This window comes from Shewanella scandinavica (assembly GCF_031932065.1).
Classification (GTDB): domain Bacteria; phylum Pseudomonadota; class Gammaproteobacteria; order Enterobacterales; family Shewanellaceae; genus Shewanella; species Shewanella baltica.
Genome location: NZ_JAUOES010000005.1, coordinates 173,014 through 256,512 on the forward strand (window position 1 = coordinate 173,014; position 83,499 = coordinate 256,512).

The 83,499-nt window shown below is 46.0% G+C and carries 82 protein-coding genes, 2 tRNA genes and 1 pseudogene (1 of these 85 only partly in view); 42 read left to right on the plus strand and 43 right to left on the minus strand.

What is annotated here, in order from left to right:
- Positions 1-969 carry the 5' portion of an AraC family transcriptional regulator gene (locus Q4Q50_RS05835; protein WP_311898795.1) on the minus strand. 6 nt of this gene lie to the left of the window's left edge, so the window shows 969 of its 975 coding nt (coding positions 1-969); its start codon is at positions 967-969; the stop codon falls past the left edge of the window.
- A 536-nt stretch (positions 970-1,505) separates the two neighbouring features.
- Between Q4Q50_RS05835 and Q4Q50_RS05840 the strand changes: the two genes are divergently transcribed.
- Genes Q4Q50_RS05840 through Q4Q50_RS05850 form a run of 3 tightly spaced genes read left to right on the plus strand, consistent with a single transcriptional unit; the run spans position 1,506 to position 6,375 of the window.
- Positions 1,506-2,798 (plus strand): MFS transporter, encoded by a 1,293-nt coding sequence (locus Q4Q50_RS05840; protein WP_311898797.1) that lies wholly within the window; start codon positions 1,506-1,508, stop codon positions 2,796-2,798.
- Positions 2,795-3,637, plus strand: coding sequence for an ROK family protein (locus Q4Q50_RS05845; RefSeq protein WP_311898799.1), 843 nt, complete (start codon positions 2,795-2,797; stop codon positions 3,635-3,637). The genes Q4Q50_RS05840 and Q4Q50_RS05845 overlap by 4 nt, the downstream gene beginning before the upstream one ends.
- The gene (locus Q4Q50_RS05850) at positions 3,634-6,375 is read left to right on the plus strand and encodes a family 20 glycosylhydrolase (RefSeq protein WP_311898801.1); all 2,742 of its coding nucleotides are present in this window, start codon (positions 3,634-3,636) and stop codon (positions 6,373-6,375) included. Before Q4Q50_RS05845 ends, Q4Q50_RS05850 begins: the two co-directional genes overlap by 4 nt.
- A 187-nt stretch (positions 6,376-6,562) precedes the next feature.
- Here the strand turns inward: Q4Q50_RS05850 and Q4Q50_RS05855 are convergent, their stop codons facing one another.
- The 4 genes from Q4Q50_RS05855 to Q4Q50_RS05870 form a co-directional block, all read right to left on the minus strand.
- Positions 6,563-6,991 carry a PaaI family thioesterase gene (locus tag Q4Q50_RS05855; RefSeq protein WP_261272185.1) on the minus strand — a complete coding sequence of 143 codons (429 nt, stop codon included), beginning with the start codon at positions 6,989-6,991 and terminating at the stop codon, positions 6,563-6,565.
- Between the two features lie 62 nt (positions 6,992-7,053).
- Positions 7,054-8,763, minus strand: coding sequence for an FAD-dependent oxidoreductase (locus Q4Q50_RS05860; RefSeq protein WP_006085189.1), 1,710 nt, complete (start codon positions 8,761-8,763; stop codon positions 7,054-7,056).
- Between the two features lie 36 nt (positions 8,764-8,799).
- Positions 8,800-9,231: a transcriptional repressor gene (locus Q4Q50_RS05865; RefSeq protein ID WP_306682630.1), complete on the minus strand. Its 432-nt coding sequence runs from the start codon at positions 9,229-9,231 to the stop codon at positions 8,800-8,802.
- Positions 9,232-9,276: 45 nt separating this feature from the next.
- Positions 9,277-9,558, minus strand: a complete 282-nt coding sequence (locus Q4Q50_RS05870; RefSeq protein ID WP_006085187.1) for a DUF134 domain-containing protein — start codon at positions 9,556-9,558, stop codon at positions 9,277-9,279.
- Between the two features lie 255 nt (positions 9,559-9,813).
- Here Q4Q50_RS05870 and Q4Q50_RS05875 point away from each other — a divergent pair, with 255 nt between their 5' ends.
- Positions 9,814-10,056 carry a hypothetical protein gene (locus Q4Q50_RS05875; RefSeq protein WP_261272188.1) on the plus strand — a complete coding sequence of 81 codons (243 nt, stop codon included), beginning with the start codon at positions 9,814-9,816 and terminating at the stop codon, positions 10,054-10,056.
- A gap of 110 nt (positions 10,057-10,166) precedes the next feature.
- Here Q4Q50_RS05875 and Q4Q50_RS05880 read toward each other — a convergent pair whose 3' ends face one another.
- The 3 genes from Q4Q50_RS05880 to Q4Q50_RS05890 form a co-directional block, all read right to left on the minus strand.
- The gene (locus Q4Q50_RS05880) at positions 10,167-10,676 is read right to left on the minus strand and encodes a YgjV family protein (protein ID WP_220592436.1); all 510 of its coding nucleotides are present in this window, start codon (positions 10,674-10,676) and stop codon (positions 10,167-10,169) included.
- Positions 10,677-10,815: 139 nt separating this feature from the next.
- Complete coding sequence (locus Q4Q50_RS05885; RefSeq protein WP_259563934.1) at positions 10,816-11,427, minus strand: Crp/Fnr family transcriptional regulator; 612 nt, start codon at positions 11,425-11,427, stop codon at positions 10,816-10,818.
- 41 nt (positions 11,428-11,468) lie between these two features.
- The gene (locus Q4Q50_RS05890) at positions 11,469-12,077 is read right to left on the minus strand and encodes a fumarylacetoacetate hydrolase family protein (RefSeq protein WP_311898803.1); all 609 of its coding nucleotides are present in this window, start codon (positions 12,075-12,077) and stop codon (positions 11,469-11,471) included.
- Between the two features lie 208 nt (positions 12,078-12,285).
- Between Q4Q50_RS05890 and Q4Q50_RS05895 the strand changes: the two genes are divergently transcribed.
- The gene (locus tag Q4Q50_RS05895) at positions 12,286-14,313 is read left to right on the plus strand and encodes a methyl-accepting chemotaxis protein (protein ID WP_311898804.1); all 2,028 of its coding nucleotides are present in this window, start codon (positions 12,286-12,288) and stop codon (positions 14,311-14,313) included.
- Between the two features lie 158 nt (positions 14,314-14,471).
- Here the strand turns inward: Q4Q50_RS05895 and Q4Q50_RS05900 are convergent, their stop codons facing one another.
- Both Q4Q50_RS05900 and Q4Q50_RS05905 read right to left on the minus strand, forming a co-directional pair.
- Positions 14,472-15,485, minus strand: a complete 1,014-nt coding sequence (locus Q4Q50_RS05900; RefSeq protein ID WP_311889296.1) for a succinylglutamate desuccinylase/aspartoacylase family protein — start codon at positions 15,483-15,485, stop codon at positions 14,472-14,474.
- Positions 15,486-15,612: 127 nt separating this feature from the next.
- A complete protein-coding gene (locus tag Q4Q50_RS05905; protein ID WP_311898805.1) occupies positions 15,613-16,251 on the minus strand; it encodes a MarR family winged helix-turn-helix transcriptional regulator in 639 nt (212 codons plus the stop codon).
- A 230-nt stretch (positions 16,252-16,481) separates the two neighbouring features.
- Between Q4Q50_RS05905 and Q4Q50_RS05910 the strand changes: the two genes are divergently transcribed.
- Complete coding sequence (locus Q4Q50_RS05910) at positions 16,482-17,687, plus strand: MFS transporter (protein WP_311898806.1); 1,206 nt, start codon at positions 16,482-16,484, stop codon at positions 17,685-17,687.
- A 107-nt stretch (positions 17,688-17,794) separates the two neighbouring features.
- Here the strand turns inward: Q4Q50_RS05910 and Q4Q50_RS05915 are convergent, their stop codons facing one another.
- Positions 17,795-18,358 (minus strand): PhnA domain-containing protein, encoded by a 564-nt coding sequence (locus tag Q4Q50_RS05915; protein ID WP_012088686.1) that lies wholly within the window; start codon positions 18,356-18,358, stop codon positions 17,795-17,797.
- A gap of 134 nt (positions 18,359-18,492) precedes the next feature.
- Positions 18,493-20,712, minus strand: coding sequence for a TonB-dependent receptor domain-containing protein (locus Q4Q50_RS05920; protein ID WP_311898807.1), 2,220 nt, complete (start codon positions 20,710-20,712; stop codon positions 18,493-18,495).
- Positions 20,713-21,027: 315 nt separating this feature from the next.
- Between Q4Q50_RS05920 and Q4Q50_RS05925 the strand changes: the two genes are divergently transcribed.
- Entirely contained in the window at positions 21,028-21,741 is a 714-nt protein-coding gene (locus Q4Q50_RS05925; protein WP_311898808.1) for a DUF2461 domain-containing protein, read from the plus strand.
- 132 nt (positions 21,742-21,873) lie between these two features.
- Here the strand turns inward: Q4Q50_RS05925 and Q4Q50_RS05930 are convergent, their stop codons facing one another.
- The gene (locus Q4Q50_RS05930) at positions 21,874-22,464 is read right to left on the minus strand and encodes a TetR/AcrR family transcriptional regulator (protein WP_311898809.1); all 591 of its coding nucleotides are present in this window, start codon (positions 22,462-22,464) and stop codon (positions 21,874-21,876) included.
- Positions 22,465-22,676: 212 nt separating this feature from the next.
- On the opposite strand from Q4Q50_RS05930, the gene Q4Q50_RS05935 reads away from it, so the two are divergent.
- From Q4Q50_RS05935 to Q4Q50_RS05955, 5 genes are all read left to right on the plus strand, one after another.
- Positions 22,677-23,318, plus strand: coding sequence for a glutathione S-transferase family protein (locus tag Q4Q50_RS05935; protein ID WP_311898810.1), 642 nt, complete (start codon positions 22,677-22,679; stop codon positions 23,316-23,318).
- A 62-nt stretch (positions 23,319-23,380) separates the two neighbouring features.
- Complete coding sequence (locus Q4Q50_RS05940; protein ID WP_011790070.1) at positions 23,381-24,049, plus strand: glutathione S-transferase family protein; 669 nt, start codon at positions 23,381-23,383, stop codon at positions 24,047-24,049.
- Positions 24,050-24,285: 236 nt separating this feature from the next.
- A complete protein-coding gene (locus Q4Q50_RS05945; protein WP_311898811.1) occupies positions 24,286-25,677 on the plus strand; it encodes an RsmB/NOP family class I SAM-dependent RNA methyltransferase in 1,392 nt (463 codons plus the stop codon).
- 288 nt (positions 25,678-25,965) lie between these two features.
- A complete protein-coding gene (locus tag Q4Q50_RS05950; protein WP_006080915.1) occupies positions 25,966-26,127 on the plus strand; it encodes a hypothetical protein in 162 nt (53 codons plus the stop codon).
- A gap of 235 nt (positions 26,128-26,362) precedes the next feature.
- Complete coding sequence (locus Q4Q50_RS05955; RefSeq protein WP_311898812.1) at positions 26,363-29,485, plus strand: NAD(P)-binding protein; 3,123 nt, start codon at positions 26,363-26,365, stop codon at positions 29,483-29,485.
- A gap of 241 nt (positions 29,486-29,726) precedes the next feature.
- On the opposite strand, the gene der is transcribed toward Q4Q50_RS05955, so the two are convergent.
- From der to rlmN, 8 genes are all read right to left on the minus strand, one after another.
- Positions 29,727-31,193 carry a ribosome biogenesis GTPase Der gene (der, locus tag Q4Q50_RS05960; protein ID WP_106649962.1) on the minus strand — a complete coding sequence of 489 codons (1,467 nt, stop codon included), beginning with the start codon at positions 31,191-31,193 and terminating at the stop codon, positions 29,727-29,729.
- Between the two features lie 79 nt (positions 31,194-31,272).
- On the minus strand, positions 31,273-32,460 hold the full coding sequence (bamB, locus tag Q4Q50_RS05965; RefSeq protein WP_006082479.1) for an outer membrane protein assembly factor BamB: 1,188 nt from the start codon (positions 32,458-32,460) through the stop codon (positions 31,273-31,275).
- A gap of 11 nt (positions 32,461-32,471) precedes the next feature.
- Entirely contained in the window at positions 32,472-33,092 is a 621-nt protein-coding gene (locus Q4Q50_RS05970; protein WP_259510797.1) for a tetratricopeptide repeat protein, read from the minus strand.
- A gap of 24 nt (positions 33,093-33,116) precedes the next feature.
- Positions 33,117-34,397: a histidine--tRNA ligase gene (gene hisS, locus Q4Q50_RS05975; protein ID WP_311898813.1), complete on the minus strand. Its 1,281-nt coding sequence runs from the start codon at positions 34,395-34,397 to the stop codon at positions 33,117-33,119.
- Between the two features lie 145 nt (positions 34,398-34,542).
- On the minus strand, positions 34,543-35,658 hold the full coding sequence (gene ispG / locus Q4Q50_RS05980) for a flavodoxin-dependent (E)-4-hydroxy-3-methylbut-2-enyl-diphosphate synthase (RefSeq protein WP_006082482.1): 1,116 nt from the start codon (positions 35,656-35,658) through the stop codon (positions 34,543-34,545).
- A 48-nt stretch (positions 35,659-35,706) separates the two neighbouring features.
- On the minus strand, positions 35,707-36,804 hold the full coding sequence (locus Q4Q50_RS05985) for a RodZ domain-containing protein (RefSeq protein WP_311898814.1): 1,098 nt from the start codon (positions 36,802-36,804) through the stop codon (positions 35,707-35,709).
- On the minus strand, positions 36,801-37,589 hold the full coding sequence (gene pilW, locus Q4Q50_RS05990; RefSeq protein WP_311898815.1) for a type IV pilus biogenesis/stability protein PilW: 789 nt from the start codon (positions 37,587-37,589) through the stop codon (positions 36,801-36,803). Before pilW ends, Q4Q50_RS05985 begins: the two co-directional genes overlap by 4 nt.
- A gap of 32 nt (positions 37,590-37,621) precedes the next feature.
- Positions 37,622-38,743: a dual-specificity RNA methyltransferase RlmN gene (gene rlmN, locus Q4Q50_RS05995; RefSeq protein WP_300479900.1), complete on the minus strand. Its 1,122-nt coding sequence runs from the start codon at positions 38,741-38,743 to the stop codon at positions 37,622-37,624.
- Between the two features lie 150 nt (positions 38,744-38,893).
- Between rlmN and Q4Q50_RS06000 the strand changes: the two genes are divergently transcribed.
- Positions 38,894-39,985: a CNNM domain-containing protein gene (locus Q4Q50_RS06000; protein WP_311898816.1), complete on the plus strand. Its 1,092-nt coding sequence runs from the start codon at positions 38,894-38,896 to the stop codon at positions 39,983-39,985.
- Positions 39,986-40,129: 144 nt separating this feature from the next.
- A complete protein-coding gene (locus Q4Q50_RS06005; RefSeq protein ID WP_311898817.1) occupies positions 40,130-41,875 on the plus strand; it encodes a bifunctional metallophosphatase/5'-nucleotidase in 1,746 nt (581 codons plus the stop codon).
- A gap of 85 nt (positions 41,876-41,960) precedes the next feature.
- On the opposite strand, the gene Q4Q50_RS06010 is transcribed toward Q4Q50_RS06005, so the two are convergent.
- Positions 41,961-42,854: a LysR family transcriptional regulator gene (locus Q4Q50_RS06010; protein WP_311898818.1), complete on the minus strand. Its 894-nt coding sequence runs from the start codon at positions 42,852-42,854 to the stop codon at positions 41,961-41,963.
- A gap of 230 nt (positions 42,855-43,084) precedes the next feature.
- On the opposite strand from Q4Q50_RS06010, the gene Q4Q50_RS06015 reads away from it, so the two are divergent.
- Positions 43,085-43,528: a DoxX family protein gene (locus tag Q4Q50_RS06015; protein WP_259213105.1), complete on the plus strand. Its 444-nt coding sequence runs from the start codon at positions 43,085-43,087 to the stop codon at positions 43,526-43,528.
- A 12-nt stretch (positions 43,529-43,540) separates the two neighbouring features.
- The gene (locus tag Q4Q50_RS06020; RefSeq protein WP_311889315.1) at positions 43,541-44,251 is read left to right on the plus strand and encodes a pirin family protein; all 711 of its coding nucleotides are present in this window, start codon (positions 43,541-43,543) and stop codon (positions 44,249-44,251) included.
- A gap of 257 nt (positions 44,252-44,508) precedes the next feature.
- On the opposite strand, the gene Q4Q50_RS06025 is transcribed toward Q4Q50_RS06020, so the two are convergent.
- The 5 genes from Q4Q50_RS06025 to Q4Q50_RS06045 all read right to left on the minus strand — a co-directional run bounded on the left by Q4Q50_RS06025 (position 44,509) and on the right by Q4Q50_RS06045 (position 47,164).
- A complete protein-coding gene (locus Q4Q50_RS06025) occupies positions 44,509-45,033 on the minus strand; it encodes a GNAT family N-acetyltransferase (RefSeq protein ID WP_311889316.1) in 525 nt (174 codons plus the stop codon).
- A gap of 167 nt (positions 45,034-45,200) precedes the next feature.
- Positions 45,201-45,722 (minus strand): GNAT family N-acetyltransferase, encoded by a 522-nt coding sequence (locus Q4Q50_RS06030; protein ID WP_311889317.1) that lies wholly within the window; start codon positions 45,720-45,722, stop codon positions 45,201-45,203.
- A 172-nt stretch (positions 45,723-45,894) separates the two neighbouring features.
- Positions 45,895-46,197 carry an NrfJ gene (locus Q4Q50_RS06035; RefSeq protein ID WP_311898819.1) on the minus strand — a complete coding sequence of 101 codons (303 nt, stop codon included), beginning with the start codon at positions 46,195-46,197 and terminating at the stop codon, positions 45,895-45,897.
- Positions 46,198-46,323: 126 nt separating this feature from the next.
- Positions 46,324-46,533 (minus strand): DUF3820 family protein, encoded by a 210-nt coding sequence (locus Q4Q50_RS06040; RefSeq protein ID WP_006082494.1) that lies wholly within the window; start codon positions 46,531-46,533, stop codon positions 46,324-46,326.
- Positions 46,534-46,693: 160 nt separating this feature from the next.
- A complete protein-coding gene (locus tag Q4Q50_RS06045) occupies positions 46,694-47,164 on the minus strand; it encodes a GNAT family N-acetyltransferase (RefSeq protein ID WP_006082495.1) in 471 nt (156 codons plus the stop codon).
- Between the two features lie 526 nt (positions 47,165-47,690).
- Between Q4Q50_RS06045 and Q4Q50_RS06050 the strand changes: the two genes are divergently transcribed.
- The 6 genes from Q4Q50_RS06050 (at position 47,691) to Q4Q50_RS06075 (ending at position 53,894) form a co-directional block, all read left to right on the plus strand.
- Positions 47,691-48,533 carry an AAA family ATPase gene (locus Q4Q50_RS06050; protein WP_311898820.1) on the plus strand — a complete coding sequence of 281 codons (843 nt, stop codon included), beginning with the start codon at positions 47,691-47,693 and terminating at the stop codon, positions 48,531-48,533.
- Positions 48,493-48,960, plus strand: coding sequence for a CopG family transcriptional regulator (locus Q4Q50_RS06055; protein WP_311898821.1), 468 nt, complete (start codon positions 48,493-48,495; stop codon positions 48,958-48,960). The genes Q4Q50_RS06050 and Q4Q50_RS06055 overlap by 41 nt, the downstream gene beginning before the upstream one ends.
- Before the next feature lie 250 nt (positions 48,961-49,210).
- Positions 49,211-50,614 (plus strand): ABC transporter substrate-binding protein, encoded by a 1,404-nt coding sequence (locus Q4Q50_RS06060; RefSeq protein ID WP_311898822.1) that lies wholly within the window; start codon positions 49,211-49,213, stop codon positions 50,612-50,614.
- Entirely contained in the window at positions 50,601-52,340 is a 1,740-nt protein-coding gene (locus tag Q4Q50_RS06065; protein ID WP_311898823.1) for a diguanylate cyclase domain-containing protein, read from the plus strand. The genes Q4Q50_RS06060 and Q4Q50_RS06065 overlap by 14 nt, the downstream gene beginning before the upstream one ends.
- Before the next feature lie 111 nt (positions 52,341-52,451).
- A complete protein-coding gene (locus tag Q4Q50_RS06070; protein ID WP_311898824.1) occupies positions 52,452-53,276 on the plus strand; it encodes a M90 family metallopeptidase in 825 nt (274 codons plus the stop codon).
- A 24-nt stretch (positions 53,277-53,300) separates the two neighbouring features.
- Complete coding sequence (locus Q4Q50_RS06075; RefSeq protein WP_311898825.1) at positions 53,301-53,894, plus strand: nuclear transport factor 2 family protein; 594 nt, start codon at positions 53,301-53,303, stop codon at positions 53,892-53,894.
- A gap of 144 nt (positions 53,895-54,038) precedes the next feature.
- Here Q4Q50_RS06075 and Q4Q50_RS06080 read toward each other — a convergent pair whose 3' ends face one another.
- The 3 genes from Q4Q50_RS06080 to Q4Q50_RS06090 all read right to left on the minus strand — a co-directional run bounded on the left by Q4Q50_RS06080 (position 54,039) and on the right by Q4Q50_RS06090 (position 56,999).
- Positions 54,039-55,514, minus strand: coding sequence for an HDOD domain-containing protein (locus tag Q4Q50_RS06080; RefSeq protein WP_311898826.1), 1,476 nt, complete (start codon positions 55,512-55,514; stop codon positions 54,039-54,041).
- Between the two features lie 191 nt (positions 55,515-55,705).
- Positions 55,706-56,719 (minus strand): low-specificity L-threonine aldolase, encoded by a 1,014-nt coding sequence (gene ltaE / locus Q4Q50_RS06085; RefSeq protein ID WP_311898827.1) that lies wholly within the window; start codon positions 56,717-56,719, stop codon positions 55,706-55,708.
- Positions 56,720-56,780: 61 nt separating this feature from the next.
- Positions 56,781-56,999: a hypothetical protein gene (locus Q4Q50_RS06090; protein ID WP_126492442.1), complete on the minus strand. Its 219-nt coding sequence runs from the start codon at positions 56,997-56,999 to the stop codon at positions 56,781-56,783.
- 64 nt (positions 57,000-57,063) lie between these two features.
- Here Q4Q50_RS06090 and Q4Q50_RS06095 point away from each other — a divergent pair, with 64 nt between their 5' ends.
- The 3 genes from Q4Q50_RS06095 to tpx all read left to right on the plus strand — a co-directional run bounded on the left by Q4Q50_RS06095 (position 57,064) and on the right by tpx (position 59,231).
- On the plus strand, positions 57,064-57,654 hold the full coding sequence (locus tag Q4Q50_RS06095; RefSeq protein ID WP_311898828.1) for an OmpA family protein: 591 nt from the start codon (positions 57,064-57,066) through the stop codon (positions 57,652-57,654).
- Positions 57,655-57,686: 32 nt separating this feature from the next.
- Positions 57,687-58,514, plus strand: a complete 828-nt coding sequence (locus Q4Q50_RS06100) for a mechanosensitive ion channel family protein (RefSeq protein WP_311898829.1) — start codon at positions 57,687-57,689, stop codon at positions 58,512-58,514.
- Between the two features lie 123 nt (positions 58,515-58,637).
- Entirely contained in the window at positions 58,638-59,231 is a 594-nt protein-coding gene (gene tpx, locus Q4Q50_RS06105; RefSeq protein WP_311898830.1) for a thiol peroxidase, read from the plus strand.
- Positions 59,232-59,305: 74 nt separating this feature from the next.
- On the opposite strand, the gene Q4Q50_RS06110 is transcribed toward tpx, so the two are convergent.
- Positions 59,306-59,947, minus strand: a complete 642-nt coding sequence (locus tag Q4Q50_RS06110; RefSeq protein ID WP_006082508.1) for a trimeric intracellular cation channel family protein — start codon at positions 59,945-59,947, stop codon at positions 59,306-59,308.
- Positions 59,948-60,308: 361 nt separating this feature from the next.
- A complete protein-coding gene (locus Q4Q50_RS06115) occupies positions 60,309-60,869 on the minus strand; it encodes a DUF4136 domain-containing protein (RefSeq protein ID WP_006082509.1) in 561 nt (186 codons plus the stop codon).
- Between the two features lie 178 nt (positions 60,870-61,047).
- On the opposite strand from Q4Q50_RS06115, the gene Q4Q50_RS06120 reads away from it, so the two are divergent.
- The 4 genes from Q4Q50_RS06120 (at position 61,048) to ruvX (ending at position 62,958) form a co-directional block, all read left to right on the plus strand.
- On the plus strand, positions 61,048-61,365 hold the full coding sequence (locus Q4Q50_RS06120) for a hypothetical protein (RefSeq protein ID WP_311898831.1): 318 nt from the start codon (positions 61,048-61,050) through the stop codon (positions 61,363-61,365).
- Between the two features lie 178 nt (positions 61,366-61,543).
- Positions 61,544-61,873: a stress response translation initiation inhibitor YciH gene (gene yciH / locus Q4Q50_RS06125; protein ID WP_219253466.1), complete on the plus strand. Its 330-nt coding sequence runs from the start codon at positions 61,544-61,546 to the stop codon at positions 61,871-61,873.
- Between the two features lie 66 nt (positions 61,874-61,939).
- Positions 61,940-62,503 (plus strand): YqgE/AlgH family protein, encoded by a 564-nt coding sequence (locus Q4Q50_RS06130; RefSeq protein ID WP_006082512.1) that lies wholly within the window; start codon positions 61,940-61,942, stop codon positions 62,501-62,503.
- 29 nt (positions 62,504-62,532) lie between these two features.
- On the plus strand, positions 62,533-62,958 hold the full coding sequence (gene ruvX / locus Q4Q50_RS06135; RefSeq protein ID WP_006082513.1) for a Holliday junction resolvase RuvX: 426 nt from the start codon (positions 62,533-62,535) through the stop codon (positions 62,956-62,958).
- 85 nt (positions 62,959-63,043) lie between these two features.
- On the opposite strand, the gene hemH is transcribed toward ruvX, so the two are convergent.
- From hemH to Q4Q50_RS06155, 4 genes are all read right to left on the minus strand, one after another.
- Complete coding sequence (hemH, locus tag Q4Q50_RS06140; protein WP_006085703.1) at positions 63,044-64,057, minus strand: ferrochelatase; 1,014 nt, start codon at positions 64,055-64,057, stop codon at positions 63,044-63,046.
- A gap of 32 nt (positions 64,058-64,089) precedes the next feature.
- Complete coding sequence (locus Q4Q50_RS06145; RefSeq protein WP_311898832.1) at positions 64,090-64,629, minus strand: glutathione peroxidase; 540 nt, start codon at positions 64,627-64,629, stop codon at positions 64,090-64,092.
- Between the two features lie 187 nt (positions 64,630-64,816).
- The gene (locus Q4Q50_RS06150) at positions 64,817-65,929 is read right to left on the minus strand and encodes a PilT/PilU family type 4a pilus ATPase (protein WP_311898833.1); all 1,113 of its coding nucleotides are present in this window, start codon (positions 65,927-65,929) and stop codon (positions 64,817-64,819) included.
- A 9-nt stretch (positions 65,930-65,938) separates the two neighbouring features.
- On the minus strand, positions 65,939-66,976 hold the full coding sequence (locus tag Q4Q50_RS06155) for a type IV pilus twitching motility protein PilT (RefSeq protein WP_006082517.1): 1,038 nt from the start codon (positions 66,974-66,976) through the stop codon (positions 65,939-65,941).
- A 35-nt stretch (positions 66,977-67,011) separates the two neighbouring features.
- Between Q4Q50_RS06155 and Q4Q50_RS06160 the strand changes: the two genes are divergently transcribed.
- From Q4Q50_RS06160 to Q4Q50_RS06195, 8 genes are all read left to right on the plus strand, one after another.
- Entirely contained in the window at positions 67,012-67,710 is a 699-nt protein-coding gene (locus Q4Q50_RS06160; protein WP_311898834.1) for a YggS family pyridoxal phosphate-dependent enzyme, read from the plus strand.
- A 215-nt stretch (positions 67,711-67,925) separates the two neighbouring features.
- The gene (gene proC / locus Q4Q50_RS06165; protein WP_311898835.1) at positions 67,926-68,744 is read left to right on the plus strand and encodes a pyrroline-5-carboxylate reductase; all 819 of its coding nucleotides are present in this window, start codon (positions 67,926-67,928) and stop codon (positions 68,742-68,744) included.
- Between the two features lie 48 nt (positions 68,745-68,792).
- Positions 68,793-69,341: a YggT family protein gene (locus Q4Q50_RS06170; protein WP_106649929.1), complete on the plus strand. Its 549-nt coding sequence runs from the start codon at positions 68,793-68,795 to the stop codon at positions 69,339-69,341.
- A complete protein-coding gene (gene yggU / locus Q4Q50_RS06175; protein ID WP_012587167.1) occupies positions 69,341-69,640 on the plus strand; it encodes a DUF167 family protein YggU in 300 nt (99 codons plus the stop codon). The genes Q4Q50_RS06170 and yggU overlap by 1 nt, the downstream gene beginning before the upstream one ends.
- Before the next feature lie 131 nt (positions 69,641-69,771).
- Entirely contained in the window at positions 69,772-70,206 is a 435-nt protein-coding gene (locus Q4Q50_RS06180; protein ID WP_006082522.1) for a DUF4426 domain-containing protein, read from the plus strand.
- Positions 70,207-70,345: 139 nt separating this feature from the next.
- Positions 70,346-70,963: an RdgB/HAM1 family non-canonical purine NTP pyrophosphatase gene (rdgB, locus tag Q4Q50_RS06185; RefSeq protein ID WP_311898836.1), complete on the plus strand. Its 618-nt coding sequence runs from the start codon at positions 70,346-70,348 to the stop codon at positions 70,961-70,963.
- Positions 70,963-72,129 (plus strand): radical SAM family heme chaperone HemW, encoded by a 1,167-nt coding sequence (gene hemW, locus Q4Q50_RS06190; RefSeq protein ID WP_311898837.1) that lies wholly within the window; start codon positions 70,963-70,965, stop codon positions 72,127-72,129. The genes rdgB and hemW overlap by 1 nt, the downstream gene beginning before the upstream one ends.
- Before the next feature lie 152 nt (positions 72,130-72,281).
- Positions 72,282-74,132 carry a DUF885 domain-containing protein gene (locus Q4Q50_RS06195; protein WP_311898838.1) on the plus strand — a complete coding sequence of 617 codons (1,851 nt, stop codon included), beginning with the start codon at positions 72,282-72,284 and terminating at the stop codon, positions 74,130-74,132.
- A 671-nt stretch (positions 74,133-74,803) separates the two neighbouring features.
- On the opposite strand, the gene Q4Q50_RS06200 is transcribed toward Q4Q50_RS06195, so the two are convergent.
- The 5 genes from Q4Q50_RS06200 to trmB form a co-directional block, all read right to left on the minus strand.
- The gene (locus Q4Q50_RS06200; protein ID WP_006082526.1) at positions 74,804-75,745 is read right to left on the minus strand and encodes a LysR family transcriptional regulator; all 942 of its coding nucleotides are present in this window, start codon (positions 75,743-75,745) and stop codon (positions 74,804-74,806) included.
- A gap of 449 nt (positions 75,746-76,194) precedes the next feature.
- Positions 76,195-77,016, minus strand: a complete 822-nt coding sequence (locus Q4Q50_RS06205) for a YggN family protein (protein WP_259540874.1) — start codon at positions 77,014-77,016, stop codon at positions 76,195-76,197.
- A gap of 182 nt (positions 77,017-77,198) precedes the next feature.
- The gene (gene glsB / locus Q4Q50_RS06210; RefSeq protein ID WP_311898839.1) at positions 77,199-78,113 is read right to left on the minus strand and encodes a glutaminase B; all 915 of its coding nucleotides are present in this window, start codon (positions 78,111-78,113) and stop codon (positions 77,199-77,201) included.
- Positions 78,113-78,439: a YggL family protein gene (locus tag Q4Q50_RS06215; protein WP_006082529.1), complete on the minus strand. Its 327-nt coding sequence runs from the start codon at positions 78,437-78,439 to the stop codon at positions 78,113-78,115. The genes glsB and Q4Q50_RS06215 overlap by 1 nt, the downstream gene beginning before the upstream one ends.
- 53 nt (positions 78,440-78,492) lie before the next feature.
- Positions 78,493-79,209, minus strand: a complete 717-nt coding sequence (trmB, locus tag Q4Q50_RS06220; RefSeq protein WP_311898840.1) for a tRNA (guanosine(46)-N7)-methyltransferase TrmB — start codon at positions 79,207-79,209, stop codon at positions 78,493-78,495.
- Positions 79,210-79,408: 199 nt separating this feature from the next.
- On the opposite strand from trmB, the gene mutY reads away from it, so the two are divergent.
- Both mutY and Q4Q50_RS06230 read left to right on the plus strand, forming a co-directional pair.
- Positions 79,409-80,515, plus strand: coding sequence for an A/G-specific adenine glycosylase (gene mutY, locus Q4Q50_RS06225; protein WP_311898841.1), 1,107 nt, complete (start codon positions 79,409-79,411; stop codon positions 80,513-80,515).
- Between the two features lie 2 nt (positions 80,516-80,517).
- Positions 80,518-80,796 (plus strand): oxidative damage protection protein, encoded by a 279-nt coding sequence (locus tag Q4Q50_RS06230; protein WP_006082532.1) that lies wholly within the window; start codon positions 80,518-80,520, stop codon positions 80,794-80,796.
- An 86-nt stretch (positions 80,797-80,882) separates the two neighbouring features.
- Here the strand turns inward: Q4Q50_RS06230 and Q4Q50_RS06235 are convergent, their stop codons facing one another.
- Positions 80,883-81,458 carry a YceI family protein gene (locus Q4Q50_RS06235; protein ID WP_006082533.1) on the minus strand — a complete coding sequence of 192 codons (576 nt, stop codon included), beginning with the start codon at positions 81,456-81,458 and terminating at the stop codon, positions 80,883-80,885.
- Between the two features lie 4 nt (positions 81,459-81,462).
- Positions 81,463-82,014, minus strand: a complete 552-nt coding sequence (locus Q4Q50_RS06240; RefSeq protein WP_259503825.1) for a cytochrome b — start codon at positions 82,012-82,014, stop codon at positions 81,463-81,465.
- Between the two features lie 389 nt (positions 82,015-82,403).
- On the opposite strand from Q4Q50_RS06240, the gene Q4Q50_RS06245 reads away from it, so the two are divergent.
- The 3 genes and pseudogenes from Q4Q50_RS06245 to Q4Q50_RS06255 form a co-directional block, all read left to right on the plus strand.
- Positions 82,404-82,479, plus strand: a tRNA-Phe gene (locus Q4Q50_RS06245).
- 20 nt (positions 82,480-82,499) lie between these two features.
- Positions 82,500-82,575, plus strand: a tRNA-Thr gene (locus tag Q4Q50_RS06250).
- 86 nt (positions 82,576-82,661) lie between these two features.
- Positions 82,662-83,499 (plus strand): annotated as a pseudogene (locus tag Q4Q50_RS06255) (transposase family protein); the annotation flags it as partial.

Here is an 83,499-nt window from a genome sequence, read left to right on the forward strand (position 1 = left end):
CGCCCTTTGTTTACTGCTAAAGCGCTGACGAAAACGACTCGGCGTGACGCCTTTAAATTGAATAAAGCGTCGATTGAAATTAGATAAATTATTGAAACCACACTGATCGCTGATGGTTGAAATCGGGCTCTGGTTCGAGAGTAATAACTTGCACGCCTTAGCGATCCTGAGTTGATTGATAAACTCAGTTAAGGTTTTCTCGGTACGTTTTTTAAAGAAGCGATGAAAGTGATTGGTGCTCATGTGCGCTAACTTTGCCAAATCCTGTGCCGACAAGGCCTGAGTGTAATTGTCATAAATATGTTCGATCACTTTATCGAGCTTTTTCACGGTAAAGTCGAGCTTACTGCCGTGGGTGAACAAGGTACTGGACAAGAGTTCTTGCTGACTATCCTGTTGTAATAACGCTAATAATTCCAATAACAAAATATAGCGTTTAAAGGGATTAGCCGTCTCCATCGCGATAAACACGTTATGGGCCTTGCGCGCCGTTTCCTCACTAAATAACACGCCCCGTTTGGCATGGGTCAACAGTGAATGCAAGGATGCTAACTCGCGCTGCTCATTCACAATTTGGTGTAGCCAGGCTGCGGGAATTTGTGCCACATACACGACTTCCTTCACTCGATTTTTCGAAGCGGATCCCTTCAAACTGGGCTCTTTCAAACCGACCGCAGTTGAAGCGCCGCCTTTCAAACAATCGTTCTTTGAAGCCTCGTCAGGTGAAATATCAAGGTTAGCCTCGGATTGCCAGCCGTGGGGCATGTCTGGGCCGATGATCACTAAATCATAATCGCCATAGCGGGCAATATGGTCGCCCACATAACGCATGCCATAACTGTTGAGGGTTAAGCAGATTTCGTACTCGGGGTGATAATGCCAGTTGAGATCCATGTGGTCCCATTCATAACGAAAGTAACGCCAAGAGCTGTTTTCATCGGGGATCACTTTTTCACACAGAGGTTTCATCCATTAAACTCCAGTTACTCATTCCTTTACCTTAGCTTCAATCAACTCTTACAGATCAACGCCATTCACTCAAGCTAGCCGTTATTCCATCCTGTTAAATTATTCAATTACTTAGGCCTTATTTTTAAATGCCAGCCATGACCTATCAGCTCGGCGAAATCGCTGTGCCTCGCGCACTATTGTCTATAGCAAGTCAGCCTTGCAGTGATACTCAACTCCGCCACTCCAATACTATTCTATCCAATGTTAATTAAAGGTAACTATTTTACAAGTAAACACTTTATCAGCAGATACTAAAACACGGTTTTACCTATGCCTATCCGCAGCAGCTGCAACTCATATCTATAGCCAGTATCTATCGCCAGTATCTATAAGTATCTACAGCCCGTATTAACTGCACCTGATGTAAATCAGCTAAATCTGCGCGAACACGATTTGCATATGTGAGAAAAGTATCGACAGAGGCACTATTCGTATCACCGCCATAGCGAGCGTCAGTCCACAATGAATTTCACTTAATTCAATTGGCTAAGCACATGAAACACAAACTCATCATTCTGTTTGTCCTCTGCACTTTCTTTGTGATTTCCTTGATGACTAACAGTATGGGGCCGATTTTCCCTGCGTTAATTGACAGTTATGCTATCGGCCTGACGTTGGCGGGGTTATTTCCCTTTGCGTTTTTTATCGCCTACGGAGTGACATCGATTCCTGCGGGGATTTTAGTAGACAAGTACGGTGAAAAGCGGGTGATCATCTTAGCCTTTAGCCTCGCGTTTATCGGCGCCGTCACTTTTGTGTGTTTCCCTACCTTTAGCATCGCCATGTTTAGCCTGTTTTGTATTGGCACTGGCATGAGCTTATTGCAGGTGGCAGTCAATCCCTTATTGCGACAAGCTGCGGGGCCAGAGCATTTTGCCTTTTTCTCTGTTCTAGCCCAACTCGCCTTTGGCGGCGCCGCGACCTTAGCGCCGCTGGTATATCAGCATTTTGTCGCCTTAGATCAAGCAAGTGCAGCATCCGCCAACTATGTGCAACAGCTATTGCCAGAGAACATGAGTTGGCTCGCCATGTACTGGTTATTTGCCGTGGTCGCGCTCGCCATGGTGCTCTTTGCCAGCCTAGTGAAGATGCCCAAAGTGGATAAACTGGCAAATGAGTCGGCGGGTGCTCTAGAGACCCATTTACGCCTTTTCAAAGATAAAACTGTTTTGAAATTCTTCTTCGCTATCGCCGCCTACGTTGCGCTTGAGCAAGGACTTGCTAACAGTATCTCAGTATTTTTGTCGCAATATCATGGTCTTGATACCTTAAGTGTCGGCGCCAATGTGGTTAGCGATTTTTGGTTTTACATGACGCTCGGCTGCCTACTCGGTTTACTGCTACTTAAACTTATCGACAGTCAGATCTTGCTGCTCAGTTTTTCCCTTAGTTCACTGGTTTGTTTTCTGGTGGCGATTTGGGGACCGAGCCAACTAACATTAATTTGTTTCCCATTGGTTGGCTTTTTCATTTCTATCATGTGGTCGGTGATCTTCTCGCTGGCGCTTAATTCGCGCACTCAAGATCATGGATCATTCGCCGGCATTCTCTGTACCGGCATTATCGGCGGCGCGTTTATCTCGCCGATCATTGGTGTTATCAGTGAGCTGTCCGGCGAATTACGGTTCGGGATGTTAGTGCTGCTAATCCCTATGGCTTACATAGGTTATGTCGCCCTAACGGCTCGTCCCTTGATTAAAAACACCACCCTATTCTCAACAAAAGCGGCCTCAAAGAATGACGAGCCGATGGCAACAAACAACACGAGAGGCAACAAGCTATTATGAGCGTCCTATGTTTAGATCTTGGGGGAACTAAACTGATGTTGGCACAGGTGGAAGGTAAAACCTTACTCGACACTTGGCGGTATCCCGTTCCCGCCGATGGCAATTTCGAACAGTTATTCGATTTCCTCGTGACCTGTATCCACAGCCACCTCACGCCTGAAACCTATGGTATTTCCATCGGGATACCCGGCATGGTGGATATGCAGAGCGGCACTTTACTCGAAGTGATCAATATCCCTGCGCTGACGGCAACGCAGTTAGCCCAGCAACTGCAAAATACCTTTGAAATGGATGTTGTTGTGAATAACGACGCTAACCTCTTTGCCCTTGGCGAAGCTGTGCTCAACAGCAATCAAGACATGCTCGGGATTACCTTAGGCACTGGCGTGGGCGCTGGGGTGATTTTTAATGGTCAGCTGTATTCGGGTAAACATTGCGCCGCAGGTGAAATCGGCAGTTTGAGTTATCGTGATGGCATTATTGAGCACTACTGCTCGGGGCAATACTTCACCACTCATCACCAGATGAGTGGTGAGCATTTGTACCAAAAAGCCTGTGAAGGTGACAGCCAAGCGCTGCAAGCCTTCGCCCATTTTGGCGAACACTTGGCGCACATGATCGCCCAAACCTTACTGGTATACGATCCCAAAGATATCATCCTTGGCGGCTCAGTCAGCCAAAGCTTTCCCTTTTTTATTGAAGCGCTTAAACAGAAATTGCAAAGCTTAGTCTATGGCCCGCAACTGACAGACTTGACGATTTCAGCCAGCCAACATCACAATGCAGCCCTCATAGGTGCCGCGCAGTGGTTTTTACAACAAAAGGACTCAGCTAAGTGAAAGGACAAATAACACAGAAAGGGAAAATACAGTGGCAGAGGATTAAGACGGCCTTAGTCAGCGGCGTCATGGCAGTGCTTCCCGTGGCGTCGGTGCTTTCAATACTTGTAATGCCATCAGTACAGGCCGCCAATGCTGTGCAGGAGGCAAATCATGTCGCACTTAATCAATTAGCCGATAAACTCCAATTAAATTATCAGTTAACCGCCAGTTATCTTGAAACCTGTCCCGCTAAAGAAATCCAGTGCTATCGCTCCGTCATTGAGCTGACCTTGCCCGCTCAGTTATCCAACGACAAGTTATCTAATGAAGAGTTAAATCATGGCGATTGGCAAATTTATTTCAGCCAATTATCGCCCGTTTATTTCGTCGATGCGGGTGACTTTAGCATTGAGCATATCAATGGCGATTTACATAAAATCACTCCTAAAGCCAGCTTTAAGGGATTCGTCGCCAATCAAGTTTATCGCATTGAGTTTTATAGCAAAGGCAGCCAAATCACCCGTTCCGAGTTTATGCCAAACTTCTTTGTCGCTATGGGCGATAAGGCGCAGGTCATAAAGAGCACTCAAACAAGGCGCGATCCAGAAACGGGTTTAGCCGAGCAAGACTACCTCGCGCCTTTTAATGCCGAGAAACAATTCTTACTGGCAAAAAACGATGCAACCCCCTTTGCCGATGGCCAGTATTTAGCAGAGCAATATCAAGCCTTAGCCGCAGACAAAGCACCTGACATTAGCGGCAAACTCATCCCCACGCCACTTCACAGTAAAAGGCTAGACTCGGCGCCCTTATCTCTTGCCAAAGGTTATCGACTCAAGGCTGATGCGGCAGACTTTAAAGGACGGCAGTCGGCATTTGATTACCTCGCCAGTTTAGGGTTTGCGGCCAAGGACAAAGGCACGCCGCTGTTATTGCAACTCGATACTCAAGCTCCTAAAGTCGCCAGCACTGAAGCCCATGATAGTGAAATGAAAACAAGCGAAGCCTATCGGTTAACCATAACGGCTGAGCAAATCAGTATTCGAGCGGGCAGTGAAGCAGGACTCTTCTATGGCCTACAAAGCCTAGCTGGGCTGATCAGTTTAAGTGACGATCAACTCGTCGCCATCGAGATCCAAGACCAACCTCGCTACGCCTTTCGCGGCCTGCATATTGATTTAGCCCGTAACTTTCACTCGCTCGATTTTATTAAACGCATTATCCCACAGCTCGCCGCCTATAAAATCAATAAGCTGCATTTGCACTTAGCCGACGATGAAGGCTGGCGTTTAGCCATCCCCGGCTTACCTGAACTGACCGATGTGGGCGCAAAACGCTGTTTCGATTTAACCGAACAAACCTGTTTATTGCCACAACTGGGCAGCGGCATAGCGGACGTAAACCCCGTCGATGGCTACTTAACCGTGGCGCAATACCAAGAAATATTACAACTGGCTGATGCTCACCACATCGAAGTGATCCCTTCACTGGACATGCCGGGGCATTCACGCGCCGCAATAAAATCCATGGAGGCGCGTTATCACCATTACCTCGCCAAGGGAGACAAAGCTAAGGCGGAGGAGTTTTTACTGACTGAATTTACAGATAAAACCCAATATTCGTCGATTCAGTATTACCACGACAACACACTCAATGTGTGTCTGCCGAGCACCTATCACTTTATCGATACTGTGATTGATGAAGTTAAAAAGATGCACCAAGCCGTAGGCATTCCTTTAGTGCATTACCACATAGGCGCCGATGAAACCGCGGGCGCTTGGGTAGAATCCCCCGCGTGTATCGCAATGAAAAAACAAAAAGCCGATGAGTTAGCCGGACTGCATTCGCTCAATGGTTACTTTATCGAGCGCGTCGCTAATATGCTGGCAGATAAAGGGATTATTGCCGCAGGTTGGAATGATGGCATGGGTGAAGTTCGCCCCGAAAACATGCCCGCCCAAGTGCAATCTAATGCTTGGTCGCTGATTTCGGATAACGGTCATCAAATCGCCCATAAGCAAGCCAATTTAGGCTGGAAGGTGGTGATTTCAACGCCAGAAGTCACCTATTTTGATTTCCCCTATGCTAGCCATCCAGATGAGCGCGGCAATCATTGGGCCTCGAGGGCAATAGACAGTTTTAAGGTGTTTAGCTTTATGCCAGACAACCTGCCCGCCCACGCCGAGCGCTGGCGTAACACTTTTAATCAGCCCTTTACCTCAGATGATACTCAAAGCCAATTGCATGCTGGCCGCGGTTTTTATGGCTTGCAGGGGCATCTTTGGAGCGAAATGGTGCAATCGGATGAGCAAGCAGAATACATGCTATTCCCGCGCATGGTCGCCCTCGCAGAGCGGGCATGGCATAAGGCGCCATGGGAATTAGCCTATGATTATCAAGGTAAAATCTATAGTCAGCAAACTCAACATTTTGCCCGCCAACTCAATGACCAAGCCGAGCAAGTGCTCAAACAGGATTGGCAAACCTTTGCCGCGGTTTACGCCAATAAAGTGCAACCTAAGTTAGCAAAAGCGGGAGTTTTCTATCGCATAGCACCGCCTGGAATACGTGTTGAACATCAGCAGTTAGTGCTCAATAGCTTATATCCCAATGCCGAGTTGGAATACCAACTCGACTCAGGACCTTGGCTAAGCTACCGCCATGCTTTCAAGCTTAATGATGTCAAACACATCCGCGCCAGAGTCAAAGATGGCGCGCGTTACTCTCGCCCATCGACTTGGCAAAGCTCCCTCTAATCGTTCATCGCACAATGTCGGCCATCACATATGATGGCCGACGTGTTAACGCCCAACTGATGCCGCTGATATTTGTTTTTTTGAAACGCTCACGTTATCAATCTGAGATTACGACTTTATGCTTGAAGCTCTCTAAAAAGTTAATTAATTATTTAAAATCAAATTGCTACACGGCTACCTAACAGGGTTAATTTATTACACCTCTCTTAGGTTGAATAAATTTTGCCTTAGCAGTCACACACGCGATATCAGCCACATAAAGTGAGGCTTCCAATTGGTACATTCCCATACGCTGGCTCACGATTCGGCCGACAATTTTAATGGCATCTCCCACCTTTATTGGCGCAACAAAACGCACAGTCATTTCAGCAGTTAATGCTTTTATGCCCTGCATAAACAAACAATGGGTCATAGCGGCATCCACTAAAGAACTGGCAACGCCTCCATGTAGTAGGTTGTTATAGCCCTGAAGCTGGCGATTGACCTTATGATAACCCACAACCTGATCCTTACCGTCAGCAAAAAACTTACACTGCAACGACAAAGGGTTTTGAGTCGCGTCGCCACAGACAAGGCATTGGCTGTGGCTTTGTTTACAGTTTTGATAATTGTTCACGCTGCACCTATTTATTGATGGATGTAAATGGTTTTAAAATCCATCTTTAATGCTGTTCTTCACTAAAAACGTGCATTAACCATTTGATAAGTTTTATAGCCACCACTGAGGTTGCGTACCTTAAAACCATGTTGCACTAACATCCGATAAGCGACATGCCCGCGCAGACCCACTTGGCAAAATACGAGCAGTTCTTTGTCTTTAGGAAGTTCATTGAGCCTGTCTCTCAGTACTGGCAACGGAATATTAATCGCACCAACAATGGCACCCACTGCCGTTAGCTCGCTCGGGTTGCGCACATCGATAATGACTTGTTCAGCCGTCAGATGATCTAGTTCCTGAGAATGGCAAATGGATTCATCACCTAATAAGACGTTTGCAGCCACCATGCCGGCTTGATTCACTACATCACGCGCCGAGCCAAAGGGTGGTGCATAAGTGAGTTCAAGATCGGCTAAATCATAAACTGTCATTCCTGCCCGTTGTGCTACTGCTAACACATCAATGCGTTTGTCGACGCCATCAATCCCAGCGGCTTGAGCCCCTAAAATACGGCCGTTATCAGGGCAAAACAACAGCTTTAGGGTAATGGGATGTGCTCTAGGGTAATAGCTGGCATGGCTAGCGGTGTGCACATAAATCTTTTCAAACGGAATAACTTGCCTTAGCAAACTCTTCTCGTTTAACCCCGTTGAGGCGATTGCCATATCAAACAATTTACAGATTGCAGTACCTTGGGTGGCGCGATACAGCTTATTGCCGCCAAGCATATTATCTGCGGCTAATCGACCTTGACGATTGGCGGGACCTGCGAGTGGAATAAGTATTGGATTACCTGTAACAAAATCATCAGTTTCAATCGCATCGCCTACGGCATAGATGTCCGGGTCAGAAGTGCGCATACTGGCGTCAACGTAAATTCCACCGAGCTTGCCTAAGGTTAAACCGCATTCAGATGCTAAGCGGGTTTCAGGCTTAACACCTATGGCAAGGATCACTAAATCTGTAGCTAAGCTGCTGTTATCACTCAAATCTAAATGTAGATGGTAATGAGGAAACACTGGCGTATCGTAGTCATCGGTAATGTCGGATTCAGCCGGTTGAATAGGACGCTCATGAACTGCGGTCAATCCTGTTTTTAAACGTAAATCCACGCCATTATCGACTAATTTTTGATGCAGTATATTGGCCATTTCAACATCGACCGGCCCCATCACTTGGTCGGCAAGCTCTAGTAAACTCACCTCTAATCCTCGATGTCGTAGTGCTTCTGCCATCTCTAAACCAATAAAGCCACCACCGACGACAGTGGCATGCTTAGGTTTATGCAGCAAAAGGTTAGCTAACACCTTATCCATATCGGGAATATTTCGCAGGCTATGCACAAAATGACTATTAATGCCGCTAATTGGAGGTTTGATTGGCGAGGCACCTGGACTTAGCAACAACTTATCATATGACTCTTGATAGACTTCATCTGTGAGCAGATTACGTATGCTTAACTGCTTGGTTTGTCGATTAATTGCAATCACATCATTAAACACGCGCACTTCAATATTAAAACGTGATTTAAAGCTTTCAGGCGTTTGCAGCAACAAGGCCTCTCTAGACTCTATCTCACCGCCAATATGATAAGGCAAGCCACAGTTCGCAAATGAAATAAACTCGCCTCGCTCTAACATGATAATTTCAGCAGTTTCTGATACACGTCTTGCTCTTGCTGCTGCAGATGCGCCACCAGCAACACCGCCTACAATCACTATTTTAGTCATGTTCTTCTCCAATAAAATTAACGAATAATATTTCGTCTATCTACCCGATTTGCTCTCAAGCTTTCGCTTACAATCAAAACAGTGACCATAAATATTAAGGCTGTGATGATCGATACTCATACCGTGACGTTCAGCTGCTAACCATAAACGTAAGTCAATCAAAGGATCGGCAAACTCAACTAACTTGCCGCAAGTTAAGCAGATTAAATGCTCATGACGCGGTTTCCCATTGAGCTCATACATCGCATTTTCAGACTCAAAAAGCCGCCTTACCACTAAGCCGGCTTGTTCGAAATGCGCCATGATTCGGTACACAGTATTGAGGCCCATGGTCTCGCCCTGCGCATTTAACCCCTGATAGATATTTTCGATGGTTAAATGTTGCTTATCGACTTGAGTTAAAAACTTAAGCAACTTGCATCTTTGAGTGGTGACTTTAAGGCCCGAGTCTTTCAATACTGCTTGCATTACACTTACCTAGACACGTCGATACGCGTTACCAGTGTTCAATACTCAGTTGATATTGTTTGTCATCAGCGCTTTACCGTTGATTAAGCTATCAACCACCTTATACCTTGCCCCTTTAACTAAATTCGCCAAGGTTTGACGTGATACACCCATTGATTTAGCCGCTTCCTGTTGCTGCATGCCGAGTAAATCAACTAAGCGCATAGCCTCGATTTCGTCCTCGGCCAGCGGCACCTGCTCTAACTGTGTCATAGGAATGCCATTAGGCTTAAAACAGATATTGGCTCTTTGGCCACAAATAGTTCTGGGGATTTTTGGTCTGACCATGTTACACCTCGTTTATAGCATATGCCATTTATATTCGGTATAGTTCCCATATGCAACCTATATCAGTAGACGAGGAAAATGCTAAAAGCGGCCTAAGCCATGAAAGCACCGTTCGCTGTTTGCATTTGAGCTTTTCAATATCACCTAAACTCAGGCTATAATCGCCACAACTAAGGCAAATGCCGATTGACAGCGTCGTGAGCTGCTCATTTTTAAGCCATATCATTCACTCAATTTTTAAGGATTTCACTGCCGATGACAACAGCGTCTACTAGCCCCTTTGCCGTGTTAAATCAAACCACTGCAACCTCGTTTAATGAACAGAAAAATCTGATTAAACGGGTATTTAAAGGTAAGCCAGTGCAATGTCCCAGCTGTAAACTGACACTTAAAGTGATATTGCCTGAGCAGGCAAAAGCCGAACAAGCGGCAGGAATTTACTGTGCCAAAGGCTGTACTGATATCGAGCTGGATATGGAAGCCGTCGCGGGACTCTAGCTATCCTAGATTAATCACGCACAAAGATGCTCTTCACATCAACGCCAAAACGACTATGCAAGCGCTAAAAATTTAACCTCTCAGTTAAGGCTAGAGATGACCTTGGCTGATCACGGAAGTTGCTTAAGCCGCCCGCGAAAATAATGCCGATAATAGCCCAGCAAATTACTGCCAATAAATAATATCTCCATCAATACCGCCACGGGCGATCCCACTAAGGCATTGTGAACAAGCCAAAAACTGGTTCCGACTATCATCAGTAATCTAAGATCTTTATCCCTTTGACAGAATGCGGCGCGGGTTTGAAACAAGGTACCTATACAACTGATCACTGTCGTTATGCCATTGAAGGTCACGATACTCATTGCCACTGCTGCGCTAGAAAAACACCACATGGCCACCTTTGACGTCGTAAACATGCTGGTGAGATAACGCACTGTGGCTATGCCCATTAAGCCTGCAGCAGTCCATTGCTGCAACAGACAAAAATGAATAGAAATCAGAATACCCGATACAAAAAGGCAGGCGACAATCCGCTCCCGCGCCTTAAATTGAAACGAAATCAGATCGAAGATAATGGCTATCGCCACCAAAATTTGAGACAAAGTAAACGCAGTCAACTTATTAAGCCCCTTAGCTTTAAGCAATAATGCGCACTCAGATTGCAAGCCTTACAGACTTGAGAGCGCAACTTAAGGCTCAGCATCATGGAAATCGCGCTTTAGCGCATTAACCTAAGTTAACTGGGGGCAAAAAACGTTAAAAAGAGTCTTGAAGTCGTCGACGCATACGCGACAAACTGATTGCCGTAATACCAATATAATTAGCTAGCTGACCTTGGCTTAACCGCTCAAGCCAAAATGGTGAATGTTCGCGTAAATACAGATAACGTTGCTCAGGTGTGTGCAGCAGTAAAAAGGCTTCCTTTTGTTCTTTATACAATAATTGCTGTTTAAGTAACCCTAGTTGCACGGGCTGCAGCGAAGTATCATCCAACACGGATAACGGCATTTGGATAAGTTTACAGGCGCTTAAAGCTTCTAATTGGTAACGAGCGGGAATTTGCTTCAGCCAACTGACATACAAAAAACACAATTCACCCTCGAAATAAAACTCCTTACAGCGCTCTGTGCCCTCCTGAGTATAATGGCAAGCGCGCACGATACCATCCACAACAAAATATGCCTGTGACTGCTCATTTCCTTGGCCAAGAAGCACCTCTCCCGCCGGCACGTTCAACGCTTTAAACTGTGGTAAGTAACGTTCAACAGCAGCTTGACTCGCCCCTAACGCAAGCAAAAATTGTTGCAGAGGCTGGCAAATTGACACCTGCAATACAGCAGTCTTTTTTACGTCATCAGGTTCAATCATGCGAGCTACTCAGCGATTTATCACTAAACACTTAACCATTGTCATTCGAGTAAGGGCTCAGCACTCGCTTGCAAACCCCGGCTCAGCGTCACGTTGAATACACTTTTAGCGGGAATACTTCCCACGCCCTTGGGGGTGCCTGTCATCACAATATCGCCGTCATCTAGACTGATAAAGGCTTGCAGCTCAGATAAAATAGTCTGAGGTTTGTAGATCATTAAATCGATATGCCCCTCTTGAACCAAGTTATCGTTGATACTCAAGGTAAAATGCAGCGGCGCCTCGGCATCATCAATCGCCACAAAGGGGCTGAATAATGCCGCACCATCGAAGGCCTTTGCCCGTTCCCAAGGTAGTCCCTTGGCTTTTAACTTGCTTTGTAAATCACGTTTAGTGAGATCTAAACCAATGGCAACGCTGCTAAAACGGCCATCTTGAAACATAAAACACAGCTCGGTTTCATAGTGCAAGGCTTCGCCTTGATGCTCCGAAAGCAGCACAGTCGACATCGCCGAATTGGGCTTTAAAAACACCACCATGTCGTCGGGTATGTCATTGCCTAACTCATGGATATGGTCGACATAATTACGTCCAATGCAGACAATTTTTGTCGGTACGATACGCTTTTCATCCAACACGACAGATTTCATTTTTAATCCTTTTTACGATACGGTCGAGATTATTTTTAAATAATCAAACCAAGAAGTTAACCTTAACTAGCGCTAAACTCTCAATAGAATAATTCACTTTACTTGTGACGAACTCTGCTACACTTGAATTAATATTTCAATAAAAACAGCGATCTAATCATTAATAAACCCATTTTACAGGGACAGTCATAGAAGAGGTTTTCGCACTATGTTGACGCTTACCATAAAACAAAAAATCATATTTAGCTTTAGTGCCATCGGCGCGCTGCTCATCGCTGGCAGTAGCTTCTTCTACTATTCACTCTCACAAGTACAAACCGCCTATCAAAATATCGAAACCTTAGCCGTACCAGTGCAAAAGCAGAGTAATAGCTTACAACTGGTGCTGTTAAAAATGTCACGCCTTGCCACCCTGGCCCACAGCCAGCAAGACACAACCGCCTTAACCAAAAGCCAGCAAGCGTTTACGGCGCTGCAGAAGAAATATCAAAGTATCGAAAATGAGTTAATTGAACGAGTAGCTGATCAGCCTAAAATGCAGACTTCTCTAGATGAAGCAAAAGCAAGATACCAAGCCTATTTGCAACAAAGCCAGGCCATGTTTAGCGCGAAACTCGCCAATGAACAGGCAAAGCAGCAATACCAACAACTCTTTGAGCGCTTTAACGATGCCAAGACCAACGCCAGTAATGCGATGATCGATCTCGAAACCCTGTCCATCCCCGATAATCCCACTCTGCTCGAAGAGATTGTCGGTACAGGCACGCGTATCGACGACATGTTGTATACGCTAACCAACACTATGGGAGAGCTGATCCACACTCAAAGTTTGGAGGTGATCCAATCGCACCAGCAAGATGTCAGCATCTTACTGGGTAACCTCACCACTAACTTTACCTTTTTAAAACAACAAGCTGATGGGCTTGATACCTTAGGCTTGCTGCAAACCTTCGAACAGCAATATGCGATTATCAATACCTTACTCGCAGCCCCTGCCGAGCTTTATAAAACACAACAAGCCGTGGTTGAGGCGCAGCTACAAGCCGAGCAACATTACCTCGATGCCGATAAAGAATTTAACGCCAATAATCTCGCCTTAGACAAGTTAATCACCTTAGCCGATCGCCGATTTAGCAGCCTGCAAACCATTGCCAGCAATGCAATTGAGCAAGGGCAAACCTTAGCGATAGTGCTCGCATTGGTGTTTATCGTTATGGTGAGTTTTATTTCCTTCTTCACCTCCAAGGCCATGCTCAATCCATTAGCCTTAGTGAATGGCGCGCTGGCTAGCATCGCCCGTGGGGATTTATCTAAACGCATTCATAAACGCCATGACGATGAATTTGGCACCCTGATCGATAACATGAATACCTTGAGTGACGATCTTGCCAAGCTACTCACCAATATCAGCCAAAATGCCCATTCGCTGGACAGCTCAGCCACCCAAACCAATGAGCAAGGTCAGCGCATCGCCAATGCAGCAACCGCGCAAATCAGCCGCGTCGATGAGACTAAAGCCTTAGCTGAACAGATGTTTACCAGTTCTAATTTGGTAACAGAACAGGCCAGTGAGTCGGCGAAACAAATCAGCCAAGCCTCGAAATACGGCAATCAAGTGAAGCAAATTGCCGATGATAATCGCAATAAAATCGCCGAACTGAGCGCCCGCTTAAGTAGTTCGGTTGAGGTCATGTCTCGCTTGAGCATTCAAAGCGATAATATTGGCAGCATTTTAACCACCATTAGCAGCATTGCCGAACAAACCAATTTGCTGGCACTGAACGCTGCCATTGAAGCCGCCAGAGCGGGGGAACATGGACGGGGTTTTGCTGTTGTGGCCGATGAGGTGCGATCCCTTGCCTCACGCACTCAAGCTGCCACCGCTGAAATTCAAACCATGATCACGGCCCTGCAAAAAGAGACCTCCACGGCAGCGAGTGCAATTACCACAGGTCAAAATCAGGCAAACGAATGTGTCGGACAAAGCCAAACCCTGCAGGATGCTATCGCCCACATAGAAAGTACCTTACACACGCTCAATGACATGAGCCTAGAGATCACCCACGCCGCCCACGAGCAGTTAGACTACAGTCAACGTATTGAGTCGAGCATGAGCGAGGCGGCGCAAGCTGCGGATCAAAATGCCAATGAAGCCATGGACATGGCCAAACGCAGCAACGAAGTCACCACGCTTGCCCACTCACTCACCAGCTCAGTGGAACGCTTTAAACTCTAGTGAGTTTAGATTTTGGCAGTGATAACGAAAACTGCATTGAGGGTTACAAAAGTCAGGAGTTAGCGAGGTAAAAATAAGCACTTAAAAATGTTCACAGAAGTCGCAAAACCATCTTAGCGACTTCTGTGGCGGTATATCCAATGCCAACAAGTCTGCGGTTAAGCATATTCCATCAAAAATTCATCGAGTTGTTCGTTAGCCATTTCAATTTCGTCACCTTCAAACTGGGCGATATGGAACATACCCTCGCCTTCGTTAGTAACGGGAATATTGCTGATCCCTATGATAATGCCGTCGGTTGGTGCACGAATGGCCACACTGTCACCGCCGTGGGGACTGACGATATGGGCGATAATATAACCCTTAGTCACCCGCTGGCCGAGCTTGAGCTTCATATTCACTAAACCGTCGGATTCGCTGCGCACCCAATAACTGCGAATGGCGCTGACACTCGATCCCTTATTGCTCACCCGCCCCTTCAACATGCCTAAACTGCGCATCACATTAAGCACGCCCTTAAGGCCAGATTTTATCGACAATTCACTGAAACGTAATGCTTCGCCTGCCTCGTACAAAATACACGGAATGCCCTGTTGGTTAGCGTAACCCCGCATCGAAACACTGCGCGCTTTGGAATGCATGATCAGCGGCGCACCAAAGGCATTGGCCATGCCCAGCATAGTCTCATCGCTGGTATCACAGCGAATTTGCGGCAAGTTATCGCGGTGAATCGCGCCCGTATGTAAATCAATCACATGGGTTGCATGGACTAATAACTGAGTGGCAAAGAGGTTGGCTAACCGGCTTGCCAACGCCCCTTTACTGGAACCAGGGAAGCAGCGGTTGAGATCCCGCCTATCGGGTAAATAACGGGATTGCTGAATAAAACCAAACACATTCACAATCGGCACCACAATCAAGGTGCCCGTCAAATTCTTGGGATTGACTCTGGCTAATAGTCGCCGACAAATCTCAATACCATTGAGTTCATCCCCATGAATGGCGGCGCAAACCAGTAAAGTTGGGCCAGGTTTGGCCCCGTGAAACACTTCTACATGAATATCGAGTTGCGTATCGGTATACAACTTAGCGGCGGCCAGCTTGATCCCCAATTGAGTCCCTGCTGTGACTCGTTTACCTGCTAATTCAAATGCTTCACGTCTTTTTACCATGGCAACTCCCTTGTACTATCGAATGTTGTCCCGCGCGGCTGACTCATATTAGCTAATAGCGCTCGGCTATCGCTTATCGCCAGATGTCTAACACTAGAAACTAAAACTCACGTGAAGTTTAAACGATTTATTGCGGCTCAAATTGGTTCAGCCAAGATTTTAAAATCTGCAACAACATAGGTCTATCTTCAACGCTCACGCCCGCTAACAATGCACTCTGACATTGAATATGCTGCGGCAAGGCCTTATCAATGAGCGCCTTACCCTCAGCAGTTAACGAGACATGTACGGCGCGGCGATCTTCCTTACTGTGCGCCCGCTCAATCAGCCCCTTATTTTCGAGTCTGTCTAAACGGCTCGTCATAGCGCCAGAGCTTAGCATCATGCTCTGATAAAGCTGTGAAGGTGAGAGTGTAAACGGCTCACCCGAACGCCTTAAGGTGGCAAGCACATCGAACTCGCCCTGACCTAAGCCAAATTCGGCGTGGCATTGCAGCAGTACCACTTCGATATATTTCGTTAAACGCGCGATTCGCCCAAGCACAGCCATAGGGATCAAATCATCAGTCACCCCTTGTTGCTGCCACTGGCCGACAATGCTATCCAAACCATCTTCGCTTTCAAGGCCATCTGCTTTGGTGTTCGAAGCCGCTTGGTCTTTATCCGCAGGGCTTGCGTTTTTATCCGCTGAACTCGCGTTAGTACCCGAAGGACTCGCATTAATATCCGCAGGATTCGTGTGAGTGAGTGTCGTTTTCGCTGTCATAGCTTTATCTCAACATAAAGATTCTTTATATCATTCTTTACATCTTAGTCATTTTCTCGCAGAATTAAAATATCTTTACATCAAGATACATTTGAAAGAGATTCTTTTTGAACTGTAGTGATACAACTTCAACCTACTGTTGTTGAAAGGAAATCACCATAAGTGCGCCCAATGCCGCTACAGGTCACTCTTTCAGCAAATCAAACTTAGCTTATTTTTGGAGACAATCCATGCGGTCACCCCAGACAGAGAAAGCGAATTTATTGCTGCTCGGACTCGCGTTCATTCTTATCGGTCTAAATCTGCGCCCCATTCTCGCTTCCGTCGGGCCTTTACTGCCCAGCATACAAGAGGATATCAGCTTAAGTTTTACCTTAGCGTCTATGCTGACATTGTTGCCCGTGCTCGCCATGGGACTGGGCTGCTTTGCGGGTTTTAGTATCGCTAAACGGTTAGGTTTTAATACCGTGATGACGGGATCGTTGCTCCTCTTGATCGTCGCCACGGCAATGCGTTTTTGGGCGATGGATGCAAGCTGGCTTATCTGCTCGGCATTACTGGCGGGAATCGGTATCGCGCTTATTCAAACCATCATGCCTGCCATGATCAAACTCAATTTCGGTGAACGGGTGCCCTTAATGATGGGGCTTTACGTCACCGCCATTATGGGCGGCGCCGCTTTGGCCGCCAGCAGTGCGCCTTTTATCGGGATGAACTTAGGTTGGCGCGCGGGGTTAGGCCATTGGACTTGGTTAGGCATAGTGGCACTGGCGCTATGGCTGATGGTTAAACATAACGCCGCATTGCCGAGTCAAACTACGGAGCAAACTGTGCAGCTTAGCTTTTGGCGTTTTCGTCGCAGTTGGCTATTGGCGATATTTTTTGCTTTAGGCACAAGCTGTTATGTCTGCGTGCTTGCATGGTTAGCCCCCTACGCGGTCGAGTTAGGTTATAGCCAAACTCAATCGGGATTAGTGTTAGGTTTCTTAACCAGCATGGAAGTGATCGCGGGTTTAGTGTTTCCTTGGCTTGCCAGCAAGTCAACAGACAGACGCGCTATTGTTGCCCTACTGTGCTTACTGCAACTCATCGGTTTTATGGGGCTCGCACTCGCCCCTCAAGTGTCGCTATTTTTATGGGCGGGACTAGCGGGATTAGGCATAGGCGGGATTTTTCCACTCGGATTAATTGTGACTATGGATCATCAACAAAATCCGATGTTAGCGGGTAAATTAACCGCCTTTGTACAAGGTGTGGGTTATACCATTGCCGCCATTTCGCCTTGGATTGCTGGATTGATCCGCGATAATTTCAATAGCTTTAACAGTGCATGGTTGTTGCTCGGGGGCTTAAGTCTGATGGCGTGGATACTATCTTGGCAATTTAATCCGCAGGGTTATGCACGCCAATATCAAGTCACCCGCTGCGTATCTTAACTCTCTCATTCAAAATAAAAAAACCGCCATGTCGATTAACGAGCATGGCGGTTTTTATGGTGTGCGGCTCGATAAATCGAGCCCACACTAGGTACAACTTAAACAACTTAAGACTTTTTAACGAAGCACGTCAGGATCACAATGCGAGTACCGTTAACACGGCCTTCAATGTGCTCTGGGTTGTTAGTCAAAGCAATGTTACGCACAGCTGTGCCGCGCTTAGCCACAAAGCTAGTGCCTTTCACGTTTAAATCTTTGATGATCACGACCGTATCGCCAGCGTTAATCACGGCACCATTACTGTCTAACGTTGGGGTAGTGTCGTCACCTACGGCGGCAACTTCAGCATCGCCCCACGCTTTTACATCGTCTTCAAGGTAAAGCATATCCAGTAAATCTTGCGCCCAGCTTTCGCCATTTAAGCGCTTAAGCATACGATATGACATCACTTGAACTGCCGGTACAGGGCTCCACATGCTGTCGTTCAGACAACGCCAGTGGTTCATGTCCATGGTATCCGGTGCCGCAATTTGGCCACTGCAGGTTTCACAAATCATGATCTCATTGTCACGGCCATCGGAGGCTGGCAGATCATAAATCGAGAGTTCGATCTCGCTACCACACAGTTCACACTTGCCGCCACAGCGACTTAGCAATTCATTTTCAGTCATTTTTCTGTTCTATATGCCTAGTAAAACGCGGATTATGCCATAAACGGGCTTTTTTCGGCAGGGGGCTGAGGCAAGATAACCCTATTTTTTATAAGTTTTATAAACCGCGCCCACACTGCCTTGGTGATTAATCTTTAAAATTCATAGGCTAAACTCAAGCGAACATCCCGCCCAGCAGCTGGGATCCCATCGGAGAGAAACGGCACCACTTGCAGATTGGTGAGGTTTTTCACCATCAAACGCACGCTTAATCCCTTTAAACCAGCTTGGGGCTCATAGGCGAGGTACAGGTTCTGCAAGAAGTAATTTTCGCTCGGCGACTCGGCATTAAAGATATCGCCGTGGGGAACATTAGTTTGCGCATCATACCAAGCACCCTGCCAAGCTACTGAAATATCATCGGTAATATACATGCCTAAACGCAAACGAATATCGAGCGGTGCCATGTTGGCTAAATACTCGTCGTCATCTTGGCTGTCTCTGAGTGACCCATTGTGTTGACCTTGCAGCCATGAAACCGCCAGATCACTGAACACGTCTTGATAGCGATATTGGGCCTCAAAATCGGCACCGTAAATATGGTAACCATCAAGATTGGTGTAACCGCTTTGAATTAACTGGGTTTTATCAGACTTAGCCCCACGGCGCTGGGCGATATCATCGCGGCCTAGGTTGGCAAACAGAGTAAGCTGCGTCGTCAGCGCATCATCATTGGCAAGCAGATGCTGGTGCTGTGTCATCAAGCCTAACTTGAAGGCATGTAAGCGTTCGACATCGATGTCGCGACTCGTGCCGGTAATGCTGGCTTTCGCGTATTGCACGGCATAAATCTCATCCACCACAGGGGCTTGCAGACTATAGGCGTAATCAAAGTTTAACCGAGCGTAGTTTGTCAGTTGGTAATCTATGCCTAATCTTGGTGAGAACCCCGAGTGGTGAGTCGAGCTATAATCGTGACCCGCGTTGATGTCGTTATAATCTGGCGCAATATTTGGCCGACCTATGCTGTAGATAAAGTCATATCGTAGCGAGGGAGTGACGGTTAAGTCGTTGGTGAGATGAATCGCATCGCGAACATACACGGCATAGGTGTCTTGGCGACCTTCAGGTTGATAATAAGGTGTGTACCAGCCAAAGTTTTTCTCAGGATTCTTCTCATAACTCTTGTTAAACACGAGCGAAGTACGGTCGAGACTGCGGTACTGCAATCCTGTGGTGATCTCGTGATCGCCAATCAAACTCAAGTTGTTGATATCAATATAATCACGTTTGTAATCTAGCCAAGATTCGTGGCCGAAGTTGCCTACGGAAACCGTCATTTTCTCCCACGCAATATCGGGTCTTACCCAGTGGCGCGCATTCGCCGAATGGGAGATCACCACTTGGGTATCAATCAGCGGATTGCTCGGCGAATAACGATAATTGGCAGACCAAGTGTTGTCTTCATAGGTGTTATAGGCGGTTGTGGCATACAGCGCCTGCTCGTAGGAGCCATACTTTTTGATGTTGTAGTCTGAGATGGCAGGCATGGGGCCACGGCGATTAGCCCAAGGTTTGCGGCCCTCATCGAGATAATGGGTCACGCTCAAGGCCAGTTGGTGATCGCCCTGCTCATAATCAATCTTGCCTAGATAGTTATCTTGCTCATAGCCCGAATATTCAAACTCATCGCCATTGGCTAAAGTCACATCCCCCGCATCACGGCGTGTAAGGTGCAACAACCCCGATAAATGCGGATTCACCCGGCCATAGACAGTTCCCGTATAACCCATAGCGTCATTATTACTGGCGTAGCTGGTTTTGACTCGCGCGCCAACCGCTTGATCGTATTTAAGAAAATCATCGGCCGATTTAGTGACCACATACATGGCCCCACCAAAACCGCCATTGCCCGAGCGCACATCATGGGCGCCTTTAATCACTTCCACTCGTTTGATGAGATCAGGATCGAGGAAAAATGAGCCATAGCGATACTGCTCAAATCCCACCGGAGCATTATCCACATAAACGTTAAAATCTTCGGTCTCGCCAAAGCCCCAAATATTAATCCGCTCACCGCCGCTGCGGGTGCCGCCATCGATATGCGCCCCCGCCATATCATCAATCACTTCGGCGAAGGTCGTCGCCTGCATCTCCTCGATTTGTTCCATGGAAATAATCGCTTCACCCGGTTTAGCGACTGTGATGGCCCTACGATATTGCTGCCCATGAACCTGCAGGATTTCAATCGGCTCAACCTTAGGCTCGCCCAATACCTCAGCGGCGTACAACGGCATTGAGGGCAATATACATAATCCCATAAGCGACAGATTTCTATTCGCTTTCCACTTCTCAAACTTAGGCAAGCAACCCATTCAACGTCTTCCTATTAACAAACCAATCTAAAAATAGGGCGGCATTATAGGCACTAACGAAGAAGATAAGAATAGTTCTCACTTGGCTTTACGTGTAAATAACGGTCTGGTTGAAAACAAGATAGAAACGGTACGCTTCAAAAAATTTAAGTGAAGATCTTGCCTAAGGATGGCAGTATGACTGCCATATTTGATAGCCTTTCATCCTCTATAGAGTGTGCGACCTTGAAATAGTTGAATATACGGCAGTTCGCCCTGCTTGCATCTCTAGGCTGTTGGCACTCGTTTCACATGCATTAATAAGGTTCACCGATAATGGCCACGCTCACGACTAAAATGCCTATTGCGACTGGTGCAACGTTCAGCGCTGCAAGTTTGCAATTTTTAAATCAACTGGCGCAAAACAACTCCCGCGACTGGTTTAAAGCCCATCAGGCGGAATACGAAGAAACAGTGAGAACCCCAGCGCTACAGTTTATCGAGCAAATGCAGCCCAGTATCCTCGCCCTCTCGCCTCGGCTCACTGCCATACCGAAAAAAGTCGGTGGCAGTCTTATGCGCCCCCAGCGAGACAGCCGTTTTAGCAAAGATAAAACGCCCTATAAAACCAATGTTGGTATTCAATTTCGCCATTTTCAGGGCAAAGACGTGCATGCGCCGGGACTGTACTTACACATTGCCAAGGATGGCTGTTTTATTGCTGCGGGGATTTGGCACCCAGAATCGAAAGCCTTAAATGCCATTCGCACTTGTATCGATGATAATCCCAACGGCTATAAAAAAGCGCTACAAATCTTGCAGAGTCATAGATTTAACATGGACGGTGACAGCTTAACTCGACCACCAAAAGGGTTTGATAAAAACCACCCTATGCTGGCGGAGCTAAAACGCAAAGATTTTATCGCCATAAAAAATATCACCTTTGAAGAACTCTGCCGCCCAGATGCCGCCAGTTTCTGTGCCGAGCAATTTGCGCATTGCTCTCAGTTGATGGCCTATCTGTGTTTCGCGCTGGACTTGGATTTCTAGACAATTGATTTTTAACCAATTGATTCGTAAAAATAGACCGTTAAAAAATAGATTGCTAAAAGCAACATGGCCTAGGCGAAAAACCTAGGCCATTCAAACTACAACTTGCACCTTAAATGGCTTAATTTGCACTTAAACTTTTGTATTTAAAGTGCCCAAGTAACTCTGTAAAACTGCGAAGGCATTGTCTAACAGCTCATATTCACCCGCTTTACCTAACACCCTAATTCCTTGTAATTGCAATACTAAAAATGCAGCGACCTGATGTGGTTGTAAATGGGGGAGTAGCTCGCCTCGCGCTTGGCAGTCCTGCAACACTTGGGTGAATGAGGTCTGTAATCGGCAAAATAAACGCTGACATTCCTGCAGCACTCTCTCATCGTCGAGGCTCTTTTCTAATACGGCATTTTGCATAAAACAGCCGTATTTTTGTTCCTGCTGCAGGGCAACAAAGCGAGCTAGATAAGCTGCTATTTCAGTCAAGCCCGCTTTTTCATGCAGCAGAGTATCTGAGGCACCAAAAGAGTAGTTATCGAGGTAGAAACTGAGGCACTCACGGTAAAGCTTCTGCTTGTCACCAAAACTGTTATAAAGGCTAAATCGATTAATGCCTAAATGGCCGACGAGATCGGAAATCGAGGTTTCGGCAAAGCCCTTTTGCCAAAAAAGCTCCATCGCTAATATGAGTTTTTCCTGCCGATCAAAATTACAACTTCGTGCCATAAGCCTGCGACCTAATCTCTTGAATACGCGCTCACAATCAGCTTTACCATTCCTCTTTACCACACTCTTCTTTACTGCAGAAAGTTGAGGGGCAAATCATTCTTGACTGATCGTTTAGATATGACGTAAATTCTATCCTAACCGATCGTTCCGTTAAAGCCTTATATGCTCAAATCGAGCATAAAGCACAGATAAAAACTACAGGACTTTAGATGAAACTCTACGAATTAGCTCCGACTCCCAGCGCGCGTCGCGTCAGTATTTTTCTTGCGGAAAAAGGCATAGAAGTGCCAAGAGTGAACGTCGATATCCGCGGAGGAGAAAATTTAAGTGCCGAATTTAAAGCCAAAAGTGTAAATGGCCGCATTCCACTGCTCGAACTCGACGATGGCAGCTACCTGTGTGAATCGGTTGCTATTTGCCGCTATTTAGAAGAAATCCACCCAAGTGTTCACTCGCTGTTTGGTAATACGCCACTTGAGCGCGCCAAAGTAGAAATGTGGCAACGTATCATAGAGTTACAAGGCTTAATGGTTGGATTTCAAGCCTTTCGTAATTTAAGCGGTGTCTATAAAGACAGGGAAAATTGTGTCGAGTCTTGGGGCACAGAATCACGCCAAAGGGTCATTGACTTCCTACCAAGCTTAGACCAACAATTGAGCAAGTCGCCCTTTGTGGCAGGCGATGAATTCAGCATTGCCGATATTTCGGCTTACGTTTTTATCAGTTTTATTAAAAATTTAGACATCGAAGTGACTGATAACTTGCCGCATATCAAGGCTTGGTTCAACACTATGGCGCAGCGTCCTGCCATAGTATCGTTAACCCCTAAAAATAGCGGCGCTAATGCCTGATGATGAATATTCATGGACACTAAAGTGAGTAGCTATAAGCGTTATAACCTAAAGGAATCATCATGATAGATTTATACACAGCCGCGACCCCTAACGGTTTTAAAATTTCCATCGCACTGGAAGAAATGGGACTTGAATATCGCGTCCATAAATTAGATTTCAGCACCAGTGAGCAAAAACAGCCAGAGTTTATCGCCATCAATCCCAATGGTCGCATTCCCGCCATTATCGACCGCGATAACGAGGATTTTGTGGTATTCGAATCGGGTGCGATTCTGCTGTATCTCGCCGAAAAAACAGGTAAATTCCTGCCAGCCGATCCTAAAAAGCGCTCACAGGTGATCCAATGGTTAATGTTCCAAATGAGCGGCGTCGGACCCATGATGGGTCAAGCTAACGTATTCTTCCGATACTTCCCTGAGAAAATCCCCGCAGCCATTGACCGTTATCAAAAAGAAGGTCGACGTTTATTCGAAGTCATGAATACTCAACTCGCGACAAATCAATATCTTGCTGGTGACGAATACACGATTGCCGACATTGCCACTTGGCCTTGGGTACGTATCCACGAGTGGAGCGGCATCAATATGGAAGGTTTGACCCATTTGCAACGTTGGTTAGATGAGTTAGCGCTCAGACCTGCGTGCCAAAAAGGCATAATCACGCCGCCACCGGTGGAAATGAGCGATGAAGAACGGGCTAAGCAAATCCAAAAGATGGTGACGAAATAATCACCTTCCAAGCGGTAATTGAGCGATAGCCTGCAAATAACCCTTTGGTACTGAATACACCATGAGTCTCAGTGACTCAACCACAAAAAGCCCTGCAAGTTGATACTACTTTGGGGCTTTTTTACTGCCTGTTATCGGGCAAAACTGCTACACTCTGCGCCACTTATTTTCCCCTCTGTTACGGCTATGTCCCTTACATAAGGCGCCGTCACAGAAGCATGATTTAGGCTAAATTTATGGGTAATCCAAGCAGCTTCTCTTCCGGTATGGCATCTAACTCAGTCACATCATCGGCGTTAAATGTTCAGGCAAGCACTCCAGCGCAAAAACGCGCGCTCAGTTACGCCAGTACAATTAAGCAATTATTCGATGAAATTCAAAGCAGTAAAATGCCCGCCGACCGTATTCTAGCAAACTACTTTAGAGAACATAAAAAACACGGCTCAAAGGATCGTAAAGTCATTCGTGAATCCTTGTTTAGTCTATTTCGCTGGTGGGGTTGGTTTCAGCGATTAGGCGATCAGCAAGAATCTGCCGTTTATTTTGCTAGCCTAAGCGCCAGTGCTCTATTGGAAGCCCATTCTTGGCAAGATATTGCCAGCGCTTGGCATGAGTTATCACAATCGCCAATCGATTATCAGCAAGCTCAAGCACTTACTGTTGAAAGTCTCGACGACAAACTGGCATTGATACAGCATTTATTCCCTGCGACTGAGTTTAAGGCACAGGATTTATTACCCGACTGGTTCTGGCAAGTGTGCCCTGTTGATGCAGCGCAGCAAACGCAATTAATTGCTGCTATGTCTAGTCGCCCGCCGATTTGGGGACGCGCGCAAGGGATCACGAGTCAAGATGCAGCGACACAACTGCAAGCGCTCGGCATAGAAGCGAGTTATGGTCATTACTTTAGCGATGCCATCAATCTTGGCAGTAAGAGTATGAATCTTAATGAAATAGCCCTGTATAAAGACGGTAACATCGAGATCCAAGATTTGGCTTCACAGGTCATTGGTCAAATTTGTGCGCCTGAACCCGATGCCCATTGGTGGGATGCTTGTAGCGGTGCTGGCGGCAAAACTCTGCAACTGCGCTCTTTGATGCTAGCTAAAGCTGCTGATAACCAAACGTCATCTGCGGGCAGCATCATATCGTCCGATATTCGCTCCAATGCCCTAGAAGAACTGATGAAACGCGCCCAAAGAGCGCACTTTAACGGTATTAGCGTGGCCCGTTGGAAAAGTGATGCCCTCCCCGTGCCTGCGGATCATTTCGACGGTGTGTTAGTCGATGCCCCGTGCAGTTGTACTGGCACTTGGCGGCGTAATCCTGATATGCGTTGGTTGGATGGTGTTGAAGCCGTGGCCGATAAAGCCGCCTTACAGCTCGATATTTTAAGCCGCAGTAGCCGCGCAGTTAAGGCCGGCGGTATCCTCGTTTACGCTACGTGCTCCTTATCGCCCATCGAGAACCAAGATGTAGCGACGGCGTTTTTACAGCAACATCCAGAGTTCACGCTCACGCCAATACGCCATCCTTTTAGCGGTGAACAAACAGAAATGTTGACCGTGTGGCCCTTTGAGGCCAACAGTGATGGCATGTTCGTCGCACGTATGCTGCGCAGCAAGTAACACTAACTCATTATTTTGTATCAAAACTTGGCGCCCGCCGTTGTGAGCGCCAAGTTCAATCCTACAAAGTGATTCATGATTATAATGAGATTTACTCTTTTATTATCATCAAGATAAACCACATCCTCCCAGTTAAAATCTCTGAAGCGTCCATTTCAGTGGCAAGATATGACTCTTGGACAAAACTTTTCACCATCAGTGATGAAATATTTCGCTTTAGCTTCATCTCACCTTTGGGTAAAAAGATCGGGTGCTGCGAATGGCACAGGTATTTTTGGAATTTTGACCATGTCACACTCCTATGAATTTGACGACGATGATGCGCCATGGGGCGATAACGTCAAAGGTAAGCAAAAGAATAAACGCGTGAAACAGCGCCGCAGGGATACTAAGCGACGTTACTCGGACGATAATACAGAGGTGGATTTCTACCAAAATAAATCGAAGTAACTGAATCTAAGTACCCTAGCCCACGGGTTTGTTTAACGAATTCGTTCTGTGCTAAGCCTGCCAAATCTGAGCAAGTTGGATAATATCCAACTTGCTACTCAATCCCGCGATACCCTCTCAAATTCTTAAAAAATCAATTGTAAAATCAATGGGCTTAATGGCTTATTTGCCCTATGCTTTTTGGGTTATGACTCCCAAGCCATTGGACTTACACTGAAATTTAAGGATGAACACCATGGAAAAACAGCGCCCCGACTTTATTTATCCCCAAGGCAGTATGTTGATGCACTCCCCCTTAGTGTTAAACAAAGCCGATATGTACGGTTTTTTTCTAAAGGGGAAACAAGTAAACCTGCAACGCTCTATTGATAAGACCTTGAATCAAGTTGCCGGTAGTGCAATGTATTTTAGGGTGTTATCTCCCTACGTACTGACAACCTTCACTCAAATTGAAAAAGCCTATTCCGCTTATCCAGAAGACAGAGCCAAGGGTTGGATCCAAGAAACAGACATCATCACTTGGGTCATGGTCGGGCGCCAAGATAGTAGCGACAGCACACAAATCAGCCAAGTGTATTTTCAGCCGCTACACATTTGGGTGAACGATGCCATGGCCTTAATTAATGGCCGTGAACTCTTTGGTTATCCTAAATATTTATGTGAATACACTATGCCTGCTGTGGGTGAACCTCTGACGCGATTATCCCTTGCTACCAAAAGCTTTTTACACTTTTCGCCCGAAACCGAACTTGCCCTGCATCCATTAATTGAGGTGAATTGCGATGCCAAACCCGAGGCGCAGCTTTCCACCCTTGAAGCGATAACTCAAACCTGGCAACTCTTTAAAGAACAAACCGATTTTATTCCAGAACTCGACCAGCTTGGCGAAGAGCAGCTGTTTCATCTGTTATTTAAACCCGCTATCGATCAAGTATTTCTAAAACAGTTCCCCGACTCTTCGGGACAAAAAGCCGTTTATCAAGCCATCGTCGCCGCGCCAGCCCAAGTGAATAAAGTGCACAGTGTTGCCCTGCTCAAAAATGATTTTGTCGCGACCATTTTTGATAATGCCAGCTTCCCGTTACAGGACACGCTCGGGGTCGAGATTGGCGAGCAGCATGTCTTACTGCCTTACCATGTGAACTTTGATTTTGAAGTCCCACCCGGTGAAGTATTAGTTGATAACTCCGAAATCAAAAAACAGAAAATAGCCATTCTCGGTGGCGGTGTCGCGGCAATGACCGCAGCCTGTTATCTGACCGACAAACCCGGCTGGCAGAATCAATACGAGATTGATGTCTACCAACTCGGCTGGCGTATTGGCGGAAAAGGGGCAAGTGGTCGCAATGCTGCTATGGGACAACGCATCGAAGAACATGGCTTACATATTTGGTTTGGTTTCTATCAAAACGCGTTTGCCCTGATGCGTAAAGCGTATGAAGAATTGGATAGACCAGCACACGCGCCGCTCGCGACCTTTCTTGATGCCTTTAAACCCCATAACTTCATCGTATTACAAGAAGAGGTCGATGGCCGTTCTGTGAGTTGGCCGATCACTTTCCCGACGCTACCCGGCATTCCTGGTGATGGCACCGAAACTCTCACCTTCTGGAAAGTTGTTAAAGTCGCCTTTGCGTGGATCAAGGAATGGCTCAAGGACATGGATGACTTGCTTGATGCCGATGAAAAAGCCACGGGAACACCTAAAAACTGGCTCGATAGCAGCTGGTTTGAACGCTTAAAAGATAAGTTAGAGGATTCAGTCGAAGATGCTAAAGAATCACTCGACGCGCTCGGCGATAAGCTCGAATGCCATTTCAATCAAATGATTGGCCGCGAGTGCGATGAGCATGTCCACAGTGAAAGTGACGATGGATTGGTAGAATCCGCTGTCGATGCCCTGCATAAACGACTCGTGAAACGTTTTAGCGGCCATTTAGATAACAATGACGAACTGCGTCACTTGTATATTGCTGCCGATCTCGGACTCACGATCCTCAAGGGCATGTTTGCCGACGATGTATTTGAGAAAGGCTTCGATGCCATCAATGGTTATGATTATCGCGAATGGTTAACCAAACACGGCGCCAGCCTTAAGTACACAGTCGACAGCGCACCCGTGCGCGGTTTTTACGACTTAGTCTTCGCCTATGAGAAAGGTAACTTCGACAAACCCAATGTCGAAGCGGGCACAATTATCCGCGCAATGCTGCGTATCGCCCTCTGCTATCAAGGTGGCGTAATGTGGAAAATGCAGGCGGGAATGGGCGATGTGGTCTTTACCCCTTTCTATGAAGTGCTCAAACGCCGTGGCGTCAACTTCCACTACTTCAATCGCGTCGATAACCTCGAATGCCGTAATCAAAGTATTCAAGCGATTGAGATCACTGAGCAAGTAGCTCTGGCGCCGACAGTCACAAGCTACGATCCCTTGGTCGATGTGAAAGGTCTCGCCTGCTGGCCGAGTACGCCCAATTATGAGCAGCTTGAGCCTGAACAAGCGGCGTTGCTTAAAGCCCATAATATCAATCTGGAACACTTCTGGAGCGATTGGGACAGCGTGTATGAAGCGCACTTTGGCAAAGCCCTGCCGAAAAAGCGCTTAGTCAAAGGGGTGGATTTTGACAAAGTCATCTTCGGTCTTTCCATCGGTTCTGTACCCCATGTGGCGAGTGAAGTCATGGCACAAAGCCCCGCCCTCACACTTTGCGTTGATAAGGTGCAAACCGTTGCGACTCAAGCCTATCAACTGTGGATGAATCAAGATCTGAATGGAATAGGCTGGCCTAATTACTCTGAAGATGGCGAGGAACCCGTATTATCGGGTTTCACCGAACCCTTTGATACTTGGGCATCGATGAACCAACTGCTAGACAAAGAAGATTGGCGCGGTTTAGAACCTAAAAACGCCAGCTACTTTTGCTCTGCATTGCCTGTCGAAGCCTATCCACCAAGCTCGGATGTGGATTTCCAACAACGGAAAACCTTAGAAGCTAAAACCGGTGCTATCCACCAACTCAATACCGAAATCCATAAGCTTTGGCAAAATGTCGGTGATAGCTTCCCTTGGGAATGGCTTCACGATGAACAAGACCGTCAAGGCGTTGCACGCTTCGATAGCCAATATTGGCGCGCGAATGTAGACCCATCCGAACGTTATGTGTTGTCGGTTAAGGACAGTTCGCAGTATCGCATCACAACAGATGGCACAGGGATAGATAACTTGTATATGACGGGCGATTGGATAAAGACAGGCCTTAATGCGGGCTGCGTCGAAGCGGCGACGATGGCGGGTATGCACACCTCAAAAGCCATATCGGGTCATCCAGCCTTAATAAAAGGCGAGAAAGACTTCTAAGTTCCTGTTGAGCAGCTAAATGCTAAACAAAAGAGCACGACCGATACAGACAGTTGTCTAAAATATTCGAGATATTAAGTTAGGTATGTTGCTGGTTTAATCTGCTAGCCATATTTAATCTAATTATCGGAATCTACTCTCTAGAGGACATTGATATTGATGTAAACCCTGATTAAACAGTCTTAAAACACAAAAGGAACCCTAAGGTTCCTTTTGTTTCAAATGTGTCTGGTAAAAAACACTATTTGGTTTTTCTGTCTTTGATATGGCTTTGTGCGCGCTTGCGACGACGTTCTTGGCTCATAGTCAACTTCTCAGTCTTGTTTTCAAATGGGTTATCACCCTCTTGGAAACGCAGCTGGATTGGCGTACCCACCACTTTCAATGAACGACGGAAGTAGTTCATCATGTAGCGCTTATACGAGTCTGGCAGCTTGCTAACTTGGTTACCGTGGATCACCACGATTGGTGGATTGTAACCACCTGCGTGCGCGTATTTAAGCTTCACACGGCGACCATTCACTAATGGCGGCTGGTGATCATCCTGCGACATTTGCATGATACGTGTCAGCATAGAAGTACTGACGCGGCGTGTGGCACTGTCGTAGGCTTCTTCAATCGATTCAAATAAATGGCCAACACCAGTACCGTGCAGCGCCGAAATAAAGTGAATACGAGCAAAGTCGATAAAGCCAAGACGACGGTCAAGCTCGCTCTTCACGCGATCTTTAATACCTTGGTCGATACCATCCCACTTGTTGACGGCAATAACCAAAGCGCGACCCGCATTGAGCGCGAAACCTAACAGACCCAAATCTTGCTCGGCGATACCTTCACGGGCATCGATGATAAGTAACACCACGTTAGCATCTTCAACCGCTTTCAAGGTTTTGATCACTGAGAATTTCTCAATGACTTGATGTACTTTACTGCGGCGACGAACACCCGCGGTATCGATAATCACGTACTCGCGACCTTCACGTTCCATTGGAATATAAATACTGTCACGGGTTGTGCCGGGCTCATCAAATACCACAACGCGCTCTTCACCTAGAATACGGTTAGTCAGGGTTGACTTACCGACGTTCGGTTTACCGATGATCGCCAGCTTGATAGGCAAATCTTGCAGACGCTTTTGTTCAGCTTCGGCTTCTTCTTCGGTATATTCACGCTCTTCGGTCACTTCGCCTTCGTCTTGACGCACTATGCCCATCGCTTCGGCATAAGGAGTCAGCGCGTATTCGATCATGTTGGTCACGCCGCGTCCTTGAGACGCTGCCATTTGGTAAACTTCACCTAGACCTAAAGACCAAAACTCGGCGCAGGCAGAATCGGCATCAATACCGTCCACCTTGTTAGCGACGACGAAGGTGGTTTTTTCACGGCTACGTAAGTGCTGTGCAATCGACAGATCCGCAGAGGTTAAACCTGCGCGCGCATCAGTCATAAATAGAACAACATCGGCTTCTTCAATGGCGGCAAGGGATTGCTCGGCCATTTTCGTCTCGATCCCTTCTTCAGTGCCATCGATACCGCCGGTATCGACCACAATGAACTCATAGCCGGATAAGAATGCTCGACCATATTTACGGTCACGTGTTAGGCCAGGAAAGTCAGCAACCAGCGCATCACGCGTGCGCGTAAGGCGATTAAATAGGGTGGATTTACCGACGTTCGGCCGACCAACAAGGGCCACTACAGGGATCATGATTTTGCCTCTAAAAAACTTTTCAATAAAAAGCCCCCGGAACACACTTCCAGGGGCTCTACAAGGATAACACTTTTAACTATGGAAGTGTTACAACAGCTAACTTTCCACTGCGACCTTGAACATAGATTTTATCGTCAACCACTAATGGCTGGCTGTATAATCCAGAGCTGTCCACTTGGACACGACCCACAATCGTCCCTGTACTGCGATCGATGAAGTGTAAATAACCTTCGAAATCACCCACAACTAAATAGTCTTTATACACAGCTGGTGACGTCAGAGTGCGGTTAGCTAACTCAGAGTTGCTCCACAGTTCTAGACCGTTACGTTTATCAACTGAGTAGATACGGCTGTGGTCGTCAACGACGAACAAACTTAAGCCCGCTGATGCTAACTCGTTAAAGCTAGAATACTTACGTGTCCACACAACTCGACCCGTGCGCAGTTCCATCGACACTAAGTTGCCGTTGTAGCTCACCGCATATAAGTTGTCGCCAAGGATCAGCGGCGTCATATCCACGTCGGCCATACGCGTAAACTCGTTACCGCCAGTTGGATTGTAAATCGCCTGTTCCCATGCAGCTTGACCATTGTTTTTAATCACAACAGCCACTTTGCCATCGGCAGTACCGATGAAGAAACCACCCGCTTCATAAGCTGCAGAACCTGTACCGCGCAGGGTCAGATTCGGCAATTGCATTTCATACACCCATAACTTAGCGCCAGTATCGACGTTAAAAGCTTCGAGTGAACCTGAGCTGGTGCTGACAACCACGACGTCATCGGCAACCGTTGGTGCTGATAATAATTCTCCGCCCGCAATCACATGCCATAACACTTGGCCATCTTCGGCGTTCAGCGCAGCTAACAGCCCACTTTCACCACCTAAAAAGACTTTATTACGCGCAGCAGTCACACCGGCGGCAATACGCGCACCTTTGTTTTTTGCTAACGCGTTATCACGAAATTCTTCGCTGAAATCTTTAGTCCAAACGCGCTCACCAGTCGCTTCATCAAACGCGGTGACTTCGCCATAACGATCGGCAGCAAAGATTTTTCCATAACGGACTGCGGGAGCGAGGCGAGAATAATAATCACCCACACCATCACCGACAGAGGCGCTCCAACTTACTTCAGGGAACACTGTCGCCTGAATTGCAGTTAACTCACTGACAGGCTCGTCTTCAACATCGCTCGACGAACAGGCGGATAACATGGCCAGACTTAATCCGGCGGCTAGCAGGTTTTTGCACCAAGACTTCATCAAGGGATCCCTTATGCCTGATTTAGGCTATCAAGTTTGATTTTAAGCGCTGGGCTTGTCACCACACCACCATTGTCCATGGCAGCTTGATAAGCTGTTTTCGCTTTCTCAACTTCACCTTGACGTACTAAGAAATCACCTTTTAATTCATCGCGCTGGGCGAAGAAAGCTTTATCTGTGACTTGATCTAAGGTCGCCAGAGCAGCGTCTATTTGACCTTGCTCGGCTTGGATTCGGGCTACACGTAAAGTTGCAATCACATCTAAACCAGCACCTGGCTTAGCCGCGATAACCTTGTTCAAGGCTTCGATTGCTTTAGGGTAATCCTTGGCTTCTACCGCAGTTTTTGCCACGATCAGTTCTAGTAGCGCTTGATAGCCCTTTTGATCATGACTTTTAGAAAACTCAGCGACGCCCGCCAGCATAGCGGCTTCGTCGCTTGATTTAGTGGTCAACTCGTGGAAAGCTTTTGAGGCTTCTTCCGCTTGGGCCACTTTAACGTCAGAATAATAATTCCACGCATACAGGCCGCCTAAACCAACGACCGCCCCAATAAAAATCGAGGTTCCATAGTCTTTCCAGAACTGCTTGATAGCATCAACTTGTTGTTCTTCTGTGCTATAAATTTCCACGCGCACGTCCCCTTATATGATCTATTACTTAATGGCCAGTTCAGCCAAAAATGCGCCTAAGGCACTTCGAGCTACCCGTTGTTGTTCGTTATCATTGCGTAAATATTTCACTGTCACCATGCCTTCGGCCAGTTCATCTTCACCAATCAGTAAGGCGACAGCTGCACCGCTTTTATCGGCACGTTTCATTTGTTTTTTCACATTACCGCCACCGCAGTGACTCATCACTTTAAGGTTTGGCAGCGCACTGCGTAATTCCTGCGCAACTTTAATCGCTTCAACCAGACAGCTATCACCCATAGCAGTAACATACACATCCACTTCTGGCGGAATATCTTTGTTCAGTTCTAAGGTTTCAAGCAGCAAGACAATGCGCTCTAAGCCCATGGCGAAACCCACTGCTGGGGTATCTTTACCGCCTAACTGGGCGACTAAGCCGTCATAGCGACCACCCGCAAGTACTGTACCTTGCGAGCCTAAACTCGATGTAACCCATTCAAATACAGTGCGATTATAGTAATCTAAACCACGAACAAGGCGCGGATTAATGGTGTATTTGATACCCACAGCATCAAGTAGTTCACGCAATTGTGAAAAATGTGTCTTCGATTCTTCACCGAGGAAATCCATCAACTCAGGTGCACCAGCCAAAATAGCTTGGACATTTTGATCTTTTGAATCCAATACCCGCAGCGGATTGCTGTACATGCGACGCTTGCTGTCTTCATCGAGCGCATCTTTATGCTGCTCTAAAAACGCAATCAAGGCATCACGGTAAACCGCGCGTTCAGCAGGATCGCCTAAGGTGTTCAGCTCTAACGATACGTGATCGCTAATACCGAGTTTTTCCCACAGGCGCGCCGATAGCATCAAGACTTCAGCATCAATATCCGCTGTGCCTATGCCATACACTTCCACGCCAAATTGGTTAAATTGGCGATAGCGACCTTTTTGTGGACGCTCGTGGCGGAACATAGGACCCATATACCAAAGACGTTGTTCTTGGTTATACAGCAGACCGTTTTCGTTACCCGCACGCACTGTCGATGCCGTACCTTCTGGGCGCAGCGTTAAGCTGTCACCGTTATTATCTGCGAAGGTATACATTTCTTTTTCAACAATATCAGTCACTTCACCGATAGAGCGTTTAAAGAGATCGGTATTTTCCACTATTGGAGTGCGGATTTCGCTGTAACCGTAAGCACTGACGCTCGAACGTAGTACCGCTTCCACTTTTTGCCATAGAGGACTTTGAGTTGGCAGAATGTCATTCATTCCGCGAATCGCTTGGATCTGTTTTGCCACTGTATCGACTCGTCCGATTTAGCTAAATTAATAAAAAATGTCACGCATTATAGGCTTTTGAACGTAAAACGTAAAACGACCCCGTCGGTTTCGGGGCCTAGCTCAAAATCATTAGGCGTAATCTGTGCCCAAATGCAGATGCATATTACTCAGTTGTGTCTTTTATTTGAATACGGTTCGCCATTTGACTGGCCTTAGCGCGAATTTTCGCTTCGAGGGAATCGACAATGTTGTCGTTATCAAAACGTTCTTTTTGACGTTCGCCCTCGTCGTAATATCCGCTCTTATTATGTCCGCCGGTTAACCCGATGTGCGACACTAAGGCTTCGCCTGGACCGTTCACTACGCAGCCGATAATAGACACATCCATAGCAGTAGTCACGTCTTCGAGGCGACGCTCTAACTCATTGACTGTGCTTATCACATCAAACTCTTGACGGGAGCAAGATGGGCAGGCGATGAAGTTAATCCCGCGGCTACGGATCCGCAGCGATTTTAAAATGTCAAAACCGACTTTAATTTCTTCGACAGGATCGGCGGCAAGGGAAATACGCAGGGTATCACCGATACCTTCGGCCAATAACATGCCTAAACCCACTGCCGATTTAACTGAACCCGCGCGTGCGCCGCCCGCTTCAGTAATACCCAAATGCAAGGGTTGACGAATTTGCTTTGCCAATAAACGATAGGATTCAACCGCTAAAAACACGTCGGAGGCTTTCACGCTGACCTTGAATTGGTCGAAGTTCAACCTGTCCAGAATATCCACATGGCGCATGGCTGATTCGAGCAATGCTTGTGGCGTGGGCTCTTTGTACTTGTCCATCAGATCTTTCTCTAATGAACCGCCATTCACCCCAATACGTATAGGAATATTGTGGTCACGGGCGCATTCAACCACGCTGCGAATACGCTCTTCATTGCCAATGTTACCCGGATTAATACGCAAGCAATCGACACCATACTCAGCAACTTTTAAGGCAATGCGATAATCGAAATGGATGTCGGCCACTAAAGGCACGTTGACCGCTTGCTTAATGAGTTTAAAAGCTTCAGCCGCATCCATAGTCGGTACTGAGACACGTACTATGTCGGCACCGACTTTTTCCAAGGCACGAATTTGAGCGATAGTCGCTTCAACGTCTGTGGTCTTAGTATTGGTCATTGACTGAACGGCAATCGGCGCCCCATCACCAATCGGTACATTACCCACATAGATGCGGGTGGAAGGACGTCTTTTTATGGGAGTTTCATTATACATGCTTAATACGCTCTATTTCGGTACGTGCTGCAGATCATTACGCGGTCGTTAGGCTCTCGGCAAGGTTAAACGTGCGACACGTCCCTTGGGGAAATCCGCTAAGCTAACCATTTGACCATCTAAGCTTAAGGTCGCCACATGGGGCGCCCCTAAAATAATTTTAAACGGTGGCACACCGCTCACTTGTACAGCAGCGCCGGCGCCTTTCACACCATCGACTAAGGCTTTGCCTTTAGCATCGACAATGTTTATCCAGCAATCACCGGTTAACTGTACCTTGATAATCGATTCACCGGCAGCGGCCACCAGAGTATTGGTCGCTGTGGCTGGCGATGTTGAAACAGGCAAAGGTATTGCAGTTGCAACGGGCTGAGTTGCAGGCTGTTGCACAACCGTCTGTTGAGCTACCGTCTGTTCAGCTACCGAAGAGGCCGTTTGAGACGCTGTGGTTGCAGCATTAGCCGAGCCACCATCTTCATTACTCGTATCAACCGTTTGAGGATAATTATTGTCAGTAGGCCCAGTGCTCACATCAATAGTGCTGGCATCGGTATCTTTAATCGGACCGTCAATTGACATAGAGCCGTTAGCCGCGATGTCGGTCAATTGTTGACTCGCATCGGTTTCGGTCAATAGTACGTCACCAGGTAGCGTTTGGTTCGCGGCGGCGACCTCTTCTGCCGTGGGTTTCGATACATCAATAGTGCTTAACAAAGTCGTTTTTTGCATCCACCAGACGACTAACGAGCCGAGTAACACAATAACGATAAAAATACTCAGCCAAGTTAAACGCGTATCGCGCGCTTGATAAGTCGTTTTACGGGAAAAGCTTTGCATTGCAGGCTCAGTCACCACAGGCACTTGGCGCACTAAACACGCTTCAATCAAAGCCGCATCCGCGCTGACCATACGGGCATAGTTTTTTACATAACCACGAACATAAGTGGATGAGGCAATATTGGTAAAATTGTCAGCTTCAATGTCTTCAATAATGCGAGGACGTAGATGCAGTTTAATCGCCGCATCTTGAATGCTAAGGCCCATTTTTTCACGGGCGTCTTTTAATAAAGTTCCAAGCGTTACATCTAGCGCGACTGATTGCGGTGCTACCGACTCAACTGGCGCATTGGTTTCATGATCTTTCATTGATGCAAATTAACTCTGTATTGCTTGGCCTGAGGTGATGCTGGGAATTTGGCAAGCAATAAAATACCAAATCTCTTCACAGCGGCATCATCATTCACTGCCTGCTCTATTTTGATTCCGAGCGCTAAACTTTCTGGAGTTTGCTCAGCCACTTGGTGATATCGCGCTAATTGGTTTCGCGCCTGAATAAAATCACCTTGGTCGACTTCTAACTCTGCCAACTCCAGCAATGACACCGATCTTCTCGGGTCATACTTTAACGCCATCTGAAAATACTGTCGTGCCTTTTCTGCTTGTCCTGCTTCACGGCTACAGAGACCTAAGTTCTCGTAGCTTGAAGCCGTTCGCGTATATTTAGGCATCTCGATTGCGGCCAAAAACATTTTTTCAGCTTTGTCGTATTGCTTTTGTTGACACAAAAACACCCCGAAATTATTCATGGAATCGCCAGAGGCGTCCTTGGTACTAATGGCATTCATGTACGACTCTTCGGTACGTACTAGATCGCCCACGGTTTGGTAGTAATAAGCCAAAGCAGTATGCACATCTTCGAGCTCTGGAGCATATTCTAATGCTTTATCAAGATTGTATTTGGCTTGTTCCGAGTTACCTCGATTTAAATAGGTTAAGCCGAGCTGCAAACGCTCGCGCGCGGCGGCGACTTTGTCTAACTTTCGTTCCGAAACAGGAATATCTGTCCCAGTATAAGTACGCTCAGTGACGCACCCTGTCATCAATAATGACAGGGTTAAAATCAACGAAAACCTTGGCAATCCATGCTTCATGGGCAAGCCTATAAATCTGTGCAAACAAAGAGTTAATTCATTGTGACTGAAATCTGGTTTTCTTGCATGCGTTTTTTTGCTAAACGTTTCGTTCTATCGCGAATATCACCAGCTAACTGACCACAAGCTGCATCAATATCATCGCCACGGGTTTTACGCACGATCACAGTAAAACCGTACTCCATTAACACCTTAGAAAAACGGTCTATACGAGAGTTAGATGAACGGCCGTAAGGCGAGCCTGGATACGGGTTGAATGGGATCAGATTCACCTTACAAGGTGTATCTTTCATCAACTTAGCTAACTCATGGGCTTGATCTGTGCTGTCGTTGATATGATCTAGCATCACGTATTCAACCGTCACGCGTCCACGGTTTGCATTAGATTTGGCGATATAACGACGAATACCCGCTAAAAACTCATCCAGCGGATATTTTTTATTGATTGGGACCAGAATGTCACGCAGCTCATCATTTGGCGCATGGATACTGACTGCAAGTGCCACATCAAGCGCATCACCCAATTTATCTAACGCAGGCACTACGCCTGATGTTGATAAGGTCACGCGGCGTTTTGATAAGCTAAAACCAAAATCATCGAGCATGATGTCCATTGCTGGGATCACATTGGCTAGGTTGAGCAATGGCTCGCCCATGCCCATCATCACGACGTTAGTAATAGGACGCTCGCCCGTGTCTTTAGCAAAACCTAAAAAGTGCGATACACGCCAGATTTGGCCGACGATTTCAGAAACCGTTAAGTTACGGTTAAACCCTTGCTGCCCCGTAGAGCAGAAAGTACATTCCAGTGCACAACCCACTTGGGATGAAACGCACAAGGTCGCGCGGTCATCCTCAGGAATATAAACCGTTTCAACTTCTTGGCCTTGACCAACATTGATTGCGAATTTAATCGTCCCGTCGGTCGATTTTTGGAAGCTCGAAATTTCCGGCGCAACGATCTCGCAGCGAGCCGCCAATTTTTGACGTAACACTTTGTTGATGTTGGTCATCTCTTCGAAGTCACTGACGCCGAAATGATATAGCCATTTCATGAGCTGATCGGCACGAAAGGGTTTCTCTCCCATGTCCGCAAATAATGCGCGCATCGCCTTACGATCAAGGTCTAATAAATTGATCTTCTTTTCACTCATATAGCTAACCTCAACACCAAAACCGGATCCTGTAACAGGGCGGCGAATTATACAGACGCAAATAAATTTTAGCCAGTAACTCAATTAACCTATGCTAGAATCTCCACGGGCTAATGTTGGCCTAAAATACGGAGTTGTAATTCCACCTATATGTTAACCCTCATCATTATAGTGCTTGTCGCTGTCGGAGTTTCTTTTCTGTGCAGTGTGTTCGAAGCTGTTCTGCTATCGGTTACCCCAAGTTATATCGCATCACTCGAACAAACTGACAGTGCCGCAGCCGCGCGCTTGCGTAAACTGAAAGAAAATGTCGAAGCCCCTTTGGTGTCAATCCTTACGCTAAATACTATCGCTCATACCGTTGGCGCTGCCGTTGCGGGTGCGCAAGCAGCGAAAGTATTTGGTGACGATATGTTGGGTGTTTTCTCGGGCTTATTGACCTTTATTATTCTGTTCTTCTCAGAAATTATTCCTAAATCATTGGGTGCCAACCATTGGCGTCGCCTCGCACCGAGCGTGTCTGTTGCCGTGACGTGGATGAAGCGTGTCACTAAACCGCTGATCTGGATGTCGCAGCAAGTCACTCGCCTGATGGGCAAAGGCGATGAAGGCCAATATATCCGCCAAGAAATGAGCGCGATGGCAAAAATCGGCCATGAATCCGGTGAGCTTGACGAGCAAGAGTCGAAAATTCTGACGCAAATGCTCAAGGTACGTGATATGCCCGTTACAGCAATCATGACACCGCGCACTGTGATGTTCTCGCTGCCAGTGGATCTGACTCAAAATGAGTTTGTACGTCAATATCGCGACAAGCCTTTTACCCGTATTCCAGTATACGATCAGGATCATGACGATATTATCGGTTATATCACCCGTACCGATGTGTTGCTGGCTGAGCGTTACACACCAGAGGCATCGATTGGTGAGCTTAAACGGAGTTTATTTGTGGTGCCTGAAACCGCAAAAATTCTGCCACTTTTTGAGCGTATGATTAAACGTAACACCCAAATTGCTATGGTGGTCGACGAGTACGGCAGTAGCCAAGGTATTGTGACTCAAGAAGATATTATCGAATCTATGTTAGGCTTAGAGATTGTCGATTTAAACGATCCCGCGACCGATATGCAGCAATTAGCACGTAAACTTTGGACTAAGCGCATGAAGCAAAAAGGCATTCGCCTATCCGATGACGGTGACTTTGAAGCCGCATCCGATGATGACGAAGCCAAATCCGGCTAAAGGCTAAGCCAGTTTAGTGCTTGTTAATATAAAGGGAGCCTAGCTCCCTTTATTCTTTTAGAATGCGGATAACTCAGAACCCTCTGAGCCTCGCATTTTGAGGTCGCTTGGGTATATACTCACCCGCCGTAATAGAGGTAAGTTATGACACAGAGCTACACACTCTCACTCGCGCACATTAATGACACCCATTCGAATTTTGAGCCCTGCCGCGTCCAATTTAGCCTTAACCTCGGCCAGCATAAGCTTGATGTAACCAGCCATAGCGGTGGTTATGCCCGCATCGGCCATCACATCACTAAGGCACGTCAAGCCGCCGCACAAACCAATACGCCGTTTGTTTTCCTGCACGGTGGCGACAGCTTCCAAGGCACGCTTTATTTCAGCCATTTTAAAGGCAAGGCTAACGCCCACTTACTCAATCTGTTAGCGCCCGATGCTATGGTCATTGGCAACCACGATATCGATGAAGGTAACGCCAGACTTGCCGAGTTTGCTAAGCAGATTGATTTCCCATTGCTTGCGGGCAACATGGATTTAAGCCAAGAAGATCTCAACAAACCCGGTTGTCTGCGTGGTTTGCCTAATATCTTAGATTATGATCATGAGCAAAAACGCGCGAAATATCTGCTTAAGCCTTTCCACGATAAGACGTTAGCCATTGTCGGTATTACCTTAGATCAAATGAAAGAGATCGCTCGCCCCGATCCCGACACTCATTTTGTCGATGCTATCGCGACAACCGCACGCACGATTGAGCACCTTAAAAATCAAGGCATCAAACATATTATCGTGCTCAGCCACTTAGGCTTAGATCAAGATAAACGCCTTGCGGCCGAAGTCGAGGGTATTAGCCTTATCGTAGGCGGTCACACGCATACGCTACAGGGCGATTTTCGCGCCTTAGGTTTGAGCAACCTACCCTACGGTGAAGTCATCAATAACACACCGATAGTGCACGCGGGGAAATATGCCGAAGTCGTCGGCTTAGCCGAGATAACGTTTGATGCTGAAGGGAAAGTGCTGAATTTAAAGGGCGGCAACTATTTCATGCTGGATCAACACTTTATCTTAAGTGCTAACACAGCTGTGGATAATCAAGATTACCAAGCGGTGCGCCAACAGCTCAGTCAGCACCCGAATGTCCTTTGGGATGATGCCGATGCCGATATTGATGGCGTGATCCGAGACATCTACAAACCCGCCATCGCGGATATGGAGAACAAAGTCTTAGCACTGGTGCCAAAAAACTTAGTCCATACGCGCCTGCCCTCTAAGGCCCTGCCCCACGGCAGTGAAATTGCGCCTTGGGTGAGTCGCAGCATGTTCCAAGAAGCTAAGCTTGTCGATCCTAGGGTGAACTTTGCCCTGCATAATGCTGGCGGTGTTCGCCAGTCGGTGGCCCAAGGCCAGTTGACACTGGCGGATGTGATGGGGCAATTACTGCCCTTCGAATTGCCGCTGGTTAAGTATGAAATTCAAGGCCAGTTCCTCTATCAAGCGCTCGAATCGGCGATTAACGCGGCGACCAACAACAGCGTCCGTGGCACAGGTGCGGGTAGCTTCCCTTACACCTATGGCTTACGGTATTACTACGATGGCCGCCGTCCACTGGGCGAGCGTTTATTTAGATTGGAGATGATGCAGCAGGACAGCCAATCTCTTTGGTATCCCGTTGAGCCTGAGTCACTGTATGTCGGGGTATCGACCTCTTACACTGCTGCAGGTAAGGAAGGCTATCATCCATTACTGCAAGCCCGCTGGCAGGAGTCGATGGAGTCTCTGACATTGCCACAGGCATTTATTCGATTCTTAAATCGCTCACCGAATCTGTCTGATTTACTGTCACAGCATGTGCATTACACCAGCCACAGCCAACGTATGAGTTAAGTACCAATGCTCCTCATGGCGTCAACATTGATGCAGTGAGGAGCAAAGTGAGTGGCTGCTTACAAAGCGCTAAACAAACCTGAGCTTAAAATTGCCAATCACATTGCGGTAAACGCGCAGTAAACCAATCCTGCGCCTTGCCCTGCGCGTCTTTGCGCCACGCCATAAACACAGCTTGGGGTGGGCGCGGCATTTCCACATGACAAGCCACTAAGCTTCCCGCCGTCAACGCATCTAAGATCAAGTGTTTTGGAATGTAGCCTACGCCAAGTCCCAATTGCTGCGCTTTAATCTTGGTCTGCATATTCGGCACCCGGATCACTTGACGACTATCAAATAAGCCGCTCGAGCGCTGCGCTAAGGCAGTCGAACTGTCAGCCACCACAATGGAAGGGAATTGCAGTAATGCCTCGGTCGGAATAGGACCGGCGTGCTGCGCCAATGGGTGGGCAGGATTTAAGGCAAACACAAACTCCAACTCACCGATTTCGACCACATGATATTGACCTTTTGGCAGTTCACCCGTCACACCAATAGCAATATCGGCACGTCCCGAATAAAGCGCATCCCAGCCGCCACCTAAGGACTCTTCACTGATGTTCACCGTCACTTGCTTACCCAGCTCAGTAAATTCCCCGATCAACTGCAATAGGGGTAAATCCGGCACGACAGTATCGATTGCTAAGGTTAACGAAGACTCCCAGCCGGTCTCGAGTTGACGCACCGCTTCTTCCAGCCTAGACGTTGCCGAAAGGATTTCTCGACCTTGGCGCAGCACAAGTTGACCGACTAAGGTCAGTTCGGCGCGTTGGCCCTTACGTTCAAATAATTTTGTGCCTAAATCGCTTTCCAGTTTCTGCACTGTGTAGGTCAGCGCCGACGGCACTCGGAACAAGGACTCGGCCGCTGCGGAAAAACTGCCTTTTCTATCAATGGCATCGAGTACGATTAATCCATCGAGACTAATAGATGGCAACATAAAAACCTCATATTCAAATTATTTGAAGTCAGCATTGAAAATGTTCCAATTTTCTTTGCCAAAGGTCAAGTCTACACTGCTTAGCAATGGAGAGGCTCTGCGGAACTCACTGCCGAAATCGGATGTAGACACTGAGTAAAGTTAAGTTAGAACAGATTTAAAAACTGAGTTAAAACTGATTAAACAATACACTAAACACTTGTCAAATAATTTGAAATAAGGAATACCCCATGAAAGCACTCATCGCAAAAACACTCAAATCAGCCCCTAGTCTTGCCCCACTGGCACTGCGTATTCCTATCGGGATTATCTTAATCGCCCATGGTTCACAAAAACTGTTTGGCTGGTTCGGTGGTTACGGCTTAGAAGGCACTGGACAATGGATGGCATCCATTGGTCTGACGCCAGGTTACTTAATGGCACTGATGGCAGGTTCAAGTGAATTCTTCGGCGGCCTATTCCTGTTACTCGGCCTGCTGACTCGCCCAACCGCCCTCGTATTGTCATTCACTATGATAATAGCGATTTTCTCAGTACACATAGGCAACGGTCTGTTCCTTGCCAACAACGGTTACGAATTTGGTCTCGCCCTACTAGCAGCCACAGTGTCATTGGCGGTTTCAGGTGCCGGTAAGTTCGCTATCGATAACCTATTCGCTAGCCGCATCAAATAAAGGGGAAGCAAGATGATCACATTAAGAAAAGCACAGGACCGCGGTCAAGCAGACTTAGGCTGGCTAAAGAGTCAACATACCTTCTCTTTCTCTAGCTACTATGACCCAGAGCACATGGGGATATCATCCCTAAGAGTCATCAACGATGACAGAGTAACGCCCGGCGCAGGTTTTGATACCCATGGTCATAAAGATATGGAGATCATCAGTTACGTGATATCCGGCACTATCGCTCACAAGGATAGCTTCGGCAATATCAAGACCTTACCCGCAGGTGAGTTTCAGTTAATGTCGGCGGGTAAAGGTATTTACCACAGCGAGTTCAATGCTTCTAATACTGAGCCGCTACACTTTTTACAAATTTGGATCCGCCCAGATACCTTAGGCATAGATGCGGGTTATCAGCAAAAGGCATTCGAGCAGAGCTCACCGCTGACGGCTGTGGTGACACCAAACGGTGAAAACGGCACGCTGAAAGTGCAACAGGATGCAACCTTATATCGTTTAGTATTAAGCGAAGGCGAAAAAGTGACGATGGCCAGAAGCGCCGCTCAAGCGGATCGTCATCTGTATGTTCAATTGATTGAAGGTACGCTGGATATCAATGGCACAACACTCACGGCGGGGGACGGCGCACATCTGACCCAACTCGCCAGTATCGACTTTACGGCAATAAGCGGCCAAGTCACCGCATTAGTGTTCGACTTGTCTGCTAACGCGTAATACCAGCGAATGGCTTAACTGAACCACTCAGTACAGCTGCTTAACGATTGAGCAAACGATTAAATAAGTCATTGAGCAAACCGTTGAGTCAGTGATTACATGCCAGCTTGATAAGCACTCACCTAGCAGCACTGCCACAAGTCATCTTTGGCAGTGTTTTTTATTGGCGTTTTGATGGCCATGTTATAAGGCGATGTTATAAAAGCAGTGCTAACGGCCTCGTTGAGCGAACCAGATCTGCACTTTGATACGCTGAGTTATAGCGCGAGTGTCATGCTGAAATTAACCAAGACTTGGGCTTGGCCCTGTGCTTTATCCGCCGCATTCAAAAAGCGCTTATGTTCATTACGACGAATACTGCGAAACCCCTGTTTCTCAAAAAAAGGTCGCGCGAGATAGGATGCTTCAACCGTTAATCGTTTCAGCGCTAAAATTTTAACTTCTTCAAACAACGCAAAATACAAAGAGGTGGCCACCCCAGAACGGGCATATTCGGGATGCACGAACAGACATTCCACTTCGGCAGCGGCTTCAACTTCACTGTCGGCACCTATCTTAAGATTGATAAACCCCACCAGCATGTTATCCGCTTCAGCCACCCAAATCGTGGTGCCCTTTAAGCGTTCGAGCCAATAGTGCTCACTGCGGATCTCTCCTTCGATATAAGCCCAAGCTGAGCGCTCGGCAAACGAGTAAAACTCGCCAGAGCCTTGCATCACACTCGCCTCAAAGATCGCCGCCAACTGCGAGACATCCGATGGCGTAAATAGTCGGATCTTCATTCTCTGCCCTCCATCTTGAATTGTTAATAGCTTAAGATTAACCGTATTCTAATCTAAGTTAAATAGCGCTGATTTAACTTAAATCGAGTCACGCAACGGCGTTAAGCTAATGTTTTACTATGGAATACCTTACATTACTTTTTGGGTTAACCCCTAGTGAGCCAATGCTAAACATTCTGTTCCATATTCTTTTCCATATAAAAGCCTGGGATCACTTGCCCAAGTTTTTGCTGATAACTGCGCTGTATTTGGATAAATCCCATCCGAGTAAACAATCCTTTAGACAGATAAGATGCGTCCACACTCAAGCGCGCATAGCCTTGGGCCTTAGCCCACGCTTCTAAAACAAGATAGGCACGCTCACCCAATCCCTTAGCTTGATAATCTGGATGAATATATAAGCTGTCTACATAACCTTGGTGGGCAAAATGGGTTTCGACATTGATAAAACCGCAGCAAATTGGAGAAGCTGTCGCTGCGTCTTTGACTAATACCACCCACGCCTTCGAGCGGTTTAAGCGCAAATCCCAATGTTTAGCCGATCTTGGCGCCGCAGACCAAGCGGTAAGTTGCGCCTGTGAATAACGAGCATGGGTGATGTTATGCACGCAAAGATGAACTAACTCGCTCACCTCACGGGCATAACATGACTGGTAAGGCTGGATCTCAAACTGTTCAAACGCCGTCACTTAATTGTTCTCTGTTGAGTCATAACCGCTAGCAATAGTGCTTTTTTGCCGCGTTTCGCTTAATCGAGATAGGCTCAAATTTTGCGGTTTTAATGGTTAGAAACAAAAACGGCCTCGATAATATCGAAGCCGTTTGCTTAAAGAGGCGCACAGGTTAGCGCACTCGTTACTGTTACTTCTTATCGATTTGACCGACAAATAACAGCTTATCAAAGGTGCGGTTTAAGGTTTTACTGGTGAATTCGTTCATCCACATTTGTTCAACCACAGCCACTTTATCGCCTTTACTCACTTCAGTTTGAGGACCCGCAGCCCAAAAAGTGGTGTCAACTTCTTTAATCTGTACGTAGGTGTAACCACCACCGTTCATCGTATCAACAACAGTACCCTCGTGGGTGACACCTTGAGCCCAAGCACTTGACATGCCTAACGCTAAAGTCGCTACCGCCGCTAATTTTACCCATTTTGCCATCATGCCTGCGTTCCTTTTGTTTTGCTAATATGCTGCATTAAAGCACGCTAAAAACAATAAATCGCTAATCTCTATCACGAAATACAACACTTATCGCAAAAGCAGTATTTTTCTTAAAAGACGGGAACTTCATTTCAACAGCGGTTTTAGCATGCCTTCTAAACCATTAAGCTTGATTTCGTACATTAGGGCTAATTGCTCACCGAGTTTCCCCTGGGGGAAACCTTGCTTATGGAACCACACCAAATAAGGTTCAGGTAATTCGAGTAACTTACGTCCAGCGTACTTACCAAAGGGCATTTTTTGATTTACAGCGTCGATGAGTAGTTGCTGATCCATAGATTGTTATCTCGTGCAGGTCGTCCCGATAATCCCACGGATGCTACAACATAAGCTAATCAAAGTCGCCGTTAACTCATACAAAAAAGCACACAAAAGTGACCCTACACTCAAAGGCTAAGTTAGCATCATCGACGCACAAAATGCTCCACACAGAACCCTAAGCGACAATCTTTAATAGATTTGGCCCTAAGTTAGCGCATGGCGCATATTGAAAACCATATTCACTGCATAAACGCTCAGACTCGCCATGGGCGGTAATACTGATACAAGTTCCAGAACTTGCGTGTCCATCAACAAAGTCCATCACTCGCTCAAGCATGATCTTCGCCAGTCCATAGGATTGGTATTCAGGCAACACGATAAAATCTTCAATGGCCAAATGCCCAGGCTTATTGCCGTAAACACACGCCGTTGCTAACAGATTAGACTTAGCGACTCCCGCGCCAGCATGCTCCATCTCAGCATTGTCACTCAATCGGATAGAGACCCAAAACAGTGCCTGCACATCCGCAAGCTCAACGCCGATGGAAGGGCGGCCCACAGTGCTACGCAAATTGAGGAGTTCATGGAATAACGGTGCGGTTTCAACGAGTTCAAACTTAATAGGCATAATAGTTTTGATATCCATTTGGCATCCCTTCTCTCATGGTTGAAATTGCAAGCGATTTAGACGGCAGTCTAAGAGATGATAAAGCCAGCATTTGGCAGTTTGATGACAAGCACCTCACCAAACAAGACCACTTTCGACTGAGAAGTCGATTCTTTACACGGATTCATTAATAACATTTAGCAATATAAAATTAACATTTATACCGATAGAGAAATAAAAAGTCAGAATTCAGATTTTGTGAACAGGCATAGATTGCAACAAACAAGCCTGCAACTTGATACCACTCAAATTAAACCTTTTAAAAATAAAAACTTAAAAATATCACTCACAAATTATTCCTCAACTATTACTTGTCAAATTAACGGCACGTGACCAGATACTGACAAAAAACCATTGCTGACAATTTAATCAAAAACCGTCAAAAATCAGCCAATTGACTGAGATTAACATAAGGTTTACATTCGATTTCGAGCACAAATGCGGTGTGGCTCCAAACTCATCAACTCGCTGCCCAAGGGTCATCAAAAGAATTAAGGAATGCGTCATGATAGTGTTAATCGGCGGAGAAAAAGGCGGCAGCGGTAAAAGTTGCTTAGCCCAAAACATAGCTGTCTTTCTAACCACAGAATGCAATGCCTCAGTCATCATGGTGGACTGCGATCCCCAACGCACCACATCAGATTGGATCCAGGCAAGGAACAATAATCCCAAATTGGCCAGCATTAATTGCGTGCAGCTTTACGGCAAGATCCGTAATGACTTGCTCAGTCTTGAACAACATTATGATGTCGTCATTGTCGACTGTGGTGGTCAAGATAACTTAGCGCTACGTGCAACCATGTCTGTCGCCGCTTACATTTTAATGCCCTTAAGACCTAAGCGTCGCGATTTGAAAACCGTTAGCCACATGGACGATATCGTCGCGACCTGTAAGATGATAAACCCAAAGCTACAGGCTTCATTTGTGATTACCCAATGCCCAAGTTTACCTAATCAAGCTAACCGAATTCTAGAAGCCAAAGAAGTCTGTAAAACCTATGATATCAACGTCCTTGATGCAATAACCTACTGCCGTAATGTGTATGATGACAGCGAAGAGTCAGGACTATCAGTGATTGAAATCGACCCTAGCGGAAAGGCCGCAGAAGAAATCCGTACTATTGCCTGTGAATTGTTCCAAGTCGATTGCGCCGCGAGTTTAGAAGACAACCTACACCCTGCAAAGCCTCCTCAGAATACTGGTAAAGGTCAGATGCACAATGGTTTGATAAATAATAGTTTGATCAATAATGGCTTGCACCATCAAGCTCAACCCACTCACCTTACCACTCAACAAAGGGGGCAAAATGGGACTCAGCGACCTCAAGAAAAACGCTATGCCATCTAGCAACATACAGCCGTCGCTTTCGTTAGATGAGTTTATTGAGGCAGCCAACTTATATGCAATGGGACAAAGCCCTAATAAAACAAAAGGCAGTCATTTCGCTTTTGAAGCAGCGACGACGAACGCTAAAACCGCTGACCAAACGTTCACTAACATAACAACTGACACTGGGCTGAATCATTCCAATGTACTGATCTTGCATAAACAGAGCTTAGGGACAGAAGTCTTATCGCCAGCAAACGTTGAGGCCAGAACTCACTATCGCAAGGCAACCTTTTCACTCAGCGAAGCGGCTATTAGCCAGCTCGCGACCTTGTCGCAAGACAGCACGCTCTCCAAATCGAAACTGCTCCGATTCTTGATTGAACAACATTACGATCTGCCCATTGCCCTGAGGCAATTACGAGAACAACAGCGCCAAAACCGTTAACACTTCGCAATACTCCCACCCTTTTCCGGTAACTCAGCTAAGCTCGGGTTATCGGCTTTTTTACTCAAGAACAAAAAACTAAAATATAAACCACAATATAATCGCGGCATAAGTGCTGATCCCACCTATCCTTAAATGTACAGAATGATGAATAAGTGTTATTTATTCACAGTGAATCAGTAACGTTAAGGTGTATTTTTTGCGAAAGCCAAACCAACTTATCTGTCTTTGTTTAAGCGCTGCGTTTCTAATGCCCTGCTATGCTGAGTTTTCATTGGCACAAATCCCGCCGCTCACGAACAAAGCGCCCATCACCTTAGTCGCAGAAAAGGGATTTTGGACCGACTATTTAACGCAAGAAATGTTGCCTAAATTCACTGAAAAAACCGGTGTAAAAGTGCAAGTGATCAGCACCGAACTTGATAGTATGTTTAATTTGCAGACCCAAGATTTACTCCAAGGTTCAGGCAAATACGACTTGCTGACGATGGAAGCGGGCTGGGCAAAAGAATGGGCAGCAAATGGCTACACAGTCCCTTTAGTCGAACTCGCAAAACTCTACGATCCCGATGGTGAAAAGGCCATGGAGAAATACCTAGAACCCTATTACCCATCGCTACTGAATATTTTGTCCTACCATGGTGAAATTCATGCGATTCCCTACAACAACTATGTGATGGGCAATCATTACCGAGCGGATCTCTTCGATAATAAAACCGAAAAAACACGCTTTCAGAGCCAGTTCGGTTACCCGCTCGCACCAGCAAAAACCTTAACCGAGTTACGGGATCAAGCCCAGTTTTTCACCCGTAAAGCGGGCACTATGTTGGCGGATAAAATGTTAACCCACGACTTTTATGGCTTGGCGCTAATGTCGGGTGATAAGCCACATATTAACGATGAATTTTCCAGCATGATCTGGAGCTTAGGCGGCAATTGGATGCAGCCAATTTATAATGAACAAAAAAAGATCAGTCATTTTGAAGTGCCGACTATCAACCATGAGGCCATCAAAGCCGCCAAGCTTTATCGCGAATTAATGCCCTATGCCGTGCCTGCCAACGAGCAATTTGCCTTCAGTGAGGCTGCCAATGCAATCGCCACGGGGCAAGCGGCAATGTGGCCTTTCGCTTACAATAATTTGTGGCATAAATCCTTCAAAGTTGAGCAAAATATTCCCGGCGCACGCCTTGCTGTGAGTCAAGTACCCGGCGGTTATCCCTATAACGGCGCCTATGCTTTTGCCGTGAGTTATGACAGCAAAAATCCCCAAGCGGCCTATTGGCTCATCAAATATATGGGCACCTATGAGGCGCAACACGCTTATGCTCTCGGCGGCGGTAATCCCTGTCGAATGGATGTCGTGACCGCCCCCGAATTTAAAAGTGAATTGTTAAGGACCATAGCGGGCGCATTCGAGGCAAGCCATATCGCTAATATGTTTTGGTCAACGAAAGTGCTAGAACTTGGGCATTTTACCAGTACCGCCATGGGACAGATTTACCCTGAACTCAGCCATGCTTGCTATCGCGCTAGCCGCAGGCCCGCTGACAGCGAGGATATTTTCATTAAATTAAGTGCAGAGATAAAACACCTCCAAAATACCTATGGAGAGGTACCTGCGATTGACAAGAAAACCAATGACAAGCACTAAACCGCTGAAAAGCCTAAAACAAAAAATAACCTTAGCCTTCTATATCATAGTGGGCATGGCGCTGTTTAATGGTGTCGTCGCCATACTACTGTCACAGCAACTGAAATCGGAAATTGAGCATTTGGTGGGCGTGGATGTTGTTAAAGTCACCACTGCACTGCAACTGGCAAAAAATAGTGAAAAACTGCAAATCATCACAGCACGTTTAAATCATTATGATAATGAACAGCAAAGACTTCGCCTATTGAGTGAGCTCTCGGCGCAGTGGGAACTATTAATTAATGACTCCCGATTACTGGCCTTGATTGAAACCTCTACTGCCAGTAAGCAAGAATTGAATCACGCGTTAGATATTCAACTGTATTATTTACAACAGCTGCCATTACTTGCCGAGTTAACCGATTCCGCCCTACAAGCCAATTTACAAGCAACAAATATTCAAGCCAATTTAACCTCAATGGCATCGGGATTTACCGATGAAATGCAGACCCAATTTCACAGCATCAATGCCGATTCAGAGCGTCAGCTTAAGCTGAACAATTTTGACAAGATTGCGATGAATATCAATACCAACCAGCAATTATCTCAATTTAGTCATTTGGGGGAACACTTATTTACCCGCCTATCTCAGGTAAAAATTATCGACAAACTGGTTGAACTTAACCGCACCCAAAGAGAAGCGATGCGGCTGCTGTTAAATATGGAGGCGATTCTCGAGGGCGTTAGCGGGGATACCAGTTTATATTTCAATTTGTTATCGCAAATAAAACAGACCATGGTCGGTGAAGATAACCTGTTTGAACTGTCCCGCAAGGCCATTAAAAGCACGCATATCGCCAATGCGCATTTAGAGTACCAAGCCGATGCCGCGCAAATCGTCGCGACCTATACCCAAAATCTGGTCAACCAAGTCGAGAATGAAATCCAACAAACGGGCGGCGAACTTAAAAGCGACAGCACCGCATTTATCATATTGATTTTCTGCAGTGGTATTCTGTATTGCTTCTTCATCTGGCTCACCAGCTGGCACTTTATCACTAAGGGCATTATCAAACCTGTGATGGCGACGCGAGATGCCATGAACGCTATCGCCAATGAAAAGCTCGACACCCGTATGCCGGTCACTGACAACCTAGAACTGCAGCAAATGGTGAACTCTTTAGAAACACTAAAAAGCTATGCGGCCCAGGTTAAAGGAATGGCGGAAACCGACGGACTAACAGGCTGCTACAACCGCCGTTATTTAGACATACAACTCCAAAAAGAACTCGAGTATGCAAGGGATCACAATATGCCCCTTGGCATCATTCTGTTTGATATTGATAATTTTAAACAATTTAACGACAGGTACGGCCATGTCGCCGGTGATCAATGTCTGAAAAACATTGTTAACGCCGCTAAATCCATCTTAAAACGCCCAACTGACATGCTCGCCCGCTATGGCGGTGAGGAATTTATGATAGTGCTGCCATCGAGTCATCTCGAGGAGGTCTATCAATTTGCCGAACGATTACGGGAGAAAATCATCAGCCTAGAAATTCCCCATGAAGACTCTCCCCATGCGGGCATACTTACCATCAGCGCCGGGATTACTTGCTGGCAACTACCGCAACAGCTGGATGCAAATAGTTTAATTAATCGAGCCGATGAAGCCCTCTATCATGCCAAACTGACGGGGCGTAACCGTACCGAAGCCCTCCTCGGCCAACCCATTCGCTATTCCTAAGGCGCCAATCGCGGCGGCAGAAACGGTTCTTTTTTCAGCAAAGGATTGAGTTAAGTCCTCTTCACCCCCATTAGCTAATATTAAGTTAATCAGGATTAGGTCAGGGAAAGTATGCTCGCCATTGTTATCACGCTTATCCTCGGAGTCGGGGCAATTGCTTGGCTACTTTCAAGTCGTTGGCGCAAAACCTTGCACCGCCGCCGAGTTACGGCCAAACCCTTTCCTAAAGAATGGCGCAGCATTCTCAAAAAAAGACTGCCTTACTTCCATGCGTTACCAACAGATTTACAGCTACAGCTCAAACGGCTTATCCAAATCTTCATCGATGAAAAGGAGTTTGTTGGCTGCGATGATTTCGAGATCACCGATGAAGTCAGAGTCACTATTGCAGCACAGGCGTGCCTCCTGCTGCTCAATCGAAAAACAGACTTTTACCCTAAACTGAAACAAATTTTGGTCTATCCCGATGCCTTTATCGTTAATAATCAACATAGAGACACGAGCGGTATCGTGTGGGAACAGCGCAATGTGCTGGCGGGCGAATCTTGGGAATACGGCAAAGTGGTGCTCTCGTGGAAAAATACTTTAGACGGCGCCGCCGATCCCCACGATGGCAATAATGTCGTGATCCACGAGTTTGCCCATCAGCTCGATCAAGAAGACGGCCAAGCCAATGGCGCGCCGATACTGCAACATTTTGCCGATTACAGCACTTGGTCAGAAGTGCTAAGTAAAGCCTTCATCCAATTACAGCACAGCGCAAACTTTGGCATACCCTCAATATTTAATTACTATGGTGCGACGAATCCCGCTGAATTTTTTGCCGTTATTACTGAAGTCTTTTTTGAAAAGCCAGAGGATTTCTACCAACAACACCCAGACTTGTATCGGGAACTGAGCCGCTTTTATCAACTCGATCCGATAAACTGGCATTAACCCATAAAAGTAGAGGCACACTAAATGCTCAAAGACACTCATGCATTAACAGTTAAGAGTTCCAATATTAATCGCCACGTAAATGCCAGTCGTACCATTCATATTCATCGCGCCAGCTTGGGGTTACTGCTCAGTGCGTTAATGCTCGGCGGCCTTAATGTAAGCGCACAGGCACAGGACTCACAAGACACTCAAGTCCAAGGCGCTGCAACGACTTCGAATCCTGATCAACAAGCTGCGGCTCAGGTGTTGGATTTACTCAACCAATATTCAAGCGATGCCGATTGGGATAAGTATTTTGCCCTGTACCGAAAAGACGGCATTTTTATTGGGACGGATGCGAGTGAGCGTTGGGGAATGGCGGAGTTTGAACATTATTCCCGCCCGACAAAAGGTTGGCGCTATGATTTAACGAAGCGGCATTTAATCCAACATGGCGACGTCATATTGTTCGACGAGTTATTAAATAGCCCCGCCTATGGCGTCAGCCGAGGAACCGGTACTTTGATCAAAACCGATGGTAACTGGAAAATTGCGCAATACCACTTAAGTTTCCCAATCCCCAATGAGATAGCGAAACAGATCACTATCGAGATCAAAGCCGCAAATAAACAATAATGCCGCACTCCGCCGAATAGGGTTTCGAAAGCGTACAATTTAGAAAAAGTGCGATTTCGATAGCATCACTGATTCAAATTGTACGGTTTCAAATTGTACGCTTTCAAAAAACCAGCTTTAAGAGAAAGCAGCTAACAGCGAACGCTATCTCAAGGACACGGTAAAACACACATTCGCCAATTGGGAGAAGTGGATAAAACTTTGAAAATCCACTTCATCAAATGCCCTTTGTGAAGGACCACGATCAGCATAATAAAACCCGATCACTTTGCTGTCGATCAACAAAGGCGCCAGTAAAAAGCCCTGCCGTGACACGTGCCGAGCCTGTAATTCCTTGCACTGCTCCTGCCATTTTTTAGAGCTGGGATCGTCTACCCAAAGCGGCACCTTATGCTCCATTGCTTGATGAAATAGCCCACGTTTGTCACTCAAATCGATAATAAACTCTTGTTTTATCGCATCGGCATCAGGGCCCAATATCACCCTAGGTTGGAGCTGTTTACGGCTGGGCGATAACAACAAAACACCGCAGCGGTCAACACCCACGCCCTCAAGAATACCTTCAAGAACCGTCTGCATTATCTGATTGAAATCTGCTTTATTAATGGCAAAACCTGTCAATTCACGCAACTTAGCTAACTGAATATTCAAGTTAACTTGATAGACTGGCATATCTAACGGAATGGGAGGTAGATCGGGTTCAGCGGCGACAATACGTTTAGGATCGGGCAAATAATCGAGCAACACTTTAGCACCGTACACTTCTGCCAACTTATGGGTCGCATTCGCGCAGCGTTGCATCCGCAACAAAAACTCATTTTCTTCTAGCCCTGTAAAACTCGCCGCTTGAGTCATACGCTTTGCTAACTCCAGCTTATCGAGAACGGGTTGCGATAAAATGTCGCAGAGCTTATCGGCAAGAAAAATAGCCCGAATATCTGGCCGCTGGTCCTCTGGATAATTCAACGCTTGGATCAGCAACTCTCCCAATCCCCAATTGCGGGCAATACTCTGGGTGAGCTGCAAAAAAGAAGCACCAAGGGCTTCGCGGGTAGCACTTCTCTCTTCGGCGGGCGTTTCACATTGGCTGAGTGTTAAGTCTAATTCTTCGGTAAATTCGCCCCCAATACTCCAAAAAGCGCTCTCGCCGATGTGATACAACAAAGAGGCAATAAAGGCTTCCTCCTGCATCTCCTCGTCATGATGACTCAACATCATCCGCGCCATCATAGCCGCTTGAAATGCTTTGGCCATCAATTTAATTAACCTTTGATAGACATTGGGCGCGAGATTTTTACTCTCCAACAAGCTTGAAAGTAACTTAGCTGTGATACAGATATTTCGAACCGCATCGAAACCCAGCACTATGGCGGCGCGGCTAACGGTGGAGATTTGGCTACTCCCCTTATGATAAATAGCACTATTGGCAACTCGAAGAATACGAGAGGTTAAGGCGTTATCGTGCATCACGCTACGCCCAAGTAATGCGAGAGAGGAAACGTCATCCTTGGCGAGCTTTTCTAGCGATTTAACAGTCGAACACAGTGCGGGCATTTCTAATTCACTGATCCGATTTGTCCAATAATCGACCCCTTTATTAGTATTGTTATTAGGCTTCAACCCAAATTTACCTTAGCAATAAAACCTTGTTGTTTTGAGTATAGATAAGCACACATATTTCGCCCGTGGTCTAAGGCTTGTTTTCACCAATCAACAGTTGATTGTTCAATAATTCAACACCTAGTTGTACCCGCAAATAAAAATGCCCGAGACAAAGCTCGGGCATTTAGAGGTTTAAAAACAAGCTGCGTTTAGGCAGTGAAGTACTGCTTAACAACACGCAACACTTTATCTATATCCTGACGGCTGACATCTTTGTGAGTCACAAGCCGAATCGTTCGCCCAGGGCTTATCAGAATGCCTTCCGCTCGACAGTGTTTTGCCAATAAATCCGCATCAACTTTAGGCGCTAATTTGGCAAATAACATATTGGTTTGTACTGCGGCTAAATCGACGTCGAACTCACTCAGCTCTGCCAACTGGTGAGCCAAATACGCCGCGTTGTCATGATCTTCACTCAGTCGTTGCACTTGCTCAGTTAAAGCAAGCTTACCTGCCGCTGCAAGTATCCCAGCTTGACGCATACCGCCACCAAGCATTTTACGCCAACGAATGGCTTTCTTAATCAAACGCTCGTCACCTAAGAGTAATGAGCCGACTGGCGCACATAACCCTTTGGACAGGCAAATCGACACAGAATCAAAGTGCGCCGTGATATCACTTATCGCGATATTCTGCGCCACCGCAGCATTAGCAACTCGCGCACCGTCTAAATGAATTTTTAATCCGCGATTAAAGGCTAATGCCTGCGCATCCGCCAAATAGCTTTGCGGGATCACTTTACCGCCAATAGTATTCTCTAAACTGAGCAAACGCGTGCGGGCAAAGTGGATATCGTCAGGCTTAATGGCGGCTTCAATATCGGCCAAGGCAATGGTGCCATCGACTTGATTCAACAAAGGTTGAGGTTGAATGCTGCCTAAGACAGCGGCACCGCCACCCTCAAATTTATAGTTATGGGCCTGCTGGCCGCACAGATACTCATCACCACGCTCACAGTGGGCCATCAAAGCCAATAAATTCGCCTGCGTACCTGAACAGGTAAATAATGCGCTTTCAAAGCCAAACATCTCTGCGGCCATATCCTGCAAACTATTTACCGTGGGATCATCACCGTAAACATCGTCACCTACTTCGGCTCTGGACATGGCTAATCGCATCGCTGCTGTTGGCTGGGTAACAGTATCACTGCGTAAATCTATCATCTCGTCCTCAACTTAAGGTTTGGTTGGCGCTTAATGGGCTCAAGACTCTAGCGCCAAAGGCTTATTTTGTATAGTTTATCATCATGCTTACTAAGCATTTTACTGACTTCAAACGTGAATACATGGGCGAAGTGATGATCTGAATATTGGCTTCAACTAATAAAAACATAAACATACTCAAGATATTGCCGATATATGTCTGTAGACGAGTCGACACGTGAATGCGTTTCACTTGGCGAAATACGCCTAAGTCGATAGAATACCGCACTAAGATGGTCATGCTGCAACCATGCGATCACTTTAGTAATTTCGACTAGTACTTATCGTTCAATAGGTGATTTGTAGTGAAAAACTCCCAATCTCGATGGATTCAGCTGGTACTTTTACTATTAAGTTTAAGCCTGACATCGCAGGTATTCGCTTGGTCTGATACTGACCAAGATGGCGTGCCTGACATCAAAGATGCCTGCCCTAACACAGCGCCAGACACGCAAGTAATGGCCAATGGCTGTGTTGAAGAGGTCGAGGTGAAAGCGACTGCATCAGCAGATTGTAGTATGAGTAATCCCAATGCTGAGTTCAGCGCAGATTGTCATAATATTTCTACCGCTGTGGTGTATTTTGAATTTGCCATTGCCGAAGTTGACTTTTCGCAATGGAAAACTTTAGCCTTAGTGAAAGCATATTTAGCAGCGAATGATGTCGCACTAACCTTAGTGGGCCACACGGATATCGTTGGCACGCCTGAGTTTAATTATCAGCTGTCACTTCAGCGCGCTCAAAATGTGAAACGTATTTTGGTTGAAGATTATGGCTTTAATCCAAATCGCTTTACCGTAATGGGTAAAGGTATATCTGAACCTGCAGCGGACAACCGTTCTAGCGAAGGGCGCAGTTTAAATCGACGAGTACAATTTATCGTCAATAATAAATAGTTTTAGTTAGCGTATATTTAGGGAGTTATTCAATGGAAAACCTTGAAGGTTTATTAAAGCAAGCACCGGATCTGATTGTGACTTATGGCTTAAAAGTTTTATTTGCCATTATCATTTTCTTTGTTGGTAAATACTTTGCTGGCGTAGCGCAAAAGCTGGTTCGTAAATTACTGAACAGCCGTAAAGTTGATCCGACTGTTGTTTCATTTGTCGCAAACCTCACTTGGGCAATTGTGTTTGTTTTCGCAGTGATTGCCACCTTAGGCCAAATTGGCGTACAAACCGCATCATTGGTCGCCGTTATCGGTGCCGCTGGTTTAGCGGTGGGTTTAGCGCTACAGGGTTCTCTGTCTAACTTCGCATCGGGCGTGTTAATGGTGTTATTCCGCCCTTGCCGCGTTGGTGACTATATTGAAGCCGCTGGCATTGCCGGTACTGTTGATGAAATTACTATATTCTCAACCAAACTTCGCACACCAGACAACAAGGTTATTGTGGCGCCAAATTCATCCATCATGAATGGCACTATCACTAACTATTCGGCAATGGATACTCGCCGTATCGATTTAGTGATTGGCGTGTCTTATTCTGCCGATATCGCACTCACGAAGAAAATCTTAACTGAGATTTTAGACAACAACCAATATGTGTTAAAAGATCCATCATATACAGTTGGACTGGCTGAATTAGCGAACTCTTCAATTAATTTCGTGGTTCGCCCTTGGGTAAAAACGGCTGATTATTGGACGGCTCGTTTCCAACTGCTTGAGCAAATCAAAAATGCATTAGATGCAGCCGATATCGATATTCCATTCCCACAAATGGATATTCATGTCAAAGAGTTGCCACTCAACAAATAACCCTAAATGAATAACAAAGGTCGGCAATTGCCGGCCTTTTTTTATGGTTCCGCGTAGCATTTTAGCGTACCTTAAAGGACAGATATTAGCGAAGGCACAGATATTCATGTGCGAGGAAATCCAATGCAAAAATACGTATCATTTATAGCCGCCAGCTGCATTTATGGCTTAGTGTTGATAAGCCCCAATGTGCTTGCCAGTGAGAAAACCCAGGTTCTTATGGGTGAAAAAACCGTCACCTTGGAAGGCAAGTTACCTAAGCTGTCGCAAATGGCGCCAGGATTCAAAGTGGTTGATGATCATTTTGCGCCAGTCATGCTGAGTGACTTTAAGGGTAAAACTGTGCTGATAAGTGCCGTACCAAGCTTAGATACGGGCGTGTGTGCACTACAGACTAAACGTTTCAACAGCGAAGTGAGCCATTTTTCTGATGACGTGGTCATGTTAACTATCAGTGCCGATTTACCCTTCGCACAAAAACGTTTCTGCAAAGTAGAAAACGTAGATAAAATCAAAGTACTATCCGATTCTGTCTGGCGTGATTTTGGTGAAAAATATGGCTTGTTGATTCAAGATTACGGCTTGCTGGCGAGGGCTATTTTCATCATAGATGCCGAAGGTAAACTCCAATACCAAGAGTTAGTTCCGAATATCACCGAGCATCCTAACTATGATGCCGCACTTGAAGCGCTGAAAACTATTCAAGCCCAGCAGTAATTTACCGCTAAAAAACAGGGCAGCCTTAGCAGCCCTTTTGTTTTACGATTGTATATCTACGATTTTTTTACGATCTAATGTGTGTGCTGATCGCCATTGGCCTGATAATCAAAGGTCGGCATAGACCAATGATAGCGCAGCGCTAACATCCGCAGGCTAAAACCAACGCTCAGACAAATAACCAGATTAATCCACTCGGTTAATTGATAGGCTTTTAAGACGATATACAAGCCTGCCGTCAGTAGTGAAATCACCGCGTAGAGTTCTTTCTTAAAAATCAAAGGCACTTGATTACACAGGATATCGCGGATAACGCCACCAAAGACGCCCGTCACCAATCCCATCACCACGGCAATCGTTGGGCTAAATCCCAGCATTAAGGTCTTCTGCGCGCCCACGATAGAGAACACAGCTAAGCCTAAGGCATCGATAGCCAAAAATAACTTAGACAGATAACGCATCACAGGGGCGATAGCAACAGTGAGCAAAGAAGCGAATGCAATCGCAATAAGGTAATTCACGTGCTCAACCCAAATTAAGGGGTAATTGCCGAGCATCATGTCCCTTAGTGTGCCGCCACCAATCGCCGTTGCGCAGCCAATGATCACTACACCAAACAAATCCATCTGCTTGCGACCCGCCGCCAGAGCGCCCGTCATAGCCTCGGCAATGATACCAATCAACCAAAGTAATCCAATAATCTGCGTCTCATGCATCTTTGCTACTACCAACAAGGTAAAGAAACAGATTCTGCCTGAGAAACCCTCAGTTCTATAATGATTTTATTTTGAATTCATCATTAGAAAAATTAATTCATCATTTCATCAATAATAGATTTCCATTACCTACAACTACAAAATAGCACTGTATAAATTGTAAACAAAATAGCCAGTTATGCGTAAAACTACTTCTCACGTCTATTTAGATACCTAAAATTTTTAATAAGTATTAATAACGTAAATTCAATCAGATGATAAATAACTGCAGATCATCTAATCGAATGGGCAAAACGCATAAAAATCAGCCACAAAAAAGCGGCCCTCAGGCCGCTTAATTTTCATTCAAACTGAGTCAGAACTACTTAGTGTCAGGCTTAGGGGGATAATTTGCCATCACACTGCCCACCGCTTGATTGATGATCTGTACTCTTTCTTCTGGGGTATTTTTGTCGCGAATGGTATCGGCAACAGAACCACGCCAGATAAGCTTAGTCGTTTTATTATCAACTAAATCAATAATCAGCGTACCAACTTCATATTCTCTCACTGTAGTTTGGGTCTGCATATTGCCGCCCCAACCCCATCCTGGACCATAGTATGGGTTGTAGCCAAAATTACTATTGAAGGTATCAACATTGATTTTCTTGTCGACTTTGGTCAGGTAGTTAACCAATACATCAGCGTCTTTCGCATCGACTAATGTCATGCCTTTACTCGCTAACTGGCTATTAACCGCTTCTCTTACTCTTTGGTCCATCAAGCCATCAAGATGATATCCGGCAGAATCGGCTTTCTGAGCAACCCAAGCATAGGTTTTATATTGGGTAAAATTGGCGCTAGGATCATAGTCCCAACCAGACTTCATCGAGCTACAGGCACTTAATGCCAACACAGCTAAAGCTACAAAAATATTTTTCATCTTAATTTCCTCAGATGTTCGAACCGAACAAAGACAAGTATCAGAGATATGAATTTAGCTTACAGAGCAATCATCTGATCTACAACTCAATTGATTAAAAAGCAGCATCTCATTCAGCTTGACTTCAGCAAAACCAAAGATGATAATGATTATCAATTGAGATTAAGGGAGTAATGAAATGTACTGGTTTATTAGCGCGTTTTTGGTTGCATCAGCCATTTTCTTCCTTGCGCCAGAAAAAATCTCACTCGAGGCCAATAACGCTAAGATAAAGCGCCATTTGCCTGTCAGCTTACTGATTTTACCTCTTATTGTATTTGGCTGGTTGGTCATAGATACCGTCGCGAATGGCACTAATTATGCGACAGTCGCCGCATTCGGCTTTGTGACTACCGCCTGCTTAATTGCGTTACCTAAGCTACATAAATTTATTATGCCCAGCGCCTTACTGACCGCAGTGGCGCTGATCGTCATGGTCTTTATGCGCATGAATTAAAACGGCTGAAAACGCTCCCTTTTTCAAAAATATGCTTACTTCCCTGCAAAGAGTTAGCATTTTGTTCAGACCACTTAAGGATAATCCTCAAGTGGTCTTTTTTTACCTCCCAGAACCCCTGCAAATTTGATAAACTCAACGGGTATAAGTCATCTTTTAACACCAATGAATGAAATCTATGAAAGCAGATCCTAATGTATCCTTAGTGTACAGCACCGACAAAGGCCGTATTAATGCAGAGCCCGTCACTAAAGTGATTCCTGAATCCGACGGTATAGTCAGGATCCATAGAGACAGTAAGGGCCGCAAAGGCAAAGGCGTTTCGATAATCTCAGGCCTAGGTCTCGATGAAACCGCGTTAAAAGCAATGGCTCAGACCCTTAAAAAACAATGTGGTTGTGGTGGAACGGTTAAAGATTTCACTATTGAGGTCCAAACCGATAACCGCGAGCAATTAAAGCTATTGCTTGAGAAGCAGAACTACAAAGTTAAATTAGCTGGCGGTTAATCTCGCCCGACTTAGCAATATAGCAGCATGCTAGATCAACTTAGCCACATCGAACGGAGTAGTTTAATGGAGAGTCTGCAGAACCATTTCTTAATTGCCATGCCTTCACTGCACGATACGTTTTTTGAACGCTCAGTCATCTATATCTGTGAACATGATGCCAAAGGCGCCATGGGACTGGTGATCAATAAACCGCTCGGTATCGAAGTTAATTCGCTATTAGAACAAATGGATTTACCAGCTGAACAAGTCTCCACCGATTTAGCGTTCAATGCCAACGTCATGATGGGCGGACCCGTTTCCCAAGATCGTGGCTTCGTACTGCATACCTCTCAGCCCTATTGGGCCAACAGCACAGATCTGGGTTGTGGTTTAATGCTAACCACCTCACGCGATGTGTTAACCGCGATTGGAAGCAACAGATCGCCAGAGAAATTCCTCGTCGCCTTAGGATATGCTGGATGGAGCAAAGATCAGCTCGAACAAGAGCTTGCCGATAATTCTTGGCTAACGATTCCAGCAACCAATGCACTCTTGTTTGACATTAAACACGAAGACCGTTGGCCACAGGCCAGCCGAGCTCTTGGATTTGATGCTTGGCAGGTTTCAGCTCAAGCGGGTCACGCTTAAGCCTATTTCTTAATATAAGTCAGCACACTATGAATTCGAAAACCGTATTAGGCTTTGATTTTGGCACTAAAAGTATTGGTGTGGCTATAGGCCAAGAAATCACCGCTAGCGCCACGCCATTATTGTCAATCAAAGCCGTCGATGGGATCCCCAACTGGGATCAGATAGGCGATTTAATCAAAGAGTGGCAACCCGACCTAGTGGTTGTTGGTCTGCCCTTAAACATGGATGGCACTGAGCAAGATATGACCCACAGGGCGCGTAAATTTGCGAACCGTATCAATGCTAAGTTCAAAGTCAAAATAGCCACTCAAGATGAGCGATTAACCACTACCGATGCTAAGGCAAGATTATTCGAGTTAGGCGGATTCAAGGCGCTCACCAAAGGCCAAGTCGATGCTGTGTCTGCCGTACTGATTATTGAAAGCTACTTCGAAAATAACTTCAGCAAGTAATGCTACAATAAAAAACCATATATAAAGAAAAGGATAAGTTGCCTTATCCTTTTCAGTTTTATGTTTAACCCGATAAATTACCGGATCAAAAATGTGGCTTCACTAAGTTGGCCATCATAGTAATGTGCGCATCATCATCGTTTAGTGCAGCAATGTAACGGAACTTCTCACCACCCGCCTCGGCAAAGAGATGACCATTCTCACCAACAATTTCTTCCAGCGTTTCTAAACAATCGGCGCTAAAAGCCGGGCAAACGATAGCAATATCGCGCACGCCTTGTTGCGGCAACGCTTTCAAAGTCGCATCGGTATAAGGTTGTAGCCATTTAGCTTTACCAAAACGCGATTGGAATGTCATTACAAACTCATCTTTGCCTAACCCAAGCTTTTCGGTAACCAGTCGAGTCGTTTTCATGCAGAAGCAATAATACGGATCGCCTAAATGCAAATTACGCTCAGGCATACCATGGTAAGACAACACCAATTTTTGCGGTTTACCATGGGCTTCAAAATCAGCCGTGATCGAACTCGCTAACGCGTTAATAAAATCAGCATTATCATGATAAGTATTAATAAAATGCAACGATGGAATATAGCGCCACTTGGACAACTCAGCCGCAATAGCATCAAAAGCAGAACCCGTAGTTGGCGCCGCATATTGAGGATACAGGGGTAACACCACGATTTTATCAATGCCATTTTGATGCATAGTTTGCAAGGTACTGGCGACCGATGGACTGCCATAACGCATGGCTAAATGGACAGAAACATCATGGTTATCGGCGTTAAGTTTATCCGCTAACTTCGCCGTTTGACGCAAACTAATGTCCATTAACGGTGAGCCGGCCGCTGTCCATACCTTCTGGTATAACGCCGCCGATTTTGCAGGGCGTACCCGCAAAATGATCCCGTGTAAAATCATCATCCACACTAATTTAGGAATTTCGACTACGCGGGGATCCGCTAAGAACTCAGCTAGATAACGCCTAACAGCCGATGCTGTGGGTGCATCTGGCGTACCTAAATTTAATAACAGCACGCCCACTTTGCCGCGCTGTCCGTGTCCAACTTCTTTGGATAAGCCTGAAAATTTAGCCAAAACAGCCTCTTAATTAATAAATACTTATAAAATTAAAGTACAGATTCTATTGCTTGCTTAAGCTCTTCGCTATCTGGCTTCACTTTAGAATTGAACTGTTGCACAAGTGCGCCATCGCGGCTAACGACATACTTGTAAAAATTCCACTTAGGCGCACCGGTTTTTTCGGCTAAGTATTTAAATACGCTATTGGCGTCACTGCCACGCACAGCCGAAGTCGACAGCATAGTGAAAGTGACACCGTAATTGATGTAACACACCTTAGCCGTGTCTTTCTCATCATTTTCTTCTTGGAAAAAATCATCCGATGGGAAACCAATTACCACTAAGCCTTTGTCTTTATAGTTTTCATGCAATGCTTCGAGCGCTTTAAACTGCGGGGTGTAGCCACAGTTACTGGCAGTGTTAACAATCAACACGGGTTTTCCCTGAGTCAATTCACACAGATTAACTGTTTCTTCAGAATGTAATTTTCGTACTTCAAGGTTCAGGTATTCTGGACAAGTGGTCGCCATAGCACCAGCACTCATCAAGCTCGCTGTCATAGCGAATATCATAGGTAATTTTTTCATTGCTTTCTCCTTTACCGGTACATTACGTAAACGCACTAAGTAAAGATCATATTGAATTAAAAAATAAAAGCTATGGTTAACCACCACATAGCGATGAAGTAAAACCGATTGAGCTGAACGAAAATCTAATAACACCAATAAAAAGCAGCCCATAAAGAGCTGCTGAATCCAGAACCTAACTCTCGCGTTAGTCCATGTCTAAGGTGACACCTTCCATAAATCCTGAACCAGTGGATTCTTTATTCTGCAATTTAATCATCAAACGTAAATCGTTAGGCGAATCAGCATGATGCAGCGCATCGGCGTAACTAATCTCGCCATCAATATAAAGTTTGAGCAAGGCCTGATCGAACGTCTGCATGCCCTGCTCGTTGGATTTGGCCATGGTTTCTTTGAGTAAGTGCAGCTCGTTTTTCGCAATTAAACTTGCCACCCTTGGGGTGTTAATCAAGACTTCAATCGCGGCGCGGCGCCCTGTGCCATCGACTTTTGGGATCAATTGCTGAGCCACAATACCGCGCAAATTCAATGACAAATCGAACAACAATTGTTGATGTTTACTCTCAGGCACGAGATGCATAATCCGGTCTAATGCTTGGTTGGCATTGTTGGCATGCAAGGTTGCCATACAAAGGTGACCCGTTTCCGCAAATGACAACGCGAACTCCATCGTTTCTTGGGTACGAATTTCACCAATCAAGATCACATCGGGGGCTTGGCGAAGAGAGCTTTTTAGCGCCGCATCAAAAGACTCAGTATCTATGCCGACTTCACGTTGGGTGATAATACTTTTTCTGTGGTCGTGAACAAATTCGACGGGATCTTCGATAGTTAAAATATGACCACGGGCATGGGCATTGCGATAGCCTACCAAGGCCGCTAAGGACGTTGACTTACCCGTCCCCGTTCCGCCCACCATAATGATAAGACCCCGTTTGCTCATCACCAGATCTTTCAGAATGGGTGGCAGTTTTAAATCATCGACGTCAGGGATTTTAGTTTCGATACGGCGCATCACGCAGCCTGGCGATTCGCGCTGCCAAAAGGCGCTCACCCGAAAACGACCTAAATCCTTTGCCGCAAAAGCAAAGTTACACTCACGAGTCGAATGAAACTCTTGTTTCTGCGCTTCGGTCATTAAGGATTCAACAAAATCCAGTGATTGTGCCGGAGTAAAGGCACTTTCGGCCAAGGGACGCAACTCACCGTCAATCTTGGCACTCGGCGGAAAGCCAGCTGTGATAAACAAGTCGGAGGCTTTGCGCTCAACGATCACTTTTAAAAACGGAAGAACATCCATCATAAATCCTTAAAATGTCGCTTGTTTATTCGAACTCTTCGCCATTGCATCTTCACGGGTGATAAGACCGCGATTGACTAAGTTCTGTAAACATTGCTCTAAGGTCTGCATTCCGTGGGCCATACCGGTTTGAATCGCCGAATACATCTGCGCCACTTTGTCTTCACGAATAAGGTTACGAATAGCGGGAGTACCCATCATGATTTCATGGGCGGCGACACGGCCTCCGCCTACCTTTTTAATCAGGGTTTGCGAAATAACCGCTTGCAGCGATTCCGACAACATAGTGCGCACCATGTCTTTTTCACCGGCGGGGAATACGTCGACCACACGGTCAATGGTTTTCGCGGCTGAGGTGGTATGCAAGGTACCAAACACTAAGTGGCCCGTTTCTGCGGCGGTCATCGCCAAACGAATGGTTTCAAGGTCACGCATCTCACCGACTAAAATCACGTCCGGATCTTCACGTAGTGCGCTTCTAAGCGCCGCATTAAAGCTGTGGGTATGGCGGTGAACTTCACGCTGGTTAATCAAACATTGCTTATTTTGGTGTACGAATTCGATAGGATCTTCAATGGTTAAGATGTGATCGTGTCGATTTTCGTTAACGTAATCCACCATAGCGGCAAGTGTGGTACTCTTACCCGAACCTGTTGGCCCAGTCACTAGGACTAATCCCCGAGGGAAACTGGCGATTTTTTTAAAAATCTCCGGCGCACCTAATTGCTCAAGTGACAAGATGTCGCTAGGAATGGTACGAAATACGGCCGCAGCACCACGGGATTGATTGAATGCGTTAACACGAAAGCGTGCAAGATTAGGGACTTCGAACGAGAAATCGATTTCTAAATGTTCTTCGTAGTCCTTGCGCTGCTTATCATTCATTATGTCGTACACTAGGCTGTGTACGCCTTGGTGATCGAGCGCGGGCAGGTTAATTTTTCTCACTTCACCGTCGACACGGATCATGGGAGATATCCCTGCAGAAAGGTGTAGATCCGAGGCTTTGTGTTTTACACTAAATGCCAATAACTCAGTGATTTCCATCGTTTGGGATATCCTTGCAACTAGATAATTACATCATGACAACAATAGCAGACAGACTCGCAATCGCCCAGCGCAGGATCGCACAAGCGGCGCAAAAATGTGCACGCCAACCTAGCAGTATTCGCTTACTTGCCGTCAGCAAGACCAAACCTATTGAAGACATTATAGCAGCCTATCAAGCCGGTCAGCGTTGCTTTGGCGAAAACTATGTCCAAGAAGGCGCGGAGAAAATTACCGCACTCAAGGGGGATTTTCCGGACATTGAATGGCACTTTATCGGGCCACTCCAATCCAACAAAACTAGCATAGTCGCCCAGCATTTCGATTGGATGCACACAGTCTCGCGCGACAAAATTGCCCAACGTCTCAATGACCAACGTCAAGCTGAATTAGCGCCATTAAACATCTGCATTCAAATTAATATCAGTGCTGAAGACACAAAATCTGGCATAGATGCGGCGCAAATGCTGCCACTGGCAGAGCTTATCGCTCAGTTACCTAATCTCGCACTGAGAGGCCTAATGGCGATCCCAACGGCTACCGCAGATACTGAGTTACAGCTTAAAGAGTTTTCTATGTTAAACAATCTATTTCAAGAACTTAAATCGCATTACCCTAGTGTAGACACGCTTTCCATGGGGATGAGTAATGACCTAGATGCAGCGATTAGCTGCGGTTCAACTATGGTGCGCATTGGCAGTGCCATTTTTGGTGAGCGAAATTACGCGGCGTAAACTCACCCGAGGCATGAAGTTCGAGGTCAGTGTACGAGCTTGACCTTGTTTTTAGCGCTTTATGCCCAAATACTGTATTTAAGTTCACGACATTTAAGATCAATTAGCGAGAGTCGACTAATCTGGCTCTGACATTCAAATGACTAACCGTTATATCATCTTGATTTAAGGTGAGTCTGTTACAAATTAACGGTTAACACACTGAAGAGAATCAAATGGATCAACAGAAAATCTGCTTTATCGGTGCCGGCAACATGACGCGCAGCATCATCAGTGGCCTAGTTCATAGCGGCTATCCTGCTCAACTCATCCAAGCGACCAATCCTAGCCAAGGCAAACTCGATGCACTAAAAGCCGATTTAGGCATTTTGGTTTCTCAAGACAATTTAACCGCAGCGCAAGCTGCCGATGTCATAGTACTGTCGGTAAAACCGCAATTGATGCAGCAAGTGTGTGAAGCATTACAAACGGTCGATATGTCGCAAAAGTTAGTCATCACTATCGCTGCAGGCATTAAAGCAAAGCGTTATACCGATTATCTGGCGCAGGATATTAAACTTATTCGCGCCATGCCCAATACACCGATGCAGATTAGTGTGGGTATGACAGGCCTCTATGCGCCTCAGGCTATTTCTACCGAGCAAAAAGCCATTTGCGATCGTTTGATGTCTAGCGGCGGCGAAATTGTGTGGGTTAATGAAGAGTCAGAATTAGATCAAGTGATTGCACTATCGGGCAGTTCACCGGCTTATTTCTTTTTGCTAATGGAGTCTATGATAGATGCAGGCAAAGAAATGGGAATGGATGAAGACAAAGCCAGAACTTTAGTGCAGCAAGCCGCGCTCGGCGCTGCTATGATGGCAAAGCAAAATCCACAACTGACCTTAGGTAATCTAAGGGAGAATGTCACCTCAAAGGGCGGTACCACCGCACAGGCGCTGGCGACATTTGAAGCTGCGGATATGCGTGGTTTAGTAAAAAAAGCCATGGAAAACTGCATTAAACGTGCAGAAGAAATGGCTAAGACATTTTAATTTCCACTAACGCGTTTTTATATCGGACTTTAATAGGTAGAAATCTCGATGAATGCATTTACCTTTTTAATCACCACACTATTCGACTTATATTTGATGGTGGTGATTTTGCGGATTTGGCTGCAACTGGCAAGGGCGGATTTTTACAATCCTTTTAGCCAATTTATTGTCAAAGCGACTCACCCGCTCATCGCACCAATGCGCCGTATTCTGCCTTCCTTAGGACGGTTTGATACCGCATCATTCGTCCTCGCATTGCTGGTCGTGATGGTCAAAGTGCTACTGATAAGCCTGATTGCGGGCGGTGGCATAGACATAATGCTGTTTCTAATGTTTGCCGTTGTGTCTGTGGTCAAGAAAGCGGGGGTCTTACTGTTTTGGATGCTGTTGATACGCGCAATATTAAGTTGGTTTAACCAAGGTTATAACCCAATTGTGATGATCATGGGTCAGTTAACTGAACCCGTATTAGCCCCAATCCGCCGTATCATACCGCCAATTGGTGGCTTAGATTTATCTGTGATGTTAGTAATTATAGGTATGAATTTCCTCAATATGTTACTTGCTCAATATGTTCCTTATTGGGCTGTGATCTAATGAGTGCAGTGACTTTGCAGCAAGGTGACTTGCTGCTTAATCTCTACATTCAGCCTAAGGCCAGCCGAGATCAAATTGTAGGACTGCACGGTGATGAGCTAAAAGTCGCCATCACTGCGCCGCCTATCGACGGTAAGGCCAATGCCCATTTAAGCAAGTATTTAGCAAAGACTTTTAAAGTGCCAAAGAGCGACATTCATATAATGAAAGGTGAACTTGGTCGGCATAAGCAAATCCGCGTGATTGACCCAAAGATCATCCCAAGTGTCATTACTGAGCTGATGGGACAAACTAGCTGAGCTAATGCTGTTGAAAGGCTGAAAACCAAAAAATTTCGTTGAATGCGGTTAATTTATCGATAAACAGATAAACATAAACAATAATCACAGCGACCTATACTCAAACATTCCCTAATATGAGGTATCCCATCATGTTCCGTAATATTCTGGCTGTATTAGCCCTCACCGCTAGCCTTTGTGGTGTTGCAAACGCAGAGCAAAAAGAAACTGTCGGCAATTTTGACATTCATTACATGGCACTTGGCAGTACATTTTTAACGCCTAGCATAGCCAAATCCTATGGCATTCAACGTAGTAGCTATACAGGCATTATCAACATTGCGGTGTTAGATATCAGCGAAGCGAATAAACCCGCAGTACCCGTTGAAATTACCGGTGTCGCCAACAACTTATTAGATGCTCGAATCAACTTAACCTTCAAAGAGATCCGTGAAGGAGATGCGATTTATTATATTGCCGAAGTCCCTTACCGCGATGATCAGGAGATCAACTTCAATATCGCGATCAAGCATGGTAATCAATTAAATACCAACTTGCAGTTCAAGCAAAAATTCTACGTCGAATAAGCCAAGCTGAGATTACCGCAAGACAAAAGCCCACTTTGGGACGGTACAAGTCAGTACCGTCCGCCCTTTTCCTGTCCTTTAGCCCTCAGCTTGGGTATCATTGCCGCAGTATAAGTCGCCCCAATGATATAGGTGTTCCATGCAACAAATCGTCCTCGCCAGTGGCAACAAAGGCAAACTCGCCGAATTCGATCAAATGCTCGCCAGCTACGGTGTCACTGTACTGCCGCAGAGCCAATTTAATGTCAGCGAAGTGGCCGAAACGGGCACCACTTTTGTCGAAAATGCCATTATCAAAGCCAGGCATGCAGCCGAAATCACCGGACTTGCGGCCATTGCCGATGATTCAGGTTTAGAAGTGGATTTACTCCAAGGCGCTCCCGGCATTTATTCAGCGCGTTACGCGGGCGAGAATGCCAAAGATCAAGACAACGTATTGAAACTACTTGAAACATTAAAAGACCAGCCAGCACCTCGCAGTGCGCGATTCCAATGCGTGCTGGTGTATATGCGCCACGCCAAAGATCCAACCCCAATTATTTGCCAAGCCGCATGGGAAGGCCAAATCGACTTTAACCAACGTGGCGACAATGGCCATGGTTACGATCCGATTTTTATCCCTGAAAATTATCAATGTAGCGCGGCGGAGCTCAGCAGCAACAAGAAAAATGCCTTAAGCCATCGTGGTAAAGCCCTAGTGCAACTCATCGCTGCCATGCAAGCCCAAGGCGTATTAACTGGCGGGAATGCACAATAATGTCGTCAACAGCCATGACTACTGCGATGAAGCTCGAACTGCCGCCACTCAGTCTGTATATCCATATTCCTTGGTGCGTACAAAAGTGTCCTTACTGCGACTTTAATTCCCATGGTCAAAATGGTGAGCTGCCACAGGCAGCCTATGTTGATGCGCTATTGGAAGACTTACGCCAAGACTTACATCTGGTCCAAGGGCGGCAGATCCATACCATCTTTATCGGTGGTGGCACACCATCCTTATTCGATGCTTTGCAAATCAAACGCATACTCGATGGTGCTAATGCGCTAATCCCCTTTAGTGACAATATCGAAATCACCATGGAAGCCAACCCTGGCACCTTGGAACACGATGACTTTAGTGCCTATCGTGCAGCAGGTGTTACCCGTTTATCTATCGGTGTGCAGAGTTTTTCTAAGGATAAGCTCAACTTACTTGGACGTATTCACGATCAAAACGAGGCACAAGTCGCTGCTCAAAAAGCCAGTCAAGCGGGATACTTAAGTTTCAACCTTGATTTAATGCATGGATTACCGAACCAAAGTTTTGCTGAAGCGATGGCCGATATCGACACGGCAGCGGCGCTCAATCCACCGCATTTATCTTGGTATCAGTTAACAATTGAGCCCAACACCCTATTCCACTCAAAACCACCGCAGTTGCCCGATGACGAAGCGCTCTGGCATATCTATGAGCAAGGTCAACAAAAGCTGGCAGCATTAGGGTATGAGCAATACGAAATATCTGCCTACGCAAAACCCGGTTATCAATGTAGGCACAATCTCAACTACTGGCAGTTTGGTGATTATCTAGGCATAGGCTGTGGCGCCCACGGTAAGGTGACCTTGCCGGAAGAAAACCGCATCATACGCACGGTAAAAATTAAACATCCCAAGGGATATCTCAGTGCCAATAACTACACCTTCGAATCGATTGAAGTGGCGGAGGAAGATCGCGCGCTCGAATATTTAATGAATCGCCTGCGTCTGATGACACCTATCCCTAAGCAAGAATTTGAACTGCGTACCGGACAGCACAGAGACACATTGACCGAAGGAATGGAAAAAGCCAAACAGCGCGGTTTACTGACAGAATCCGCTGAACATTGGCAATTAACCAGTAAAGGTCATATGTTTGTTAATGATTTACTGACACAATTCTGCTAAGTCTGCCGTTAAAATAGCTCTATAAATAATGTGTTAGTGGTCAATAGTGCAGTTTAATACTATTACTGCTAACACATTTTCTAACATTAATATCCATACATTCTTGTTCCGCTTCTTTAGAATTGATGCAACTCAATCCAGGAAGCCTGATCATGCCAATAAAAACTAAAATCAGCTTAGTCGCACTGACCCTTTCAGCTCTGCTGACCATTCCCGCGTATGCAGCATCAACTTCGCCAGCCTTACACAGTGCAAGTGAACCTATGAATGCAGTGGTGCAAACCGAGTCAGACAAAGCCAATGCGTTGTTCGAAACCATCTTCATGGAAAACATCATGGCGAGCCCTATTTCGCAAACCTATATGGGGATCAAGCTAGACTATGATAAATGGGATGAACTGGGTGATGCCGCCGATGATAAAGCCCTAGCACGCACAAAAAAACAACTGGCGCAGGTCAATCTGATTGATGCGGCCAAACTCGATCCACAAACAAACCTCAGCCTCACCTTACTCAAACAAAATCTGCAAAATGACATCGAAGATGACCAATGGCGCTACCATAATTACCCTGTGAATCAGATGCATGGCGGCCACTCTATGATCGCCTCCTTCTTGATTAACCAACATCAAATTACCGATGCCAGCGATGCCAAGGCCTATATCAGCCGCTTGAATGGCGTGCCTAAACGTTTAAGTCAATTACAGACAGTTTTAGAAGTCCGCGCAGATAAAGGCATTATTGCGCCTAAGTTTGTATTCGCTTATGTGATTTCAGACAGCCAAAACATCATCAAAGGTGCGCCTTTTGATAAGAGCGACGACAGCGCGCTACTCGCAGATTTTCGCCGTAAAGTGAACGCATTAGCGATTAAAGAAACGGAAAAGCAAGCACTGATTCAACAGGCTGAGCATGCACTAGTAACTCAAGTCGAGCCCGCCTATAACAAGCTCATCAGTTACATCAAAACCTTAGCAACCAGAGCTGACGACCGCGATGGTGCGTGGAAACTCCCTAATGGCGCGGCCTTTTACAATAATGCTTTGGCCCGCACTACCACCACAAATATGACCGCCGATCAAATCCATGACTTAGGCCTTTCTGAGGTGGAACGTATTCATAATGAAATGCGCGCCATTATGAAGAAGGTCAATTTTAAAGGCGATTTACAGCAATTCTTTAGCTTCATGCGTGACGATCCCCAGTTCTACTACCCCAATACCGCCGAAGGCAAAGCCGCCTATTTAGCTGAGGCGACTAAGCTCATCGACAATATGAAATCGCGCTTAGATGAAGTGTTCAAAGTAAAACCTAAGGCCGCCATGATAGTGAAACAGGTTGAAGCCTTTAGAGAAAAATCCGCGGGTAAAGCCTTCTATGAGCAACCTGCGCCGGATGGCTCGCGTCCAGGTAGCTACTATGCAAACCTATATGACATGAAAGCCATGCCGAAATACCAAATGGAGGCGCTGGCCTACCACGAAGGTATTCCGGGTCATCACATGCAGATCGCCATTTCCCAAGAGCTGCAAAATATTCCTAAGTTCCGCAAATTTGGTGGCTATACCGCGTATATCGAGGGCTGGGGTTTATATAGCGAATCTTTCCCGAAAGAAATGGGACTCTACGCCGATCCCTATTCTGACTTTGGTCGCCTAGCAATGGAGCTATGGCGTGCATGTCGCTTAGTCGTTGATACTGGTATCCACGCTAAAAAGTGGACCCGAGAGCAAGGCATTGCCTATTACGTGGATAATACGCCCAATGCTAAATCGGATGCGGTGAAAATGGTTGAACGCCATATCGTTATGCCATCACAAGCGACAGCCTATAAAGTGGGCATGATTAAGCTGCTGGAACTCAGACATAAAGCAGAGCAACAGCTTGGCAGTCAATTTGATATCCGCGACTTCCATACGCTAGTACTTGCTAACGGCGCATTGCCACTGGATGTGCTAGAGCAACAAGTCGATCTCTGGATAGCCAGCAAGAAGAAGGCCTAATACCCTAATGTATTAATGCCTTAATACCTTAATGCCTGGTCGTGAAGCATTGTTAACCTGCTTCACGACTAAAGCGACATATATATCTACGCCCAATAAAAAAGCCACTCGAAAGTGGCTTTTTTATTGGTACCATTATCCCGTTAGATAACAGAACCCTTCTCACTGTGGGTCACTATATTTGTTGTATTAATTTATGCTTTAGCACTCGCTTTCACATCACTTAACACACAGTTGCGACTTTAGGGTACAGGGAGACAAAACTTGTGCTCAAGGCTGCACAAACCATCAATAAAAAATTACCTCAGCGATAAGGCTGAGGTAAACCAAAAACTAGGATGATGGTTTAAAGAGCCAACATTGTTTTAGTTCTCAAACTTCTGTTGGCTGTGATCCAAAACTGCATTAATGCCGACCTGTACACAAAAATTGAAAGGGGTCATTTCCAATAAACGTATAAGACTCAGGTCATTCCGAATCAACTGTTACCATTGTATTCAATTAAGAACAGAGTTCAAGGGTGTTATAAAAAAGTGCTTTAGAACACCCTAAAAAATCATCAGCAAATGTACTCATCAACTCAATCTAAAGTATTGATTTTAAATAGCCATAAAAGTGCTTGGTTAATTTGAAATCACATAGAACTGGTTTTGAGAACAATGTTTCCTATTCTACTGACGTTTACTGAATAATTCGACATAGGGCGCATCCCAATACGGCGGCGTGCCTATGTGATCTTTGATGAATTCGATAAAAGAACTGACCTTAGGTGCTAAGTGCTTACGACGGGGATAAACCGCCTGCAATGGCAGATGGTGGGTCAATTGCCAATCCTTCAGTAAAGGCACTAATGTTCCCTTGGCAATTTCATCTTCCATCAAATAACTTGCAAGATACACAACCCCGAGACCACTGATTGCAGCAGATTTTAAGGCCGGTGCGTTATCCACCCTGAAATTGCCCGATACGCCAATTTCACAGTAATCATCACCCTTCTTAAATTGCCACATGCTGTGCTCGTGCCACTCGCCTTGATAGACCAAACAATTGTGGTCAACTAACTGCTCAGGTCGAGTTGGCTCGCCATGTTGAGCAATATAGCCAGGAGAAGCAACTAACAGGAATTGGCACTTCATCAGAGGTCTAGCAACCATACCAAGCGGTAATTGCTCCGACATAGTTAACAATAAATCTAAGCCTTCACTCACGACATCTACTTTATGGTCCAGTAAGCTCACTTGTAGCTCAAGCTCAGGATGTTTTGCCATAAAGGATGGCAGCGCAGGAATGATATGCATCACCCCAAAGGACTGGGAAATCCCCACCTTAAGCACGCCGCGGGTCGCATCATTTAAGTTATGCACGCTGGCTATCGCTTGTTCAGCGTCACGCAGCAATTCTTCACCTTGCAGATACAGCAAATGCCCTGCTTCAGTCAGGCTTAAGCTGCGGGTGGTACGTTGGATTAATTGAACACCAAGTCTATGTTCAAGATCGGCGACTTGTGTACTGACCTTAGACTTAGAAATCCCAAGCCTTCTTGCGGCGGCACTAAAACTACCAGCTCTGGCCACATGAGTAAAAATCGCAATAGGTTCTAACAGTTCTAACATGGAAGTCGCCTTAAGCTGTTTACGACAATGATATTAACTTTCGGTGAATAGCAGTGGTTAGCGTAATCATCGCTTAAAAATAACCATAGCATTGATATCTCGCATTAAAGTGATATAACGCAGAGATTTAGACCGAAAAAGTCCACTAAAGTAGGGTGTTATATCTGACTGATATGCCAGCTTTTAATTATATTTTAAGAGTATACCAAATATTCGTCTCTAGACTGTAACATTCCGAACTAAATCGCTGCAAGCCAAGCCTACAAGCCACATCGACTTTATCCTCATAGCTTTCGCCACTAAGAATTAGCCAATAAAAAAGCCCCTAGGCGATAAATTGACTAGGGGCGTAGCATTCAAATTTGACTCATGCACAAGGAGATAGAAGTTATTGCAGTTAAAACCAAGGGCTATTCACAAAAACTATTAGTAAGGACGATTAACAAGAACTATTCACGCAGCTCCTTGGTTGAGTTTTGTGTCAACGCATAAGGCGCGAGTTCTGGTACCTCTTGGCGTAATTGATTTTCAAGCACTAACAGATTTTCAAATCGGTCGCACAAACGGTCAGCTTTAGCTTCCAGTCCCTTAGATTGACTCTCAATTTGTTGCTCAATATCTTGGCCTAAGTTGTCCATTTTTTTGGAGAAGGCATCCATCTTGGCTTCAAAACTATCACCGTCACCCGACATGATTTGGCCACCTATGGTCATCATAATAGTACCGACTGAGTTCTGAACAATTTGCTCCATTTCCTGCTCGAATTCGTCGTTAAAGGTGTTCTGAATCGAGTCCTCCGTCGCGCCGAGATAGAAGCTATCGCCATGACGGTAGGCAACTGAATCAACACGCTTTTGGACGCCTGCCATCATTTCATCGAATTTAGCACCGGCCGCATCGCCCATTAAAGGGGTTAACGCCATGCTCACCGCTTGCGAAGCTAATGCGACGGCCTCGTTCACGACTTCAATCACTTCAGGCACTTGCGTCGACACTTCATCGGCGTATTGAGTCACTAGCTTTTTTTGCTTATCGGTTAAGTTTACTTGTTTGCCTTCAACAAATAACTTATCGACTTCGATGCGATACTTTTCGGTGCCCTTCTCGCTCATGACTAATTTTTTAGGCTCAACCATAACGTCATAATTTAAAGAGACTTCACAACGTTCATCGACTTTAGGCTCTGTTTGCGCTTGCGCCAACTGTAGGCCAGATGTCCCTAAAATCACGCCGGATAAGGCAAATCCAGTTAATAGCTTATTTAATTTCATGTTGTTCGTCCTTTAATCTGAATAATTCGATAAACCTAAACTACTGAATAGCTTATAGCAGGAGACGTGCCAACTTTATAACAATATGATTATGTTGGATTTAGGAAAGTTAGCACTAAAAGGTCATTAGCGAAATTCGCTAACTTTTAGTCTGATAGTGCTAATAAAAACGTGAAGTAAAACTAGAAAATGGAACGACCAAGGCGTTGGCTTAAATGCTCAAGCATGGCAGTGCCAGCAAGCGAATTGCCATTGCCATCGAGTTCTGGCGACCAAACACAAATCGACAGTTCCCCAGGAATAACGGCAATGATGCCACCACCGACACCACTTTTACCAGGCATACCGACACGATAGGCAAACTCGCCCGCTCCATCGTATAGGCCCGAAGTCGCCAACAGGGCATTAAGCTGCCGAGTTTGCACCTGAGAGATAAGCTCAGTCCCAATTATGCTTTTGCCGCGATTAGCCAAGTACAACATGGCTTTAGACAAGTCAGCGCAATTCATCTTTAAGGCGCAGTAATGAAAATAGGTGCGTAGCACAGTATCAACATCGCCTTGAAAATTACCAAAGGACTTCATCAAATAAGCAATCGCCGCATTGCGCGCACTATGCTGATATTCTGAATCTGCCACTTGTTTATCGAAACTGACTTTATCGTTTTGGCTTAGTTGCCTGACTAGCTCGAGCATTCTGTGTTTAGGCGCACCTAAACGACTCTGCAATAAGTCAGCAATCACTAACGCGCCAGCATTGATAAATGGATTACGCGGCTTGCCACGTTCTAACTCGACTTGTACTAAAGAGTTGAATGAATGGCCCGAAGGTTCTTTGCCAACTCGGCTCCAAATTTCGGCCTCTTCATATAAAGTTAACGCTAAGGTTAAGCTGAAAACTTTGGAAATACTTTGAATCGAAAACGGCTCAAGGTAATCGCCCGCACCTAAGGTTTCACCATCAACGGTTGTGACGGCAATGCCTATTTTGCCAGCATCAACGCTGGCCAGTGCGGGGATGTAATCTGCAACCTTTCCTTGGCCGAGCAAGGGTCGAACTTTCTCGACCACTTCCTCAAGTAATGCCAACTCGGGCATTAACCCCACCAAATGTCGTACAGTTCGCTAACTTCAACCTGAGACACTTTTTGGTTCGCCCAGAACGCCTTAACTGCAGCAATATCTTCTTCGGTACATTTGCCGATCGTTTGGGTTGCGATGATGCCTTCCCATTCGATGTGACCGCCGCCATGGAAACCTAACTTACGGGTTTCGATCACTTCATCGATGAATTTATCTACAGTTGCATCGATATCGGCTTCTGATACTGATGCATCAAAAGTCCAAGCCATATCAAAACCTAACTCTTGGAATTCATCAACGCGCATTTTCTTACGTAAACGACGGCTACGATTAGTTGCCATAGTGACTTTCCCCGTTGTGTTAAAAAACTAATTAATCAATTGAAATATCTAGATTAAGCGATACGCTCAAACATCAGATCCCATACACCGTGACCCAATCTATGGCCGCGGGCTTCAAACTTTGTCAGTGGGCGATGATCAGGACGTGGTACCACAGTGCCGTCACTCGACTGGTTTTTATAACCAGGAGCCGCTTGCATCACTTCCAACATATGCTCGCTGTATTCTTCCCAATCGGTTGCCATATGGAACACGCCACCAATTTTTAGCTTGCGGCGGATCAGTTCAGCAAATTCAGCTTGTACGATACGACGCTTATGGTGACGTTTCTTATGCCAAGGATCGGGGAAAAACAATTGCACTCGGGCTAATGAACCGTCAGCAATCGCATGTTCTAATACTTCCATGGCATCATGATGATACACACGTAAATTAGTCACTCCCGCGATGGCGGCATCGCTTAAGCAAGAACCGACACCCGGTTTATGCACTTCAATACCAATAAAATTTTGCTCTGGTGCGTCTTTAGCCATTTGCACTAAAGAGGCGCCCATGCCAAAGCCAATTTCCAGCACAGTATCGGCTTCACGGCCAAAAACGTCGCTCAGAACCAATGGCGTTGGGCTGTAATTTAACCCCATTGTTGGCCACTGGCTTTCAATAGCTTGTGCTTGGCCTTTAGTTAAGCGACCTTCTCTTAGGACAAAGCTTCTGATCTTACGCAGATACTTGCCTTCTTCATTAAATTCAGCGGTAGTGACTTCGCTCATTTTTGCCTCGTCTAGTGGACAGCACCATCATAAAAGAAGGGCATTATCCAAAGTTCAACATACAGTGCAAGCACTAATGGGGCGAAAGTATACCAAGATTATTTGAGAGTGCGAATTTAGCAGTGATTTTCGGCTTTTTAGCCCTTATCCACTTGTCTTTGAGCTTGTCTAAGAAGATAACTGCCGCTACACTGCGCCGATGAAATCTACAGCCTCCTTCGCTACACGTATCGTCTCTTGGTACGACAATCACGGTCGTAAAACTCTCCCTTGGCAGCAAGATAAAACCCCATATAGCGTATGGGTTTCTGAAATCATGCTGCAACAAACTCAGGTTGCGACTGTTATTCCCTATTACCTTAAATTTATGGTGCGTTTTCCCGATGTGTTAGCACTTGCTAACGCGCCAGATGATGAGGTGTTACATCATTGGACCGGCCTTGGGTATTACGCTAGGGCGCGTAATCTGCATAAAGCGGCCAAGATGATCCGCGACGATTATCAGGGATTATTTCCAACGGATTTTGAGCAAGTACTGGCTCTGCCGGGTATTGGTCGCTCGACAGCAGGCGCGGTATTGTCACTGTCTCTTGGCCAGCATCACCCCATTCTCGACGGTAACGTCAAACGCGTGTTAGCACGACACGGCGCTATCGCCGGTTGGCCGGGGCAAAAAACGGTCGAAGCGCAGCTTTGGCAGCTGACTGACACGTATACGCCGCAGCAAGATATTCAGAAATATAATCAAGCCATGATGGATATCGGCGCCAGTATTTGTACTCGTAGCAAACCTAACTGCGCCGCTTGCCCTGTAGCGATTGATTGCAAAGCTCAGCTGATTGGCCGACAAACCGATTTCCCCGGCAAGAAGCCTAAAAAAACCATACCGACCAAAGCGGCGTGGATGTTAGTGCTAATGCAAGACAACCAAGTGTTTTTAGCTAAACGTCCGCCAGCGGGAATTTGGGGCGGACTTTGGTGTTTCCCTGAGTTTACCACCCAAGCCGCACTTGAAACCCACCTCGAAGAGCAAGGGTTTGCTGGGCAACAACTCGAATGGCTAACTGGCTTTAGGCACACGTTTAGCCACTTCCATTTAGATATTCAGCCCATGATGCTTAATTTAGATAAAACTCATGGCGATAAAACCCACGGCAATAAACAGAGCGTGGGCGCTGTCATGGAACAAAATCAGTCTCTCTGGTATAACATAAGTCATCCTTCCAAAGTGGGACTCGCCGCCGCCACCGAGCGCGTGCTAGCCAATTTGGGATCACTCGTTCAATCCACAGTCAGTAAGGAATAATCATGGCGCGTACAGTCAATTGCGTATATTTAAATAAAGAAGCCGACGGCCTAGACTTTCAACTGTATCCAGGTGATTTAGGTAAGCGCATTTTTGATAACATCAGCAAAGAAGCTTGGGGCCTATGGCAAAAAAAGCAAACCATGCTGATTAACGAAAAGAAACTCAACATGATGAATGTTGATGATCGTAAATTTCTTGAAGAGCAAATGACCTCTTTCCTCTTTGAAGGTAAAGAAGTAGAAATTGAAGGTTTTGTGCCTGAAAAAGACCAAGATTAATTTTATCGTTAACCTAATGATAAAGCCCACAAAAAAGCGCCTTTCGGCGCTTTTTGTTTATTCATCTCGTGAAGAATAACTGAACGTTACTTACGCACGCCTTCAACCACAAGATCTAACTCAACATGGCTTGATGCTGGGCCTAAATCCATTTTGATACCGAAATCTTTCATCGCAAACGTGGTTGTGCCAGTAAAACCGGCACGGTAGCCACCCCAAGGATCTTGACCTTCGCCCACAGCATGGGCATTGATCGCTAATGGCTTAGTGACACCATTTAAGGTTAAGTTGCCGTTAATCACTAAGTCGCCATTACCTTTATCTTCAACTGTGGTTGAGGTAAACGTCGCTTGCGCAAACTTACTCGTGTTTAGGAAATCGGCGCTACGAATATGCTTGTCACGCTCGGCGTGGTTTGAATCCACACTAAGCGTATTTACTGTTACATTCACTTTAGCCGCAGTGGGTTTAGCCGCGTCATAGCTAAAGTCGCCGCTAAAATCATTAAAGCGGCCAACGACATAGCTATAACCTAAGTGGCTCACTTTGAAAGTAATAGAGGCATGTGCTCCTTCACGGTCAATGACATAGTCCGCCGCTGAAGCCGCCATCGGAGCCAATAGAGATGCACCAATCAGTGCGCTTAACAGTTGCTTTTTCATTGTGTTATCCTCGATTAAATTTAATCATTTTGAGTAAAGTTGCGTCTTTATCGATAAAGTGATGCTTTAACGCACCTGCAGCGTGAATTACCACGAGTGCGATTAAGCTATAAGCTGCGTATTGGTGGATATCGCCTGCTATATCAGCTTGGTTTTCAAAAAAAGGTCCAAATCCTGGTAGTTCAAACCAGTCAAACACCATAATTCCACGGCCTTCTGCCGTTGAAATAAGAATGCCGGCACACATGATCACCAGCAGCAATACATAAATAGCTAAATGCGCAATATGAGCCGCCTGCCTCTCCCAAGGCTTATGATTCGCCTCTGGTACGGGCTTAGGATTCACTAAGCGCCACAACAAGCGGAATAACGTCACTGCCAAGAGTAAAATCCCGACGCTCTTATGTAGATGTGGCGCTGTCTTGTACCATGCGCTGTAGTAGGTTAACTCCACCATCCACACACCTACCGCAAACAACCCAATGACGACGATCGCACTCAGCCAATGAGTCACAATTGCGGTTATCCCATAAGCCAACTTACTATTTCGAAACATACTGCGACTCCGTATTCGCGTTTTCTTCATGCCATCCATGAAATAATATTCATTATCATAAGTCTAATTTTAAAAACTAAAATCAGTAAAAATCGCTCATATCTTTCTAAATTTTAGAAAGTAAGCCGAAAATTAGGATTTATGAGCACAAATCTATAGTAAACATCAGCATCCCCCTGACTTGAAAAATACAGTCAACGAATGAAATTGACCTGAATTCACAAAATAAGAGATAAAAAACAGCCAAGATGCACATTAAACCGCCGAACGAGTTATTTATTGGGAAAAAGCACTTGCAGAGGTGAAACTCCCTAGCTAATATAGCCGCACTTCGAACGAGACGGCTCAGCCAACGAGTTCAAAGTAGTTAACTAACACTTAGTTTAGTTGCCCGAATAGCTCAGTCGGTAGAGCAGAGGATTGAAAATCCTCGTGTCCCTGGTTCGATTCCGGGTTCGGGCACCATCATTTTGCAGTAAAGTTTAGCCGGCATAGCTCAGTTGGTAGAGCAACTGACTTGTAATCAGTAGGTCCCGAGTTCGACTCTTGGTGCCGGCACCATATAAACAACGAAGCCACTCAATGAGTGGCTTTTTTGTTTCTGTTTGTCCCGTCCTGAAATACGTTGACATAAAGAGGACTTCTTTATGACAACATCAATTAACTCAAGCCGTAAGCGCACACAACGAGATTACACCTTAGCCTTTAAATTAGGCGTTGTAGAGCGTGTTGAAAAAGGCGAAATGACGTACAAACAAGCCCAAGCCCATTTTGGTATTCAAGGCCGTTCAACTGTACTCGTTTGGCTTAGAAAACATGGTAGACTCGATTGGTCGAAACCTTTTCAGCATCCCCTTATGCCTAAGTCAAAAGAAACCCCTGCCGAAACGATCAAGCGCCTTGAACGTGAGTTAGCAGAAGAGAAACTGCGTAACCAAATCCTCAATGGCATGGTTGATATCATGGACAATGAATATGGAGCTGGCCTCAGAAAAAAGTACTTATCCGGTACGTCTGGCAAGCAAAAGGCAACGGAGAAATAAACCTCGCAGCCGCATGTCGTGCTGCGGGTATGTCGAGGCAAGGTATTTATCAGGCAGTTGCGCGAATGGAAAGTCGTAGAGCTGAACTATCGGTCATCAAAGACTGGGTTCAGTACTGGCGTAAATATATGCCAAGGTTAGGGGCCCGTAAGCTCTACACGTTGATAAAATCCAGGCTGGTTGAGCACGATATTAAACTCGGGCGAGATGGGTTCTTTACCTATTTGAGAAGTGAAGGTTTACTGGTTAAACCGAAGAAAAGCTACACAAAAACCACGTTCAGCAAACACTGGATGAAGAAGCATCCTAATTTAATGAAAGAGGAAGGACTGCATGATGCAGAGCATGTACTGGTCAGCGATATCACCTATCTTGAGTCAGACCAAGGTGTGCACTACCTGTCACTGGTCACCGATGCCAGTTCTCGTAAGATAGTCGGTCA

What these genes read in the sequence shown, in the direction of transcription:
- Q4Q50_RS05840 (WP_311898797.1), top strand. Translation starts at nt 1,506, where the DNA reads ATGAAACACAAACTCATCATTCTGTTTGTCCTCTGCACTTTCTTTGTG.
- Q4Q50_RS05845 (WP_311898799.1), top strand. Translation starts at nt 2,795, where the DNA reads ATGAGCGTCCTATGTTTAGATCTTGGGGGAACTAAACTGATGTTGGCA.
- Q4Q50_RS05860 (WP_006085189.1), bottom strand. Translation starts at nt 8,763, where the DNA reads ATGACTAAAATAGTGATTGTAGGCGGTGTTGCTGGTGGCGCATCTGCA.
- Q4Q50_RS05865 (WP_306682630.1), bottom strand. Translation starts at nt 9,231, where the DNA reads ATGCAAGCAGTATTGAAAGACTCGGGCCTTAAAGTCACCACTCAAAGA.
- Q4Q50_RS05870 (WP_006085187.1), bottom strand. Translation starts at nt 9,558, where the DNA reads ATGGTCAGACCAAAAATCCCCAGAACTATTTGTGGCCAAAGAGCCAAT.
- Q4Q50_RS05875 (WP_261272188.1), top strand. Translation starts at nt 9,814, where the DNA reads ATGACAACAGCGTCTACTAGCCCCTTTGCCGTGTTAAATCAAACCACT.
- Q4Q50_RS05885 (WP_259563934.1), bottom strand. Translation starts at nt 11,427, where the DNA reads ATGATTGAACCTGATGACGTAAAAAAGACTGCTGTATTGCAGGTGTCA.
- Q4Q50_RS05890 (WP_311898803.1), bottom strand. Translation starts at nt 12,077, where the DNA reads ATGAAATCTGTCGTGTTGGATGAAAAGCGTATCGTACCGACAAAAATT.
- Q4Q50_RS05895 (WP_311898804.1), top strand. Translation starts at nt 12,286, where the DNA reads ATGTTGACGCTTACCATAAAACAAAAAATCATATTTAGCTTTAGTGCC.
- Q4Q50_RS05900 (WP_311889296.1), bottom strand. Translation starts at nt 15,485, where the DNA reads ATGGTAAAAAGACGTGAAGCATTTGAATTAGCAGGTAAACGAGTCACA.
- Q4Q50_RS05905 (WP_311898805.1), bottom strand. Translation starts at nt 16,251, where the DNA reads ATGACAGCGAAAACGACACTCACTCACACGAATCCTGCGGATATTAAT.
- Q4Q50_RS05910 (WP_311898806.1), top strand. Translation starts at nt 16,482, where the DNA reads ATGCGGTCACCCCAGACAGAGAAAGCGAATTTATTGCTGCTCGGACTC.
- Q4Q50_RS05915 (WP_012088686.1), bottom strand. Translation starts at nt 18,358, where the DNA reads ATGACTGAAAATGAATTGCTAAGTCGCTGTGGCGGCAAGTGTGAACTG.
- Q4Q50_RS05920 (WP_311898807.1), bottom strand. Translation starts at nt 20,712, where the DNA reads ATGGGTTGCTTGCCTAAGTTTGAGAAGTGGAAAGCGAATAGAAATCTG.
- Q4Q50_RS05925 (WP_311898808.1), top strand. Translation starts at nt 21,028, where the DNA reads ATGGCCACGCTCACGACTAAAATGCCTATTGCGACTGGTGCAACGTTC.
- Q4Q50_RS05930 (WP_311898809.1), bottom strand. Translation starts at nt 22,464, where the DNA reads ATGGCACGAAGTTGTAATTTTGATCGGCAGGAAAAACTCATATTAGCG.
- Q4Q50_RS05935 (WP_311898810.1), top strand. Translation starts at nt 22,677, where the DNA reads ATGAAACTCTACGAATTAGCTCCGACTCCCAGCGCGCGTCGCGTCAGT.
- Q4Q50_RS05940 (WP_011790070.1), top strand. Translation starts at nt 23,381, where the DNA reads ATGATAGATTTATACACAGCCGCGACCCCTAACGGTTTTAAAATTTCC.
- Q4Q50_RS05945 (WP_311898811.1), top strand. Translation starts at nt 24,286, where the DNA reads ATGGGTAATCCAAGCAGCTTCTCTTCCGGTATGGCATCTAACTCAGTC.
- Q4Q50_RS05950 (WP_006080915.1), top strand. Translation starts at nt 25,966, where the DNA reads ATGTCACACTCCTATGAATTTGACGACGATGATGCGCCATGGGGCGAT.
- Q4Q50_RS05955 (WP_311898812.1), top strand. Translation starts at nt 26,363, where the DNA reads ATGGAAAAACAGCGCCCCGACTTTATTTATCCCCAAGGCAGTATGTTG.
- der (WP_106649962.1), bottom strand. Translation starts at nt 31,193, where the DNA reads ATGATCCCTGTAGTGGCCCTTGTTGGTCGGCCGAACGTCGGTAAATCC.
- bamB (WP_006082479.1), bottom strand. Translation starts at nt 32,460, where the DNA reads ATGAAGTCTTGGTGCAAAAACCTGCTAGCCGCCGGATTAAGTCTGGCC.
- ispG (WP_006082482.1), bottom strand. Translation starts at nt 35,658, where the DNA reads ATGTATAATGAAACTCCCATAAAAAGACGTCCTTCCACCCGCATCTAT.
- Q4Q50_RS05985 (WP_311898814.1), bottom strand. Translation starts at nt 36,804, where the DNA reads ATGAAAGATCATGAAACCAATGCGCCAGTTGAGTCGGTAGCACCGCAA.
- pilW (WP_311898815.1), bottom strand. Translation starts at nt 37,589, where the DNA reads ATGAAGCATGGATTGCCAAGGTTTTCGTTGATTTTAACCCTGTCATTA.
- rlmN (WP_300479900.1), bottom strand. Translation starts at nt 38,743, where the DNA reads ATGAGTGAAAAGAAGATCAATTTATTAGACCTTGATCGTAAGGCGATG.
- Q4Q50_RS06000 (WP_311898816.1), top strand. Translation starts at nt 38,894, where the DNA reads ATGTTAACCCTCATCATTATAGTGCTTGTCGCTGTCGGAGTTTCTTTT.
- Q4Q50_RS06005 (WP_311898817.1), top strand. Translation starts at nt 40,130, where the DNA reads ATGACACAGAGCTACACACTCTCACTCGCGCACATTAATGACACCCAT.
- Q4Q50_RS06010 (WP_311898818.1), bottom strand. Translation starts at nt 42,854, where the DNA reads ATGTTGCCATCTATTAGTCTCGATGGATTAATCGTACTCGATGCCATT.
- Q4Q50_RS06015 (WP_259213105.1), top strand. Translation starts at nt 43,085, where the DNA reads ATGAAAGCACTCATCGCAAAAACACTCAAATCAGCCCCTAGTCTTGCC.
- Q4Q50_RS06020 (WP_311889315.1), top strand. Translation starts at nt 43,541, where the DNA reads ATGATCACATTAAGAAAAGCACAGGACCGCGGTCAAGCAGACTTAGGC.
- Q4Q50_RS06025 (WP_311889316.1), bottom strand. Translation starts at nt 45,033, where the DNA reads ATGAAGATCCGACTATTTACGCCATCGGATGTCTCGCAGTTGGCGGCG.
- Q4Q50_RS06035 (WP_311898819.1), bottom strand. Translation starts at nt 46,197, where the DNA reads ATGATGGCAAAATGGGTAAAATTAGCGGCGGTAGCGACTTTAGCGTTA.
- Q4Q50_RS06040 (WP_006082494.1), bottom strand. Translation starts at nt 46,533, where the DNA reads ATGGATCAGCAACTACTCATCGACGCTGTAAATCAAAAAATGCCCTTT.
- Q4Q50_RS06045 (WP_006082495.1), bottom strand. Translation starts at nt 47,164, where the DNA reads ATGGATATCAAAACTATTATGCCTATTAAGTTTGAACTCGTTGAAACC.
- Q4Q50_RS06050 (WP_311898820.1), top strand. Translation starts at nt 47,691, where the DNA reads ATGATAGTGTTAATCGGCGGAGAAAAAGGCGGCAGCGGTAAAAGTTGC.
- Q4Q50_RS06055 (WP_311898821.1), top strand. Translation starts at nt 48,493, where the DNA reads ATGGGACTCAGCGACCTCAAGAAAAACGCTATGCCATCTAGCAACATA.
- Q4Q50_RS06060 (WP_311898822.1), top strand. Translation starts at nt 49,211, where the DNA reads ATGCCCTGCTATGCTGAGTTTTCATTGGCACAAATCCCGCCGCTCACG.
- Q4Q50_RS06065 (WP_311898823.1), top strand. Translation starts at nt 50,601, where the DNA reads ATGACAAGCACTAAACCGCTGAAAAGCCTAAAACAAAAAATAACCTTA.
- Q4Q50_RS06070 (WP_311898824.1), top strand. Translation starts at nt 52,452, where the DNA reads ATGCTCGCCATTGTTATCACGCTTATCCTCGGAGTCGGGGCAATTGCT.
- Q4Q50_RS06075 (WP_311898825.1), top strand. Translation starts at nt 53,301, where the DNA reads ATGCTCAAAGACACTCATGCATTAACAGTTAAGAGTTCCAATATTAAT.
- ltaE (WP_311898827.1), bottom strand. Translation starts at nt 56,719, where the DNA reads ATGATAGATTTACGCAGTGATACTGTTACCCAGCCAACAGCAGCGATG.
- Q4Q50_RS06090 (WP_126492442.1), bottom strand. Translation starts at nt 56,999, where the DNA reads ATGACCATCTTAGTGCGGTATTCTATCGACTTAGGCGTATTTCGCCAA.
- Q4Q50_RS06100 (WP_311898829.1), top strand. Translation starts at nt 57,687, where the DNA reads ATGGAAAACCTTGAAGGTTTATTAAAGCAAGCACCGGATCTGATTGTG.
- tpx (WP_311898830.1), top strand. Translation starts at nt 58,638, where the DNA reads ATGCAAAAATACGTATCATTTATAGCCGCCAGCTGCATTTATGGCTTA.
- Q4Q50_RS06110 (WP_006082508.1), bottom strand. Translation starts at nt 59,947, where the DNA reads ATGCATGAGACGCAGATTATTGGATTACTTTGGTTGATTGGTATCATT.
- Q4Q50_RS06115 (WP_006082509.1), bottom strand. Translation starts at nt 60,869, where the DNA reads ATGAAAAATATTTTTGTAGCTTTAGCTGTGTTGGCATTAAGTGCCTGT.
- Q4Q50_RS06120 (WP_311898831.1), top strand. Translation starts at nt 61,048, where the DNA reads ATGTACTGGTTTATTAGCGCGTTTTTGGTTGCATCAGCCATTTTCTTC.
- yciH (WP_219253466.1), top strand. Translation starts at nt 61,544, where the DNA reads ATGAAAGCAGATCCTAATGTATCCTTAGTGTACAGCACCGACAAAGGC.
- Q4Q50_RS06130 (WP_006082512.1), top strand. Translation starts at nt 61,940, where the DNA reads ATGGAGAGTCTGCAGAACCATTTCTTAATTGCCATGCCTTCACTGCAC.
- ruvX (WP_006082513.1), top strand. Translation starts at nt 62,533, where the DNA reads ATGAATTCGAAAACCGTATTAGGCTTTGATTTTGGCACTAAAAGTATT.
- Q4Q50_RS06145 (WP_311898832.1), bottom strand. Translation starts at nt 64,629, where the DNA reads ATGAAAAAATTACCTATGATATTCGCTATGACAGCGAGCTTGATGAGT.
- Q4Q50_RS06150 (WP_311898833.1), bottom strand. Translation starts at nt 65,929, where the DNA reads ATGGATGTTCTTCCGTTTTTAAAAGTGATCGTTGAGCGCAAAGCCTCC.
- Q4Q50_RS06155 (WP_006082517.1), bottom strand. Translation starts at nt 66,976, where the DNA reads ATGGAAATCACTGAGTTATTGGCATTTAGTGTAAAACACAAAGCCTCG.
- Q4Q50_RS06160 (WP_311898834.1), top strand. Translation starts at nt 67,012, where the DNA reads ATGACAACAATAGCAGACAGACTCGCAATCGCCCAGCGCAGGATCGCA.
- proC (WP_311898835.1), top strand. Translation starts at nt 67,926, where the DNA reads ATGGATCAACAGAAAATCTGCTTTATCGGTGCCGGCAACATGACGCGC.
- Q4Q50_RS06170 (WP_106649929.1), top strand. Translation starts at nt 68,793, where the DNA reads ATGAATGCATTTACCTTTTTAATCACCACACTATTCGACTTATATTTG.
- yggU (WP_012587167.1), top strand. Translation starts at nt 69,341, where the DNA reads ATGAGTGCAGTGACTTTGCAGCAAGGTGACTTGCTGCTTAATCTCTAC.
- Q4Q50_RS06180 (WP_006082522.1), top strand. Translation starts at nt 69,772, where the DNA reads ATGTTCCGTAATATTCTGGCTGTATTAGCCCTCACCGCTAGCCTTTGT.
- rdgB (WP_311898836.1), top strand. Translation starts at nt 70,346, where the DNA reads ATGCAACAAATCGTCCTCGCCAGTGGCAACAAAGGCAAACTCGCCGAA.
- hemW (WP_311898837.1), top strand. Translation starts at nt 70,963, where the DNA reads ATGTCGTCAACAGCCATGACTACTGCGATGAAGCTCGAACTGCCGCCA.
- Q4Q50_RS06195 (WP_311898838.1), top strand. Translation starts at nt 72,282, where the DNA reads ATGCCAATAAAAACTAAAATCAGCTTAGTCGCACTGACCCTTTCAGCT.
- Q4Q50_RS06200 (WP_006082526.1), bottom strand. Translation starts at nt 75,745, where the DNA reads ATGTTAGAACTGTTAGAACCTATTGCGATTTTTACTCATGTGGCCAGA.
- Q4Q50_RS06205 (WP_259540874.1), bottom strand. Translation starts at nt 77,016, where the DNA reads ATGAAATTAAATAAGCTATTAACTGGATTTGCCTTATCCGGCGTGATT.
- glsB (WP_311898839.1), bottom strand. Translation starts at nt 78,113, where the DNA reads ATGCCCGAGTTGGCATTACTTGAGGAAGTGGTCGAGAAAGTTCGACCC.
- Q4Q50_RS06215 (WP_006082529.1), bottom strand. Translation starts at nt 78,439, where the DNA reads ATGGCAACTAATCGTAGCCGTCGTTTACGTAAGAAAATGCGCGTTGAT.
- trmB (WP_311898840.1), bottom strand. Translation starts at nt 79,209, where the DNA reads ATGAGCGAAGTCACTACCGCTGAATTTAATGAAGAAGGCAAGTATCTG.
- mutY (WP_311898841.1), top strand. Translation starts at nt 79,409, where the DNA reads ATGAAATCTACAGCCTCCTTCGCTACACGTATCGTCTCTTGGTACGAC.
- Q4Q50_RS06230 (WP_006082532.1), top strand. Translation starts at nt 80,518, where the DNA reads ATGGCGCGTACAGTCAATTGCGTATATTTAAATAAAGAAGCCGACGGC.
- Q4Q50_RS06235 (WP_006082533.1), bottom strand. Translation starts at nt 81,458, where the DNA reads ATGAAAAAGCAACTGTTAAGCGCACTGATTGGTGCATCTCTATTGGCT.
- Q4Q50_RS06240 (WP_259503825.1), bottom strand. Translation starts at nt 82,014, where the DNA reads ATGTTTCGAAATAGTAAGTTGGCTTATGGGATAACCGCAATTGTGACT.